At 71.8% G+C, this 113,157-nt stretch carries 103 protein-coding genes (1 of these 103 running past the window's edge); 65 read left to right on the top strand and 38 right to left on the bottom strand.

All coding sequences use genetic code 11. From position 1 onward, the window contains the following. The first annotated feature begins 8 nt into the window (after positions 1-8). Positions 9-752: an amino acid ABC transporter ATP-binding protein gene (locus tag NNW99_RS05820; protein ID WP_215117624.1), complete on the top strand. Its 744-nt coding sequence runs from the start codon at positions 9-11 to the stop codon at positions 750-752. Positions 753-976: 224 nt separating this feature from the next. Here NNW99_RS05820 and NNW99_RS05815 read toward each other — a convergent pair whose 3' ends face one another. Both NNW99_RS05815 and NNW99_RS05810 read right to left on the bottom strand, forming a co-directional pair. Continuing rightward, positions 977-2,545 carry an alpha/beta fold hydrolase gene (locus tag NNW99_RS05815; protein WP_215117623.1) on the bottom strand — a complete coding sequence of 523 codons (1,569 nt, stop codon included), beginning with the start codon at positions 2,543-2,545 and terminating at the stop codon, positions 977-979. Positions 2,546-2,661: 116 nt separating this feature from the next. Then, positions 2,662-3,420 (bottom strand): hypothetical protein, encoded by a 759-nt coding sequence (locus NNW99_RS05810; RefSeq protein ID WP_215117622.1) that lies wholly within the window; start codon positions 3,418-3,420, stop codon positions 2,662-2,664. 105 nt (positions 3,421-3,525) lie between these two features. Here NNW99_RS05810 and ggt point away from each other — a divergent pair, with 105 nt between their 5' ends. Next, on the top strand, positions 3,526-5,328 hold the full coding sequence (gene ggt / locus NNW99_RS05805; RefSeq protein ID WP_215117621.1) for a gamma-glutamyltransferase: 1,803 nt from the start codon (positions 3,526-3,528) through the stop codon (positions 5,326-5,328). A gap of 50 nt (positions 5,329-5,378) precedes the next feature. On the opposite strand, the gene NNW99_RS05800 is transcribed toward ggt, so the two are convergent. Both NNW99_RS05800 and map read right to left on the bottom strand, forming a co-directional pair. After that, positions 5,379-7,913, bottom strand: coding sequence for an ATP-dependent Clp protease ATP-binding subunit (locus tag NNW99_RS05800; protein ID WP_285439939.1), 2,535 nt, complete (start codon positions 7,911-7,913; stop codon positions 5,379-5,381). A gap of 188 nt (positions 7,914-8,101) precedes the next feature. Next, a complete protein-coding gene (map, locus tag NNW99_RS05795; RefSeq protein ID WP_215117620.1) occupies positions 8,102-8,869 on the bottom strand; it encodes a type I methionyl aminopeptidase in 768 nt (255 codons plus the stop codon). 32 nt (positions 8,870-8,901) lie between these two features. Between map and NNW99_RS05790 the strand changes: the two genes are divergently transcribed. The 9 genes from NNW99_RS05790 to NNW99_RS05750 all read left to right on the top strand — a co-directional run bounded on the left by NNW99_RS05790 (position 8,902) and on the right by NNW99_RS05750 (position 20,366). Then, positions 8,902-9,153 carry a helix-turn-helix domain-containing protein gene (locus NNW99_RS05790; RefSeq protein ID WP_215117619.1) on the top strand — a complete coding sequence of 84 codons (252 nt, stop codon included), beginning with the start codon at positions 8,902-8,904 and terminating at the stop codon, positions 9,151-9,153. Positions 9,154-9,265: 112 nt separating this feature from the next. Continuing rightward, on the top strand, positions 9,266-11,263 hold the full coding sequence (locus NNW99_RS05785) for a hypothetical protein (RefSeq protein WP_215117618.1): 1,998 nt from the start codon (positions 9,266-9,268) through the stop codon (positions 11,261-11,263). Between the two features lie 170 nt (positions 11,264-11,433). Next, a complete protein-coding gene (locus tag NNW99_RS05780) occupies positions 11,434-12,276 on the top strand; it encodes a nitrilase-related carbon-nitrogen hydrolase (RefSeq protein ID WP_215117617.1) in 843 nt (280 codons plus the stop codon). Next, positions 12,273-13,559 carry an aspartate aminotransferase family protein gene (locus NNW99_RS05775; RefSeq protein WP_215117616.1) on the top strand — a complete coding sequence of 429 codons (1,287 nt, stop codon included), beginning with the start codon at positions 12,273-12,275 and terminating at the stop codon, positions 13,557-13,559. Before NNW99_RS05780 ends, NNW99_RS05775 begins: the two co-directional genes overlap by 4 nt. Positions 13,560-13,586: 27 nt before the next feature. Then, positions 13,587-15,155 carry a PucR family transcriptional regulator gene (locus NNW99_RS05770; RefSeq protein ID WP_215117615.1) on the top strand — a complete coding sequence of 523 codons (1,569 nt, stop codon included), beginning with the start codon at positions 13,587-13,589 and terminating at the stop codon, positions 15,153-15,155. A gap of 155 nt (positions 15,156-15,310) precedes the next feature. Next, on the top strand, positions 15,311-16,153 hold the full coding sequence (locus tag NNW99_RS05765; RefSeq protein ID WP_215117614.1) for a nitrilase-related carbon-nitrogen hydrolase: 843 nt from the start codon (positions 15,311-15,313) through the stop codon (positions 16,151-16,153). Between the two features lie 94 nt (positions 16,154-16,247). Then, entirely contained in the window at positions 16,248-17,651 is a 1,404-nt protein-coding gene (hydA, locus tag NNW99_RS05760; RefSeq protein WP_215117613.1) for a dihydropyrimidinase, read from the top strand. 12 nt (positions 17,652-17,663) lie between these two features. Next, the gene (locus NNW99_RS05755) at positions 17,664-18,686 is read left to right on the top strand and encodes a TIGR03842 family LLM class F420-dependent oxidoreductase (protein WP_215117612.1); all 1,023 of its coding nucleotides are present in this window, start codon (positions 17,664-17,666) and stop codon (positions 18,684-18,686) included. Between the two features lie 153 nt (positions 18,687-18,839). Next, positions 18,840-20,366, top strand: coding sequence for an NCS1 family nucleobase:cation symporter-1 (locus NNW99_RS05750; RefSeq protein WP_215117611.1), 1,527 nt, complete (start codon positions 18,840-18,842; stop codon positions 20,364-20,366). A 25-nt stretch (positions 20,367-20,391) separates the two neighbouring features. Here NNW99_RS05750 and NNW99_RS05745 read toward each other — a convergent pair whose 3' ends face one another. Continuing rightward, entirely contained in the window at positions 20,392-21,066 is a 675-nt protein-coding gene (locus tag NNW99_RS05745; protein ID WP_215117610.1) for a hypothetical protein, read from the bottom strand. A 273-nt stretch (positions 21,067-21,339) separates the two neighbouring features. On the opposite strand from NNW99_RS05745, the gene NNW99_RS05740 reads away from it, so the two are divergent. From NNW99_RS05740 to NNW99_RS05725, 4 genes are all read left to right on the top strand, one after another. Continuing rightward, positions 21,340-23,166: a gamma-glutamyltransferase family protein gene (locus NNW99_RS05740; protein ID WP_215117609.1), complete on the top strand. Its 1,827-nt coding sequence runs from the start codon at positions 21,340-21,342 to the stop codon at positions 23,164-23,166. A 121-nt stretch (positions 23,167-23,287) separates the two neighbouring features. Then, positions 23,288-24,133 (top strand): inositol monophosphatase family protein, encoded by an 846-nt coding sequence (locus NNW99_RS05735; RefSeq protein WP_215117608.1) that lies wholly within the window; start codon positions 23,288-23,290, stop codon positions 24,131-24,133. Positions 24,134-24,315: 182 nt separating this feature from the next. Continuing rightward, a complete protein-coding gene (locus tag NNW99_RS05730) occupies positions 24,316-25,725 on the top strand; it encodes an NAD(P)/FAD-dependent oxidoreductase (protein ID WP_215117607.1) in 1,410 nt (469 codons plus the stop codon). Further along, positions 25,722-26,231, top strand: coding sequence for an O-acetyl-ADP-ribose deacetylase (locus tag NNW99_RS05725; RefSeq protein ID WP_215117606.1), 510 nt, complete (start codon positions 25,722-25,724; stop codon positions 26,229-26,231). The genes NNW99_RS05730 and NNW99_RS05725 overlap by 4 nt, the downstream gene beginning before the upstream one ends. Before the next feature lie 13 nt (positions 26,232-26,244). Here the strand turns inward: NNW99_RS05725 and NNW99_RS05720 are convergent, their stop codons facing one another. After that, a complete protein-coding gene (locus tag NNW99_RS05720) occupies positions 26,245-27,081 on the bottom strand; it encodes a class II glutamine amidotransferase (protein ID WP_215117605.1) in 837 nt (278 codons plus the stop codon). A gap of 216 nt (positions 27,082-27,297) precedes the next feature. On the opposite strand from NNW99_RS05720, the gene NNW99_RS05715 reads away from it, so the two are divergent. The 3 genes from NNW99_RS05715 (at position 27,298) to NNW99_RS05705 (ending at position 30,810) form a co-directional block, all read left to right on the top strand. Next, positions 27,298-29,979, top strand: coding sequence for a LuxR C-terminal-related transcriptional regulator (locus NNW99_RS05715; RefSeq protein WP_215117604.1), 2,682 nt, complete (start codon positions 27,298-27,300; stop codon positions 29,977-29,979). Further along, positions 29,976-30,497 (top strand): hypothetical protein, encoded by a 522-nt coding sequence (locus NNW99_RS05710; protein WP_215117603.1) that lies wholly within the window; start codon positions 29,976-29,978, stop codon positions 30,495-30,497. The genes NNW99_RS05715 and NNW99_RS05710 overlap by 4 nt, the downstream gene beginning before the upstream one ends. A gap of 115 nt (positions 30,498-30,612) precedes the next feature. Next, a complete protein-coding gene (locus NNW99_RS05705; RefSeq protein ID WP_215117602.1) occupies positions 30,613-30,810 on the top strand; it encodes a hypothetical protein in 198 nt (65 codons plus the stop codon). A 26-nt stretch (positions 30,811-30,836) separates the two neighbouring features. Here the strand turns inward: NNW99_RS05705 and NNW99_RS05700 are convergent, their stop codons facing one another. Then, on the bottom strand, positions 30,837-32,243 hold the full coding sequence (locus NNW99_RS05700; protein ID WP_215117601.1) for a DUF2252 domain-containing protein: 1,407 nt from the start codon (positions 32,241-32,243) through the stop codon (positions 30,837-30,839). 3 nt (positions 32,244-32,246) lie between these two features. Next, a complete protein-coding gene (locus NNW99_RS05695) occupies positions 32,247-32,864 on the bottom strand; it encodes a potassium channel family protein (protein ID WP_215117600.1) in 618 nt (205 codons plus the stop codon). Positions 32,865-33,177: 313 nt separating this feature from the next. Between NNW99_RS05695 and NNW99_RS05690 the strand changes: the two genes are divergently transcribed. Together NNW99_RS05690 and NNW99_RS05685 are read left to right on the top strand one after the other, a co-directional pair. Continuing rightward, positions 33,178-33,618, top strand: coding sequence for an SHOCT domain-containing protein (locus NNW99_RS05690; protein ID WP_215117599.1), 441 nt, complete (start codon positions 33,178-33,180; stop codon positions 33,616-33,618). Between the two features lie 25 nt (positions 33,619-33,643). Beyond that, positions 33,644-34,093, top strand: a complete 450-nt coding sequence (locus tag NNW99_RS05685; protein ID WP_215117598.1) for a hypothetical protein — start codon at positions 33,644-33,646, stop codon at positions 34,091-34,093. A gap of 457 nt (positions 34,094-34,550) precedes the next feature. Here the strand turns inward: NNW99_RS05685 and NNW99_RS05680 are convergent, their stop codons facing one another. Then, a complete protein-coding gene (locus NNW99_RS05680; RefSeq protein WP_251057715.1) occupies positions 34,551-36,203 on the bottom strand; it encodes an ATP-binding cassette domain-containing protein in 1,653 nt (550 codons plus the stop codon). 237 nt (positions 36,204-36,440) lie between these two features. Beyond that, positions 36,441-38,486, bottom strand: a complete 2,046-nt coding sequence (locus NNW99_RS05675) for a SpoIIE family protein phosphatase (protein WP_215117596.1) — start codon at positions 38,484-38,486, stop codon at positions 36,441-36,443. Between the two features lie 161 nt (positions 38,487-38,647). Here NNW99_RS05675 and NNW99_RS05670 point away from each other — a divergent pair, with 161 nt between their 5' ends. Next, the gene (locus tag NNW99_RS05670) at positions 38,648-39,478 is read left to right on the top strand and encodes an alpha/beta fold hydrolase (RefSeq protein WP_215117595.1); all 831 of its coding nucleotides are present in this window, start codon (positions 38,648-38,650) and stop codon (positions 39,476-39,478) included. Between the two features lie 205 nt (positions 39,479-39,683). Next, the gene (locus tag NNW99_RS05665; protein WP_215117594.1) at positions 39,684-43,580 is read left to right on the top strand and encodes a glycoside hydrolase family 2 TIM barrel-domain containing protein; all 3,897 of its coding nucleotides are present in this window, start codon (positions 39,684-39,686) and stop codon (positions 43,578-43,580) included. Positions 43,581-43,607: 27 nt separating this feature from the next. Here NNW99_RS05665 and NNW99_RS05660 read toward each other — a convergent pair whose 3' ends face one another. Further along, positions 43,608-43,970 carry a metalloregulator ArsR/SmtB family transcription factor gene (locus NNW99_RS05660; protein ID WP_189726259.1) on the bottom strand — a complete coding sequence of 121 codons (363 nt, stop codon included), beginning with the start codon at positions 43,968-43,970 and terminating at the stop codon, positions 43,608-43,610. 131 nt (positions 43,971-44,101) lie between these two features. Between NNW99_RS05660 and NNW99_RS05655 the strand changes: the two genes are divergently transcribed. Then, positions 44,102-45,571, top strand: a complete 1,470-nt coding sequence (locus NNW99_RS05655) for an AlkA N-terminal domain-containing protein (protein WP_215117593.1) — start codon at positions 44,102-44,104, stop codon at positions 45,569-45,571. A gap of 9 nt (positions 45,572-45,580) precedes the next feature. Next, a complete protein-coding gene (locus tag NNW99_RS05650; RefSeq protein ID WP_215117592.1) occupies positions 45,581-46,063 on the top strand; it encodes a methylated-DNA--[protein]-cysteine S-methyltransferase in 483 nt (160 codons plus the stop codon). On the opposite strand, the gene NNW99_RS05645 is transcribed toward NNW99_RS05650, so the two are convergent. The 4 genes from NNW99_RS05645 to NNW99_RS05630 form a co-directional block, all read right to left on the bottom strand. Then, positions 46,060-46,791, bottom strand: a complete 732-nt coding sequence (locus tag NNW99_RS05645; protein ID WP_215117591.1) for a Sir2 family NAD-dependent protein deacetylase — start codon at positions 46,789-46,791, stop codon at positions 46,060-46,062. The genes NNW99_RS05650 and NNW99_RS05645 overlap by 4 nt on opposite strands. Before the next feature lie 65 nt (positions 46,792-46,856). Further along, entirely contained in the window at positions 46,857-47,351 is a 495-nt protein-coding gene (locus NNW99_RS05640; protein ID WP_215117590.1) for an NUDIX hydrolase, read from the bottom strand. Positions 47,352-47,379: 28 nt separating this feature from the next. Beyond that, on the bottom strand, positions 47,380-47,895 hold the full coding sequence (locus NNW99_RS05635; RefSeq protein ID WP_215117589.1) for a hypothetical protein: 516 nt from the start codon (positions 47,893-47,895) through the stop codon (positions 47,380-47,382). 287 nt (positions 47,896-48,182) lie between these two features. After that, positions 48,183-49,253, bottom strand: coding sequence for an ADP-ribosylglycohydrolase family protein (locus tag NNW99_RS05630; protein WP_215117588.1), 1,071 nt, complete (start codon positions 49,251-49,253; stop codon positions 48,183-48,185). 201 nt (positions 49,254-49,454) lie between these two features. Here NNW99_RS05630 and NNW99_RS05625 point away from each other — a divergent pair, with 201 nt between their 5' ends. Further along, positions 49,455-50,573 carry a glycerate kinase gene (locus NNW99_RS05625; protein WP_215124165.1) on the top strand — a complete coding sequence of 373 codons (1,119 nt, stop codon included), beginning with the start codon at positions 49,455-49,457 and terminating at the stop codon, positions 50,571-50,573. Between the two features lie 57 nt (positions 50,574-50,630). Here NNW99_RS05625 and pssA read toward each other — a convergent pair whose 3' ends face one another. From pssA to NNW99_RS05580, 9 genes are all read right to left on the bottom strand, one after another. Further along, the gene (gene pssA / locus NNW99_RS05620; RefSeq protein WP_215124164.1) at positions 50,631-51,410 is read right to left on the bottom strand and encodes a CDP-diacylglycerol--serine O-phosphatidyltransferase; all 780 of its coding nucleotides are present in this window, start codon (positions 51,408-51,410) and stop codon (positions 50,631-50,633) included. A 58-nt stretch (positions 51,411-51,468) separates the two neighbouring features. Next, complete coding sequence (locus NNW99_RS05615) at positions 51,469-52,125, bottom strand: phosphatidylserine decarboxylase (RefSeq protein WP_215117587.1); 657 nt, start codon at positions 52,123-52,125, stop codon at positions 51,469-51,471. A 170-nt stretch (positions 52,126-52,295) separates the two neighbouring features. Then, entirely contained in the window at positions 52,296-53,501 is a 1,206-nt protein-coding gene (locus tag NNW99_RS05610; RefSeq protein ID WP_215117586.1) for an acyl-CoA dehydrogenase family protein, read from the bottom strand. A gap of 2 nt (positions 53,502-53,503) precedes the next feature. Beyond that, on the bottom strand, positions 53,504-54,016 hold the full coding sequence (locus tag NNW99_RS05605; RefSeq protein ID WP_215117585.1) for a MaoC family dehydratase: 513 nt from the start codon (positions 54,014-54,016) through the stop codon (positions 53,504-53,506). A 5-nt stretch (positions 54,017-54,021) separates the two neighbouring features. Next, positions 54,022-54,984 (bottom strand): CoA ester lyase, encoded by a 963-nt coding sequence (locus tag NNW99_RS05600; RefSeq protein ID WP_215117584.1) that lies wholly within the window; start codon positions 54,982-54,984, stop codon positions 54,022-54,024. Then, positions 54,981-57,008: a protein meaA gene (locus NNW99_RS05595; protein ID WP_215117583.1), complete on the bottom strand. Its 2,028-nt coding sequence runs from the start codon at positions 57,006-57,008 to the stop codon at positions 54,981-54,983. Before NNW99_RS05595 ends, NNW99_RS05600 begins: the two co-directional genes overlap by 4 nt. Positions 57,009-57,016: 8 nt before the next feature. Next, the gene (gene ccrA / locus NNW99_RS05590; RefSeq protein ID WP_215124163.1) at positions 57,017-58,354 is read right to left on the bottom strand and encodes a crotonyl-CoA carboxylase/reductase; all 1,338 of its coding nucleotides are present in this window, start codon (positions 58,352-58,354) and stop codon (positions 57,017-57,019) included. Positions 58,355-58,740: 386 nt separating this feature from the next. Then, a complete protein-coding gene (locus NNW99_RS05585) occupies positions 58,741-59,550 on the bottom strand; it encodes a TetR family transcriptional regulator (RefSeq protein ID WP_251057714.1) in 810 nt (269 codons plus the stop codon). A gap of 115 nt (positions 59,551-59,665) precedes the next feature. Further along, on the bottom strand, positions 59,666-61,471 hold the full coding sequence (locus tag NNW99_RS05580) for a 3-hydroxyacyl-CoA dehydrogenase family protein (RefSeq protein ID WP_215117581.1): 1,806 nt from the start codon (positions 61,469-61,471) through the stop codon (positions 59,666-59,668). 332 nt (positions 61,472-61,803) lie between these two features. On the opposite strand from NNW99_RS05580, the gene NNW99_RS05575 reads away from it, so the two are divergent. After that, positions 61,804-62,379 carry an adenylosuccinate lyase gene (locus NNW99_RS05575; protein WP_215117580.1) on the top strand — a complete coding sequence of 192 codons (576 nt, stop codon included), beginning with the start codon at positions 61,804-61,806 and terminating at the stop codon, positions 62,377-62,379. Positions 62,380-62,381: 2 nt separating this feature from the next. Here NNW99_RS05575 and NNW99_RS05570 read toward each other — a convergent pair whose 3' ends face one another. The 3 genes from NNW99_RS05570 to NNW99_RS05560 form a co-directional block, all read right to left on the bottom strand. Continuing rightward, positions 62,382-62,918 carry a GNAT family N-acetyltransferase gene (locus NNW99_RS05570; protein WP_251057713.1) on the bottom strand — a complete coding sequence of 179 codons (537 nt, stop codon included), beginning with the start codon at positions 62,916-62,918 and terminating at the stop codon, positions 62,382-62,384. A 55-nt stretch (positions 62,919-62,973) separates the two neighbouring features. After that, complete coding sequence (locus NNW99_RS05565) at positions 62,974-64,551, bottom strand: alpha/beta hydrolase (protein WP_215117579.1); 1,578 nt, start codon at positions 64,549-64,551, stop codon at positions 62,974-62,976. Between the two features lie 136 nt (positions 64,552-64,687). Further along, positions 64,688-65,725 carry an Rv2578c family radical SAM protein gene (locus NNW99_RS05560; RefSeq protein ID WP_215117578.1) on the bottom strand — a complete coding sequence of 346 codons (1,038 nt, stop codon included), beginning with the start codon at positions 65,723-65,725 and terminating at the stop codon, positions 64,688-64,690. A gap of 170 nt (positions 65,726-65,895) precedes the next feature. Here NNW99_RS05560 and NNW99_RS05555 point away from each other — a divergent pair, with 170 nt between their 5' ends. The 15 genes from NNW99_RS05555 (at position 65,896) to NNW99_RS05485 (ending at position 85,446) form a co-directional block, all read left to right on the top strand. Then, a complete protein-coding gene (locus tag NNW99_RS05555; RefSeq protein WP_215117577.1) occupies positions 65,896-66,339 on the top strand; it encodes an SRPBCC family protein in 444 nt (147 codons plus the stop codon). Positions 66,340-66,502: 163 nt separating this feature from the next. After that, on the top strand, positions 66,503-68,893 hold the full coding sequence (locus tag NNW99_RS05550) for an MFS transporter (RefSeq protein ID WP_215117576.1): 2,391 nt from the start codon (positions 66,503-66,505) through the stop codon (positions 68,891-68,893). Between the two features lie 144 nt (positions 68,894-69,037). Next, positions 69,038-71,458 carry a SpoIIE family protein phosphatase gene (locus tag NNW99_RS05545; RefSeq protein ID WP_215117575.1) on the top strand — a complete coding sequence of 807 codons (2,421 nt, stop codon included), beginning with the start codon at positions 69,038-69,040 and terminating at the stop codon, positions 71,456-71,458. Between the two features lie 88 nt (positions 71,459-71,546). Beyond that, positions 71,547-72,272 carry a class I SAM-dependent methyltransferase gene (locus NNW99_RS05540; RefSeq protein ID WP_215117574.1) on the top strand — a complete coding sequence of 242 codons (726 nt, stop codon included), beginning with the start codon at positions 71,547-71,549 and terminating at the stop codon, positions 72,270-72,272. Positions 72,273-72,428: 156 nt separating this feature from the next. Then, positions 72,429-72,719: a response regulator transcription factor gene (locus tag NNW99_RS05535; RefSeq protein ID WP_215117573.1), complete on the top strand. Its 291-nt coding sequence runs from the start codon at positions 72,429-72,431 to the stop codon at positions 72,717-72,719. Positions 72,720-72,794: 75 nt separating this feature from the next. After that, positions 72,795-73,106, top strand: a complete 312-nt coding sequence (locus NNW99_RS05530) for a hypothetical protein (protein WP_215117572.1) — start codon at positions 72,795-72,797, stop codon at positions 73,104-73,106. Between the two features lie 116 nt (positions 73,107-73,222). Further along, positions 73,223-73,903, top strand: a complete 681-nt coding sequence (locus tag NNW99_RS05525; RefSeq protein WP_215117571.1) for an ABC transporter ATP-binding protein — start codon at positions 73,223-73,225, stop codon at positions 73,901-73,903. Next, positions 73,900-76,482 (top strand): FtsX-like permease family protein, encoded by a 2,583-nt coding sequence (locus NNW99_RS05520; RefSeq protein WP_215117570.1) that lies wholly within the window; start codon positions 73,900-73,902, stop codon positions 76,480-76,482. The genes NNW99_RS05525 and NNW99_RS05520 overlap by 4 nt, the downstream gene beginning before the upstream one ends. A gap of 55 nt (positions 76,483-76,537) precedes the next feature. Further along, on the top strand, positions 76,538-77,638 hold the full coding sequence (locus NNW99_RS05515; protein WP_251057712.1) for an SGNH/GDSL hydrolase family protein: 1,101 nt from the start codon (positions 76,538-76,540) through the stop codon (positions 77,636-77,638). 71 nt (positions 77,639-77,709) lie between these two features. Further along, positions 77,710-78,543 carry a M55 family metallopeptidase gene (locus NNW99_RS05510; protein ID WP_215117569.1) on the top strand — a complete coding sequence of 278 codons (834 nt, stop codon included), beginning with the start codon at positions 77,710-77,712 and terminating at the stop codon, positions 78,541-78,543. Beyond that, a complete protein-coding gene (locus tag NNW99_RS05505) occupies positions 78,536-79,849 on the top strand; it encodes a M20/M25/M40 family metallo-hydrolase (RefSeq protein ID WP_215117568.1) in 1,314 nt (437 codons plus the stop codon). Before NNW99_RS05510 ends, NNW99_RS05505 begins: the two co-directional genes overlap by 8 nt. A 4-nt stretch (positions 79,850-79,853) precedes the next feature. Then, positions 79,854-81,899, top strand: a complete 2,046-nt coding sequence (locus NNW99_RS05500; protein WP_251057711.1) for a prolyl oligopeptidase family serine peptidase — start codon at positions 79,854-79,856, stop codon at positions 81,897-81,899. A 79-nt stretch (positions 81,900-81,978) separates the two neighbouring features. After that, the gene (locus NNW99_RS05495) at positions 81,979-82,911 is read left to right on the top strand and encodes an LD-carboxypeptidase (RefSeq protein ID WP_251057710.1); all 933 of its coding nucleotides are present in this window, start codon (positions 81,979-81,981) and stop codon (positions 82,909-82,911) included. A gap of 133 nt (positions 82,912-83,044) precedes the next feature. Then, positions 83,045-84,829, top strand: coding sequence for a CocE/NonD family hydrolase (locus tag NNW99_RS05490; protein ID WP_251057709.1), 1,785 nt, complete (start codon positions 83,045-83,047; stop codon positions 84,827-84,829). 38 nt (positions 84,830-84,867) lie between these two features. Next, positions 84,868-85,446, top strand: a complete 579-nt coding sequence (locus tag NNW99_RS05485; RefSeq protein WP_215117566.1) for a GNAT family N-acetyltransferase — start codon at positions 84,868-84,870, stop codon at positions 85,444-85,446. An 18-nt stretch (positions 85,447-85,464) separates the two neighbouring features. On the opposite strand, the gene NNW99_RS05480 is transcribed toward NNW99_RS05485, so the two are convergent. After that, positions 85,465-85,812 (bottom strand): VOC family protein, encoded by a 348-nt coding sequence (locus tag NNW99_RS05480; protein WP_215117565.1) that lies wholly within the window; start codon positions 85,810-85,812, stop codon positions 85,465-85,467. A gap of 48 nt (positions 85,813-85,860) precedes the next feature. On the opposite strand from NNW99_RS05480, the gene NNW99_RS05475 reads away from it, so the two are divergent. After that, the gene (locus NNW99_RS05475; protein ID WP_215117564.1) at positions 85,861-86,316 is read left to right on the top strand and encodes a phage holin family protein; all 456 of its coding nucleotides are present in this window, start codon (positions 85,861-85,863) and stop codon (positions 86,314-86,316) included. 4 nt (positions 86,317-86,320) lie between these two features. Here NNW99_RS05475 and NNW99_RS05470 read toward each other — a convergent pair whose 3' ends face one another. Next, complete coding sequence (locus NNW99_RS05470; protein WP_215117563.1) at positions 86,321-87,283, bottom strand: LLM class F420-dependent oxidoreductase; 963 nt, start codon at positions 87,281-87,283, stop codon at positions 86,321-86,323. A 169-nt stretch (positions 87,284-87,452) separates the two neighbouring features. Between NNW99_RS05470 and NNW99_RS05465 the strand changes: the two genes are divergently transcribed. The 13 genes from NNW99_RS05465 to NNW99_RS05405 all read left to right on the top strand — a co-directional run bounded on the left by NNW99_RS05465 (position 87,453) and on the right by NNW99_RS05405 (position 97,633). Further along, the gene (locus tag NNW99_RS05465; protein WP_215117562.1) at positions 87,453-89,489 is read left to right on the top strand and encodes an NAD(P)/FAD-dependent oxidoreductase; all 2,037 of its coding nucleotides are present in this window, start codon (positions 87,453-87,455) and stop codon (positions 89,487-89,489) included. Beyond that, a complete protein-coding gene (locus NNW99_RS05460; RefSeq protein ID WP_215117561.1) occupies positions 89,486-91,333 on the top strand; it encodes a transketolase in 1,848 nt (615 codons plus the stop codon). Before NNW99_RS05465 ends, NNW99_RS05460 begins: the two co-directional genes overlap by 4 nt. Beyond that, complete coding sequence (ligD, locus tag NNW99_RS05455; RefSeq protein WP_215117560.1) at positions 91,330-92,259, top strand: non-homologous end-joining DNA ligase; 930 nt, start codon at positions 91,330-91,332, stop codon at positions 92,257-92,259. The genes NNW99_RS05460 and ligD overlap by 4 nt, the downstream gene beginning before the upstream one ends. Positions 92,260-92,350: 91 nt before the next feature. Beyond that, positions 92,351-92,722 carry a gas vesicle protein gene (locus tag NNW99_RS05450; protein WP_215117559.1) on the top strand — a complete coding sequence of 124 codons (372 nt, stop codon included), beginning with the start codon at positions 92,351-92,353 and terminating at the stop codon, positions 92,720-92,722. Positions 92,723-92,768: 46 nt separating this feature from the next. Then, positions 92,769-93,203: a gas vesicle structural protein GvpA gene (locus NNW99_RS05445; protein ID WP_215117558.1), complete on the top strand. Its 435-nt coding sequence runs from the start codon at positions 92,769-92,771 to the stop codon at positions 93,201-93,203. Continuing rightward, positions 93,200-93,973, top strand: coding sequence for a GvpL/GvpF family gas vesicle protein (locus NNW99_RS05440; RefSeq protein ID WP_215117557.1), 774 nt, complete (start codon positions 93,200-93,202; stop codon positions 93,971-93,973). Before NNW99_RS05445 ends, NNW99_RS05440 begins: the two co-directional genes overlap by 4 nt. Before the next feature lie 4 nt (positions 93,974-93,977). Then, positions 93,978-94,244 (top strand): gas vesicle protein GvpG, encoded by a 267-nt coding sequence (locus tag NNW99_RS05435; RefSeq protein ID WP_215117556.1) that lies wholly within the window; start codon positions 93,978-93,980, stop codon positions 94,242-94,244. After that, positions 94,241-94,888 (top strand): DNA primase, encoded by a 648-nt coding sequence (locus NNW99_RS05430; RefSeq protein WP_215117555.1) that lies wholly within the window; start codon positions 94,241-94,243, stop codon positions 94,886-94,888. Before NNW99_RS05435 ends, NNW99_RS05430 begins: the two co-directional genes overlap by 4 nt. Further along, positions 94,885-96,009 carry an SRPBCC family protein gene (locus tag NNW99_RS05425; protein ID WP_215117554.1) on the top strand — a complete coding sequence of 375 codons (1,125 nt, stop codon included), beginning with the start codon at positions 94,885-94,887 and terminating at the stop codon, positions 96,007-96,009. The genes NNW99_RS05430 and NNW99_RS05425 overlap by 4 nt, the downstream gene beginning before the upstream one ends. Next, positions 96,006-96,347, top strand: a complete 342-nt coding sequence (locus tag NNW99_RS05420) for a gas vesicle protein (protein ID WP_215117553.1) — start codon at positions 96,006-96,008, stop codon at positions 96,345-96,347. The genes NNW99_RS05425 and NNW99_RS05420 overlap by 4 nt, the downstream gene beginning before the upstream one ends. Then, the gene (locus tag NNW99_RS05415) at positions 96,344-97,099 is read left to right on the top strand and encodes a GvpL/GvpF family gas vesicle protein (RefSeq protein WP_215117552.1); all 756 of its coding nucleotides are present in this window, start codon (positions 96,344-96,346) and stop codon (positions 97,097-97,099) included. The genes NNW99_RS05420 and NNW99_RS05415 overlap by 4 nt, the downstream gene beginning before the upstream one ends. 16 nt (positions 97,100-97,115) lie before the next feature. After that, positions 97,116-97,304, top strand: a complete 189-nt coding sequence (locus NNW99_RS05410) for a gas vesicle protein (protein WP_215117551.1) — start codon at positions 97,116-97,118, stop codon at positions 97,302-97,304. Between the two features lie 59 nt (positions 97,305-97,363). Then, positions 97,364-97,633, top strand: coding sequence for a gas vesicle protein K (locus tag NNW99_RS05405; protein ID WP_215124160.1), 270 nt, complete (start codon positions 97,364-97,366; stop codon positions 97,631-97,633). Positions 97,634-97,677: 44 nt separating this feature from the next. Here the strand turns inward: NNW99_RS05405 and NNW99_RS05400 are convergent, their stop codons facing one another. After that, the gene (locus tag NNW99_RS05400) at positions 97,678-98,499 is read right to left on the bottom strand and encodes a class I SAM-dependent methyltransferase (protein WP_215117550.1); all 822 of its coding nucleotides are present in this window, start codon (positions 98,497-98,499) and stop codon (positions 97,678-97,680) included. Positions 98,500-98,606: 107 nt separating this feature from the next. Further along, positions 98,607-100,103: a bifunctional phosphatase PAP2/diacylglycerol kinase family protein gene (locus NNW99_RS05395; RefSeq protein WP_215117549.1), complete on the bottom strand. Its 1,497-nt coding sequence runs from the start codon at positions 100,101-100,103 to the stop codon at positions 98,607-98,609. Positions 100,104-100,205: 102 nt separating this feature from the next. On the opposite strand from NNW99_RS05395, the gene NNW99_RS05390 reads away from it, so the two are divergent. Next, entirely contained in the window at positions 100,206-101,825 is a 1,620-nt protein-coding gene (locus NNW99_RS05390) for an ABC-F family ATP-binding cassette domain-containing protein (RefSeq protein ID WP_215117548.1), read from the top strand. A 109-nt stretch (positions 101,826-101,934) separates the two neighbouring features. On the opposite strand, the gene NNW99_RS05385 is transcribed toward NNW99_RS05390, so the two are convergent. After that, on the bottom strand, positions 101,935-102,987 hold the full coding sequence (locus tag NNW99_RS05385) for a Vms1/Ankzf1 family peptidyl-tRNA hydrolase (protein WP_215117547.1): 1,053 nt from the start codon (positions 102,985-102,987) through the stop codon (positions 101,935-101,937). A 93-nt stretch (positions 102,988-103,080) separates the two neighbouring features. Between NNW99_RS05385 and NNW99_RS05380 the strand changes: the two genes are divergently transcribed. Beyond that, positions 103,081-103,338, top strand: coding sequence for a DUF6158 family protein (locus NNW99_RS05380; RefSeq protein ID WP_215117546.1), 258 nt, complete (start codon positions 103,081-103,083; stop codon positions 103,336-103,338). 29 nt (positions 103,339-103,367) lie between these two features. Here the strand turns inward: NNW99_RS05380 and NNW99_RS05375 are convergent, their stop codons facing one another. The 3 genes from NNW99_RS05375 to NNW99_RS05365 form a co-directional block, all read right to left on the bottom strand. Then, positions 103,368-103,910 (bottom strand): type 1 glutamine amidotransferase domain-containing protein, encoded by a 543-nt coding sequence (locus NNW99_RS05375; protein ID WP_215117545.1) that lies wholly within the window; start codon positions 103,908-103,910, stop codon positions 103,368-103,370. Positions 103,911-103,968: 58 nt separating this feature from the next. Then, positions 103,969-104,400, bottom strand: coding sequence for a CBS domain-containing protein (locus NNW99_RS05370; protein ID WP_215117544.1), 432 nt, complete (start codon positions 104,398-104,400; stop codon positions 103,969-103,971). An 84-nt stretch (positions 104,401-104,484) separates the two neighbouring features. Continuing rightward, positions 104,485-104,886: a DUF2795 domain-containing protein gene (locus NNW99_RS05365; RefSeq protein WP_215117543.1), complete on the bottom strand. Its 402-nt coding sequence runs from the start codon at positions 104,884-104,886 to the stop codon at positions 104,485-104,487. Between the two features lie 157 nt (positions 104,887-105,043). Here NNW99_RS05365 and NNW99_RS05360 point away from each other — a divergent pair, with 157 nt between their 5' ends. Next, the gene (locus tag NNW99_RS05360; RefSeq protein ID WP_215117542.1) at positions 105,044-105,223 is read left to right on the top strand and encodes a hypothetical protein; all 180 of its coding nucleotides are present in this window, start codon (positions 105,044-105,046) and stop codon (positions 105,221-105,223) included. Positions 105,224-105,241: 18 nt separating this feature from the next. Here NNW99_RS05360 and NNW99_RS05355 read toward each other — a convergent pair whose 3' ends face one another. After that, the gene (locus NNW99_RS05355) at positions 105,242-105,622 is read right to left on the bottom strand and encodes a nuclear transport factor 2 family protein (RefSeq protein WP_215117541.1); all 381 of its coding nucleotides are present in this window, start codon (positions 105,620-105,622) and stop codon (positions 105,242-105,244) included. 136 nt (positions 105,623-105,758) lie between these two features. Between NNW99_RS05355 and NNW99_RS05350 the strand changes: the two genes are divergently transcribed. From NNW99_RS05350 to NNW99_RS05330, 5 genes are all read left to right on the top strand, one after another. Next, the gene (locus tag NNW99_RS05350; protein ID WP_215124159.1) at positions 105,759-106,655 is read left to right on the top strand and encodes a helix-turn-helix transcriptional regulator; all 897 of its coding nucleotides are present in this window, start codon (positions 105,759-105,761) and stop codon (positions 106,653-106,655) included. Between the two features lie 257 nt (positions 106,656-106,912). Further along, complete coding sequence (locus NNW99_RS05345) at positions 106,913-107,707, top strand: RNA polymerase sigma factor SigF (protein ID WP_215117540.1); 795 nt, start codon at positions 106,913-106,915, stop codon at positions 107,705-107,707. A gap of 142 nt (positions 107,708-107,849) precedes the next feature. Next, on the top strand, positions 107,850-108,545 hold the full coding sequence (locus NNW99_RS05340; RefSeq protein ID WP_215117539.1) for a hypothetical protein: 696 nt from the start codon (positions 107,850-107,852) through the stop codon (positions 108,543-108,545). A 163-nt stretch (positions 108,546-108,708) separates the two neighbouring features. Beyond that, entirely contained in the window at positions 108,709-109,956 is a 1,248-nt protein-coding gene (locus NNW99_RS05335) for an aminotransferase class I/II-fold pyridoxal phosphate-dependent enzyme (RefSeq protein WP_215117538.1), read from the top strand. Further along, complete coding sequence (locus NNW99_RS05330; RefSeq protein WP_215117537.1) at positions 109,953-111,008, top strand: MBL fold metallo-hydrolase; 1,056 nt, start codon at positions 109,953-109,955, stop codon at positions 111,006-111,008. The genes NNW99_RS05335 and NNW99_RS05330 overlap by 4 nt, the downstream gene beginning before the upstream one ends. 82 nt (positions 111,009-111,090) lie before the next feature. On the opposite strand, the gene NNW99_RS05325 is transcribed toward NNW99_RS05330, so the two are convergent. Both NNW99_RS05325 and NNW99_RS05320 read right to left on the bottom strand, forming a co-directional pair. Next, positions 111,091-111,705, bottom strand: a complete 615-nt coding sequence (locus tag NNW99_RS05325) for a DedA family protein (protein ID WP_370869194.1) — start codon at positions 111,703-111,705, stop codon at positions 111,091-111,093. Positions 111,706-111,740: 35 nt separating this feature from the next. Next, positions 111,741-112,514 carry an MBL fold metallo-hydrolase gene (locus NNW99_RS05320; protein WP_215117536.1) on the bottom strand — a complete coding sequence of 258 codons (774 nt, stop codon included), beginning with the start codon at positions 112,512-112,514 and terminating at the stop codon, positions 111,741-111,743. An 83-nt stretch (positions 112,515-112,597) separates the two neighbouring features. Between NNW99_RS05320 and NNW99_RS05315 the strand changes: the two genes are divergently transcribed. Next, complete coding sequence (locus NNW99_RS05315) at positions 112,598-112,999, top strand: hypothetical protein (protein ID WP_215117535.1); 402 nt, start codon at positions 112,598-112,600, stop codon at positions 112,997-112,999. Positions 113,000-113,138: 139 nt separating this feature from the next. After that, a protein-coding gene (locus tag NNW99_RS05310; protein ID WP_215117534.1) for a phage holin family protein crosses the window boundary here: on the top strand, positions 113,139-113,157 show its beginning. 2,054 nt of this gene lie beyond the right edge of the window; the window shows 19 of its 2,073 coding nt (coding positions 1-19); it begins with the start codon at positions 113,139-113,141; its stop codon lies beyond the right edge, outside the window.

Below are 113,157 nucleotides of genomic sequence, written 5' to 3'. Positions count from 1 at the left end.
GGCTGAGTATGGCCGCAGATCCGCTGATCGAGCTGCGTGACGTCAACAAGCACTTCGGGGAGCTGCATGTCCTGCGGGACATCAACCTCACCGTCGGCAAGGGGGAGGTGGTCGTGGTCATCGGCCCCTCGGGGTCGGGCAAGTCGACTCTGTGCCGGGCGATCAACCGGCTGGAGACCATCGAGTCGGGGTCGATCGTCCTCGACGGACAGCCGCTGCCCGAGGAGGGCAAGCCCCTGGCCCGGCTGCGCGCCGACGTCGGCATGGTCTTCCAGTCGTTCAACCTCTTCGCCCACAAGACCGTCCTGCAGAACGTCTCCCTGGGCCAGATCAAGGTCCGCGGGCGCCGGAAGGAGGACGCCGACAAGCGCTCCCATGAACTCCTCGACCGGGTCGGCGTCGCCAACCAGGCGGACAAGTACCCGGCGCAGCTCTCCGGCGGTCAGCAGCAGCGCGTGGCCATCGCCCGTGCCCTGGCCATGGAGCCCAAGGCGATGCTCTTCGACGAGCCGACCTCGGCCCTCGACCCGGAGATGATCAACGAGGTGCTGGAGGTCATGAAGCAACTGGCCCGCGACGGCATGACCATGATCGTCGTCACGCACGAGATGGGCTTCGCCCGCTCGGCCGCCAACCGTGTCGTCTTCATGTCCGACGGCGGGATCGTCGAGGACCGCACCCCCGACGAGTTCTTCACCAACCCCACCAGCGACCGCGCCAAGGACTTCCTCTCCAAGATCCTCAAGCACTGAACGGGCAGCCACCGGACGGCTCATCGGATCGGACCTCGACTACGATGTGCCCTTCATCCCTGTCGGAGAGGGGGACTTCGCCGAAATCCGCCGATCCCGTCAGGGGTGAGCAGACCGCCCGCCCGGGTCCGCGGGGTGTTCCCGCCGGGCGTGGCCCCCACGGCCCTTGTGGCCACGGGGGCGGCGGTTCACATCGGCCAGGCCCGTCCGGCGGCAGCCGGAGATCACTGCTCGCGCAGCGGGACCGACACGTACGACGGGTCGTTCGCAGGCGAGGAGAAGGTCAGCTGCGCGCCGGACGGGTTGTGCTCGATGTAGAGCGGGTCGACCGTGTCGACGACCAGGGCGAGGCGATGCCCGGCCGGGACGTCGTAGGCCGTGGAGTACAGCTCCAGGTCGACGCCGAACGGCTTTCCGGGGGTACGCCCGTGGAAGGTGTACGGCGCGTTGGAGACCAGCTTGCCGAGGCCGAGCGGCCCCACGTCGTACAGGTAGGCGACGAGGGTGCCGCTCTCCTTGGTCGGGGTGAGGGTCGTGTGCAACTTCGCGGTGCCGCGCACCTGTTGGGCCTGTCCGTACTTCTCCGACTGCCATACGGCGGCCCAGCGGCGGGGGAGCAGCGGGATCGAGGCCATCGGGGGCAGCTGGGCCACCTGGTCGAGGATGCTGGACAGGAAGACGACTCCGCCGTCCGCCCCCGAGTTCACGTTCGTACGAATCGTGGTCGTGCCCCCGAGGGCGATCTTCCGGTCGGTCGCGGCGACCGACTTCCAGTCGGGGTAGCCCTCGTAGCCGCCCGAGGAACGGGACTTGAGCTGGACGGGCTGCTCACGGTCGATGCCGTTGTCCTCGCCCCTGAGGTAGTGGTCGAACCAGCGCGTGGTGTCCTTCCAGACGTCGTTGGGCAGCCCGAACAGGCCGGTCAGCTCCGCCGTCGCGTGGTCTCCGGGCCGCATCTCCAGCCGCTTCGGGCCGGTCAGCTTCTCGTAGAAGTCGGCGTACTGGTTGGGCGGGAAGATGGTGTCGCCCCAGGCGTTGGCGAGCATGATCGCCGCGCCGTTCTTGTTGATCTGGTCGACGTAGGTAGCGGCGGAACGTTTCTTTCCCCAGGCGATGAGCTCCGGCTCCTTCGCCAGGTTGGAGCGGTAGAAGTCGTCGAAGGTCTGCCGGAGTTCGGCGCTCTGCCGGCCCGTCACGATGCTCGCGCCGTCCAGCAGGGCGGACGCCTGGACGTGCTGGGTGCGTCCGGCGTAGATGGAGTCGATCAGGTCCGCCCAGCCGCTCAGTGACGCGACGGCCTTGACCCGCTTGTCCTGCGCGGCGGTGAGCAGGCTGATGCCGGCGCCGTAGGAGACGCCCGCCATGCCGATGCGCCCGGCGTCCGAGGGGGTGTTGGCGATCGCCCAGTCGATGACCTTCGACGCGTCGGCGATGTCGGGTGGGCCCGCTACTTCTATCTCGCCGCCCGACTGCCAGAAGCCGCGCACGTTGTACGTCACCACGACGTACCCGGAGTCGGCGAGTTTCTGAGCCTGGGCCAGATACTCGACCTGGGGCAGACCCCAGCTCGTGGGCATGACGAGCAGCGGGTAGCGGCGCGTGCCGTCGGCCCCGGCCGGGGTGACGACGTTGGCCTTGAGGACGGTGCCGCCGTCGCCGGCGATGTCGACGAAGCGGACGGGGTTCGGCGCCGCCTGCGCTGTGGGGGCGAGTCCGAGGGCTGTGCCGGCGACCAGGGTGGCCGAGACGGCGCCTACGGCGGTGGTGCGCAGGGCCTTGCGGTGACGTCCCACGGGTCACTCCTCACTCGTGTAAGTGCAAAGTGACCAGACGGTAACCTCGGCCTCTTACCAGTGGTAACCCGTCGGTAAGTTACGTGCCAGTAACGATTGTTGAGAAGTGGAGGACTTCAGGAGGAGCGGTGGCTGTTGCGTGGAGTGGCGGGCGCGGGCAGGGGGGTCTGTGCCGCGCGCGTCACGTCCTCCACCAGTTCGACGACGTCCGGGCCGTAGGCCTGGGAGTTGATCACCTTCAGCAGCAGCGCGAAGGAGCTGTTGCCGTACTTGCGGGCCAGCTTCTCGTGGTTGCGGGCGAGATAGCGGGTGGTGGCCTGGTTGGTGATCGAGGTCTGGCCGCAGAAGAGGTAGACCGGCCGGGTGTTCTGGCTGCGCTCGGCGGTCAGCCGGGCGAGCAGCGCGTACTCCTCCTTGCCGTTGTCCACCCGGTAGCGCTCGGAGCCGATCTGGAACGATCCCCGGTCCGGCCCCGGTTCGGAGTCCATGTTCACCCGCACCCCGGGCAGCAGGGAGGACAGATGGGCCGCCATCCGGCGGTTGGAGGCGGGGCCGCCGACACAGAACTCCGTCCGCTCGCCGAAACCCTGGCGTGCCGTGTCGTGCGGCAGTATCTGGGCGTGGGCGTTGCAGTCCTTGATCAGCGCGGCGAGTTCGAGGAGCGCGAACACGTCGTAACGCATCACCGCGAACTCGGGTCCCCCGGCGCCCCGGTTCACCACCAGCAGCGACTCGGAGTTGTCGGGCAGCCCGAAGAAGGCCTGCTTCCGGCGGAGCCTGCGCTTCCACAGGTAGGTGCGGGCCACCCAGCCCAGCCCGGCACTGATCCCCGCCGCGACCACGCCCAGGACTATGTTGCGCACGTCGTCATTCATGGGCGCGCATGCTAGCGGGCGTCGACGCACCGGTGTTCGACGCGTGCCTGACGCGACCATGGCCATGAATTAAGCTGCGCGGACGGCCTTTGACTGGAGGTGCGGATGCGTCGCCCTGTCGCGCGGAATCTGACGGTCCTGGCGGTTTCGGCCGCCGTGGTGGTCTCGGTGGGGGCGGCAGCGCCACCCGCCGCACAGACCGACGGGGGTGAGAAAACCCCACAGGCCGTCGGATACGGCGGCGCCGTATCCAGCGTCGACCCCGACGCCTCGGCCGCCGGAATCGAGGTCCTGCGCAAGGGCGGCAACGCCGTCGACGCGGCCGTCGCCACAGCCGCCGCGCTCGGCGTCACCGAGCCCTACTCCGCCGGCATCGGCGGGGGCGGCTACTTCGTCCACTACGACGCCAAGTCCCGTACGGTGCGCACCATCGACGGACGCGAGACCGCTCCGCTGTCCGCCGACAAGAACCTGTTCACCGAGAACGGCAAGCCCATCCCGTTCGCCGAAGCCGTCAGCAGCGGCCTGAGCGTCGGCACACCCGGCACGCCCGCCACCTGGCAGACAGCGCTGGACCAGTGGGGCAGCAAGCGGCTCGCGAACGTCCTGAAGCCGGCCGAGCGGCTGGCGCGCGACGGGTTCAGGGTCGACGAGACCTTCCGCTCGCAGACGGCGTCCAACGAGACCCGCTTCCGCTACTTCCCGGACACCGCCGAACTGTTCCTGCCCGGCGGGCAGCTCCCGGTCGTCGGCTCCACCTTCAAGAACCCCGACCTCGCCCGCACCTACGCGGAGCTGGGGAACAAGGGCGTCGGCGCGCTCTACCGCGGAGGCCTCGGCCGGGAGATCGTCGACACGGTGAACAAGCCGCCCGTCGACCCGGCCTCCGGCTGGAACGCCCGCCCCGGCGACCTGTCCGCCAAGGACCTGGCCGCCTACCGCACCAAGCTCCAGGCACCCACCAGGACCTCCTACCGCGGCCTCGGCGTCTACTCCATGGCGCCGTCGTCCTCCGGCGGTACGACGGTCGGTGAGGCGCTCAACATCCTGGAGCGGACCGACCTGTCGAAGGCGAGCAAGGCGAAGTACCTGCACCGCTTCATCGAGGCCAGCCGGATCGCGTTCGCCGACCGGGGCCGGTGGGTGGGCGACCCCGCGTTCGAGGACGTACCGACGAAGGAGCTGCTGTCGCAGCGGTTCGCCGACTCACGCGAGTGCCTGATCAAGGACGACGCCGTGCTGTCCAGCCCGGTGCCGCCGGGCGATCCGCGTCATCCCGAGCGGTGCGGCTCCGGCGGCAAGGCCGCTCCGACGACGTACGAGGGTGACAGCACCACGCATCTGACGGTCGCCGACAAGTGGGGGAACGTCGTCGCCTACACCCTCACCATCGAGCAGACCGGCGGCAGCGGGATCACCGTGCCGGGGCGGGGGTTCATCCTCAACAACGAGCTGACGGACTTCTCCTTCACACCGGCGAACCCGGCCGTGCACGACCCGAATCTTCCCGGGCCCGGGAAGCGGCCCCGGTCCTCCATCTCGCCGACGATCGTGCTCGACCGGCACGACAAGCCCGTGGTGGCGCTGGGGTCGCCGGGCGGGGCGACGATCATCACGACCGTCCTGCAGACGCTGACCGGGTTTGTCGACCGGGGGTTGCCGTTGGTCGATGCGATTGCCGCGCCTCGGGCGAGTCAGCGGAATGCTGCGCAGACCGAGCTGGAGCCGGGGTTGTACGACAGTGATGTAAGGAAGCAGCTCGAAGCGATCGGGCATTCGTTCAAGGTGAATCCGGAGATCGGGGCCGCTACGGCGGTTCAGCGGCTGCCCGGTGGGAAGTGGCTGGCAGCCGCTGAGAAGGTACGGCGGGGTGGGGGATCGGCGATGGTGGTGCGGCCGGTTCGCTGAAGAGTTCGTCCGCGGGTGCGTGGGGGCTGGTCGCGCAGTTCCCCGCGCCCCTAAGAGGGGGCTGCTGAACTCTGCGTTTGGAACGTCAAGTGGCCGTCCTCGGTGTCCACCGTGACCTGGCCGCCTTCCTCCACCCTGCCGTCCAGCAGCAGTCGGGACAGTTCGTTGTCCACCTCGCGTTGGATCGTGCGGCGCAGCGGGCGGGCGCCGTACTCGGGCTGATAGCCGTGGTCGGCCAGCCATTCCACCGCTCGGTCGGTGAAGGTCACCGTGATGCCCTTCTCCTGGACGAGGGAACGGGTGCGGTCCAGCAGGAGGTTGGTGATCCGGCGCAGCTGGTCGGTGGTGAGCTGGCGGAAGACGACGATCTCGTCGATGCGGTTGAGGAACTCGGGGCGGAAGTGCTCGCGCAGCGGGCGCAGGATCTGCTCGCGCCGGGCCTCCTCGTCCGCGTCGGCGTCGCCCGAGGCGAAGCCCATCGTGGCGCCGCGGCGGGTGATCGCCTCGGAGCCGAGGTTGCTGGTCATCACGATGACGGTGTTGGTGAAGTCCACCGTGCGGCCCTGGGAGTCGGTCAGCCGCCCGTCGTCGAGGACCTGCAGCAGGATGTTGAAGACGTCCGGGTGCGCCTTCTCCACCTCGTCGAGGAGGAGCAGCGAGTACGGGTGGCGGCGGACGACCTCGGTGAGCTGCCCGGCCTCCTCGTGGCCGACGTAGCCGGGCGGGGCGCCGATCAGGCGGCTGACGGTGTGCCGCTCCTGGTACTCGCTCATGTCGAGGCGGACCATGCGGTCCTCGCTGCCGAACAGGGCCTCGGCGAGCGCCCGGGCCAGTTCGGTCTTGCCGACCCCGGTCGGGCCGAGGAAGAGGAAGCTGCCGATCGGCCGGTCGGGGCTGGCCAGACCGGCCCGGGAGCGCACCACCGCGTCGGAGACGACCCGCACGGCCTCGTCCTGGCCGACCACCCGCTGATGCAGATGCTCCTCCAGGCCCAGCAGCCGGTCCTTCTCCTCCTGGGTGAGGCTGCTGACCGGGATGCCGGTCTGGCGGGACACCACCTCGGCGATCGACTCGGCCTCGACGACGAGGTCCTGGCCCTCGTCGATCTCGCTCTCGCCACCGGCCTGGGCGATCCGCTGCTTGACGTCCAGGATCCGGTCGCGCAACTGGGTGGCCTGCTCGTAGCTCTCGTCCGCGACCGCCTGGTCCTTGTCCAGGGTCAGTTGCTCCAGCTCCCGCTCCAGGGCCCGTACGTCCGTGCCCTTGGTCCGCGCCCGCAGCCGCACCCGGGCACCGGCCTGGTCGATCAGGTCGATGGCCTTGTCCGGCAGGCGGCGGTCGGTGAGATAGCGGTCGGACAGCTCCACGGCCGCCACCAGCGCGCCGTCGGTGTAGCGGACCTGGTGGTGGGCCTCGTAGCGGTCCCGCAGGCCGCGCAGGATCTCGATCGTGTCCGCGGGAGTGGGCTCCGGGACCATGATCGGCTGGAAGCGGCGGGCCAGCGCGGCGTCCTTCTCGATCCGGCGGTACTCCTCCAGGGTGGTGGCGCCCACGATGTGCAGCTCCCCGCGGGCGAGGGCCGGCTTGAGGATGTTGCCGGCGTCCAGCGAACTGCCGTCGCCGCCACCGGAACCGGCGCCCACGACCGTGTGCAGCTCGTCGATGAAGATGATCAACTGCTCGGAGTGGGCGCGGATCTCACTGACGATGTTGTTCATCCGCTCCTCGAAGTCACCCCGGTAGCGGGTGCCCGCGACGACGCCCGTCAGGTCCAGGGCGACCACGCGGCGGCCGATCAGTATGTCGGGCACGTCCCCCTCGGAGACGCGCTGCGCCAGCCCCTCGACGACGGCGGTCTTGCCGACGCCCGCGTCACCGATCAGCACCGGGTTGTTCTTGCCGCGGCGGGAGAGGACCTCGACGGTCTGCTCGATCTCCTCGTCGCGGCCGATCACCGGGTCGATCCGCCCCTGCCGGGCCAGTTCGGTGAGGTCGCGGCCGTACTTGTCCAGGGTCGGCGTGTTCGTCGGGCGCGGCCGCTCGGCCTGCGGGACCTCCGGCGCCTCGGGCGGGGCCGAGGGCGCGAAGCGGGCCGCGTTCAGGATGTGCCCGGCGGCCGAATCGGGGTTCGAGGCCAGGGCGCTGAGCACATGCTCCGGGCCGATGTAGCCGTAGCCGCGGGCCCGGGCCATGTCGTGCGCGTCCAGCAGCGCCCGTTTGGCGGCCGGGGTGAGGGACAGCGTGGTCGGCGGCGGCGTGTCCTCGGGGCCGTGCTGGGCCGGGCCCGACCGGTCGTCGATCTGCGACGCCAGCGAGTCGGGGTTGGCCCCGGCCTTGCTGAGCAGGGTCCGGGTGGGCTCGGTGCCGAGCGCCGCCCGCAGCAGATGCTCCGTGTCGAGGTCCCGGCTGCCGTGCTCGGCGGCGTACTGGGCGGCGCCCCGGACGAGCTCACGGGCCGGCTGGCTGAGCAGCCGCCCGAGGTCGATCTGCCGGGGCCCCGGTCGCGGTCCGCCGAAGAAGCGTGCGAGGAATTCTCCGAAGGGGTCCGAGCCGTAGCCCTCCGGGCTGGTGAAGCCGCTGCTCATGGGCCTTCCGTTCCCGGCGTCCCCGGCGCCCGGGCGGGGGACACCCTCGCTGGTCGACGTGCCGGGGCCGGGTAACCCGGGTGGCAGCCGGTTACACCTGGGGCGCGCTCGTAGAACACCTTCGCACGATCGTCGGCGGCGGGCACCTTCGGGACATTTCCGTAGGATCCGGACCTCCGGGGCGTGGTTCAGCGCGCGGTCAGGATCCTCGGTCCGGCATCCGTGATCGCCACCGTGTGCTCCGCGTGGGCCGCGCGGGAGCCGTCGTTCGTCTTCAGCGTCCAGCCGTCGGGAGCCGCGTGATAGTCGTCCGTGCCGCCCCCGATGACCATGGGCTCGATCGCCAGCACCATCCCGTGCCGCAGGCGCATGCCCCGTCCCGGCCGGCCCTCGTTCGGCACCCCCGGGTCCTCGTGCATGCGGCGGCCGATGCCGTGGCCGCCGAAGCCGTCCGGGATGCCGTAGCCGGCGCCGCGGCACACCGTGCCGATCGCGTGCGCGATGTCGCCGATGCGGTTGCCCACGACGGCGGCCTCGATGCCCGCCGCGAGGGCCCGCTCCACGGTCTCGACCAGACGCGGATCGCCCTTGCGCGGGGTGCCGACGACGAAGCTGAGCGCCGAGTCGCCGACCCAGCCGCCCAGTTCGGCGCCGAAGTCGAGGGAGACGAGGTCGCCGTCGCGCAGGCGGTAGCGGTCCGGGACGCCGTGCACGATCGCGTCGTTGACCGAGGTGCACAGGACGGCGGGGAAGGGGGTCGGGGCGAAGGAGGGGCGGTACCCGAGGAACGGTGAGGTGGCGCCCGCCTCGCGCAGCACGTCGTGCGCCACCTCGTCCAGTTCCAGCAGGGAGACGCCCACGTCGGCGGCTCTTCGGGCGGCGGTCAGGGCGCGGGCGACGACCTGGCCCGCTTCGTACATGGCATCGATCGATGTGTCGGTCTTGAGTTCCACCATGCCAATTACTATACCGGTATTAGAATGGGGGCATGGTGCGCACCCCTCTCACCCCTGAAGAGCGCGAACGCGGCGAGCGGCTGGGTCGGCTGCTGCGTGAGGCGCGTGGCGACCGGAGCATGACGGAGATCGCCGCGGACGCGGGCATCTCCGCCGAGACCCTCCGCAAGATCGAGACCGGGCGGGCCCCGACCCCGGCCTTCTTCACGGTCGCCGCGCTGGCCGGCGTGCTCGGGCTGTCCATGGACGAAGTGGCGCAGCGGTGCGCGCCTGCACCGGTCTGACGTCCTGGCGCTGAGGCTCCCGCGTCGCGCGCGAAAACTCCCCGTAGCACTCCCGTAACACGACTGGTGTTGCCTACTGGGCGGAGCGCTCCGGTCTGGCGGGAGTTGAGCGATGGCAGCGGATCAACTCCCGGGCAGGGTCCGGGAGTTCGCGAACTACCTGGATGGTCTGCTGGCACGCCTCGATGCGTCCGGCGGCTGGTGCGCGGTCTTCTGGCAGCGCGACCCGGAGGGCATGCGGGCCTGCCTCGACGGGCAGGAGGTGCCGCCCTGGGACGTGGTGGAGGCGCTGCTGCAGGACCTCGCCGGGCAGTACGGCCCCGGGGGCGCGGGCCCGGAGACGGAACACGCCCGGAGCCTGCACGCCGCCGCGCTCGCCGCGTACGATGCCCGGCCGGGCGGCCGTGACGCCCTCGGGGACCGGCTGGACGTCATGCTCCGGGAGCAGAGATACGCCGCCGAACGCCAGGCCGACCTGACCCGCCTCCTCGCCTCGGCCCCCACCCGCGAACAGGCCGACACCCTCCGCCTCGACCTCGCCTGGGCTCACGACGACCACGAACGCGCGACGGCCCGCTGCGCGGAGCTGCGCGACCGGATGACCCGCCTGGACGCCCACGACCGCGGCGCAGCCGCCTTCTTCGAGGGGCGGGGTGCGGTGGCCGGGCCGGGGGGTGTCCCGGGTGCGGGGGCCTTCGGCGGTGGGGGAGGAGCCGGGGCCGCGGGCGGCGGGGCTGCTTCGGGGCGACCCGGGGGTGCGCGTGGCGGGGAGGCTTCAGGGCATGCCGCGGGTGTGCGTGGTGGGGAGATGCCGGGGGCTGCCGCGGGTGTGAGTGGTGGGCAGACGCCAGGGGCTCCCGGGGCGGTGTCCGGCGGCGGGGCGCCGACGGATGCTCCACGCGGCGGCTCGGGCCCGAGCGGGCCGGGCGATGTGTTCGGCGGCGCGAGACCGGCGGCGGGCGCACCGGGGTTCGGGGCTGGTGCGGTCGGGGACGGATCCCGCGCGTCCAGTGGCGGCGTCCGTGCGTTCGGCGACGGCCCGAGCCGTCCGGCCGATGTGTTCGGCGGCGCGAGACCGGCGGCAGGCGCATCCGCGTTCGGGGCCGGTGCGGCCGAGGGTGTTGGTGACACGGCCGACGGAGCGTCTCCCCGGGAGCAGCGTGCCCCGGGCGGTCCGTACGACCCCGCCACGCCATGGCACCCTGCCCACCAGCAGACGGCGTCCGGCACCGCCGGTCGGCACGACACCCGGCATGCGGACGCCGGCCCGGACCCGGAGAGAGAGCGGGACGCCCAGGAGCATCCGGCGGGACGGGCCGTTCCCGCCCCGGTTGCAGCCCCCGAGCCTCAGGCCACCCCACAGCCCACCCCCAAGCAGCGCAAACGCCGGCGCGGCAGTGCCCGGTTCGCCGGGATGGACGAGGAGGAGGCCATGCCCGTCGTCGTGCCGCCCGCTGCCGTGCCGACGCTGCCCGAGTCCGTTCCCGTCACCGGCCGCACCCGGCGGGGTGCCCGGTTCGCCGGGGTCGCCGAGGAAGCCACGGTCCAGGACGTAGGGCCGCGGGGCGAGGCCGGCGGCGCGGCGGACCGGGCGGAGGTCACGCGGACCGTCGGGGCACTGGCGCGGCTGCGTGCCGAGGGGCGCAGCGGGGAGGCGCACGTGCTGCTGGTCGAGCTCACGTCCTCGCCGCCCGCCCGGTTCCCGCTGCTCGCGGGCGAGCTGGAGCGGGCCGGGCTGGGCGCGGACTGGCAGACCCTGCTGTGGGAGGCCGCCTCGCTGCCCGCGGGGGCCCTGGTCGCCGCGGCGGACGCACTGGGCGCTGCCGGGCGGGTGGCGGACGGGCAGCAGATCCTGCGGCAGGGAGTCGCCCGGCCCCCGGCCGAGGTCGGCGCGGCCGTCCTCGGGCTCGCCGCAGAGGGCCGTCACCGCGAGGTGCGCGCGCTGCTCGACGCGTATGTGAGAGCCCGCACGCCCGAGGAGGCGGCCCGCAGTGCCGAGCCGGATCCGCGGCGCCTGGTACCGCTCCTGCTGGCGGCCGCCCAGGGCGTGTCGGACGAGCGCCGCTGGGATCTCGTGCACGCGCTCCGGGTCGCCGGATTCCCCGCCTGAGCCCCGCCGCCGTGCCCCGGGCGACTCACCCACAGGAGTGCGAATCGCGCTCCGCCCAGCGGGTTGGGGACGATGGTCTTGGCAAGCCCGGGCCGGAGGCTTACGTTCGTGGCTCTACTGTCCGCTTCTACGGGCGTAGAGACGCAGACGTCGCGTCGAAGGAGCAGCTCATGGCCAACGTCGTACGTGCCGCTCTGGTCCAGGCCACCTGGACCGGCGACACCGAGTCCATGGTGGCGAAACACGAGGAGCACGCCCGCGAGGCGGCTCGCCGGGGCGCGCAGATCATCGGCTTCCAGGAAGTCTTCAACAGCCCCTACTTCTGTCAGGTCCAGGAGCCCGAGCACTACCGCTGGGCCGAGCCCGTCCCGGACGGCCCGACGGTCCAGCGCATGCAGGCCCTCGCGCGCGAGACCGGCATGGTGATCGTCGTGCCGGTGTTCGAGGTCGAGCAGTCCGGCTTCTACTTCAACACCGCGGCCGTGATCGACTCCGACGGCTCCTACCTCGGCAAGTACCGCAAGCACCACATCCCGCAGGTCAAGGGCTTCTGGGAGAAGTACTACTTCAAGCCCGGCAACCTCGGCTGGCCCGTCTTCGACACCGCCGTCGGCAAGGTCGGCGTCTACATCTGCTACGACCGCCACTTCCCGGAGGGCTGGCGCGAGCTCGGCCTGAAGGGCGCCCAACTCGTCTACAACCCCTCCGCCACCCACCGGGGCCTGTCGTCCCACCTGTGGCGGCTGGAGCAGCCCGCCGCGGCCGTCGCCAACGAGTACTTCGTCGCCGCGATCAACCGCGTCGGCCAGGAGGAGTACGGGGACAACGACTTCTACGGGACGTCGTACTTCGTCGACCCGCGCGGACAGTTCGTCGGCGACGTCGCGAGCGACAGCAAGGAGGAGCTCGTCATCCGAGACCTGGACCTCGGCCTCGTCGAGGAGGTGCGGCAGCAGTGGGCCTTCTACCGCGACCGCCGCCCCGACGCGTACGAAGGGCTGGTGCGGCCGTGACCGACGACCTGCTGGGCCGCCACCGGGGCGTGCTCCCCGACTGGCTCGCCCTCTACTACGAGGAGCCCCTCGAGATCACCCACGGCGAGGGCCGCCACGTCTGGGACGCCCAGGGCAACAAGTACCTCGACTTCTTCGGCGGCATCCTCACCACGATGACCGCCCACGCGCTGCCCGAGATCACCAAGGCGGTGAGCGAGCAGTCCGCGCGGATCATCCACTCCTCGACCCTTTACCTCAACCGGCCCATGGTCGAACTCGCCGAGCGTGTCGCCCAGTTGAGCGGCATCCCGGACGCCCGGGTCTTCTTCACCACCTCCGGCACCGAGGCCAACGACACCGCCCTGCTGCTGGCCACGACGTACCGGCGCAGCAACACGGTCCTGGCGATGCGCAACAGCTACCACGGCCGTTCCTTCAGCTCGGTCGGCATCACCGGCAACAGCGGCTGGTCCCCGACCTCGCTCTCCCCGCTGCAGACGCTCTACGTCCACGGCGGAGTGCGCACCCGCGGCCCCTACGCGGACCTGAGCGACGCCGAGTTCATCGCGGCCTGCGTCGAGGACCTGAAGGACATGCTCGGCCACACCCGCCCACCGGCCGCGCTGATCGCCGAACCCATCCAGGGCGTCGGCGGCTTCACCTCACCCCCGGACGGGCTGTACGCCGCCTTCCGCGAAGTGCTGAACGAGCGCGGCATCCTGTGGATCGCCGACGAGGTGCAGACCGGCTGGGGCCGCACCGGCGAGCACTTCTGGGGCTGGCAGGCCCACGGGCAGAATGGGCCGCCTGACCTCATGACCTTCGCCAAGGGCATCGGCAACGGCATGTCCATCGGCGGGGTCGTCGCCCGCTCCGAGATCATGAACTGCCTGGACTCCAACAGCATCTCCACCTTCGGCGGCACCCAGATCACCATGGCGGCGGGCCTCGCCAACCTCAACTACCTCGTGGAACACGACCTCCAAGGCAACGCCCGGCGGGTCGGCGGCCTGCTCATCGAGCGGCTGCGGGCCGCCGCCGCGCAGGTGCCGGCCGTACGGGAGGTTCGCGGACGCGGGCTGATGATCGGCATCGAGGTGACCAGGCCCGGCACCGACGAGGCCGATCCGCAGGCCGCCGCTGCCGTCCTGGAGGCGGCCCGCGAGGGAGGCCTGCTGATCGGCAAGGGCGGCGGCCACAACACCAGCTGTCTGCGCGTCGCCCCGCCGCTGTCCCTCAACGTCGCGGAGGCCGAGGAGGGCGCCGCGATCCTCGAGAACGCTCTGCGGAGCATCCGGTAGCAGCGCACCGACGCAAGGGAAGTCGCCATGGCCACCACCCCGGACACCTGGGAACCCGCCCTGTCGGTCCGGCAGGTCCTCACCCTGGAGCGGGTGCTCGCCGGGGAGCCCGAGGTGGTGGCCGGGGCGAGCCATCTGGACCGGCAGGTGCGCTGGGTGCACGTCGCCGAGGCCGCCGACGTCGGCGTGATGCTCACCGGCGGCGAGATGGTCCTCACCACCGGAGTGCTGCTCGCCGGTGACGAGGACAAGCAAGCCGAGTACGTCCGGTCCCTGCACCGCGCGGAGGCCGCCGCCGTCGTCCTCGGACTCGGCCGCGCCTTCCCCTCAGCCCCGGACGTGATGCGCCGGGCGGCCGAGCGGTGCGGGCTGCCGATGGTCGTCCTGCACCGGCCCTTCCCCTTCGTCGAACTCACCGAGGAGGTCCAGTCACGGCTCGTGCGGCGCAAGTTCGCCGCCGTCAGCCTCTCCGAGGCCGTCCGCACCGAACTCACCGCCCTCATCACCGCGGGCGCCCCGCTGCAACGCCTCCTCGACGAGGTCGCCCGGCACAGCGCCTGCCCGGTCGTCGTCACCAACCTCGCCCACCGCGTCCTCGGCACGGCGGGGGAGCGGCCCGCGGTCGACGACGTCCTGCGCGACTGGGAACGCATCGCCCGCCAGGCCGGCGGCACCGAGGGCGACGGCTGGATCCGGGCCGAACTGGGCGGACGCGGGGAGCGCTGGGGCCGCATCGTGCTGTGCGGCTACCGCGGCGACACCGCCACCGGGCGGCTGCTGGCCGACCGCGCCGCCGAGGCCCTCGTCCTGCACCGCATGCTCGGCGGCACAGCCGCGTGCTCCTGGGAGGAGCAGTCCGCGCAGGGCCTGCTGACCGACCTGGTCAGCGGCGTCGTACCGGCCCGGCAACTGCTGCCCCGGGCCCGCGCCGCCGGACTGCCCGTCAACCGGCGGACCTTCGTACCGCTGGTCGTCCGCGACGGCGACACCGGCCGCCTCGACCGGCTGCTCAGGCTGCTGGGCCTGCCCGGACTCGTCGCCGAACTCGCCGACGGCGCCACCGCCGTACTCCTCAGCCTCCCCCGCGACCAGGACGCGGGCGCCCTCGCCGCTCACTTCGCGACCCGGCTGCGCACCGAGTCCGGGTCGGAGGCCCGCACGATCGTCGCCGCCGCCGACCCCCGGGCCGACTGGGACGACGTACCCGCGGGACTGCGCGAGGCCCAGCACGTCGCGGACGCGGTCGCCGACTCCGCGGCGGTTCTCGACCTCCCGCCGGTCGTCCGCCTCAAGGACGTCCATCTGCGCGGTCTGATCCGTCTCCTGCGCGACGATCCGCAGGTGCAGTCCTTCGCGGAGCGGGAGCTGGACGGGCTGCTGTGCGAGACCGACGAGGATCTGCTGTCCGTCCTGCGCACCTATCTCGCCACCGGCCGCAACAAGTCCCGCACGGCCCAGCTCCACCACGTCTCCCGCCCGGCCCTCTACCGCCGCCTGGAGGCGATACAGGTCCGTCTCGGGGTGGACCTCGACGACTTCGAGCAGGCCGCCTCGGTGCACATCGCGCTCCTCGCACACGACGCGCAACAGCAGTGAAACCTGTGACCACCTGGGAAAACGGCGGTGAAACATGGACCCACGGCAGCGTGACACGGTGGCACGCCGCACGCCCCCAGACGTGACACGGTGCAACTCAAAGAGCGCCTCGCGACTTCCTAGGCTCACGGCACACCGAGCGACCGGAGGTCCCGATGAGCCCAGTGATCCGTGCCGCCGTCTTCCAGACCGCCTGGACGGGCGACAAGGAATCGATGATCCAGGTCCACGAGCAGGCGGCCCGCGACGCCGCCGCGCAGGGTGCTCAAGTCCTGTGCTTCCAGGAGCTGTTCTACGGACCGTACTTCTGCCAGGTCCAGGACCCCGCCTTCTACGAGTACGCCGAGCAGATCCCCGAGGGCCCCATCGTCCGCCGCTTCCAGGCCCTCGCCAAGGAACTCGGCATCGTCCTGGTGCTGCCGATGTACGAGGAGGAGCAGCCCGGCGTCCTCTACAACACCGCCGCCGTGATCGACGCGGACGGCTCCTACCTCGGCAAGTACCGCAAGACCCACATCCCCCAAGTGCGCGGCTTCTGGGAGAAGTTCTACTTCCGCCCCGGCAACAGCGGCTGGCCCGTCTTCGAGACGGCCGTCGGCAAGGTCGGCGTCTACATCTGCTACGACCGCCACTTCCCGGAGGGCTGGCGGGCACTCGGCCTCGCCGGCGCCGAGATCGTCTTCAACCCCTCCGCCACCTCGCGCGGCCTCTCCGCCTACCTGTGGCAGCTGGAACAGCCGGCGGCGGCCGTCGCCAACGAGTACTTCGTCGGCGCGATCAACCGCGTCGGCGTCGAGGAGTACGGCGACAACGACTTCTACGGCACCTCGTACTTCGTCGACCCGGAGGCCCAGTTCGTCGGCGAGGTCGCGAGCGACAAGGAGCCCGAACTGGTCGTCCGCGACCTGGACATGGCCAAACTCCGAGAGGTCCGCGACCGCTGGCAGTTCTACAGGGACCGCGCACCGGGCGCGTACGGCCCACTGACAGCACCCTGAGACGTCCGTGGGGGACGTGCCCTGAGGGGCGCGGGGAACTGCGCGATCAGCCACTGACGACCCGCACCGACCCACAGCGAGGAGCGATCACGACATGAGCAGCCGTACAGTCATCCGCGGCGGCCTCGTCATCACCGCATCCGACGAGATCCACGCCGACGTCCTGATCGAGGACGGCCGAATCGCCGCCCTCGCAGCCACAGGCACACCCGCAGCCCAAGCCTTCACAGCAGAGCGCACCATCGACGCCACCGGAAAGTACGTCATCCCCGGCGGCGTGGACGCCCACACCCACATGGAGCTGCCCTTCGGCGGCACCTTCGCCTCCGACACCTTCGAGACCGGCACCCGCGCCGCCGCCTGGGGCGGCACGACGACGATCGTCGACTTCGCCGTGCAGAGCGTCGGGCACAGCCTCCGCGAGGGCCTGGACACCTGGCACGCCAAGGCCGACGGCAACTGCGCCATCGACTACGGCTTCCACATGATCGTCTCCGACGTCAACGAGCACACGCTCAAGGAGATGGACCACCTGGTGGAGGAGGGCGTCACCTCCTTCAAGCAGTTCATGGCCTACCCGGGCGTCTTCTACAGCGACGACGGCCAGATCCTGCGCGCCATGCAGCGCTCCGCCGACAACGGCGGCCTGATCATGATGCACGCCGAGAACGGCATCGCGATCGACGTCCTGGTCGAACAGGCCCTGGCCCGGGGCGAGACCGACCCGCGCTACCACGGCGAGGTCCGCAAGGCCCTGCTGGAGGCCGAGGCCACCCACCGTGCCATCAAGCTCGCGCAGGTGGCCGGCGCGCCCCTGTACGTCGTGCACGTCTCGGCGACGGAGGCGGTCACCGAGCTGGCCCGGGCCCGCGACGAGGGTCTGCCCGTCTTCGGCGAGACCTGCCCGCAGTACCTGTTCCTGTCCACCGACAACCTCGCCGAGCCGGACTTCGCGGGCGCCAAGTACGTGTGCAGCACACCGCTCAGGCCCCGGGAGCACCAGGCCGCGCTGTGGCGGGGCCTGCGCACGAACGACCTCCAGGTCGTCTCCACCGACCACTGCCCGTTCTGCTTCGTCGGCCAGAAGGACCTCGGCCGCGGCGACTTCTCCAAGATCCCCAACGGCCTCCCGGGCGTCGAGAACCGTATGGACCTGCTCCACCAGGCGGTCCTCGACGGGCACATCTCCCGCCGCCGCTGGATCGAGATCGCCTGCGCCTCCCCGGCCCGGATGTTCGGCATGTACCCGAAGAAGGGCACCATCGCGCCGGGCGCCGACGCCGACGTCGTCATCTACGACCCGCACGCCGAGCAGGTCATGTCCGCCGAGACGCACCACATGAACGTCGACTACTCGGCGTACGAAGGAAAGCGCACCACCGGCCGGGTCGAGACGGTCCTCTCGCGCGGCGAACTCGTCATCACCGAGCGGGAGTACACCGGACACGCCGGGCACGGCGTCTTCACCCCGCGTTCCACCTGTCAGTACCTCAACTAGGGAGTGGTGCGGATGGACTTCGGACTCGTCCTGCAGACCGACCCGCCCGCGTCGCGGGTCGTCAGCCTGATGAAACGCGCGGAACGCAACGGCTTCTCGTACGGCTGGACCTTCGACTCCGCCGTGCTGTGGCAGGAACCGTTCGTGATCTACAGCCAGATCCTGGCCAACACGACCGGCCTGAAGGTCGGGCCGATGGTGACCAACCCGGGCACCCGTACCTGGGAGGTCACCGCCTCCACCTTCGCCACCCTCAACGACATGTTCGGCAACCGCACGGTCTGCGGTATCGGCCGCGGTGACTCCGCGATGCGCGTGGCAGGCCGCAAGCCCAACACCCTGGCCCGGATCAGCGAGGCCATGAAGGTCATCCGGGCCCTGGGCAGCGGTGGGGAGGCCGACCTCGGCGGCGGCACCGTCGTCCGCTTCCCCTGGATCAAGCCGGGCGCCGAACTACCGGTGTGGATGGCCGCGTACGGCCCCAAGGCCCTGAAGATGACCGGCGAGGAGGCGGACGGGTTCATCCTCCAGCTGGCCGACCTGTATCTGACCGAGTACATGGTCAAGGCCGTGAAGGACGCGGCCGTCGCCGCGGGCCGGGACCCCGACGCGGTGACCATCTGCGTGGCCGCCCCGGCCTATGTCACCGAGGACGACTCGCCCGAGGCGCTCGCCCACGCGCGCGAGCAGTGCCGGTGGTTCGGCGGCATGGTCGGCAACCACGTCGCCGACCTGGTCTCCAAGTACGGCGAGCACTCCTCCCAGGTGCCCGAGGAACTCACCGACTACATCAAGGCACGCCAGGGCTACGACTACTCCCACCACGGGCGCAGCGGCAACCCCGACACCCAGTTCGTGCCGGACGAGATCGTCGACCGGTTCTGCCTGATCGGCCCGCCCGAGCGGCACATCGAGAAGCTGAACGCGCTGCGCGCGCTGGGCGTGGACCAGTTCGCCGTCTACGACATGCACGACGCACAGGAGGCCGTGATCGACGCGTACGGGACGCGGGTCATCCCGGCCGTCAACTCCTGACACGCACACGCGCACGCACCCGCCCGGCATCACCCTTCGCACTCCCCCTTCCCGGCGGCCCGGGAAGGGGGCCCAGGACGCTCCCGAGCGCACCCCCCATCGGCGCCACCCGCATGGCCTTTCCCGTCCCACCTCCCCTGATTGGCCTGGCACATGACCGATACCGCTCCCACGGCCCCACCGCCGACCTCCCAAGTCACCCTCGCCGACGGCCGGGTGGAGATCGCCCCGGGCGCCCCCGCACCGACCGGTCCCTACGCCAACGAGGACCTGCTGCCCGTCCCCGTCGAGAAGCGCACCTGGACCACGTACAACTTCTCCGCGCTGTGGGTCGGCATGGCCCACAACACGGCCTCCTGGACCCTGGCCTCCGGGCTCATAGCCGTCGGCATGGACTGGAAGCAGGCGGTGCTCACCATCGCCCTGGCCAACGTCATCGTGCTGATACCGATGCTGCTCACCGGGCACGCCGGACCGAAGTACGGCATACCCTTCCCGGTCTTCGCCCGTGCCTCCTTCGGCATCCGCGGGGCCAACCTGCCCGCCGTCGTACGGGCGTTGGTCGCGTGCGGCTGGTTCGGCATCCAGACCTGGATCGGCGGCGAGGCCATCTACTTCCTCGCCGGCAAGCTCATCGGCACCGGCTGGACGGACGCCGCGAAGGTCGGCGGCTACGCCTGGACCATGTGGCTGTCGTTCGCGATCTTCTGGGCGCTGCAGGTCGTCATCATCTACCGGGGCATGGAGACGATCCGCCGCTTCGAGAACTGGGCGGCGCCCTTCGTGCTCGTCGGCGCGTTCGTGATGCTGTGGTGGATGAGCGACAAGGCGGGCGGCTTCGGCCCGCTGTTCGACCAGCCGTCGAAGCTCGGCTGGGGCGCCGACTTCTGGAAGCTCTTCGCACCCGCCCTGATGGGCATGATCGGCTTCTGGTCCACGCTGTCGCTGAACATCCCCGACTTCACCCGCTACGGCAAGAGCCAGAAGGCGCAGACCCGGGGCCAGGCGCTCGGCCTGCCGACGACCATGACGCTCTTCGCCTTCCTGTCGGTGATGGTCACCTCAGGTTCACAAGCCGTCTACGGTGAGGCGATCTGGGACCCGGTACAGCTCGCCGCCAAGACGGACAGCACGGTGGGCCTGCTCTTCGCGCTGGTCACGGTCCTGGTGGCGACCCTGTCGGTCAATGTCGCGGCCAACCTGGTCTCACCGGCCTTCGACTTCTCCAACATCGCGCCCCGCAGGATCAGTTTCCGGGCCGGCGCCCTCGCCACCTGCGTTCTCGGTGTGCTGATCTTCCCGTGGAAGCTGTACTCCGACCCGCAGGGCTACATCTTCACCTGGCTCGGCCTGGTCGGCGGTCTGCTCGGCACCGTCGCGGGCATCCTCATCGCCGACTACTGGATCCTGCGCCGCGCCCGCCTGGACCTGGCCGACCTCTACCGCACGGGCGGCCGTTACTGGTACGAGGGCGGCTGGAACTGGCGGGCCGTCGTCGCCTTCGCGGTCGGCGGCATCCTCGCCGTCGGCGGCGCGAGCTTCAAGCCGCTGATCGACGGCCGCCCGATCCCGGCACTGGCCGACCTGGCCGACTACGGCTGGGCGGTGGGCCTGGGCACGTCGATGGTGCTGTACCTGGTGCTGATGGCGCTGCGGGGCCGGGACCGGACCACGGTCTGACCCGGGTGGGTGCGCTGGAGGGCGATCAGCCCTGGCCGCCTTCGGCCTCCAGCGCGGCCACCGCCTCCTTGGCGGCCTTGATGGCGCCCTTGTTGATCGTGTCCGTAGCGGGCGCCTTCTTCGACTCGAAGTCACTGCCGTTGTACGTGATGGTCACCAGGGCGTTGGACACGCTGACGAACACCTGGCCCTCGCGGGTCTCCTGCTTGTCCTCGGTGGAGAGGTTGACGATGGAGTACGCGCTGTCGCCGAGGCCGGGGACGTCGCCGCCGCCGCTCTTCTCCTCGGTGTGCTTCGCGTAGGCCTTGCGCGCGGCCTCGTCCGACTCCAGCACCTCGTAGGACACGTCGAGCCAGCGGTAGTCGTAGCCCTTGAGCGCGTTCCAGGAGCAGGTGCGGCGCAGCTTCGAGTCCGTGGACGGGATCTCTTTCCCGGCCGACTTGGCGCCCGGCACCAGCGACTCGACCGTCTTCTTGGCGACGCTCTCGCACGGCGCCGGAGCGGCCGCGTACGCCTGCGACACCGTCTCCGTGGACGGGCCGGACGCGGACTGGGTCTCGGTCTTCTCTTCGGCCGAGGTGTGCTCGGCGGCCTGCGGCGCTGCGAGCGGACCGGACGACAGCGCCCAGCCCATGGTCGCGAGCACGACCACCGGCGACAGGCGTGCGGTCAGGGCCAGGGGCAGAGGTAGGGAACGCACGGCGCCCTTCTGTGGGGGACGGACGGTGCGGAGCGGGCCCGCACGGCGGACGGACGACAGTGTCACACGACTCCCTGTGGGGCGGAAGTGCGAACTCGCTCCGTGCCCGCGTGGTGACGGTGCCTCACTGTTCGCTGCCGTGTTTTCGGTTGGTCCGATACCGGATGGGCGGTTTGCCCTGGCCGTGCGAGCACGCAGGGTGCCGAAGTTTTGGCCGGGCCACGACAGGGGGAGGGGACGGGTGGCGTACGACCACGAGAGGTGACAGCCCACATGTTCACGTCCCGCCCGACCCTCCAGGGCACCTTCGGAATGGTGTCCTCAACCCACTGGCTCGCCTCCCAGTCGGCGATGGCCGTGCTGGAGGACGGCGGCAATGCCTATGACGCCGCCGTGGCGGGCGCGTTCGTGCTGCATGTGGTGGAGCCGCATCTGAACGGTCCGGCCGGCGAGGTGCCGATTCTGCTGGCGCCGGCCGGGGGTGAGGTGCGGGTGCTGTGCGGGCAGGGCGTCGCACCCGCCGGGGCGAACGTCGCGCACTACCGGGGCCTCGGGCTGGACCTCGTCCCCGGCACCGGGCCGCTCGCCGCCGCCGTGCCCGGAGCGTTCGACGCCTGGATGGTGCTGCTGCGCGACCACGGCACCAAGTCCCTCGCCGACGTCCTGAAGTACGCCATCGGGTACGCCGAGCACGGGCACGCGCCCGTGGAGCGCGTCGGGGAGACCGTGGAGACCGTCCGCGAGCTGTTCGAGACGGAGTGGACCTCGTCGGCCGACGTGTACCTGCCCGGCGGAAAGGCACCCCGCCCCGGCGAGCTCTTCGGCAACCCCGTGCTCGCCGCCACCTGGAAGCGGCTGCTCGGCGAGACCGCCGGGGCCGGCGACCGGGAGGCCCGGATCGAGGCCGCGCGGCAGGTGTGGCGCACCGGATTCATCGCCGAGGCCCTCGTACGCCAGGCCGCGCGCCCCACCCTGGACACCAGCGGCACCCACCACACCGGCACCCTCACCGCCGCAGACCTCGCTGCCTGGTCCGCGACCTACGAGACGCCGGTGACGTACGACTGGAACGGCTGGACCGTCTGCAAGCCCGGCCCCTGGAGCCAGGGCCCCGTCCTCCTCCAGCAGCTCGCCCTGCTCCCGCCCGAGCTGCCCCGCTACGGCTCCGCCGACTACGTCCACCTCCTGGTCGAGGGCTGCAAGCTCGCCATGGCCGACCGGGAGGCCTGGTACGGGGACGCCGCCGACGTGCCGCTCGACGACCTGCTGTCCGACGGGTACAACACGGCCCGGCGGGCCCTCGTCGGCGAGCGGTCCGACCACGACCTCAGGCCCGGCAGCCCCGGCGGACGCACCCCGCGGCTGTGCGCCCACGCGCGCGTGGCGGCCGCCGCCCCGGGGGGCTCCAACGCCCTGGGCGCCGGCGAACCGACCGTCGCCAAGAGCCCTACGTCCCCCGTGCCGGGCGAACCGGAGGTCCTCGGCGACGGCACCACCCGGGGCGACACCTGCCACCTCGACGTCGTCGACCGCTGGGGCAACATGATCTCGGCCACGCCCAGCGGCGGCTGGCTCCAGTCCAACCCCGTCGTGCCCGAACTGGGCTTCCCGCTCGGCACCCGGCTCCAGATGACCTGGCTGGAGGAGGGCCTGCCGGGCTCCCTCACCCCCGGTCGCCGCCCCCGCACCACGCTCACGCCCTCGATCGCCCTGCGCGAGGGCGTGCCCGTCATGGCGTTCGGCACCCCGGGCGGGGACCAGCAGGACCAGTGGCAGCTGCACTTCCTCCTCGCGGTCGCGCTGCGCGCCCGGGTCCGCGGCGGCCCCGACCTGCAGGGCGCGATCGACGCCCCGAACTGGCACAACGACAGCTTCCCCGGCTCCTTCTACCCCCGCGGCATGCGCCCGGGGAGCGTCACCGTGGAGTCCCGCTTCGACCCGGAGGTCGTCGCCGAGCTGCGGCGGCGCGGCCACGAGGTGACCGTCGGCGGCCCCTGGTCGGAGGGCCGGCTGTGCGCCGTCGCACGGGACCCGGAGACGGGCGTGCTGTCGGCGGCGGCGAACCCGCGCGGCATGCAGGGATACGCGGTCGGCCGGTGATCCGGCGGGGCCGCCGTCGCCCGGCCCGAGCGGACCCGCCGTCGTCCATCGTTCATCGTCATGCCACCCGGGGTGCACCCGGCATGCGGGCATTGTCAGTGGCGCGTGTTGTCATGGAGGGGTGATCGACAGCAACGAAACCATCGAAGAGTTTCTCGTACAGCACGCCTCCGAGATCGAGGAGGCGATCCGCAAGGCCGCCGCGACCGAGATCATGCCGCGCTGGCGCCGGCTCGCCGCGCACGAGGTGGACGAGAAGAACGGCCCGCACGACCTGGTGACGGACGCCGACCGCAAGGCCGAGCTGTACCTGACCGACGTCCTGGCCGAGCTGCTGCCCGGCTCGGTCGTGGTGGGCGAGGAAGCCGTCCACGCCAACCCGGCGTCGTACGAGGCGATATGCGGCGACGCCCCGGTCTGGATCGTCGACCCGGTCGACGGGACCCGGCAGTTCGTGCACGGCGACGCCGGGTTCTGCACCCTGGTCGCGCTGGCGCACGGCGGAACCGTGCTCGCCTCCTGGACCTACGCGCCCGCCCGCGAGCAGTTCGCCACCGCCCGGCGCGGCAAGGGCGCCTACCTCGACGGCGAGCGGCTGTTCGCCGGAGTGCCGGAGCCCGGCCGGGACCTCCGCGTGGCCACCTCCCACCCCGACTACACGACGGACGAACAGAAGCACGCCCTGCTCGGCCTGCGCACCGACGGGGTCGCGCCGCGCCCGTGCGGCTCGGCCGGACTGGAGTATCTCGCCATCGCCCGGGGCGAATCGGACGCGGTCGCGTTCTCCTGGGAGGCCGCGTGGGACCACGCCGCGGGGCTGCTCCTGGTCGAGGAGGCGGGCGGCGCCCACCTGACCCGCACGGGAGAGCCGTTCCGCATCACGGGCGGCAACGACCTCCCCTTCACCGCGGCCCGCGACGCGGCGACGGCCCGGCATGTGGCGGGACTGCTCTCGGGCGGAGCGTGAGTGGTCACCGACCGTACACACCTGGTCGCTCGACGGCGCTCCAGGCGGCCTCCAGAGGCCTTCCAGGGGTCCTCCAGGCCTCTTCGAGGCCGGAAATCACCCGCGGCCGGTGACTGTCAGTCCCCGGGCATATCCTGACCTTCAGTGGCCGTCGGCTGACGAAGGGGTCAGAGGTGCCGTCGATGCTCGATGCCGTCGTAGTGGGTGCGGGACCCAACGGACTGACCGCGGCCGTGGAGCTGGCCCGCCGCGGCTTCTCCGTCGCGGTCTTCGAGGCCCGGGGCACCGTGGGCGGCGGAGCCCGCACCGAAGAGCTCACCCTGCCCGGCTTCCACCACGACCCGTGCGCCGCGGCGCACCCGCTCGGCATCAACTCACCGGCGTTCCGCGCCCTGCCGCTGGAGCGGTACGGCCTGGAGTGGCTGCACGCCGAGCTGCCCATGGCACACCCCTTCCCGGACGGTACGGCGGCCGTGCTGTCCCGGTCGGTGGGCGAGACCGCAGCCTCCTTCGGGCCGCGCGACGCCGGGGCGTACCGCAGGCTCGTCGAGCCCTTCCTGCCCAAGTGGGACACCCTGGCCCGGGACTTCATGTCCCTGCCGCTCACCGCGCTGCCCCGCGACCCGGTCACCCTCGCCCGCTTCGGCCTCGTCGGACTGCCCCCGTCGACCCTGCTGATGCGCCGCTTCCGCGACGAACCGGCCAGGACGCTGTTCGCCGGTCTCGTCGCGCATGTCATGGCACCCCTCGGCGGCTTCGCCACCGGCGCCATCGGCCTGGTCTTCGCCCTCGCGGCGCACGCTCGCGGCTGGCCCGTCGCCCGCGGCGGCTCCCAGTCCCTCTCCGACGCCCTCGCCGCCTATCTGCGCGACCTCGGCGGCAGCGTCCACACCGACTACGAGGTCAAGCGCCTCGACGACCTCCCCCCGGCCCGGGCGTACGTCTTTGACACCTCGCCCACCGCCCTGGCCCGCATCGCCGGCTTCGGCGACTACTACGCCGACTACCGCTACGGCCCCGGCGTCTTCAAGATCGACTACGCGCTGGACGGGCCCGTGCCGTGGACCGCGAAGGAGGCCCGCGTCGCCGGCACGGTCCAGATCGGCGCTGACAGCAAGGAGATCGGCACCGCCCTGCGCGCGGCCTCCCGGGAGGGCCGGGCCCCCGACAAGCCGTTCCTGATCACCGTCCAGCCGAGCGTCGTCGACCCCAGCCGGGCCCCGGCGGGCAAGCACGTCTTCTGGGCCTACGGCCATGTCCCGCACGGCTGGACCGGCGACCTCACCGACGCCGTCGAGCGCCAACTGGACCGCTTCGCCCCGGGGTTCCGCGACCGTGTCCTGGCCCGGGCCACCGCAGGACCGCCCGAACTCGCCGCCCGCAACGCCAACTACGTCGGCGGAGACATCGCCTCCGGCGCGGCCTCCGGACTGCAGCTCCTGCTGCGCCCCAAGGTGACCCCGTTCCCGTACCACACCCCCCATCCGGCCGTTTTCATCTGCTCGTCGGCGACCCCGCCCGGCCCCGGGGTGCACGGCATGTCGGGGCACAACGCGGCGAAGGCCGTCTGGAGGCGACTGCGGCAGTCATGACCACCATCGAAGCGGTCCAGGGCGACATCACCCGCGAGAGCGTCGACGCCATCGTCAACGCGGCCAACTCCTCCCTGCTGGGCGGGGGAGGCGTCGACGGCGCGATCCACCGGCGCGGCGGCCCCGCGATCCTCGAAGACTGCCGCAAGCTGCGCGCTTCCCACTACGGCAAGGGCCTCGCCACCGGGCAGGCCGTCGCCACCACCGCCGGAGACCTGGACGCCCACTGGGTGATCCACACGGTCGGCCCCGTGTACAGCGCCACCGAGGACCGCTCGGACCTGCTCGCCTCCTGCTACCGCGAGTCCCTCCGCGTCGCCGACGAACTCGGCGCCCGTACGGTCTCCTTCCCGGCGATCTCCACCGGCGTCTACCGCTATCCGATGCAGGACGCCGCCCGAATCGCGGTGGACACGGTGCGCGCGGCACGGACCGACGTCGAGGCGGTCCGGTTCGTCCTCTTCGACGCACCGGCCTACGAGGTGTTCGCCGCACAGCTCCGCTGAGGCACCCGCGCACTCAGACCGGCTCGGGTTCGAAGTCCCGCAGCAGCTGGTCCCGGCCCGGCTGGATGACGCCGTAGCTGCTCTCCGGTACGGCGTTCCAGACACCGGGCAGATCGCCCAGCGGCTCCGACACGACCAGCCGGGTCTCCTCGGAGACATGCCGCAGGAACGCGAGATCGGGGTGGAGGGCGCGCACGTCGTCCACCCGGCTGCTGTAGTACAGCGACCGCGAGGCCCCGCCGCTGGAGTACCGGAAGAACCACACCCGTTCGCCGTCGGTCACCGCCACCGTCATCTGGAGCGGCTGCGGCACCCCGTGCTCGTGCCCCAGCCGCTCGACGAGCCCCGCCATCCGGGCCACCGCGCCCGGCGGGTCGCCGTCGAGCCCGAAGGTGAGGGCCACGTGGAACATCACCTCGGAGTCCGTCGTGCCCTCCAGCGCCGGGAACAGCGCCGGGTCCACGGTCAGCATGAGATCCCGGCGCAGATCGTGGAACCCGGCGATCGCCCCGTTGTGCATCCACAGCCAGCGTCCGTGGCGGAAGGGGTGGCAGTTGGTCTGCTGCACGGTCGTCCCGGTGGAGGCGCGCACATGGGCGAAGAACAGCGACGAACGGACGTGGTCGGCGATCTCCCGCAGATTGCGGTTGCTCCAGGCCGGACCGGTGTCCCGGATGACGGCGGGCGTCCGCAGATGCCACGCGTACCAGCCGATCCCGAAGCCGTCGCCGTTGGTGGTCTCGACACCCATCCGCGCGTGCAGGCTCTGGTCGATCAGCGAGTGCTGCGGCCGGTAGAGGACGTCGTCGAGCAGCACGGGGGTGCCCGAGTAGGCGAGCCAGCGGCACATGGTCGGTTGCCCCCGTTCCGAGCCGCCCGGGCCGTACCGCACGGCTGCGTAGAAGGTGCGCGTGCACCTCAGCGAACCCCGGCCGACCCGCGCGCGCATCGCCCGTCGCGGGTGGTCACGGCCCGGGGGTGGGCGTGCGCAGGGGGGTGAAGCTTGAGATCCTGGGTGGTACGAGCGCTGCTTGTGATCCGTCGGACGGCGAACAAGGTGGGCTCCATGGCCGTGACCGAGGAAACCGGTGCGGAACCGGCGTCCGCGGGCGTCGACCCCACGGGCGATCCGCTGCTGCGCACCCGGTTCGCCCTGCCGAAGCGGCCCGCCACGTTCCTGCGCCGCGCCCGCCTGGCCCACCACCTCGACCAGGCGCTCGGCACGCCGCTGACCCTGGTCAACGGGGCGGCCGGCGCCGGCAAGACCCTCCTCGTCGCCGACTGGGCCGCCGGCCTCACGGAACCGGTCGCCTGGCTCACGGCCGACACCGCCGACCAGGCCCCCGGGATCTTCTGGGCGTATCTGCTGGAGGCACTGCGCGCCGCCGGCGTACCGGTGACGGGCGACGTCGGCTGCCCGGCGGAGGCGGCCCATGTGGACCGGCGGACGCTGACCAGCCTGGCCGCCGGCCTGGAGCGCCGGGACCACACCACCGTCGTCGTGCTCGACGAGTTCGACCGGGTGACCTCCCCCGAGATCGCGGAGCAGTTGCAGTTCGTCCTGCACCACGCCGGACGAGGCATGCGCCTGGTCCTCGTCTCCCGCACGGAACCCCTGCTGCCGCTGCACCGCTACCGGGCCTCGGGCGAGGTCACGGAGATCCGGAACGCCGAGCTGGCCTTCACCTCCGACGAGGCCCATGAACTGCTCTCGCGGCACGGGCTGCACCTGCGGGCCGGCGCCGTACAGGCCCTGGTGGAGCGCACCCAGGGCTGGGCCGCGGGGCTGCGGCTGTGCGCCCTGGCCGCCCGGCAGGACGCGGACCCGCACACCTATCTGAAGCAGTTCGAAGCCGACCACAGCGCGGTCGCCGACTTCCTGCTGGCCGAGGTGCTCGACCGGCAGGCACCCGGCACCCAGGACCTGCTGCTGCGCATCAGCGTCCTGGACCGCTGCTGCCCCGACCTGGTGAACGCGCTGACGCTGCGCACCGACGCGGAGCCGATCCTGGCCGGGCTGCAGCGCGAGAACGCGTTCCTCCACTACCTCGGCCACTCCTGGTACAGCCTGCACCCCCTGTTCGCGGAGATCCTCCGCGCCCACCTGAGGGAGCGCTTCCCCGGCCTGGAGCCGGAGCTGCGCGGCCGGGCCGCGCACTGGCTGCGGCGATCCGGGGCCCTGCCCGACGCGCTCGTACAGGGCGCCGCGGCGGACGACTGGGATTTCACCGCCCGCGTCGTGGTCGACGATCTCGCGATCGGGCAGCTCTTCACCGGGCTGCGCTCAGAGGAGCTGTCCTCTCTGTTCGCACGGATGAGCCCCGAGGTCACGGGCCCGGCGCCCGACCTCGTGCGCGCCGCCCGCGAGCTGGGCCGGCGCGATCTCGAACCGGGCCTCACCCATCTGCGCCAGGCCGGGGAGGCACTGGGCGGGGACGGAGCCGATACGGCCGATACGGCCCCGGTACGGCTCAGCTTCGCCCTCCTGGAAGCCCTGGCGGCCCGGCTGACCGGCTCCCCGGACAGGGCGGAGCGCGCCGCCGAGCAGGCGAGGCACCTCCAGCGGGAGGTCCCCGGGGAGCTCCTCGACGAGCACCCGGAACTCACCGCCCTCCTGCTCACCCATCTGGGCTCCGCGCGTCTGTGGGCCGGGCGCTTCGACGACGCCCGCAGCGCCCTGTCGGCGGTGGCCGCGGCTCCCGGCGGAGCGGCCACGGCACTGCCCCGCTGGGAGGCCCTCGGCCACCTGGCACTGATCGACCACCTGGGCGGCTGGCCCGGCCCGGCCGAGCACAAGGCCCTGGCGGCGGCCGGCCAGGCCGAGCGGTACAGCCTCCCGCAGCACTCCCGGTCCGGTATCGGCCCACTGGTCCTGGCCGCCGTCCTCATCGACCGCGACGAACTCGACGCGGCGCAGGCGCTCCTCGACGAAGCGGCCGCCTCCCGCCCGCTCGCCGAGGACCCGGTGGTGCGGGCCGGGCGGACCCTCACCCGAGGGCGCCTGTCCCTCGCCCGGGGGGACGCCCGGGCCGCGCTGGCGGCGGCGGAGGCGACCGTACAGACCGCCGTGAACTCACCGTGGGCCCAGGACCACGCCGCCCTGCTGGCGTCCGCCGCCCACCTGGCCCAGGGGCACCCCGAGCAGGCCCGGCAAGCCGTGGAGCCGGTGGCACACCATCGGCGGGCGTGCGCGGTCGAGGCGGCCCGCGTCCGGCTCGCGTCGGGCCACCCCGAAGGGGCCCTCGACCTGCTCGACCACCTGCCGGAGGACGACCGGCCCGGCCCGGCGTTGACCGTCCGCGCCACCCTGGTCCGCGCCGGGGCCGCCCTCGGCACCGGCGACCCCGCCACCGCCCGCCGCCTGGTCGCCCGGGCCCTCCTGGACGGCCGGCGCGAGCAGCTCCGCCGCCCGTTCCTGGAAGCCGGCCCCTGGATCCGGCCGCTGCTGAGCACCGGCCGGCCGCGGGAACTGGCCGCCGGCTGGCTCCTGGCCGGCCCCGGCCACCACCGCGCCCCCGGGCCCGCCGTACCCGACGAGCCCCCGGAGCTCGCCGTCGAGGAGCTGAGCGCACGCGAGCGTGACGTCCTGCGGCGCCTGGCCGAGATGAGGTCGACGGAGGAGATCGCCGCCGACCTCCATGTGTCCGTGAACACCGTGAAGACCCACCTCAAGAGCATCTACCGCAAGCTCGCGGTCACCCGGCGCGGCGACGCCGTCCGCCGGGCGCGCGAACGGCGGCTCCTGTGAGCGGGGCCCCGACGGCGAAGGAGAGCACCGCCGACGGTGCCGAGCGGCGGTCCCGGGCCGACTACACCGGCGGCGTCTACGGCTCCATGCTCGCCGCCTCCGTGGTGATCGGCGTCGGAACCCTGGGTTCGCTGCCCCGGGTGGAACTCGTGGCGCTGCTGCTGATGACCGGGGCGGTGTTCTGGCTCGCGCATGTGCACGCGCAGCTCTTCGGGGCGCGTCTGGCCCAGGGGACCGTGAACGGCCGGGCCGTGCTGCAGGTGTGCCGCGAGGAGTGGCCGATCCTGGAGGCCGCCGTCCCGCCCGCCGTCGCCGTGGCGATCAGCCCGCTGCTGCCCCTGGACATGCCGGGCACCCTGTGGCTGGCGCTCAGTGTGGCGGTGGCGGGGCAGGTCGGCTGGTCGTTGGCCGCGGCCGCCCGGGCCGGCGCGTCGGGGAAGCAGATGGCCGTCTCCGCCGCGGTGAACCTGCTGCTCGGTCTGCTGATCGTCGTCCTCAAGATCATTCTGAAGGAATGAGGCACCCGGTTCAGGTTCACCTGTGCCGGGTGAGGGCGGACGGCCCTCCGGGGCGGACCATCGCAAGGGAAGGGCGTGCACGGCCCGCCCCACCCCGCCCGCGGGAGAGCAGCTCATGCGCTACGAGATCCGCGTCGACGGACATATGTCGGAGACCCTGGCCAAGGTCTTCCCGGAGCTGGATCACGTGGTGATGTCCGGTCAGACGGTCCTGTACGGCCCCGTCATCGACGAGGCCCACCTGTACGGGCTGCTGACCCGCTTCCAGTCGCTCGGGCTCAGGGTCGTGGAGATGCGCCAGCTGCCGGAGTGAGCGGGCCAGAGGGGCGGGGGCGGGGGTCACAGGGTCGCCGTGCGGATCCTGCCGGAGCGGGCGGCCGCGCCCAGTGCCTCGAAGTCGCGCTCGTTCTGATCGGCGTACGACTGGGCGAAGGCGGCGAGCGCGCGGTCGAACCGGTCGCTGCCTCCCAGGTACGCCGCGATGGCCACGGCGTCGCCCGAGCGGGCGTGGGCCCGTGCCAGGCTCGCCCCGCACAGCCGCCCGAACAGGCGGAGCATGGCCGGATCCATGGTGTCCGCCCGCGCGATGCCCTTCCAGTCCCGCAGCTGGCGCACGTAGAAGTCCCGCTCGTGTCCGTCGAGGCCGACGGCGTGGGTCCAGCCCAGGAGGATGTCACTGGTCGTCTGGATCAGCCGCTGTCCCGCCACCACGCGGCGGCCCTGATTGTCGTAGCTGTCCCCGCCGGTCTGGGCGGCGAGCACCGAATGCTGTGCCTCCTTGGCCTGGAGCAGCAGGGGATCGTCGTCGTCCCGGCCGAGCAGCAGCACGATCCAGCAGCGGGTGCCGACACTGCCGACCCCCACCACCTTGCGGGCGATGTCCACCAGGCGATAGCGCCGCAGCAGATGCCTGCGCTCGGACGACAGGCTCTCCGCGTATCCCTCCAGGACGGTGAGCAGCTCCTTCTCCTGGCCGTGCGGCGAGGAGTCGCTCACCAGGTCCCGCAGCGGGGTGATCAGCGGTGGGTCGGCCGTGATCCGCCGCCCCTCGGGCGTGGTCCCGGTGAGCTTCGCGAAGGCCTGGAGGTGGGTGCGGGTGCGGGCCTTCGCCGTGGCCTCGGCGGTGCGGCGCCTGGCCTCCTTGGACATCGACTTGGCCATCAGCTCCCGCATGTGGTCGGCGTCGTCCTGCGCGTACCAGATGTCCAGGGTGCGCATGCCGGCGAACTCCCGCATCCGCTGCCGGTAGGCGCGTACGCACGTCTGCACCGCGTCGTCCTGCTCCGCGCCGTCGAAGCCGTTGGCCCGGCCCGCGATGGCGAAACTGGCCGCCAGCCGCTTGACGTCCCACTCGAACGGCCCGGCCAGGGTCTCGTCGAAGTCGTTGATGTCGAAGACCAGATGGCGCTCCGGCGAGGCCAGCAGCCGGAAGTTCAGCAGATGGGCGTCCCCGCAGAGCTGCACCCAGAGTCCGGTGTCCGCGGCGGCCCCGAGATCGGCGGCCATGATCGCCGCGGCGCCCCGGTAGAAGCGGAAGGGGGACTCCAGCATGCGGCCGTAGCGGACCGGGACCAACTCCTGTACGCGGGTGGCCGACTGGCGTTCCACCACCTCGACGGGGTCGGGCCGCTCCGGTCCCGCCTCGAACCGGCTGTGCGACGAACGCGGCACGCGTCGCCGCGCGCCCCGGCCCGACTCCGCGCGCTCGGCCGGGGACAGGGACGTCGTGGGGTTCGGTACGGTCATGGCTCAGTCCTCCCGCCGGGAGGGGAAGTCCTCCGTCGGCTCGTGGCCCCGTCTGCGCAGCCCGGTCTGCACCGCGCCGGCGAGGATGCGTGCCGCCACGCCCACCAGCAGCAGCCCGCCCATCATTTGACACATCGTCAGCACTCGTCCCGTCTGGGACCGGGCGACGATGTCGCCGTACCCGACGGTGGTGAACGTGGTGAGGGTGAAGTACAGGGAGTCCGTCTTGGTCAGCGGCTCGCTGAAGGAACCCGGGCTGGAATGCTCCAGCAGGAAGTAGGTGCCCGCGAAGAGCAGGACGAACAGGACGAGCGTGGCGGCCAAGGCCTCTACCGCCTTCAGCCGGGGGAAGGGCGAGTGGGCGATGGCCTGCACCTCCCACCAGAAGACCAGGACGACCAGCAGCAGGCCGCAGGCGAGCAGCACCGTGGTGCCGGTGCCGGTACTGCGACCGTCCAGGGGCAGCACGTAGTAGACGGTGACGAGTCCGGTCGCGATGAGCGCCGCGCGCACCAGGACGGCGGCCTTCGCGTGCCGCCTCCGGCCCTCCGGCCGCGGATGTCGCTCCGGCGCCCGCCGAGGCTTCGCGGGCTCGGTCCGGGCGGCCGCTGGATCGTTCATCTCATGTCTCTCGATCCTGTGGGGTGCGCTCTCCACCTCACCGCCGCGGCGCCGGGAACGGATCACCCGCCGCGGGTGAGTCGGCGGCCGGGCCGCGCCAGGCCGTGCCGTGCGTACTGGCCGGACGTGGGGCTCGCCTCAGTGAGGCGGGCGACGTCTTGGTGAGGCGGGAGACGCCGTCCGCGGCCGGCATCCGCCTCACCCGGCACGATCACCCGTGCCGGGTGAGGCGGCCCCGTGCCGGACATGGGCACGCTGAGTGCGGCACGGAACGGCTTGCCGGGCGGCGTGTGCCCGGGACGGAGGAGTGAGCATGAGTGCGCAGACCTACCTGGCGTACGACTTTCCGCTGTTGAGCGCCTTCTGGACGATGCTGTGGTTCTTCCTGTGGATCATGTGGTTCGTGCTGCTCTTCCGCGTCGTTCTGGACATCTTCCGTGACGACGAACTGAGCGGCTGGGCCAAGACCGGCTGGCTGGTGTTCTGCATCGTCCTGCCCTTCCTCGGCGTGTTCGTCTACGTCGTCGCGCGGGGCAAGAACATGGGCCGCCGGGAAAGGTCCCAGGCTCGGGCGCAGCAGGAGGCCTTCGACAGCTACATACGGGAGACCGCCAAGGGCGGCGAGGGACGGGGGAGCAGCGTCGACGAACTTGCCAGGCTGTCCGAGATCCGCGCCCGCGGTGACATCACGGACGACGAGTTCCGCAGGGCGAAGGAGCTGGTCCTGAGCGGCTCCGGTCCGTCGGAACCCTAGCCCCCGACAGAAACGAGGCAGCAGGATGACCGCCACACACCCTACGCACGCGCACTCGACGGCGAAACGCGAATGGGCCGTCGGTCTGATGGTCTTCGCCGCCGTCATGCTCATGATCGGTGGGATCCTGGGCATCATGCGTGGCATCGCGGCGATCGCCGAGGACGAGGTGTTCCTCTCGACCCCCAACTACGTCTTCGCGTTCGACCTCACGAGCTGGGGCTGGATCCACCTGGTCCTGGGCGCGGTCGCCGTACTCGTCAGCATGGGGCTGTTCCAGGCGTCGACCTGGGCACGCGTCGCCGGCGTGGGCATCGCCGGACTCATCATCATCGCCAACTTCCTCTCCCTGCCGTCCTATCCGGTCTGGTCGGTCGTGATGATCGCCATCTCCGGGTTCATCATCTGGGCCCTGTGCACGGTGAAGAAGGACGACGCCTGGGAGCCCTTCGAAGAGACCCCGAGCCATCGCTGAGCCCCCGCGGCGCTCCGGGCGGACCACCGAGCCGGCCCGGAGTGCGGGCCTGCCCGGCGACCTGAGACTCCGACCGGTCTTCGCCTGCGGACGCGTCAGGGCGGACCTGCCTGAGACGGATCCGGCCGGGCGTTCCGGCTGCGCCGCGTCAGCCCGGGCAGGGGGCAGCGGTCGGGCGTACCGGCCGAGCCGTGTCTGCCCGGGCAAGCCGACCCGATGGACGTTCCGGCTGAGCCGCGTCTGCCCGGGCAGACGGGTCCGGTTGGGCGTGCCGCCCCTTGGCGCTCGTCCCGGGTAGGCGGATAGGCCAGGGGGCGGGCGATCATGAGACACCGCGGATTCCCTGCGCGGGCACCCTGGGCGTTCCCATGCCTCACGCCCGCGCCGGGCAGACCGACCCACCCCGGGAGCACACGCCCTGCCCCCAAGGCCGCCCGGCATCACCGGATCGTCGTGGTCACCCCCGGGTCGGTTCCGTCCACCGTCGCTGCGACAGTGCGACGCGGGGCCACGCGGCGATGTCGCGTTGGAGTTGGCGGTCGTGGGTGGCCAGGACGATGGCTGCCCGCGTGGTGTGCAGGGCCTCGGTGAGTTCGTCGACCAGGGCGATGGACAGATGGTTGGTGGGTTCGTCCAGGAGCAGGACGTGTGGGCGGGCGGCGAGGGCCAGGGCCAGGTCGAGGCGTCGTTGCTGACCCATCGACAGCTCGGCCACGGGCTTGTCGGTGTCGCGTGAGGTGAGCAGGCCCAGCGAGCCGAGCTCCACCACCTCGCCCTCCTTCAGCACGCCCGCCGTGACGAGCTCGGCGGTGTGCGCCTCGTAGAGGTCACGAGCCCGTCGGCGCGACGCCCGCGGCGACTCCTGCCCGAGCAGCCGCAGCCGCACCCTGCGCGCCCGGTGCACCCGCCCCGAGCCGGGGGTCAGCCGCCCGGCCAGGACGGACAGCAGCGTGGACTTGCCCGCCCCGTTCGGGCCGGTCACGGCCAGCCGGTCGCCGGACGTCACCGACAGGCTCGTCGAGTCGTGCAGGCGCCCCCCGACCGTCACCTCCTCCACACGCAGCAGGACAGCACCCGGCCGGTCGGGCAGCTCGGGCAGCGAGAAACGCCGGGGCGGCACCGGCGCCGTCACCTTGTGCCGGTCCAGATCGTCCTGCCGCCGGTGGACGGACCGCACCAGCGCACCGGCCCGGGTGGCCCGCTGATGTTTGCCCGTGCCCTTGTCCGGACGCCAGCCGGTGCTCAGCCGGTTCTGCGCCTCGGACAGGGACTGCTTCAGACGCGCGTGCTCGGTCTGCTGCTGCTCGTACTCCTCCTCCCAGCGGACCAGTTCGGCCTCCCGCCCCTCGCGATAGCCCGCGTAGCCGCCGCCGTACACCCCCGGCCGGCCGTCCCGGGTGGGGTCGAGATCGAGGATCGTGGTGGCCACGTCCGCGAGGAGCGCCCGGTCGTGACTGACCACCACGACGCCGCCGGCATGCGCCCGCAGCCTGGCGGTGAGGTACTCCAGCCCCGCCAGGTCCAGGTGGTTGGTGGGCTCGTCCAGCAGCAGGAAGTCGTACTCGGCGCCCAGCAGACAGGCCAGCCGGATCCGGTAGCGCTGGCCGACCGACAGTGTGGCCAGCGGACGGGCCCGGTCGCTCACCGCCCCGAGTCCGTCCAGGGCGACGTCCACCCGGCGGTCGGCGTCCCAGGCGTCCAGCGCCTGCGCCACCTCAAGGGCGTCCGCGTAGGCCTTCCCGGCTCCGGGCTCCTCCGCCGCGAGCGCGTCCGCCGCGGCGTCCAGATCGCGCAGGGCCGCACGGGCGTCGGCCAGGTACGTGTCGATGAAGTCGCCGACCGTGCGCTCGTCCTCGGCGGGCATCTCCTGCTCGGCCAGGGCGAGGGTGCCCACACGGTGCACGCTCCCCTCGTCCGGGGCGAGGAGCCCGGCCAGGACGTGCAGCAGGGTCGACTTGCCGCGGCCGTTCTCGCCGACGACGCCCCAGCGCGACCTGGGGGAGACCTTCATGTCGACGTCGTGCAGCACGGTGCGGCCTCCGCGGTCGACGCGGATCGCGGCGCAGGTCAGCTGGGCCCGGTCGCGGGCGGGCAGAACAAGGGTGGTCACTGTCTCTTCCTCCGTGAGGAGGCACACTTCACCCCCGGCAGAAGCGGGGATGCGAGCGGGCCATCGGATCCGACGGACGGCCGGGCCCAGAACAGGGCGGGCCGTGGGCGACGTCGCGGCTCTCAGCGCCCCGGGCGGGGGCGGAGCCGGTGGCCCGGATCAGATGTAGAAGACGTAACTCACACAAACATGCTAACAGTTGCCGCCGCTCAGGCCAGGGAATTAAAGCCCGAGCGCTCAGAGGCGCGTGCGCACCAGCAGCAGCGCCACATCGTCGTCGGGCTCCGGGCTCAGCGCGCTGAGAAGGCTGTCGCTGGTCCGCTGCAGATTGGGCCCCGCGTTGCGCAGCAGGTGGGTCAGCGTGCTGAGCCCGGTGTCGATCGGCTCCCCGCGGTTCTCGACCAGCCCGTCCGTGTACAGGGCGAGCAGCGAGCCCGGCGGAAGCTCCACCTCCACGGTGCCGAACTCCACGCCCCCGACCCCGAGCGGTACACCGCCGGGCACGTCGACGAGCTTCGCGCTGCCGTCCGCTCCGGCGAGCACGGGCGGCAGATGACCGGCGCTGGACAGGGAACAGGTGCCGCGCCGCAGGTCGCACACCGCGTACACGCACGTGGCGATCGCGTCGCCGAGCGAACCGGCGATGTCGTCCAGGTGCCGCAGCAGCTCCGCGGGCGGCAGATCCAGCCGGGCCAGCGCCCGCGTCGCCGTGCTGAGCTGCCCCATGATCGCCGCGGCCTGGACGCCCTTGCCCATGACGTCCCCCACCACGAGCGCGGTGCGCCCCGGGCCCAGCGGCAGTACGTCGTACCAGTCGCCGCCGACCTCGCTGAGGGCCGGACGGTAGCGGGCGGCGATGTCGAGCCCCTCCTGCTCGGCGGGCGCGGCGGGAAGCAGGCTGCGCTGGAGGGTCAGGGCGGTGCCGCGCTCGCGTCCGTAGAGGCGCGCGTTGTCGATGCAGATGGCGGCGCGCGCTGCGAGTTCCGAGGCGAGCACCCGGTCCCGGTCGTCGAAGGGGCGCTCGTCGACCGTGCGGTAGAGGGTGAGCGTGCCGAGCACCTTGCCCCGGGCCATCAGCGGCACCGCCAGATAGGAGTGCGCTCCGGCGTCGTGCAGGGTCTTGGCGGCCCGCGCGTCCCGGGCGATCCGCCGCATCATCTTCGTGTCCACGCGCTCGACCAGGACGGGGCGGGCGCTGCGGACGCACTGCGTGATGATCCGTGACGAACCGTAGGTGGCGAGTTCACCGACCGGGTCGGCGGCGTGGATGGCGTCGGTGGGGTACCCGGCGGCGACGGCCAGCGCCCGGAACTCGGCCGGGGCGCCGCCCGACACCGGCGCGATGGTGCCGTGGGCCACGACGGACTCCAGCACGTCCACGGCGGCCAGGTCGGCGAGCTGCGACACCACCACGTCGGCCAGTTCCCGGGCGGTCTGCTGGAGGTCCAGCGTGGTGCCGATCCGCACCCCGGCGTCGGCGATCACCGACAGATGCCGGCGGGCCTGGGCGACCTCGGCCGCGGCCTGCTGGCGCTCGGTGACGTCCAGGACGGCCATCGCGAGGCCCAGCACCCGCCCCTCGCTGTCCTCGATGCGGTGGTACGACTCCGAGTAGGCGCGATCCTGGACGTCCGCCGCCGTACGGCCGATGGTCTGCTGGTCGAGCAGGGGTCTGCCGGTCTCCAGGACATGCCGCATCCGGCCCTCGATGGCCTCCACGTCCAGGTCCGGCAGCACCTCGCCGACCCGGCGCCCCAGCACGGCCTCCTCGGGCACGCCGTTCATCCGCTCCAGCGCGGGATTGACCCCGACCCAGCGCAGGTCGTTGTCGAAGACGGCGATGCCGAGCGGGGTCTGGTTGACGAGGCTGTGCGAGAGCGCGAGGTCCCGCTCCACGATCCGTACGGTCGTCGCGTCGGTGGCGAGACCCAGCAGATGGGGCTGCCCCTCGGGGTCGAGGAGTCGCATCGTACGGAACTCCACGGCCCGGTCCGTGCCGTCCTTGTGCCGCAGCGGGAAGACACCGGCCCAGCGGGCCCCCGAGCTGACCTGGGCGAACAGTTCCCTGCCCCGGGCCCGGTTCTCGGGGGCGACCAGGAGTGTGTCGGCGCGCTGGTGCAGGGCCTCCGCCGGGGTGTAGCCGAGCAGCTGCTCGATCTCGGGGCTCCACAGGGCGATGTGCCCGCCCGCGTCCAGGACCACGGCCGCGACCTTCAGCAGGTCCAGCAGCCCGCCGGGCGCGGCCGTGACGGAGTCGCGATCCGAGGTCGCATACCCGTTCATTCGAGCCGCTCCTTTCGGCGCGGCAAAAGGTCCGGCCAAGATCCGTTGCACAGGCAGTCCGATGAGGTCACAGTACGGTCGGTGAAGCGACACTGTCGCGCCGAAATGACAAAAAATCGAGGGTCGGTACAGAGTTCGGTCCGCGGAGAGGGAGCGCCGTCATGGGTGACTGGTCGTTGCGGGAGAGTCTGGAGACGGCGTCGGGCACCGTCCGCTGGGACCGGCTCGGGGATCCGGCCGGTGAGCCGGTCGTGCTGCTGCACGGGACGCCCTTCTCGTCGTACGTATGGCACGAGATCGCTCCGGCTCTCGCGGCCGCCGGCCACCTCGTGCACGTGTGGGACATGGCGGGCTACGGCGCCTCCGGCATGTACCCGGACCAGGACGTCTCGCTGGGCGCCCAGGGCGAGATCTTCACCGGGCTGCTGGAGCACTGGGGCCTTCGGGAGCCGTCCGTCGTCGCGCACGACTTCGGCGGCTGCGTGGCCCTGCGCGCCCATCTGCTGCACGGCGCCCGCTACCGGCGGCTCGCGCTGGTCGACCCGGTGGCACTGGAACCCTGGGGTTCCCCCTTCTTCCGGCTGGTCGCGGAGCACAGCCACGTCTTCGAGCAGTTGCCCGCGCCGCTGCACGAGGCCCTGGTGCGGGAGTACGTGACGTCCGCGAGCCGTCCCGGTCTGCGTCCCGAAGCACTCGACGCGCTGGTCGGGCCGTGGACGGGGGAGCGGGGCCAGGGTGCCTTCTACCGCCAGATCGCGCAGGCCGACCAGCGCTACACCGACGAGATCCAGCCGCTGTACCCCACGATCGATCTGCCCGTCACGGTGTGCTGGGGCACCGAGGACACCTGGATCCCCTTCGCCAAGGGACAGGAACTGGCCGGCCTGATCCCCGGCGCCCGGCTGGTGCCCGTCCCGGAGGCCGGTCACCTCGTCCCGCTGGACGCGCCCGCCCTGCTCACCAGCGCGTTGCTCGCCTTCCTCACGAGCTGAACCATCAGGACCGCACAAAGTCCGACGGGGTCATTGATTCGATTGTGTGCGAGTCCTAGGGTGTGCCCTGCTCAGCAGTTGCTCCGTCACCGTCAGTTGACACGCATCCCAACAGAAACACCCATCAAGGATGTGCAGTTGAGGATCGCGTCTGACGCGCCCTCAGTCCGTGCAGCACCCTGTCGAACCGAGGAAGGCCACGGTCATGCCGCACCCGCACCCGCTCCCGTCTCCCGCCGACCGCCCCGTAGTCAGCCGCCGCCGTCTGCTCGAAGGGGGCGCCGCCGTGCTCGGCGCGCTCGCCCTCTCGGCGTCGCCCACCGCAGCGCACGCGGCCGGCCGGCGCCCGGCGGCGGACGGCCCTCCGGAGTGGAACGACGGACTGAGCGTGTACCGGGTGGGCACCGAGCCACCGCACACCACGCTCATGCCGTACGCGGACCTCGGGCAGGCGCTGGACGCCGACCGCACGCGCTCCCCGTACCGGCAGAGCCTCGACGGCAAGTGGAAGTTCGCCTACGCCGACCGGCCCGACGACCGGGACACCGACTTCTACCGCACCGACGTCGACGACTCCGGCTGGGACACCATCCCCGTGCCCTCGGCCTGGCAGTTGCACGGCTACGACTTCCCGATCTACATCAACATCACCTACCCCTGGTGGGGCCCCAACGGCGGCGGCGAGGACGCCCAGCCGCCGGCCGCCCCGACCCGCTACAACCCCGTCGGCCAGTACCGCCGTACGTTCACGGTTCCCAAGAACTGGTCGGGCCGGCGCACCTTCCTGCACTTCGAGGGCGTCAAGTCCGCCCACTACGTGTGGATCAACGGCGAGCTGGCGGGCTACCACGAGGACTCCTACACCTCCGCCGAGTACGACATCACCCCCCACCTCAAGCCGGGCACCAACCAGATCGCCGTCGAGGTCTACCGCTACTCCGACGCCGAGTGGCTGGAGGACCAGGACATGATCCGGCTGAGCGGCATCTTCCGCTCGGTCCACCTGTACTCCACGCCCTCCGTGCACCTGCGCGACTTCAAACTGGACACCCCGCTCGGCGACGACTACGCCTCCGCCGAGCTCAAGGTCACCGCGCACGTCCGCGACTACGGCGGCGAGGGCGCGGGCCGCTACACCGTCGAGACCCAGCTCTACGACGCGCGCGGCCACGCCGTCTGGTCCCGGCCGCTCCAGCAGCCCGTCGACGTCCCGGCCGGGGACGAGGCCACCGCCGAGGCGTCCAGAGCCGTCCCCTCGCCGAAGCTCTGGTCGGCCGAGCACCCGAACCTCTACACCGCCGTGCTGCGGCTGCGCGACCCGGCCGGCAAGGTCGTCGAGACGCTCTCGCACCGGGTCGGCTTCCGCGAGTTCGCGCTCAAGGACGGCCTGATGCGCATCAACGGCAAGCCGGTGTCCTTCCGTGGCACCAACCGGCACGAGATGCACCCGGTCACCGGTTCGGCGCTCACCCGCGCGCAGATGATCGAGGACATCGAGATCATCAAGCGCCTCAACATCAACAGCGTCCGCACCTCGCACTATCCCAACAGCCCGCTGTGGCTGGAGCTCGCCGACGAGTACGGCCTCTACCTCGTGGACGAGACCAACCTCGAAACCCACGGCATCCGCGACAAGTTCCCCGGCAGCGGCCACCCCGAGTGGACCGAGGCGTGCGTGGTCCGCGCCCAGAACATGGTCCACCGCGACAAGAACCACGCCTCGGTGGTCATCTGGTCCCTCGGCAACGAGGCGGGCGGCGGCACCACCTTCAACGCCATGTACGACTGGATCCGCGGCTACGACCCCACCCGCGTCATCCAGTACGAGGGCGACGACCGCCCCGGCATCAGCGACATCCGCTCCGAGATGTACGACAGCCCGCAGCGGGTCGAGCAGCGCGCCAAGGACACGAACGACAAACGGCCGTACGTGATGGTCGAGTACTCCCACGGCATGGGGAACTCCAACGGCAACTTCAAGAAGTACTGGGACATCGTCCGCCGCTACGACGTCCTCCAGGGCGGCTGGATCTGGGACTTCGTCGACCAGGCCCTGCGCTGGCCCACCCCCACCCGCAAGCTGCTCACCGAGTCCGGCCCGGGCGCCCTGCGCGGCGAGGTCATCGCGTCCGCCGGCACCTTCGACCGGGCCAAGGGCGTCTCCGGCGGCACCGTCTTCCCTCGCGACGCCCGCCTCGACCTCACCGGCTCCCTCACGCTGGAGGCCTGGGTCACCCCGCGCGTGACCGGCTTCCACCAGCCCATCATCGCCAAGGGCGACACCCAGTACGCCCTCAAACAGTCCGACAGGACACTGGAGTTCTTCATCCACGGCGGCGGCCAGTGGGTCACCGCGAGCTGGGCACTGCCCGACGACTGGACGGGCAAGGAGCACCACATCGCCGGTGTCTTCGACGCGGACGCGGGGACGCTCACCCTGTACGTCGACGGCTCGGTGCGCGGCACCCGCATGACCACCCGGCGCCCCGGCGACAACACGGCCTCCCTGGCGCTCGCCACCGACGTCGACAACCCGACCCGGGAGTTCAGCGGCACCATCCGGCGCGCCCGTGTGTACGCCCGCCCGCTGAGCGCGGCGGAGCTGGCCTCGGACGACCGCGGCCCAGGCGACGAGGGCGTACGGTTCTGGTTCGACGCCGCCACCGCCGGACTCACCGAGAAGCGCCCGCGCGACAAGACCTTCTACGCCTACGGCGGCGACTGGGGCGACAACCCCAACGACGGCGCCTTCTCCGGCGACGGCATCGTCACCGCCGACCGCGGCCACACGGGCAAGTCCGCCGAGGTCAAGCAGATCTACCAGGCGATCAACGCCTCGCAGGCGTCGGGCGGCCCCGGCGCCGTCAAGCTCACCAACGAGTATCTCTTCACCAACCTTCGCGATTTCGACGGCCGTTGGTCCCTCGTCGCCGACGGCAAGGTCGTCCAGCGCGGCCGGCTGACCCGCGACCAACTCGATGTGGCGCCGCTGACCAGCAAGGACATCAAGGTGCCGGTGCGGCTGCCCGCCAAGCCCGAACCGGGCACGGAGTACTTCCTCCAGCTCTCCTTCACCACCAAGGAGCCCGCCAAGTGGGCCAAAGCAGGCTTCGAGGTGGCCAAGCAGCAACTGGCCCTCGACGCGGGCAGCCCCGCGGTGAAACCGGCGCCGTTCGGCAGCGTGCCCACCCTGGGCCACACGGACGGGGACAAGACCCTCTCGGTCAAGGGCAAGAACTTCTCGGTCACGTTCGACAAGAGCACCGGCACCATCACGTCGTACGAGGCCGCCGGCACGCGCCTCATCACCTCCGGCCCCGTCCCGAACTTCTGGCGGGCGCCCACCGACAACGACCGGGGCAACGGCCATCACACCCGCAACCAGACCTGGCGCGACGCCGGAGCGAAGCGAAAGGTGACGGACGTACGGGTGCGGCCCCTGGGCGACCGGGCCGTCGAGGTCACGGTCACCGGCACGCTGCCCACCGGCACCGAGTCCACGTACTCCACCACCTACACGGTCTTCGGCAACGGCGAGATCAAGGTCGACAACACCCTGCACCCGGGCGCGGCGAACCTGCCGTACATCCCCGAGGTCGGCACCCTGCTGTTCCTGCCGCGCCGCCTCGACCGGCTGCACTACTACGGCCGCGGCCCCGAGGAGAACATGTGGGACCGCAACAACAGCACCGATGTGGGCCTGTACTCCGGCACCGTCTCCGGGCAGTGGACGTCCTATCTGCGCCCCCAGGAGAACGGCAACAAGACCGACGTCCGCTGGGCCGCGCTGACGGACGGCTCCGGACGCGGACTGCTCGTCTCCGCCGAGCCGCTGCTCGAGGTCAACGCCTCACGCTTCACCCCGGAGGACCTGTCGGTCGGCGCCCGCCACGACTACCAGCTCACCCCGAGGGACGCGGTGGTCCTGCGGATCAACCACCGCCAGATGGGCGTGGGCGGTGACAACAGCTGGGGCGCGCACACCCACGACGAGTTCAAGCTGCTCGCGGGCCGCGACTACGCGTTCACCTACCGGCTGCGTCCGCTGACGCGCGTGAGCGAGGCGATGGAGGCCGCACGCCGTCCTACGGCGGCCGAATAGCACGAACGGAGGGACAGCGGCGCCGCCTCAGTCGGCGGTGTCGCTGATCCCCAGCCGCAGATGCTCCACGTGGTACACGGCCTGGTCGAGCAGCTCGGCGACATGGTGATCGTGCAGCGCGTACACCACCGAACGGCCCTGTCGCTCGCCCACCACCAGGCCCAGATTGCGCAGCAGCCGCAGCTGGTGCGAGCAGGCCGACTGCTCCATGCCGACCTCCGCCGCCAACTCGGTGGCGGGCAGCGGGCCTTCCCGCAGCCGCGCGAGGATCAGCAGCCGGGAGGGCGTGGACAGGGCCTGGAGCGTGGTGGCCACCTTCGCGACGTTGTCCGCGTCCAGGCGTACCCGCTCGCCGGCGTCCTGCGCGGTGGTGACGGCTCCATGACCCATGACGTCATCGTACCGGGCACACACGAACACATGAATGAATCTTCATCTGTCCCGGTCCAGGCAGGTCGATGTCGGATTCTCGCCAGACCCGCCCGCTCGTGGTGACCGATGCTGGACGTATGCAGATGGGGATGCACACCGACACCGAGCGCTGCCTGCGCGCCGTCCGGTCCAAGGACGCGCGCTTCGACGGCTGGTTCTTCACGGCCGTCCTGACGACCGGCATCTACTGCCGTCCGAGCTGCCCGGTCGTGCCGCCCAAGCCGGAGAACATGGTCTTCCATCCGAGCGCGGCGGCCTGTCAGCAGGCCGGGTTCCGGGCCTGCAAGCGCTGCCGGCCCGACACCAGCCCCGGCTCCCCGGAGTGGAACCAGCGCGCCGACCTGGTGGCCCGCGCCATGCGGCTGATCGCCGACGGCGTCGTGGACCGCGAGGGCGTGCCGGGCCTCGCCGGCCGGCTCGGCTACAGCACCCGGCAGGTCGAGCGCCAGCTGCTCGCCGAACTGGGCGCGGGACCTCTCGCGCTCGCCCGGGCCCAGCGTGCCCAGACGGCCCGGCTGCTCATCGAGACGACGAGCCTGCCGATGGCACAGCTCGCCTTCGCCGCCGGCTTCGCCTCGATCCGCACCTTCAACGACACCGTCCGCGAGGTCTTCGCCCTGTCCCCGTCCGAGCTGCGCACCCGCGCCCCGAAGCGGCAGGGCGCGAGCACGCCCGGCGCGCTCGCCCTGCGGTTGCCGTTCCGGACCCCGCTCAACCCCGACAACCTCTTCGGCCACCTCGCCGCGACGGCCGTACCCGGGGTGGAGGAGTGGCGCGACGGCTCCTACCGCCGCACCCTGCGCCTCCCGTACGGCCACGGCATCGTCGCCCTCACCCCCACCCCCGACCACATCGCCTGCCGCCTCACCCTCAGTGACCTGCGCGATCTGACCGTCGCCATCAGCCGCTGCCGCCGCCTGCTCGACCTGGACGCCGACCCGGTCGCGATCGACGACCAGCTGCGCACCGACCCGGTCCTCGCGCCGCTGGTCGACAAGGCACCCGGCCGGCGTGTCCCGCGCACGGTGGACGAGGCCGAGTTCGCCGTCCGGGCCGTGCTCGGCCAGCAGGTCTCCACCGCCGCCGCCCGCACCCACGCGGCCCGCCTGGTCACCGCGCACGGCGAACCGGTCGACGACCCCGAGGGCGGCCTCACCCACCTCTTCCCGGCCCCCGAGGCCCTCGCGGCCCTGGACCCCGAGTCACTGGCGATGCCGCGCAGCCGCCGCACCACCTTCACCACCCTGGTCCGCCAGCTCGCCGACGGCGAACTCCACCTGGGAGTGGAGAGCGACTGGCCGCGCAGCCGCGCCCAGCTCCTCGCCCTGCCCGGCTTGGGCCCCTGGACGGCCGACGTCATCGCCATGCGCGCCCTCGGCGACCCGGACGCCTTCCTCCCCACCGACCTCGGCATCCGCCGCGCCGCCCGCGAACTCGGCCTGCCCTCCACGCCCGCCGCGCTCACCGCACGGGCTGCGGCCTGGCGCCCGTGGCGGGCCTACGCCGTCCAGTACCTCTGGGCGACGGACAGCCACCCGATCAACTTCCTTCCGGTATAAGGATGTTCGATGAAGCACCACACCGTGACCGACAGTCCCTACGGCCCCCTCACCCTCGTCGCCGACGACGGAGTGCTGTGCGGCCTCTACATGACCGACCAGCGCCACCGCCCGCCGGAGGAGACCTTCGGCCCGCGCGACGACACCCTGTTCGCGGAGGCGGAGGAACAACTCGAGGCGTACTTCGCGGGCGACCTCAAGGAGTTCACCGTCGAACTCCGCCTGACGGGCACCCCGTTCCAGCGCACCGTCTGGGAGCAACTGAGCCGCATCCCCTACGGCGAGACCCGCACCTACGGCCAACTCGCCGCCACCCTCGGCACCCCCACCGCCTCCCGCGCGGTCGGCCTCGCCAACGGCCGCAACCCCGTCGGCATCATCGTCCCCTGCCACCGCGTCGTCGGCGCCAACGGCAGCCTCACGGGCTACGGCGGCGGCCTGGACCGCAAGCGCAGGCTGCTGGAGTTCGAGAGCGGGGCCGCGCTGTTCTAGGCGGCGTCGCCGAGGCTCCGCAGCAGTTCGGGCAGGGCCGTTCCGATGGGTTCCCGTACGAGCTCGTCGGCGCGCTCGTCGTACGGTGTCGGCTCGGCGTTGACGATGATCAGACGGGCGCCGTGGTCGGCGGCGACACCCGCGAGGCCGGCGGCGGGCTGGACCTTCAGGCTCGTGCCGACGGCGACGAAGACCTCGCAGGCCTTGCTGATGGCGGCCGCCTCGCCGAGGACGACGGGGTCGAGCCGCTCGCCGAACATCACCGTCGCGGACTTCAGGACACCGCCGCACTCCAGACACGGCGGATCGTCCTCACCGGCCTCGACCCGGGCGAGGGCGTCCCGCATCGGGCCGCGGGCGTGGCAGCCGGTGCAGACGAAACTCCGTGCCGTGCCGTGCAGTTCGAGGACCTTGCGGGCGGGCATCCCGGCGAGCTGGTGCAGCCCGTCCACGTTCTGCGTGATCACCCGCACCGGTACCCCCGACCCCTCCAGGTCGGCGATGGCCCGATGGGCGGCGTTGGGCTCGGCCTGCAGCGTGCGGTTCTTGCGCCGCATCTGCCACGACCGCCGCCGGATCTCCGGGTCGCCCATGTAGTACTCGTACGTCACGAGCTTCTCGGCCTCCGGGTCCCGCCGCCACAGCCCGTTCGGCCCGCGGTAGTCCGGGATCCCGGAGTCGGTGCTGATACCGGCCCCGGTGAGGAGCGCGACGAGGGGCTTGGCCATGAGCCGAGGGTAGGACGCCGGGCCGTTCGGGGCGAACGGATATCCGAGGGACGCGCCGAGCCCGGTCAGCCGACCCGGTGGCCGTTCTCCAGCTCCGCCGTGCCCGAGCCGTCCGCCAGGACGTCCAGGGCGGTGAGGACACGGCGGCCGAGGGCGCCCGGGAGGTAGTCGGTCAGTTCCTCGCGGGGTACGAGCCGCCAGGACAGCAGCTCCTCCTCCTGGAGGCGGATCGCCTTGAAGGCGTCCTCGCCGAGCACCCCGCCGTCGTACAGATACGCCACCAGCGGCGGACGCCCCGGGCCGTGCACCCAGTCCACCGCCAGCAGCCGGCCGAGTTCACGGTCCAGGCCGATCTCCTCGGCCGTCTCGCGCCGCGCGCCCTGCCGCGGGGTCTCGCCGTCGTCGGACTCGATCGTGCCGCCGGGCAGCGTCCAGCCCTCCCGGTAGTTGGGCTCGACGAGCAGGACCCGGCCCTCGCCGTCCCGGAACAGCGCGGCGGCGCCGGCCAGGACGCGAGGCAGGGACGCGATGTAGGCGGCGAAGTCAGCAGAGGTGGTCATGGGGGCAGGGTAGCCACCGGACGCCGGCTCAGCCGCAGGGGAAGACGTACTCGGACTTGTAGTCGATGTAGAGGCTGCCGGAGGTCGAGCCCATCTTGGCGGTCACCGGGGCGCAGGCGAAGCTGGAGACGCGCACCGGGCCCGCGTACTCGCTGAAGCTGCCCGAGTCCTTGTCGCAGGCCGTGCCGCCCACCTTGCAGACCTGGACGTACATGTACTGCGCCTTGCCGACGTTGTTGTCCAGGATGACGCAGCCCTTGCCGCCGTTCTCGTAGGAGAACAGGGTCGCCAGGCGCTGGGAGGGTTCGGTGCCGAGGGGCAGCGGAACGCCCTTCCGCAGCGTGTAGCCGGTGCCGCAGACGTTGGCCGCGGCCGCGGCGGCCGCCGGGTCGGCCTGTGCGAGAGCCACGGTCCCGGCGTCGGCCTGCGCCGAGAGCGCTACCGAGGGCTGTTCGACGGCGACGGCCTGCGGCGCGGTGAGCACCGCGCCGGTCAGGACGGCCGCGGAGGCGGTGGCACGCAGGGCAGCTCTGAGACGAGACATGACAAGCAGACGCTTTCTGTCAGGCGCGAGGCGTAAGGACGCGGACGGGGTGAGGTGACTGGAAATGATCGACTGGGCCGACGGACAGATCACTTTACGGTCGGGTTTGATCGACATCATCGGGCGATGAGCAAGTGGCCGGAATCAGTCGAAGGGAAGCACTTTCAAGCGGAACGGTCGGCAGCACCCGAAAGCCGTGGCCGATACCGACCCCACGAGCCCCGTTTCCCGAAGCGGAAGAAGGGTCCCGGCTCCGCACCCGCCCGGGAATGGCCGGTTCCCCGCGCTCAGGCCGCCGACTCCGCCAGCCGTAGCGTCCGCTCCGCCAGCTCGCTGATCCGCACCCCGTCGAAGCCGAACACCGCACTGCGGACCGTGTCCTCCAGCGGAGCCTTCCAGTGCTCGGGGATGGCGGCCGCCCCGCCGAACACGCCCGCCACCGAACCCGCGGTCGCGCCGTTGGAGTCGGTGTCCAGACCGCCGCGGACGGTCAGGGTGATGGTGCGCGTGAAGTCGCCGTCGCCGTAGAGCAGCCCGGCGGTGAGGACGGCGGCATTGGGAACGGTGTGGATCCAGCCCATCCCGGCGGTCTCCTCGGCGACCGTGGTCAGCGTGTCCTCCCAGGACATCCGGGTGTCGTGCAGGGATACCACCCGGCGCACCGTGCGGGCCAGCCGGCTGCTCGCCGGGATCACGGTCAGGGCCTGGTCGACGGCGCCGCGCACGGTGGGTTCCGTGAACGCCGCCGAGATCAGCGCCGCCGCCCACATCGCCCCGTAGACCCCGTTGCCGGTGTGCGACAGCACCGCGTCCCGCCGGGCCAGCGAGGCGGCCCGCCGCGGCAGGCCCGGGCTGGTCCAGCCGTAGATGTCGGCCCTGATCAGCGCCCCGATCCACTCCTGGTACGGATTGTCGTACGTCGCCGTCAGCGGCGGCTTGAGCCCGTCGGCCAGATTGCGGTACGCGGCCCGTTCGGCGGTGAACGTCTGGAGATACGGCAGCCGCAGCAGCCACAGGTCGCCGACCTGCTCGGTGCTGAAGCCGAAGCCGTGGGTCTCCAGCAGGTCGAGGCCGAGGATCGCGTAGTCGACGTCGTCGTCACGGCAGCTTCCGTGGATCCGGCCGCGCACACACTGGCGCCACTCGGGCCGCAGCGCGGTCTCGTCGTCGCCGATGGGCTCGGGCAGATAGTCGGTCAGGGGAAGGGCGGCGGCCTGCCGGAGGTAGCGATCGATGCGGTCCCGTGTCCAGACCTCGCCCTGTTCGACCGGTTTGCCGAGCATGTTTCCCGCGATGCGGCCCAGCCAGCCGCCGTGGATGCGGTCGGCGAGCGCTGCTTCGGTGTCGACGAGGGTCATGGTTACGGTCTACCCGTTTCCGCGGGGTCGCCCGAGGCCGCGGGGCCGCCGGTCCAGGAGTCGGGCAGATGCTGACGGCCGGGGCGTCCTCCGGTTAAGGTCACAGCGGCGCGACTGGCCCTGACGTGCGTGAGGGCCCGGAGAGCAAGGGGAGTGCAAGTGGCGGACGCTGCAGTGAGCGGTACCCGATCGACGCAGCGGGTGCTCGTCGCCGCGGACAAGTTCAAGGGGTCGCTGACGGCCGTGGAGGTCGCCGAGCGGGTGACGGCCGGGCTGCGCCGGGCCGTGCCGCACCTCGAGGTCGAGGCGCTGCCCGTGGCCGACGGCGGCGACGGCACCGTGGCCGCGGCGGTCGCGGCCGGGTTCGAGCGCCGGGAGGTACGGGTCGCCGGCCCCCTCGGGGGTGAGGTGACGGCGGCGTTCGCGCTGCGCGAGGACACCGCGGTCGTGGAGATGGCCGAGGCGAGCGGACTCCAGCGGCTGCCCGCCGGCGTCTTCGCCCCGCTCACGGCCTCCACGTACGGCTCCGGCGAACTGCTGCGGGCCGCCCTGGACGCCGGTGCCCGCCGCATCGTCTTCGGGGTCGGCGGCAGCGCCACCACCGACGGTGGCGCCGGAATGCTGTCCGCCCTGGGCGCCCGGTTCCTGGACGCCGACGGCGAGCCGGTACCGCCGGGCGGCGGCGGCCTCGCCGATCTGGCCACCGCCGATCTGTCGGGCCTCGACCCGCGCCTCACCGAGATCGAACTGGTCCTCGCCAGCGATGTCGACAACCCGCTGACCGGCCCGAAGGGCGCGCCCGCGGTCTACGGCCCGCAGAAGGGCGCCTCCCCGGACGACGTGGCCGCCCTGGACACCGCCCTCGCGCACTTCGCGAAGGTGCTGGAGGGGCCGGTCGGTCCGAAGGCCGCGGAGTACGCCGCCTCGCCCGGCGCGGGCGCGGCCGGCGGCATCGGCTACGGCGCCCTGCTGCTGGGCGCCCGCTTCCGCCCCGGCATCGAGGTGATGCTCGACGTCCTGGGCTTCGCACCCGCGCTGGACCGTGCCGATCTGGTGATCACCGGCGAGGGCTCCCTCGACGAACAGACCCTGCACGGCAAGGCCCCGGCAGGCGTCGCCGCGGCGGCCCGCGCCGCCGGCAAGGACGTCGTGGCGGTCTGCGGCCGCCTCGCCCTCCCCCCGGAGGTCCTGGGCCGCTCCGGCTTCCGCCGCGCCTACCCCCTGACGGACGCCGAGCCGGACGTGGCGAAGTGCATCGCCGAGGCGGGCCCGATCCTGGAACGCGTGGCAGAACGCATCGCCAGGGACTTCCTGAGCTGAAACGGCGAAGGGCCCCGGACCGAATCCCGGTCCGGGGCCCTTCACAAGAGTCAGACGCTACGGAAGCTGCGCCGCCCGCGCCTCGCGCCGGCTGCCGCGGAAGTTGTTCACCCGCCGGGCCGTCGCGAACAGCGGAATCACCGCACCCATGACCAGCTGAAGCGCGCACCCCGTCTGCAGCAGCAGCTGTCCGCTCGGCGCGTCGAACGCCCACGCCGCCAGCAGCCCCATGCTCAGCACGATCCACGACAGCATCGCCACGGCGAGCCGCCCCCGCGGCTTCGGGTACTCGACCCGGCTCACCATGAGCCACGCCGTACCCAGGATCGCCAGCAGCGTCGCCACGAAGGGCAGCTCCAGCAGCACGATCGACACGACCGTCAGGGCACCGAACGGCGACGGCATGCCCTGGAACGTCCCGTCCTTCACGGTGACGCACGAGAACCGCGCAAGCCGCAGCACCACCGCCAGCAGCACCACGATCGCGCCCACCGCCGCGACCCGCTCATGCGCGTCCCGCGCGACCATGCCGTACACGAGCACGAAGTACGCGGGCGCCAAACCGAAGCTGATCAGATCGGAGAGATTGTCCAGCTCCGCGCCCATCGGCGACGACCGCAGCTTGCGGGCGACGAGGCCGTCGAACAGGTCGAAGACCGCCGCGCACAGCATCAGTATCACGGCCGTGGCCGCGCTGTTGCGGGCCATGCCCGCGTCGTCGCCCGTGAGGTGCGGGATCAGGATGCCGGTGGTGGTGAAGTACACCGCCATGAAGCCGCACGTGGCGTTGCCGAGCGTGAGGGTGTCCGCTATCGAGAGGCGAAGAGAGAGAGGCATCTCCTCTTCTTCGTCCACCTCGTCGGCCTCCGGGACCCAGCCGACCTTGGTATCAGGATCAATCACGGTCAATGCGAGTCACCCCAGCCACGGTCTTCTGACCGACCTCGACGTCTACCTCCACGCCCTCGGGCAGGTAGATGTCCACACGCGAACCGAAACGGATCAGGCCGATCCGCTCGCCCTGCTCGACCTTGGTGCCCTGGGGCACGTAGGGAACGATGCGACGGGCGACCGCGCCGGCGATCTGGATCATCTCGATGTCGCCGAGCTCGGTGTCGAAGTGCCACACGACCCGCTCGTTGTTCTCGCTCTCCTTGTTGAAGGCGGGAACGAAGCCACCGGGGATGTGCTCGACCGACGTCACCGTGCCGGCCAGCGGCGCGCGGTTGACGTGCACGTTGAGCGGGCTCATGAAGATCGCGACGCGGGTGCGGCCGTCCTTCCACGGCATGATGCTCTGCACCACACCGTCGGCGGGCGAGATGACCCGGCCCTGCGTGATCTCGCGCTCGGGGTCGCGGAAGAACCACAGCATCCCCGCCGCGAGCGCGGTGGCGGGAACGGCGACGGCCTTGGCGGCGCCGGAGCGCCGGGCACGGGCCAGGCTGAGGGCTGCGGTGGCGACGGTCGGAAGAAGCCACGGCGATGCTCCGCGCGCGAGGCGTACGCCGGCCCGGCTGTCGCGTGGTGCAGAGGTTTGGCTGTGGGGCATGGATGACCTTCGTAGCGGATGAGGCCGCACTCTGACGGGGGACGGCGGCTTTCCGGCGATCGTAGCGGCTCGGGACCGTAACTGGGTAAGCCAGGCAGCCGAGTCGGCGGCTGAAGAGTGCTGACGGGGTGTGATCTTCTTCTCCAAGAAAACACCCCGTATCCGGACATCTAGCCCTGGAATCGATACTCTTCGAGCAGTCGCCGACCGATGATCATTTTCTGGATCTCGGCGGTACCTTCACCGATGAGCAGCATCGGAGCCTCGCGGTAGAGGCGCTCGATCTCGTACTCCTTGGAGAAGCCGTAGCCGCCGTGGATCCGGAAGGCGTCCTCGACGACCTCCTTGCAGTACTCGGAGGCGAGGTACTTCGCCATCCCAGCCTCGAGGTCGTTTCGCTCACCGGAGTCCTTTTTGCGAGCTGCATTCACCATCATCGCATGCGCGGCCTCGACCTTGGTAGCCATCTCGGCCAGCTTGAACTGGATCGCCTGGTGCTGGGCGATCGCCTTTCCGAAGGTGTGACGCTGCTGCGCGTACCGGACGCCCAGTTCGAACGCACGCTGAGCGACGCCGCAGCCACGTGCCGCCACGTTGACGCGCCCGACCTCGACGCCGTCCATCATCTGGTAGAAACCACGGCCGGTGACCCCGCCGAGCACACGATCCGCAGGAATCCGCAGGCCATCCATGATGAGTTCGGTGGTGTCGACACCCTTGTAACCCATCTTGTCGATCTTCCCCGGGATGGTGAGACCGGGGCGGACCTCGCCGAAGCCGGGCTCCTTCTCGACGAGGAAGGTCGTCATCGACTTGTGGGGCGCGGTGCCCTCGGGGTGACCTTCGTCACTTCGGACCAGAACGGCCACCAGCGACGACGTTCCGCCGTTCGTCAGCCACATCTTCTGGCCGTTCAGGACGTACTCCTCGCCGTCCCGCACCGCCTTCGACGTGATCGCCGAGACGTCCGAGCCGAGGGCCGGCTCCGACATCGAGAACGCGCCGCGGATGTCGCCCGCGGCCATCCTCGGCAGGAAATGGTCCTTCTGTTCCTGCGTCCCGTGCTGCTTGAGCATGTACGCCACGATGAAGTGGGTGTTGATGATGCCGGACACCGACATCCACCCGCGGGCGATCTCCTCTACGCACAGCGCGTACGTCAGGAGAGACTCGCCCAGACCCCCGTACTCCTCGGGAATCATCAGGCCGAACAGGCCCAACTCCTTCAGCCCGTCGACGATCTGTTGGGGGTACTCGTCGCGGTGCTCCAGCTCCGTGGCGACCGGGATGATCTCCTTGTCCACGAAGTCCCGGACGGTGGACAGGATCTCCTGCTGGATGTCCGTCAGACCGGCGGTCTGGGCGAGTCGCGCCATGGCTACTTCTCCTGCTCCTTGAGCTCCGGGCGGCCGGGCTGCTCGCCGCCGCGCTCCTTGATGTAGGTCTCGGTCGGCACCATGACCTTGCGGCGGAACACGCAGACCAGCGTGCCGTCCTGCTTGTAGCCCTTGGTCTCGACGTAGACGATCCCGCGGTCGTTCTTCGACTTCGACGGCCACTTGTCGAGCACGGTCGTCTGGCCGTAGAGCGTGTCACCGTGGAAGGTCGGCGCCACGTGCTTGAGCGACTCGATCTCCAGGTTGGCGATGGCCTTGCCGGAGATGTCCGGGACGGACATGCCGAGCAGGAGGGAGTAGATGTAGTTCCCGACCACCACGTTCTTGCCGAAGTCCGTCGTCTTCTCGGCGTAGTTGACGTCCATGTGGAGCGGGTGGTGGTTCATGGTGAGGAGACAGAACAGGTGGTCGTCGTACTCCGTGACCGTCTTTCCCGGCCAGTGCTTGTACGTCGCCCCGACCTCGAACTCCTCGTAGGTGCGTCCGAACTGCATCGCCGTCACGCCTCCGGGATCTCGAACTTGCTGGTGCGCCGCATGCCGGCGGCGCGTCCCTTGCCGGAGACGACCAGGGCCATCTTGCGGCTGGCCTCGTCGATCATCTCGTCGCCGAGCATCGCGGAGCCCTTCTTGCCCCCGGCCTCGGACGTGTAGTAGTCGTACGCGTCCAGGATCAGCTCGGCGTGGTCGTAGTCCTCCTGTGACGGCGAGAAGATCTCGTTGGACGCCTCGACCTGGCCCGGGTGCAGCACCCACTTGCCGTCGAAGCCGAGGGCGGCGGCGCGCTGGGCGACCTCGCGGTAGCCGTCGATGTTGCGGATCTGCAGGTACGGGCCGTCGATCGCCTGGAGGTTGTTGGCGCGGGCCGCCATCAGGATCTTCATCAGGATGTAGTGGTAGGCGTCCGCCGGGTAGCCGGGCGGCTGCTCGCCCACGACCAGCGACTTCATGTTGATGGAGGCCATGAAGTCGGCCGGGCCGAAGATGATGGTCTCGACGCGCGGGGAGGCCGTCGCGATCTCGTTGACGTTGTTCAGGCCCTGCGCGTTCTCGATCTGCGCCTCGATGCCGATCTTGCCGACCTCGAAGCCCATCGTCTTCTCGATCTGCGTCAGCAGCAGGTCCAGGGCGACGACCTGCTGGGCCGTCTGCACCTTCGGCAGCATGATGCAGTCGAGGTTCTGGCCGGCGCCCTCGACGACCGTGACGACGTCCCGGTACGTCCACTCGGTCGTCCAGTCGTTGACCCGCACGACGCGCGTCTTGCCCGTCCAGTCGCCCTCGTTGAGGAACTTGACGATGGTGTGCCGCGCCTCGGGCTTGGCGAGCGGGGCGCACGCGTCCTCCAGGTCGAGGAAGACCTGGTCCGCCGGGAGGCCCTGGGCCTTCTCCAGGAACCGGGGGTTCGAGCCCGGTACCGCCAGGCAGGAACGCCGGGGGCGAAGGCGGTTGACCGTGGTCATGCGGGGACCTCCAGGGGGTCGAGCTTGTTCGCTTTCCGGATCTCGTCGACGATGCGGCCGATGATTCCGGTGATGTCGAAGTCCTTCGGGGTGAAGACGGCGGCCACTCCGGCTTGCCTGAGCTGCTCGGCGTCACCATTCGGGATGATGCCACCGGCGATCACGGGTATATCTGTGGCACCGGCCACACGCAGCCGTTCGAGCACGTCCGGGACCAGTTGGGCGTGCGAGCCGGACAGGATGGACAGGCCGACCGCGTGCACGTCCTCGGCGAGGGCCGCGTCCACGATCTGCTCGGGCGTCAGCCGGATGCCCTGGTAGACCACCTCGAAGCCGGCGTCACGCGCGCGCACGGCGATCTGCTCCGCGCCGTTGGAGTGCCCGTCCAGGCCCGGCTTGCCGACCAGGAAGCGCAGCTTGCCGACGTCCAGGTCCTTGGCCGTCAGATCCACCTTGCGGCGGACCACGGCCAGCGCGCTGCCCTCCTCGACGGGGACGGCCACGGGCGCCGACGAGACGCCCGTCGGGGCGCGGAACTCGCCGAACACCTCGCGCAGGGCCCCGGCCCACTCACCGGTCGTCGCCCCGGCGCGGGCGCACTCCAGGGTGGCCTCCATGAGGTTCTCGGTGCCCCGGGCGGCGTCCTTCAGCCGCTCCAGCGCCTTGCAGGGGCGCGGGTGGTTGAAGGGCGGCTGGTAGCGGTTGTCGCGCCAGTTCTGCAGGCCCGCGATCACCCGGGCCTCGACCGCCGGGTCGACCGTCTGGATCGCGGTGTCCAGATCGGCGGTCAGCGGGTTCGGCTCGGTGCCCTCGAAGGCGTTGACACCGATGATCTTCTCCTGGCCGGACTCGATCCGGCCCCGGCGCTCGGCGTGCGAGGAGACGAGCTGCGACTTGAGGTAGCCGGACTCGACGGCCGCCATGGCGCCGCCCATCTCCTGGATGCGGTCGATCTCCGCGAGGGCGGACTCGACCAGCTCCTCCACCTTCGCCTCGATCACCTTCGAGCCCTCGAAGATGTCCTCGTACTCCAGCAGATCGCTCTCGTAGGCCAGCACCTGCTGGATGCGCAGCGACCACTGCTGGTCCCAGGGGCGGGGCAGGCCCAGCGCCTCGTTCCAGGCGGGCAGCTGCACGGCACGCGCGCGTGCGTCCTTGGAGAGGGTGACGGCCAGCATCTCGAGCACGATCCGCTGGACGTTGTTCTCCGGCTGCGCCTCCGTCAGGCCCAGGGAGTTGACCTGGACGCCGTAGCGGAAGCGGCGGTGCTTGGGGTTGTCGATGCCGTACCGCTCGCGGGTGACCTTGTCCCAGATGCGGCCGAAGGCGCGCATCTTGCACATCTCCTCGACGAAGCGGACGCCCGCGTTCACGAAGAACGAGATACGGCCGACGACGTCGCCCATGCGCTCCTGCGGCACCTGGCCGGAGTCGCGCACGGCGTCGAGCACGGCGATCGCGGTGGACATCGCGTACGCGATCTCCTGCACCGGCGTGGCGCCCGCCTCCTGCAGGTGGTAGCTGCAGATGTTGATCGGGTTCCACTTCGGGATGTGGGAGACCGTGTACGCGATCATGTCCGTCGTCAGACGGAGGCTCGGCCCCGGCGGGAACACATGCGTGCCCCGGGACAGGTACTCCTTGACGATGTCGTTCTGGGTCGTGCCCTGGAGCTTGGTGATGTCCGCACCCTGCTCCTCGGCGACGACCTGGTAGAGCGCCAGCAGCCACATGGCCGTGGCGTTGATGGTCATCGAGGTGTTCATCTGCTCCAGGGGGATGTCCTGGAACAGCCGGCGCATGTCACCGAGGTGCGCGATCGGCACACCGACCCGGCCGACCTCGCCGCGGGCGAGGATGTGGTCGGAGTCGTAGCCGGTCTGCGTCGGCAGGTCGAACGCCACCGACAGACCTGTCTGCCCCTTGGCGAGGTTGCGTCGGTACAGCTCGTTGGACGCCTCGGCCGTGGAGTGACCGGCGTACGTGCGCATGAGCCACGGCCGGTCCTTCTGACGCTCACTCATGGACGACCTCAGATGTTCCGGAAGCGGTTGATGGCGTCGATGTGCTTGGCGCGCTTCTCCTGGTCGCGCACGCCCAGGCCCTCCTCGGGGGACAGCGCGAGGACGCCGACCTTGCCCTGGTGGAGGTTGCGGTGCACGTCGTAGGCGGCCTGGCCGGTGTCCTCCAGGGAGTAGACCTTGGAGAGCGTCGGGTGGATCTTGCCCTTCGCGATGAGCCGGTTGGCCTCCCAGGCCTCGCGGTAGTTGGCGAAGTGCGAGCCGATGATCCGCTTCAGCGACATCCACAGGTAGCGGTTGTCGTACTCGTGCATGTAGCCCGAGGTGGAGGCGCAGGTGGTGATGGTGCCGCCCTTGCGGGTGACGAACACGCTCGCGCCGAAGGTCTCACGGCCGGGGTGCTCGAAGACGATGTCGATGTCCTCGCCGCCGGTGAGCTCGCGGATGCGCTTGCCGAAGCGCTTCCACTCCTTGGGGTCCTGGGTGTTCTCGTCCTTCCAGAACTTGTAGCCCTCGGCGTTGCGGTCGATGATCGCGTCCGCGCCCATCGCCCGGCAGATGTCGGCCTTCTGCTCGCTGGAGACGACACAGATCGGGTTGGCGCCGCCGGCCAGCGCGAACTGGGTGGCGTAGGAGCCGAGTCCGCCGGACGCGCCCCAGATGAGGACGTTGTCGCCCTGCTTCATGCCGGCGCCGTTGCGGGAGACCAGCTGCCGGTAGGCGGTGGAGTTCACCAGGCCCGGAGCGGCGGCCTCCTCCCAGCTCAGGTGGTCGGGCTTGGGCATCAGCTGGTTCGACTTGACCAGGGCGATCTCGGCGAGGCCGCCGAAGTTGGTCTCGAAGCCCCAGATGCGCTGCTCGGGGTCGAGCATCGTGTCGTTGTGGCCGTCGGACGACTCCAGCTCGACGGAGAGGCAATGCGCGACGACCTCGTCACCGGGCTGCCAGGCGTTGACGCCCGGGCCGGTGCGCAGGACGACGCCCGCGAGGTCGGAGCCGATGATGTGGTACGGCAGGTCGTGGCGCTTGGCCAGCTCGTTGGTGCGGCCGTAGCGCTCCAGGAACCCGAAGGTGGACAGCGGCTCGAAGATCGAGGTCCACACCGAGTTGTAGTTGACCGAGGAGGCCATCACGGCCACCAGGGCCTCGCCCGGGCCGAGCTCGGGGACCGGGACCTCGTCCAGGTGGATCGACTTGCGGGGGTCCTTGTCGCGGGTGGTGAGGCCCGCGAACATCTCCGTCTCGTCCTTGTGCACGGTGATCGCGCGGTACGACTCGGGGATCGGGAGGGCGGCGAAGTCCTTCGACACGGAGTCGGGCGACTGGATCGCGGCCAGGATGTCCTTCATGGTCACGGTGTTGCCTCCGGCGGTGTGCGCCCTGAGGGAGGGGCGCTGAGGGTTACGTCGGTGCTGCTGAGGGTTGAGGGTGTGCCGTCGGTTCGGCGGTGGTGCTGTTCGGCAGCGCTGGTGGCGCGGGAGGTTGCCTGTGACGCAGGCGTCCGGGCGAGCAGGCGGTGAGCTTGCTGGGACGTCGCCCGGACCTCTTCAACGTATGACACCGCGTGTCACCCCGCAAGGCACTGAGTGCCAGAACTTGCTCTCAGATGAAATCTTTACGTAACAAATGAGCGATGATCGATCGAATGGCCTCCGTGGGGCATGTCAAAACGGCCCCTGACATGCCAAAACGGCCACCCCGTGGGGTGGCCGTCATCACAGGTGGTGCGAGCTGTTCAGCGCTCCTTGAGGGCCTGCTCGATGGTCCTCATGACCTCGTCCAGCGGTGCGTCGGTACGGGCGACGGTCACCAGCACCTCGCCCTGCGTCGAGGCCGTGGCCGCGGCCGGCTGCGCGTCCGTGGAGCGCCCGGCCCCGATGCCCGTGCCGAAGGTCTTGCGCACGATCGCGAAGGCGTGGTCGAGCTGCGTTTCCACGTCCCCCTGACCGCCGGCCCGCAGCCAGCGCCGCAGGACGTGATTGTGGGCCGTCACCACGGCGGACGCGGCGACCTCCGCCAGCAGCGGGTCGTCGTTGGCGTCGTCGGCGTGCGCGCGCTCGTCGAAGTGGCCGAGGAGGTAGCGGGTGAACAGTCGCTCGTAACGGGCCACCGACGCGATCTCCGCCTCGCGCAGCGTGGGCACCTCACGCGTCAGCTTGTAGCGGGCGACCGAGATCTCCGGCCGGGCCGCGTACATCTTCATGACTTCCTTGATGCCGCGGCACACCGTGTCGAGCGGATGCTCGTGCGCGGGCGCGGCGTTGAGCACCGCCTCGGCGCGGATCAGGGTGTCGTCGTGGTCGGGGAAGATCGCCTCTTCCTTGGAGCGGAAGTGGCGGAAGAACGTGCGCCGGGCGACCCCGGCCTGGGCCGCGATCTCGTCGACGGTGGTCGCCTCGTACCCCTTGGTCGCGAACAGCTCCATCGCGGCGGCCGCCAGTTCCCGGCGCATCTTGAGCCGCTGGGCGGCGGCGCGAGAGCCTGCGGCGCTCTCCGGCGCGTCGGCCGTAGCTGGTGTACGTGAGGACTTGGCGGGCTGGGGCATGCCCTGAACGTACTGCATGTGCGCAGCTCGCTGCGCATGGCCTGGTTCGTGGAACCGGTCCGGGCCGAGCAGGCCACCCCACTCGGAGCCGGACCGGAACCAGTCGCCGGGACCCTCAGCGCTTGGCATATTCGCGGAAGCCACGGCCGGTCTTGCGGCCGAGGCAGCCCGCGGCCACCAGGTGCTCCAGCAGCGGCGCCGGGGCGAGCCCCGGGTCGCGGAACTCGCGGTGCAGGACCTTCTCGATGGCGAGCGAGACATCCAGCCCGACGACGTCCAGCAGTTCGAAGGGACCCATCGGGTACCCGCCGCCCAGCCGCATCGCCGCGTCGATGTCGTCGAGGGACGCGTAGTGCTCCTCGACCATCTTGATCGCGTTGTTCAGGTACGGGAACAGCAGCGCGTTCACGATGAAGCCCGCCCGGTCCCCGCAGTCGACCGCGTGCTTCCTGATCCGGCCGCAGACCTCGCGGACCGTCGCGTGCACGTCGTCGGCCGTCAGCACGGTGCGGACGACCTCGACCAGCTTCATGGCCGGCGCCGGGTTGAAGAAGTGCATGCCGATCACGTCCTGCGGACGCGAGGTGGCGCGGGCGCAGGCGACGACCGGCAGCGACGAGGTCGTGGTGGCCAGGATGGCGCCCGGCTTGCAGACCTTGTCCAGCGCGGCGAAGAGCTGCTGCTTGATCTCCAGGTCCTCGGCGACCGCCTCCACGGCCAGGTCGACGTCGGCGAAGTCGTCGTAGGTGCCCGTCGGCGTGACACGGTCCAGGGTCTGCGCGGCGGCCTCGGCGGTCATACGGCCCTTGTCGACCGAGCGGGCCAGGGACTTGCCGATCCGGGCCTTCGCGGCCTGGGCCTTCTCCTCGCTGCGGGCCGCGATGACCACGTCGTACCCGCCCTTGGCGAACACCTCCGCGATACCGGAGGCCATGGTGCCCGAGCCCGCGACGCCGACCGAGCGGATCTCCCGGCCCGCGGTCAGGTCCCCGCCCTCCAGCGGCGTCAGCGCGTCCCGCACGACCACCGGGCTGCCCGGTGCCTCGTAGCTGTAGAAACCACGCCCCGCCTTACGGCCGGTCAGGCCCGCCTCGCTGAGCTGCTTGAGGATCGGGGCCGGTGCGTGCAGGCGGTCGCGGGACGCCGAGTACATCGCCTCCAGGACCGTGCGCGCGGTGTCGACGCCGATCAGGTCGAGCAGCGCCAGCGGGCCCATGGGCAGTCCGCAGCCGAGCCGCATCGCGGAGTCGATGTCCTCGCGGGAGGCGTACTTCGCCTCGTACATCGCGGCGGCCTGGTTGAGGTAGCCGAACAGCAGGCCGTCGGCGACGAACCCCGGGCGGTCGCCGACCGCGACGGGCTCCTTGCCCAGGTCCAGGGCGAGATCGGTGACCGCCGTGACGGCCGCCGGCGCGGTCAGCACCGAGGAGACGACCTCGACCAGCCGCATCGCCGGGGCCGGGTTGAAGAAGTGCAGGCCCAGCACCCGCTCCGGACGGGAGGATTCGGCGGCCAGCCGGGTCACCGACAGGGCGTTGGTGCCGGTCGCCAGGATCGTCCCGGGGCGCACGATCCCGTCCAGCTCCCGGAAGATCTGCTGCTTGACCTCGTACGACTCCGGGGCCACCTCGATGACCAGGTCGGCGTCGGCCGCCGTCCTGAGATCGGTGGAGGTACGGACCCGGGCGAGGATGCCGGCGCGGTCCTGCTCGGTCAGCCGCTCGCGCTCGACGCCACGGGCGGTGGAGGCCTCCAGGGCGGCGACGCACTTCGCGGCCTGGGCCTCGCTGATGTCGATGCCGACGACCTCGCGGCCGGCCTTGGCGAGGACCTCGGCGATGCCGGTGCCCATCGTGCCGAGGCCGACGACGGCGATGGTCTGCAGCGGGGACTGGGACGGGTCGGAAAGGGGAGTGGCCATCGCGGGACTCCAGGAATGAGGGTGACGACAGGGAACGCGCCCGGGTGCGCCGAGGGGCGCACCGGGTGCGTGAAGAAGTGCGGGTGTTGCCGGGCCGCAAGCGCACACGCCCGGTGAAGGGAGGACCGGCCCTGTCCCGGGGCCGAGTCGCACCTCGGTACCTGAAGCACCGAACCGACTGCTCTCACGACGGCCGCGTCACCAGACCGCCGCGAGGAAGAACGAGTGGGTAACTCGCTCGTCTGAGCTTAACTGGCGGGTAACGAGCGCGCCAGCCCTCGTCTTTGTGATGTACGTCCCGCGCAGCTCGCGACGCACCTACCCTCTCAGTCATGGACGAAGAGTTGCGATCACTCACGCTGCGCTTACGGCAGGAGTCGGGGGCGACGCCCGCGTTCGAGCGGCTTGTGGCGACCGAGGACGTCGACGCCCTGGCGGGGGTGCTGACCGAACCCGGGCAGCAGTTGTGGGCGAGGGAGCTGGCCGCGTTCCGGCTCGGGCTGGCGCGGGACCGGCGGGCCTTCGAGGCGCTGGTGCTGCTGCTGAACCATCGCGACCCGCCGCGCTGCGCCTCCGCCGCCTACGCCCTGGCCCGTCTCGGCGATCCGCGCACCGCCCGCGCGGCCGCCGCCCTCGCCACCAACGAACTGCGCGTCGCCTACGCCCTGCACCCCGTACGGCTGCTGGTGGAACTGGACGCCCCGGAGGCCGTGCCCGCGCTGATCACCACCCTGCGGCGGCGGCTGCGGCCCCACGACCCCTACCGTCGGGTGGCCCTCGCCTGCGTGGACGGGCTCGGCACGCTCGGCGACGCCCGGGCCAGGCCCGTCCTGGACGAGGCACTCGCCCATCCGGTGCTCGCCGAGGCGGCGGTGCGCGCGCTGGGCCGGATTCCGAAGCAGCGGTGAGGTCAGCGGGGGAGCGCCCGCGCGTAGCGCACCTCGGGGACGACGGTGCCCTCCACCTCGAAGGGCTCCTCTGCGCCGTCCGCGAGAAAGCCGGCCCGTTCGTAGAAACGGCGGGCCCGGCCGTTCTCCTTGAGCACCCACAGCAGCAGCCGGCCGTGCCCCGCACGGGCGCAACGCTCGACCGACTCCGCGAGCAGCGCCTGCCCCACGCCCCGTCCCAGATGTTCCGGGTGGACGTAGATGGCGTACAACTCGGCGTCCGGTGTGAGGACTTCACCGTCCCGGTACGGTCCGTGGCAGGCCCAGCCGACGAGTTCGCCCCCGTCGTCCTCGGCGACCAGGTTCACCACGCTGTCGTCGGCCCGCGCCAGGTACGTACGACGCCGTTCGGCGTCCTCCGCGACGCTGAGCCCGTCCAGATACGACTGCGGCATCAGACCCCGATAGGCGCTCTGCCAGCCGCCGGTGCGGATCTCCGCGACGCGGTCGCAGTCGGCGAGCGCCATCTCCCGGACCCGTAACCCCTTCAGCTCACTCATGGGGCCATAGTGGACCACGGGTCTGAGAGCGCCCGCCCGGCGGATGGTCAGGAGCTCAGCCGCGGAAGCCGAGCAGTCGGTGCAGGGTCGAGCCGCGGGCGGACATCGACGCCGTCTTCGACGTCAGCGGCTTGGGTTCCGCCGCGGCGTCGCACGTCGCGTCCCGGCTGCCGACACCACGCGGCACGGTGCCGTCGGACAGATAGGTCGCCAGGTACTTGTCCAGGCAGGCGTTCCCGCTCAGCGTGATGCCGTGGTTGCCGCCGCCCTGCTCGACGACCAGGCTGGAGCGCGCCAGCAGGTCATGGACGGTGACACCGCCCTCGTACGGAGTGGCCGCGTCGTTCGTCGCCTGGAACAGCAGGGCCGGCGGCAGCTGGCCGTTGGCGATGCTCACCGGACGCGCGCCGTCGGTCGGCCAGAACGCGCACGGTGCGTTGTACCAGGCGTTGTTCCAGGTCATGAAGGGCGCCTTCTCGTACGCCGCCCAGTTGTCCTTGCGCCACTGGTGCCAGTCGCGCGGCCAGAAGGCGTCCCGGCACTGCACCGCGGTGTAGACGCTGTAGCTGTTGTCGTCGGCCGCGTCGGCCGCGCCGAAGTTCTTGTACACCTCGACCAGCGGCGCGGTGGTCCTGCCGTTCACATAGGCCGCGAACGCCTCCGCCAGATAGGGCCAGTAGCCGTTGTAGTAGGAGCCCGGGACGAAGGTGTCCTCCAGCTCCGCGGCGCCCACCCTGCCGCCCGCCGGATCCTTGGCCAGCGCCGCCCGCATCGCGTACCACGAGGCTTCGATCTTCTCGGGGTCGGTGCCGAGCCGGTAGCGCTCGTCGTGCCTTGCGACCCAGGCCATGAAGGCGCGGTGGCGGTCGTTGAAGGCGTGGTCCTGGTTCAGGTTCGCGGTGTACCAGACGTCGGTGGGGTCGACGATCGAGTCCAGGACCATCCGCCGGACGTGCTGGGGGTACAGCCGCCCGTAGACCGCGCCCAGATAGGTGCCGTACGAGTAGCCGAAGTAGTTGATCTTCCGCGCGCCCAGGGCCTGCCGGATCGCCTCGATGTCGTGCGCGGCGCTGACCGTGTTGATGTGCGGCAGCAGATGTCCGTACTTCTCGGCGCAGGAGACGGCGAAGGACTTGGCGCGGGCGAGGTTGGCCCGCTCCGCCTCGGGCGTGCCCGGCACCGAGTCCGGGCGCACCGGGCCGAAGTACCCGGGCTCGCAGTCCAGCGCGGGCCTGCTCTCGCCCACTCCGCGCGGGTCGAAGCCGATGACGTCGTACTGGGCCGCGACCTCCTTGGGCAGCGAGGTCGCGACGAAACCGGCGAGTGTCAGACCGTCGCCCCCGGGGCCGCCGGGGTTGACCAGCAGCGGGCCCTGGAACCGCTCGGCGGTGTGCGGGACACGGGACAGCGCGAGGGAGATCTGCGGACCGCGCGGGTTCGCGTGGTCGAGCGGCACCTTGAGGGACGCGCACTGGAGCATCGGATAGTCGGTGGTGCCGCACTTCTTCCAGGCGGGTCTCGCAGCGCGAGAGGTTTCCGCCGAGTGCGGTCCGCTCGCCTCGGCGGGCACGGCCGCGATGCTCCCGGCCAGCACGACGGCAGCGCCGCACAGCACGGCTGCGCGTGTTCTCATGGCGTCCTTCCAGGGCGGAGAGGCGTCGGACCGCGGAGTTCACGGTCATCGCCGATTCGTCCCGGCAAGCGCCTCCGGAAGAACGCGTTCGGTCAAGACTTGACCCGATTGGGCCGCGAGATGCGCTCGAACGCTCCTATATGAGCGACAGTTGGGTGGGTTCGGACGTCGGCGGCTCGGCCGGTTCGGGCGGCCGGATCCGGCGCGGCAGGTCCGCGCGTGTGGGCCCGATGCCGTACTCCTCCGCCAGCTCGTGGACCTGACGGGTGATCCGGCGCTGGTACCACTTCGGGGCGTAGGAGCCCTGCGCGTACAGCCGCTCGTACCGGGCCACCAGATACGGATGCTCCCGGGCCAGCCAGGCCATGAACCACTCGCGGGCGCCGGGCCGCAGATGCAGCACCAGCGGGGTGACGGACGTGGCGCCGGAGGCCGCGATCGCCCGTACGGTGGCCCGCAGTTGATCCGGCCGGTCGCCCAGGAACGGGATCACCGGCGCCATCAGCACACCGCAGCCGATGCCGTGCTCGCCCAGGGTCCGTACGACGTCCAGGCGCCGCTCCGGCGCGGGCGTGCCCGGCTCGACGGTGCGCCACAGCCCGGGATCGATGAAGCCGACCGAGACGGAGATCCCGACGTCGGTCACCTCCGCGGCCTGCACGAGCAGGTCCAGGTCGCGCAGGATCAGCGTGCCCTTGGTCAGGATCGAGAAGGGGTTCGCGTGATCGCGCAGGGCCGAGATGATGCCCGGCATCAGGCGGTAGCGTCCCTCGGCGCGCTGGTAGCAGTCGACGTTCGTGCCCATCGCGATGTGCTCGCCCTGCCAGCGCCGCGAGCCGAGCTGCCGGCGCAGCAGCTCCGGCGCGTTGACCTTGACCACGATCTGGGAGTCGAAGCCGAGGCCCGTGTCGAGGTCGAGGTAGCTGTGCGTCTTGCGCGCGAAGCAGTACACGCAGGCGTGCGAGCAGCCGCGATAGGGGTTGACCGTCCACTGGAACGACATCCGCGAGACAGCCGGCACCCGGTTGATGATCGAACGGGCCCGGATCTCGTGGAAGGTGATGCCCGCGAACTCCGGCGTGTCGATGGTGCGGGTCGTCACCGCGTCCGCGCCGAACAGCGCGGAGTCGGCCCGGCTGTGTTCGGAGTCCGTGGTGAGGTTCTCCCAGCGCATGACGCCTCCTCGGTAGCACTGACCACAGAATAGAACACATGTTCCCTTGATCGTGCGAGGGTGTTTTACGAACGTGTTCGACCGGGTTCGGGGACCCCGATTTGGGGGGCCGGGCAGCGGGGTGGTTGGCTTGCCCCGACCCCCGAGCAACCATGTCCTGGAGGAACCTGATGGCGCAGGTCGAGGCCACTACGGAGCGGATCGTCGCGGCGGACGCGGAGACGGTGTTCGACGCCCTCGCCGACTACAGCGGGACGCGCGAGAAGCTGCTGCCCGAGCACTTCAGCGAGTACGAGGTGCGCGAGGGCGGCGACGGCGAGGGCACCCTCGTCCACTGGAAGCTCCAGGCCACCAGCAAGCGTGTGCGCGACTGCCTCCTGGAGGTCGGTGAGCCCACCGACGGTGAACTGGTCGAGAAGGACCGCAACTCCTCCATGGTCACCACCTGGCGGGTCACCCCGGCCGGTGAGGGCAAGTCCCGGGTCGTGGTGACCACCACCTGGACCGGCGCCGGCGGCATCGGCGGCTTCTTCGAGAAGACCTTCGCCCCCAAGGGCCTCGGCCGGATCTACGACGCGATGCTCGCCAAGCTCGCCGCCGAGGTCGAGAAGTAACCACCCGCCTCCCCAAGATCCAACCCGGTGGGGGCCGTTGTGGCCCCTCACCGGTTCGGGTGATCTCCGGGCGGACCCGCCGCATGCCGTAACTCGTCGTGCTTGCTCATAGTTGTCGCTTTTACGCGGGAATTGTGCGGCAGTGCGACGAGGGGAGCGGTAGGTGGGCGGAATCACTCTGGCGCAGGACGAACCGGCGGTGGCGCCACCCGACACCCCCGCCCCACCACCGGCCCCGGCCGCCGAACTCAGCCCCCGCCGGGTCCGGTTGATCTTCCTCGCGCTCATGCTGGCCCTGCTCCTGGCCGCCCTGGAGCAGATGATCGTCGCCACCGCGCTCCCGAAGATCGTCGGTGAGCTGCACGGCCTGGACCGGATGTCCTGGACGATCACCGCCTATCTGCTCACCGCCACCGTCGGACTGCCGATCTACGGCAAGCTCGGCGATCTGCTGGGCCGCAAGGGCGTCTTCCAGTTCGCCATCGTCGTCTTCGTCGCCGGCTCCGCGCTCGCGGGCCGCGCGCAGACCATGGACCAGCTCATCGCCTTCCGCGCCCTCCAGGGCGTCGGCGCGGGCGGCCTCATGATCGGCGTCCAGGCGATCATCGCGGACATCGTGCCGCCCCGTCGGCGCGCCCGCTACCTGGGCCTGATCGGCGCCGCCTTCGGCCTCGCCTCCGTGGCCGGACCACTGCTCGGCGGCTACTTCACGGACCATCACTCCTGGCGCTGGTGCTTCTACGTCAACGTGCCCTTCGGCCTGCTCACCCTCGCCGTCGTCGCCTTCGCGCTGAAGCTTCCGAAGCCGGCCGTCAGGGCCCGGCTGGACGTCCTCGGCGCGCTGCTGCTGACCGCCGCCTCCACCTGCCTGGTGCTGCTGACCAGTTGGGGCGGCACCGAGTACGCCTGGGACTCGCGCATGATCCTCGGCCTCGGCGCCGGAGCGGCCGCGGCGACCGTCCTCTTCCTCGTCGTCGAGCGCTTCGCCGTCGAACCCCTCATCCCGCCGCGGCTGTTCAAGGACTCCGTCTTCAACGTCACCGGCCTCGTCGGGCTGGTCGTCGGAGCCGCGCTCTTCGGCGCCGCCAGCTATCTGCCGACCTGGCTGCAGATGGTCGACGGGGCCTCCGCCACCGAATCGGGCCTGCTCATGCTGCCGATGACGGGCGGCATCGTCGGTGCCTCGATCATCGCCGGACAGCTCATCGGCCACACCGGCCGCTACAAGGCCTACCCGATCCTCGGCGGTGCCCTCTCCGTCGTCGGCATGTGGCTGCTCTCCCGCCTCGACACCGACACGCCCCGGCTGCACTCCGGCATCTGGATGGCCGTCCTCGGCGCCGGCATCGGCATGGTGATGCCGGTCCTGGTCCTCGCCGTGCAGAACTCCGTGCGCCCCGCCGACCTCGGCACCGCCACCAGCGCCAACAACTACTTCCGGCAGATCGGCGGCAGCATCGGAGCGGCCGTCTTCGGCACCCTCTTCGCCGGCCGGCTCGCCGACGCGCTGGCCGAACGCCTCCCGACGCGCGCGGGCGAGGGACTGCCCGAGCCCGAGTCCCTCACCCCGCAGCTCGTGCACACGCTGCCTCCGGCACTGCGCGACGGCTACATCCGGGCGTACGCCGACGCCATGCCGCGGATCTTCCTCTACCTGGTGCCGGTGCTCGTCCTCGGACTGGTCATCGCCTTCTTCCTCAAGGAGAAACCCCTGGTGTCCCACTACGCCTCCGCCACCGACCCGGACACGGCGCCGGGGAACGCCGCGATCCCGCAGGCGCGCGCACCGCACGCGGCCGGAATGCCCGTCTGCGGTTCGGTGCAGCACCACGACGGGACCGTCGTGCCCCGCGCGGCGCTCACCCTCATCGACGTCACCGGGCAGCAGACCGGGCGCGGCGCGAGCGGCGAGGACGGGCGCTACACGCTGGCCACCCCGGGGCCCGGCGCCTATGTGCTGATCGCCGCCGCGGGCGGCCACCAGCCGCAGGCGGTCTCCGTGACCGTCGGCGAACGCCCCGTCGAACTCGACATCGTCCTCGGCGGCGCCGGAAACCTCGTCGGCAGCGTCGTCACCGCCGACGGCACCCCCGTGCGGGACGCCACCGTCACACTCACCAACGCCCACGGCGCGGTCGTCGCCACCACCCGCAGCGGCCGGGAAGGCGGCTACGTCATCACCGAACTGGTCGCCGGGGAGTACACCCTCGCCGCCGGCGCGCCCGCCTTCCGTCCGGCGGCGCTGCTCGTCACCGTCCAGGCCGATCGCGAGACCCGCCGGGACATCGAACTGGCGGGCGGCGCCGTCCTGCGCGGCACCGTCCGGGCGGGCGGCGGACGGCCCGTGGAGGACGCCCGAGTGACCCTGATCGACGTGGCGGGCAACGTCGTCGACACCCTCACCACCGGTCCCGACGGGACGTTCCGCTTCGTCGACCTCTCCTCCGGGGAGTACACCGTCATTGCCGCCGGATACCCGCCCGTCGCCACTGTCCTCCAGGTGGCCGGAGGCGGCCGCACCGAGCGGGATCTGCAGCTCGGGCACGAGGACTGAAGCGCACCGGCGCACGGGGTCGTGCGCCGGTGCGAGGCCCGCGCGAGCAATTCCCGCGTTGCCTCACCTCGCGACCGGCGGGCGCCGTACGGTGGTGACGCCGGCGCAGATCTCGCGGATCCGTGGGGAGAGAGGGCCTGGGCCATGGACCGTGGCACCGACAGGGCTGAGCAGGGCACGGCGACGGAACCCGCCGAGCCCGGCCGCGTCCCCCTGGCCGTCGTCGTGGTCGACCGCGACGGCCTCGTGTCCCACTGGAGCCGGGGCGCACGGCGCCTGTTCGGCGTCCCCAAGGACGAGGCGATCGGCCGTACGGCCCTCGATCTGCTCCCCGTCTCCGGCGCCCTGCCCGACGAGCGGGACACCACCCCGCACGCCGCCTACGACGGTCTCGGGCCCGACCTCGAATCGTCCCTCGACGGCGGCCTGTCCTACCCCGCGGCGGGCCGCGCCCGGCTCACCGCGTCCGGGGACGGCCGGGTCGACGTCCTGTGGTGGGCCTACCCACTGGTGGGGCCCGGGCCCGAGCGGCTGCTCGTGCTGGCCGCCGACGCCGACGGACTGCGCGCCGACGACGGGGCGCTGGAGCGGATAGCCCCCGGCTTCGCCCTGCACACGGACTTCCCCGGGTCGGAGGACCTCGCCCGCCGCCTGCCCGAGATCCTGCCCAGCATGAGCGTCGGCGAGAGCGCCCGCATCGTCGCGCAGGTACTCGAACTCGGCTATCCCATCCTGGAGTTCAGCCAGAACGACCGGGTGCCCGTCACCCCCGACTGGGGCGTGGCCCGGCGGGCCGAGCGCAAGGCGCGCCGGGAGCGGGCCGCGCGTGCCCTGGCCGCAGGCGAGCCCGTCCCGGAGGAACTGCGCGACGAGGGCGAGGACCTCGAACACGCGGCCGTCCGCGAGCATCTGGAGTTCCTCAACGAGGTCAGCGGCCGCATCGGCACCTCCCTCGATCTGTCCCGCACGATCATCGAGGTCAGCCGGGCCGTCGTGCCCCGCTTCACCGACGTCGCCGGGACATATCTGCGCGAACAGGTCGTCGCCGGCGAGGGGTTCCCGGACGGCGTGCCCGACACGACCACCCTGTGGCACCGGGTCGCCCTGGAGCACACCGACGAACCCGGCCGCTGGGACGACGTCGTACCCGTCGGGGAGGCCATGCCGTTCCCCGCGCACACGCCGTTCTTCCAGTGCATGACCTCCGGCGAGCCCGTCCTCGTGCCGCGCATCAGCGAACAGATGGGCCACGCCATCGCCGCGCAGTTCGACAAGCGCGACATCCGGCCGCTCATCACGGGCCGCTCCATGCTGGTGGTGCCCCTGAAGGCCCGCCATGTCGTGCTCGGCTTCATGATCCTGCTGCGGCACCCGGAGCGGCCCGTCTTCGACGACATGGACCGCGTCACCGGCGCCGAACTCGCCGCCCGCGCGGGCCTCGTGCTCGACAACGCGCGCATGTACACCTACCAGGAGACCGTCGCCGAGACGCTCCAGGACAGCATGCTGCCGCACATCCCGCCCCGCATGGCGGGCTGCGACATCGCCACCCGCTATCTGCCGGGCACGCTGCTCGGGCGGATCGGCGGTGACTGGTTCGACGCGGTGAAGCTGCCCGGCGGGCGTACCGCGTTCGTCGTCGGCGACGTCATGGGCCACGGCCTGAACTCGGCGGCGATGATGGGCCAGTTGCGCACGGCCGTGCAGACCATGGCCGGACTCGACCTGCCGCCCGCCCAGCTGCTGCGCAACCTCGACGACCTCGCCCAGCGCCTCGGCGACACCTACCTCGCGACCTGTCTGTACGCCGTGTACGACCCGATCGCGAGCGAGCTGCACCTCGCCAACGCCGGGCACATCCCACCCGTCCTGGTCCGGGCCGACGACGGGCGCAGCGAACTGCTGGAGCTGCCCACGGGAGCGCCCATCGGCGTCGGGGGAGTGCCCTTCGAGGCGGAACGCCTGCGCGTGGAGCCCGGCGACCGGCTGGTGATGTGCACCGACGGGCTGGTCGAGGTGCGCGGCGAGGACATCGGCGTGGGCCTCGCGACGCTCTGTGAGTCGGCCGCCCACCCGGCCGCGTCGATGGACGACGCCTGCGACACCATCATCAGGTCCCTCAACACCCGCGGCGGCCGCAAGGACGACGTGGCGCTGCTGATGGCCCGGCTGAACGGCATCGAGCCGGACGACGTCGCCGAGTGGCGGCTCGCCCTCGACCCGGCCGAGGCCGGCCGGGCCCGCGCGGCGGTCCGCGAGCGGCTGCACGACTGGGGCCTGGCGAAGCTGGTCGCCTCCGCCGAGCTGCTGGTCAGCGAACTCGTCACCAACGCCGTACGGCACTCCCACGCCCGCCCCGTGGAACTGCGCCTCGTCCGCGGCGACACCCTGCTCTGCGAGGTGGACGACGACGACCACGAGCTGCCGACGCTGCTGAGCAGCGGCTCCCTGGACGACTCCGGGCGCGGTCTGCGGGTCGTCAGCACGCTGTCCCGCGAGTGGGGCACCAGCCGCACCAAGACGGGCAAGACGGTGTGGTTCGAGCTGACGCTGCCCGGGCGCTGACGCCGGACGCTTGTCGTGGCCCGCGCCGCGCGGTACACCGTACTCGCCGCCGGACGGCGGAATCCGCGCGCACCCTGGGGAGTCGGGCATGAGTGTGACGAGTCGGTACCGGGACGCCTGGGAGGGGTTCTGGAGTGCGGCGCCCGCCGAACCGGGGGCGGTGTTCTGGGACGCCGAGCCGGTCCTGACCGCCGGCCCGCACCTTGCCCTGTTCGAACCCCATGTGGCCGATCCCGCACTGCCGATGGTGGACCTCGGCTGCGGCAACGGCACCCAGACCCGCTATCTGGCCGACCGCTTCCCGCGGGTCGTGGGCGCCGACCTGTCGGCCGCGGCCCTCGACCACGCCCGGCGGGCCGACCCGGCCGGGCAGGCCGCGTACCGGCAACTGGACGCCGCCGACAAGAGCGAGACACAGACCCTGCACGCGGAGCTCGGCGACACCAACGTCTATGTGCGGGGCGTCCTGCACCAGTGCGAACCGGAGGACCGGCAGTCGCTGGTGGACGGGATCGCCACGCTGGTCGGCGACCGCGGCCGGGCCTTCCTGGTGGAGCTATCCGGTGCCGCCAAGCCGGTGCTGATGGGCCTGGCGAGCGGCCCCGACGGTCCGCCGCCCAAGCTCGCGCCGGTGTTCCGGCACGGCATCGCACCCGGTGAGGTCTCCGACGACGCCGTCCCCGAGTATCTGCGCTCGGCCGGCCTCACCGTCCTGGCGAGCGGCGCGATGCCCCTCGTCACCACCGAGTACGCACCCGACGGCACCCGGGTGGAGCTGCCCTCGACGTGGGTGGTGGCCAGGCGCACGGTGTAACACGTATCAGTTTCAAGCTTCCTTCGTGGCTGGTTTTCGCGCTGCTTGTGCAACCCGTGTATCAATTCTTTCCGACTGACTACCATTCACCGATCGCAGCGGCACAACGGGGCTCTGTGCCATACCTCAGAAGAGCGACACGATCGGGGGAAACGCATGGGATCGGATCGAGGGAGAACGAGCTTCGATGAACTGACCAGCCGTGAACTGGAGGTTCTGTCCCTGCTGGTCACAGGCGACTCGAACCGGCGGCTCGCGCAGCGGCTGGGAATTGCCGAACGCACGGTGAAGGCCCATCTGACGAGTCTGATGCGCAAGCTCGGTGTCGAGTCCCGGGTGGAAGCGGCCCTTCTAGCACAGAGATACCAGAAAGCGCTATCGGACCTTGGGGCAATACCCAAAGGTCCGATGGGCGAACGAGACGCGAGTTGCAAAAGTGGCACATGACGGTCGGAAAGTCCGGCCGTGCACACCTGGTCCGCTGTTCCGGATGACGGTCGGCGGATCTTGAGGGGGTAACGCATGAAGCGTCTTCTGGCGTCTCTGGCCATCGGAGCCGCGCTCGCCGGCGGCGTCACGGCCGCCACCGTGCTGCCCGCCCAGGCAGGCACCGTGTCCTGCAGCAACCAGGGGCACAACTCCGGCAACGGCGGCAACGCGTGGGCCAGCGGCTGTTCGCACAGCGGCGGCCACGACGTCCGCCTCTACGGCGAGTGCGACCTGTCGCCGTTCGCCGTGTACTCGCCCTACAAGGGCGGGAGTTTCTCGGGAGCCAGCTTCTCCACCCCCGGCTGCACCTGGGGCGTGGGCGAGTCGGGCTTCCAGCACCGCTGAGCAGGTGTGAAACGGCGGTGAAGCACGACTGACGGCTGCCGGGCTGAGGAAAGCAGCCCGGCAGCCTTCGTCCAGTTTCGCAGCCATCGTCGCGTACGGATGAATGGGGCACACAGGTGTTGGTGTTGGACGGCGTGACCCGGCGCTACCGCAGTGGCGAGGTCGAGGTTCAGGCGGTGCGCGGGGTGAGTCTGGCGGCCCGCGAGGGCACCCTCACCGCGGTCATGGGGCCCAGCGGATGCGGCAAGTCCACCCTGCTCACCATGGCGGGCGGACTGCAGCCCCCGGACACGGGCACGGTCACGGTCGCCGGGGTACGCATCGACACGCTCCCCGAGGCGGACCTCTACCAGCACAGGCGCCGTCACATCGGCTATGTGTTCCAGGACTACAACCTGGTCCGCATCCTCAGCGTGGCGGAGAACGTGGCCCTGCCCGCCGAACTCGACGGCATGTCCCGCCGCAAGGCCCGCGCGCAGGCGCGGGAGGCGCTCGCCTCCGTGGGCATGGACGAGTACGCCGACCGCTACCCGGACTCGCTCTCCGGAGGGCAGCAGCAGCGCGTCGCCCTGGCCCGGGCCTTCTCGGGCGGCCGCGGCCTGATCCTCGCGGACGAGCCGACCGGGGCGCTGGACAGCGACAGCGCCGCCCAGGTCCTCGACAGCCTCCAGTCGCTGGTGCGGTCCGGGGCGACCTGTGTGATCGTCACCCACGACGAGGCGGTCGCGGCCCGCGCCGACCGCGTGGTCCGCATGCGCGACGGCGTCGTCGGGGACGTCACCGGGGCCGCCGCGTGAGCGCACGCAGGATCGCCCTCCGGATCGCCCTGCGGCGGGTACGGCGGGACCGCAAACGGACCCTGGCCCTCACGGCGGCGCTGCTGGTTCCGCTGACCCTGGCCGTCACGCTGGTCACGCTCCGGGCCACCAGCGAGATCCCCGAGGACGTACGGGTCGGCACACTGATCGGCCAGTCGCAGGGAGTGCTGCGCAACCTCGACTTCGTCGCGGAGCGGGGCGCCGAGCGCGCCCTGGCCGAAGGGCCGCGGGCGCTGGCCGACGCGGCCGGCCGGGACCTCGACGTCGTCCCCGAGGTCAACGGCCCGCTCGCCGTCTCCTCGGGCGGTCTGCAGGTCGACTCCTTCGGCTACGGCCTCGAACTCGACCGGCCGCTGCACCGGGGCCGGTTCGTGCTGACCGAGGGCAGGGCCCCGCGGGCGCCGGACGAGGTCGCCCTCTCGCCGAGCGTCATGGCGCGGCTCGGGGTACGGCTGGGAGACAAGGTGGACCTCGGCGAGGGCGGCGCCGAGGCCGAGGTCACGGGCATCGCGGCGATCCCCACCGACACCCTGCGGAAATTCGTGGTGGCCCTCCCTGCCGTCGTCGCCGGCCAGGCACCGGCGCTGCCGAAGCCCGGGCAGGAGAGCTCCATGGCCGCGGCGCAGGACGGCACCGTCGTCGTCTGGCACACCCCGGAAGCGCTCACGCCCCCGGCACAGCGGGCCATGACCGAGCAGGGCTGGCGCCTCGAACCCCGGTCCAGCGCCTTCGACGTCGCCCGGGACGCCCCGGACTCCCTGCTCCCCGAGGAGTCCGCCGCCGCCTGGGTCCTCGGACTGGCGGTCCTGGTGCTCGGCGAACTCGGCCTGGTGATGGGAGCCGTCTACGCGATCGTCGTCCGCAGCAGCCGGCGTGAACTCGCCCTGCTGGCCGCGGCCGGCGCGGGACCGAGGACCAGACGGTCGGTCATCACCCACCAGGGCCTCCTGGTGGGAGTTCTCGCCACCTCGCTCGCCGTCGGGGCCGGAGTGGCCGCTGCGTGGCTGCTGAAGCCCTGGGCGGCGGAGCGGGGCGGTGAACTCTGGGGCGGGCTGCGTCTGGACGCCTGGCCGACGGCGGTCCTGGCCCTGCTCGGTGTCCTCACCCCGGCCATCGCGGCCCGGGTCGCGGCGCGCGGGGTCGGCGGCGATGTGGTCGCCGCCCTGCGGGACCAGGCCGACTTCGAGGACCGCGCGCCGCGCCGCGGGCAGGTGCTGCTCGGCGTCCTGCTGACCTGCGGTCTGCTGCTGGCCGTCGCCGGCGCGTCCCTCAAGGCCCCGTTCACCGTCATGATCGGGGCGCTGAGCCTGGTCATCGGCACGGGCGTCCTCGTACGCAGGCTGCTGCCGTCGAGCGCCGGCCGCGCCGACGGTCTGAGGCTGATGCAGCGCATCGGGGCCCGGCTCCTGGCGCGTTCCGCGTCCCGCTCGGCGACCATGGGGACGGTGGTGGCCAGCCTCACGGTGCTGACCGGGCTCGTCCTGGCGGCCATGGGAGGCCTCACGGCGGAGGTTGGCAAGTCCTACGAGCCCGACTCCCCGCACGGTTCGGCCTTCGCCTACGCCACGAAGGTGCCCGGGCCCGACACCGTCGCCGCCATGGAGGAGGCCCTCGGGGGCCAGCGGCTGACGGCCATGGCGATCGCCAGCCCACCGGCCCCGGAGGGCGCCGCCCCGGACGGCTCCGCGTGGTCCTACTGGGGCGAGTACCAGGCCGCCTCACCGCTGCCCGACCGGCCCTCCGCCGTCATGGTGATCCGCGAGGCGGACCTGGCCACGGTGCTCGGCAGGAAACCCACCGCCCGGGAGCGCGGGGCGCTCACCGCCGGTGGCGCCGTCGTCCTGGACGAGCGGCTCGCGCCGGGCGGCCGGCTGACCGTGACCGCGCCGAAGTCCCCCGTCATGGACACGGGCCGCACGGAGCTCATCACCAAGAGCCTCGACGCGGTCGCGGCCCAGCGCCGCTCGGAGTACCGCAACCTGCCGGCCATCTACATCGGCGCGGCCGGCCTCAAGGCGCTCGGCGGCGTCGAGCAGCCCAACTCCGCCTACTTCTACCTTCCCGCGCCGGACGGCTCGATCTCCGCGGAACAGGAGGACCGCGCGCGCGGAGCGCTCGCCTCGGACATCGGCAGCGGCTACTTCACGCTGGAGGTGGAACGGGGCCCGGTCGCCGCCGAGGTGCTGCGGGCCACGACGCTGGGCAGCGCGGTGGTGCTGATGCTCGTAGCGGCCACGCTGGCCTTCCTCACGGTGGGCCTCGCCACCCAGGAGATGCGGCCGGACCTGTCGGCACTGGCCGCCGCGGGCGCCGACCGGCGGTTCCGGTCCTGGCTCACCGGTGTGTACGCCGGTCAGGTGACGCTCCTCGGCGTACTGATGGGGGTCGGGGTGACCGCCGTCGCCACCCCCGCCCTGCTGTTCTCCCTGGACATCGGCTGGTCGCTGTGGCCGTGGCTGGGGCTCGCCGCCGCCTCCGCGGGGGCCGTGGCGGCAGCGGTGGCGGCGGGGTGTCTCGGCGGATCCAGGGTGGCGACCCTGCTGAGGTCCGCACAGTGAGTTCCGGCCGCTCCTTACCCGTCCGCGCACCTGTCTCGTCCCCCGGAGGACAGTCATGACGTCGCCCTGGTCACGGATGCTGGTCGCGTCCGCCGCTTCGATGGTTCTGCTCGGCACAGCCGCCGCGGCCACCACCGCCGCCGCCCCGGACAAGAAGGGCGTGGCGGCGAGCGTGCACACCGCCGGGCGGGTCCAGGACGGCGGGGACGTGCTCCGCTACAGCTGGCCCGGCGTGTACTTCGAGGGCCGGATCAGGGGCACCGGCGTCGGCATCGTGCTCGACGACCCCGCCGCCGACTACGACGTCCAGGTCGACGGAACCACCGTCGCGACCCTCGTCACCCCGGGCAGGACCACCCACTGGGTCGACGGACTGGGCAAAGGAGTGCACACCGTACGGCTCGTCAAGCGCAACGACACCCCGTGGAGCACCAGCGCGTTCGGCGGCTTCGTCGCCGCGCCGGGCGGTGCCGTGCTGGCCCGGCCGGTCGCGCGCAGCCGCCAGATCGAGTTCGTCGGAGACTCCCTCACGGCGGGCTACGGCAACCTCTCCGCCTCCCGCGACTGCACCGGCGAGCAGGTCGCCCGCACCACCAACGCCGACGTGGGATATGCCGCCCTCACCGCCCGGCGGCTGCGCGCCGACCACCAGATCAACGCGTACTCGGGCCGGGGCATGGTGCGCAACTACAACGGGGGCTCGCCCGAAGAGAACTACCGCACCTTCTACGACCGCGCGCTGCTGAACGAGCCGGGCGACGTCTGGCAGAACCCGGGCACCTGGCGGCCGGGCCTCGTGGTCGTCCACCTCGGCACCAACGACTTCTCCACCCCGATCAACCCGGGCGAGCCCTGGACGGACGAGAGCCTCGCCGCCGCGTACCGGAGCGCCTACAGCGGCTTCCTCCAGAAGCTGCGGACGCGCTACGGGCCCGGGACCACCCTGCTGGCCGTCGGTGCCGGACCCTTCGCCGGGCATGTCGAGCAGGTGGTCCGGGAAAGGGCCGACGCCGGTGACCGACGGGTCCGCTCCTGGCGGCTCGACGACACGGGCCTGGACCTCATGGGCTGCCACTGGCACTACTCGGCCCGCGACCACCGGCTTCTCGCCGACCGGCTCACCTCTTTCCTCGCCGATCTGCCGATCCGCTGGTGACGTCGTAGCCGGTTCCGCCCGCAGCGCGTAACGTGACGAACCATGAAGATCTCCATCCGGGACGGCTCGTCATGAGAATCCTCATCAGCGCCGACATGGAGGGCGCCACCGGGGTCACCTGGCCGGACGACGTCGTGCCGGGCGCCGCGCAGTGGGAGCGCTGCCGCTCGCTGTTCACCTCCGACGTCAACGCCGCCGTGCTCGGCTTCCACGACGGCGGCGCCGACGAGGTGATCATCAACGAGGCGCACGCGACGATGCGCAATCTGCTGCTGGAGCGGCTGGACGAACGGGCCCAGCTGCTCACCGGCCGGCACAAGGCGCTCTCCATGGTGGAGGGCGTGCAGCACGGCGACGTCGACGGCATCGCCTTCGTCGGCTACCACGCGGGCGCCGGTATGGAGGGCGTCCTCGCCCACACCTACCTCGCGAACCAGATCACCGGCGTGTGGCTGAACGACGTACGGGCGAGTGAGGGGCTGCTCAACGCCCATGTCGTCGCCGAGTTCGGGGTGCCGGTCGTGCTGGTCACCGGGGACGACGTCGCCTGCGAGGACGCGCTCGGGTACGCGCCCGAGGCGCTGAAGGTCGCGGTGAAGGACCATGTGTCGCGGTACGCGGCCGTGTGCCGCACCCCCGCCCGGACCGCCGCCGACATCCGGGCGGCGGCCAAGGAGGCCGCCGGGCTGGCGGTGCGTCACGAGCCCGTGCACGGCGGCCCGTTCACCGTCGCCGTCGAGTTCGACGCGGAGCATCTGGCGATGGCCGCCACCGTCGTGCCGGGTGTGGACCGGATCGGGGAGCGCAAGGTGGCCTGCACGAGCGAGACCATGTACGAGGGCATCCGCGCCTTCAAGGCGGTCACCACGATCGTCTCCGCCGCGGTGGAGGAGCAGTATGGCTGAGCAGGTGGACGGGCAGGCGCTGGACGAGGTCGTGACGTACACGTCCGACCTGATCCGGATCGACACCACCAACCGGGGCGGGGGCGACTGCCAGGAGCGGCCCGCCGCCGAGTACGCCGCCGCGCGGCTCGCCGAGGCCGGGATCGAGCCGACGCTCCTGGAGCGCACCAAGGGCCGGACCAATGTCGTCGCCCGCGTCGAGGGCACCGACCCCTCGGCCGACGCGCTGCTGCTCCACGGCCATCTGGACGTCGTCCCCGCCGAGGCCGCCGACTGGACCGTGCACCCCTTCTCCGGGGAGGTCCGCGACGGGGTCGTCTGGGGGCGCGGCGCCGTCGACATGAAGAACATGGACGCGATGATCCTCGCCGTGCTGCGCGGCTGGGCGCGCCAGGGCGTACGGCCCCGGCGGGACATCGTCATCGCGTTCACCGCGGACGAGGAGGCCAGCGCCGAGGACGGCTCCGGGTTCCTCGCCGACGAACACGCGGCACTGTTCGAGGGCTGCACCGAGGGCATCAGCGAGTCGGGCGCCTTCACCTTCCACGACGGCAACGGACGGCAGATCTACCCGATCGCGGCCGGGGAACGCGGCACCTCCTGGCTGAAGCTCACCGCCCGCGGACGCGCCGGGCACGGCTCCAAGGTGAACCGGGACAACGCGGTCACCCGGCTGTCGGCCGCGATCACCCGGATCGGCGAGCACGAATGGCCCCTGCGGCCGACCGAGACCGTACGCGCGGCGCTCACCGAACTCGCCGCGCTCTACGGCATCGACAGCGACCTGACGGACGTCGACGCGCTGCTCGACAAGCTGGGCCCCGCCGCGAAGCTCGTCGAGTCGACCGTACGCAACAGCGCCAACCCGACGATGCTGAACGCGGGTTACAAGGTCAATGTGATCCCCGGGGAGGCCGTGGCGCAGGTGGACGGCCGGTATCTGCCCGGCGGCGAGGACGAGTTCCGCGAGACCCTCGACCGGCTCACCGGGCCGCACGTCGAGTGGGAGTTCCACCACCGCGAGGTCGCCCTGGAGTCACCGGTGGACTCGGCGACGTTCGCCCGGATGCGGGCCGCCGTCGAGGAGTTCGCCCCGGAGGGGCACGTCGTGCCGTACTGCATGTCGGGCGGCACGGACGCCAAGCAGTTCTCGCGCCTGGGCATTACCGGCTACGGCTTCACACCGCTGAAGCTGCCGGAGGGCTACGACTACGGGGCCATGTTCCACGGCGTCGACGAGCGGGTCCCGGTCGAGGCGCTGCACTTCGGAGTGCGGGTACTCGACCGGTTCCTGCGGACGGCCTAGGGGAGTGGGGGAGAGCGTGCGGACGCTGGCGTACGGGGCGTGGCCCTCGCCCATCGACGCGGCCCTGGCCGCCGAGCACGACGGGCACCCGGAGTACGTGGGCTTCGTCGGCGAGGAGGTGTGGTGGACCGAGCCCCGCCCCGCCGAGGGCGGCCGGCGCACCCTGGTGCGCCGGCACGCCGACGGCACGGAGGAGGCGGTGCTGCCGGCGCCGTGGAACGTGCGCAGCCGGGTCATCGAGTACGGCGGCCACCCCTGGGCCGCGCACACGGGCGACGACGGCCCGCTGGTGGTGTTCGTCAACTTCGCCGACCAGCGGCTCTACCGGTACGAGCCGGGCTCGGAGCCCCGCCCCCTCACACCGGTGTCCCCCGTCGGCGGGGGCCTGCGCTGGGCCGAGCCGCTGCCGATGCCCGGGCGGGGCGAAGTGTGGTGCGTGCTGGAGGAGTTCACCGGCGACGGACCCACCGATGTGCGCCGCGTCCCGGCCGCGGTCCCGCTCGACGGCTCCGCCGCCCAGGATCGGGACGCCGTACGCGAACTCACCGACGCCCGGCACCGGTTCGTGACGGGCCCGAAGCTCTCGCCCGACGGGCGGCGGGCGGCCTGGCTCGCCTGGGACCATCCGCGCATGCCGTGGGACGGCACCGAACTGGTCCTCGCCGACGTCGGCGAGGACGGCGCGCTGCACGACGCCCGGACCGTGGCCGGCGGGCCCGGCGAGTCCATCGCCCAGGCCGACTGGACCCACGACGGTCGCCTCCTGCACGCGAGCGACCGCAGCGGCTGGTGGAACCTCCACCTCGACGGGGAGCCGGTGTGCCCGCGCGAGGAGGAGTTCGGCGGGGCGCTGTGGAAGCTCGGCATGCGCTGGTTCGCGCCGCTCGACAGCGGCCTGGTCGCCGTCGTGCACGGCCGGGGCGCCACCGCCCTGGGCATCCTGGACCCCGAGACCGGGGAGGTCGTCGACGCGGCCGGGCCCTGGACCGAGTTCGCGCCCACCCTCGCCGCGCACGGCGACCGGGTCGTCGCCGTCGGGGCCAGCCCGCGCAGCGCCTACGAGGTCGTGGAACTGGACGCCGCCACCGGCCACGCCCGCGTCATCGGCGCCGAGCACGACGATGCCGTGGACCCCGCCTACTACCCCGAGCCGCAGATCCGCGCCTTCACCGGCCCGGACGGACGCGACATCCACGCCCACATCTACCCGCCGCACCACCCCGGCTGTGTCGCGCCCGGCGACGAACTGCCGCCGTACGTCGTCTGGGCACACGGCGGGCCCACCGGCCGCGCGCCGCTCGTGCTCGACCTGGAGATCGCCTACTTCACCTCGCGCGGCATCGGCGTCGCCGAGGTGAACTACGGCGGCTCCACCGGCTACGGCCGCCCCTACCGCGAGCGGCTGCGCGAGCAGTGGGGCGTGGTGGACGTCGAGGACTGCGCCGCCGTCGCCCTGGCCCTCGCCGACGAGGGCACCGCCGACCGCGAGCGGCTCGCCGTCCGGGGCGGCAGCGCGGGCGGCTGGACCGCGGCCGCCTCGCTCACCACGACCGGCGTCTACGCCTGCGGCACGATCAAGTACCCCATCCTGGATCTCACCGGCTGGGGCACGGGGGAGACCCACGATTTCGAGTCGCGGTATCTGGAGAGCCTGATCGGGCCGCTCGCCGAGGTGCCCGCCCGGTACGCGGAGCGCTCGCCCGCCACCCACGCCGACCGCCTCCGCGTGCCGTTCCTGCTGCTCCAGGGCCTGGACGACCCGATCTGCCCGCCCGTCCAGTGCGAGCGGTTCCTGGCCCGGCTCGAGGGCCGACGGGTGCCGCACGCCTATCTCGCCTTCGAGGGGGAGGGGCACGGGTTCCGGCGGGCCGAGACCATGGTGCGCGCCCTGGAGGCCGAACTCTCCCTGTACGCCCAGGTGTTCCGGCTCGATCCGCACGGCATCCCGACTCTGGAGCTGGGGCCCTTCCGGTGGACCTCCGCGGCGTCGCGACGCCCGGCACGCCCGCTCGCCGCACGGCGGGAAGGGCCAGGTGGCTCCGCCACATGACCCTGCCCGCCGCACGCCGATCGCACGCACCGAACGCCGCTCCTTCTCCCACGGAGATCCACCGGAAGGGCCCCGACACGTGAACCAGCTTCTGCGACCTCCCCGGCTCGCCCCCGGCGCCCGGGTCGCCGTCGTCGCGCCGAGCGGGCCCGTGCCCGAGGAGCGGCTCCAGTCCGGGCTCGACCTCCTGCGCGGCTGGGACCTCGACCCCGTCGTGGCACCCCATGTGCTCGGCAGGAACCGGGCGTTGGACTACCTGTCCGGCACGGACGCCGAGCGGGCCGCCGATCTGCAGGGCGCCTGGTGCGACCCATCCGTGTCCGCGGTGCTGTGCGCCCGGGGCGGATACGGGGCGCAGCGCATGGTCGACCTGCTCGACTGGGCGGCGATGCGGGCGGCCGGACCGAAGGTGTTCGCCGGGTTCAGCGACATCACCGTCCTGCACCAGGCCTTCGCCACCCGCCTCGGACTGGTCACCCTGTACGGCCCCGCGGTCGCCGGTGTCGACTTCCTCAAGAGTGCCCGGGCCCAGGAACATCTGCGGGCGACCCTCTTCGAGCCGGAGTCCGTGCGGACCGTCACGGCCGTGCCCCCGGGACGCCGCGCGCTGGTGCCCGGACGGGCCCGGGGCGTCACCCTGGGCGGCTGTCTGAGCCTGCTCGCCAGCGACCTCGGCACCCCGCACGCCCACCCGGCGGCCCGGGGCGGGCTGCTGCTGATCGAGGACGTCGGCGAGAGCCCCTACCGCCTCGACCGATATCTGACCCAACTGCTGCGCGGCGGCTGGCTGGACGGGGTCGCCGGGGTCGTGCTCGGGTCCTGGGCGGCCTGCGGCCCGTACGAGGAGGTGCGCGCGGTCTTCGCCGACCGGCTCGGCGGACTCGGTGTCCCGGTCGTGGAGGAGTTCGGGTTCGGGCACGGCGACGACGCGCTGACGATGCCCCTGGGGACGGCGGCCGAACTGGACGCCGGGGCGGGCACGTTGACCTTCGACGAACCGGTCCTGAGCTGAGCATGTCGCTACTGAAATCCTGTCAAGAAACCCTCGTTTCGGTGATTGACGCTCCCTGACACGTGTCACACGATGACTACCGACCAAGTACCTACTGGTCGGTATCCGGGTTGTCCCCACCGTGGAGGTCCGTGTGTCCCGACGCGTGCCCAGATCCCGCGCGCCGCTCGCTCTCGCTCTGGGCGCCGCCCTGGCCGCCCCCCTCGCCCTCACGCCGCCCGCCACCGCCGCGGCGGACTCCTACACCGTCACCCCGCTGAAGTTCACCGTCCGCGCGGGCGACCGGACCTGCACGGTCGACGCCGACCTGTACCGCCCGGCCGGCGTGGACCGGAACCGCCGGGCGCCCGCCGTGCTCGGCACGAACGGCTTCGGCGGCAGCAAGTCGGACGGTTCGACGGACACCATCGGCAAGGCCTTCGCCCAGCGCGGCTACGTCTCCCTCATCTACTCCGGCCTGGGATTCGGCCGCAGCGGCTGTCTCATCTCCCTCGACGACCCGGCCGTCGACGGTGCCGCCACCGCGCGGCTGGTCGACTTCCTGGGCGGCACACGCGCCGCCGACGACGGCACCAAGGCCGACTTCGTCACCCTCGACCGGCCCGGCGACCCGCGCGTCGGCATGATCGGCGGCTCCTACGGCGGCGCCGTCCAGCTCGCCACGGCCGCCGTCGACCACCGCCTCGACGCCCTCGTCCCCATGATCACCTGGAACGACCTGGCGTACGCGCTGGACCCCAACAACGCCACCGGCGGCAACGGCGTCCCCGGCGTCTTCAAATGGCAGTGGACCAACGGCTTCTACCTCATCGGCGAAGGCCAGCCCCTGCTCCAGCCCAGCCTCGACCCCTCCCGCATCAACCGCCTCTCCTGTCTGCACTTCGTCACCAAGGCCTGCCGCACCATCCACACGCTCAACTCCGGCAGCTACCCCGCCGACCGGACCGCCGAGCTGCTCGCCTTCGCCCGCAGCGTCTCCCCGGCCTCCTACCTCCACCGTGTCAAGGCACCCACCCTGCTGGTCCAGGGGCAGGCCGACACCCTCTTCAACCTCAACGAGGCGACGGCGACGTACCGGACGCTCCGCGCCCAGGGCACCCCCGTGAAGATGATCTGGCAGTCCTGGGGGCACAGCGGCGGGCTCACCGGCCCCGCCGCCGGTGAACTCGATCTGTCGAAGGGCAACCTGGAGACCAGCTACGTAGGGCGGCGCGTCCTCGCCTGGTTCGACCGCCATCTGCGCGGCCGGACGCAGACCGACACGGGACCTGCCTTCGCCTACCACCGGGACTGGATCACCGACCCGGACCGCGCCTACGCCACCGCCGGCCACCTCCCGGCCCCGAGCCGGACGCTGTATCTCTCCGGCGACGGCAAGCTCGTCGACAACCGGAACAAGGTGGCCCGGGGCAGCCGCAAGTACACCAACTGGCTGACCCCCACCAGCCATTCGGAGAGCTCCCTGGCCGGTCTCATCGGCCTGCCCGACACCCCACCGCACGACACCGAGGGCACCTACCTCGGCTGGACCAGCGCACCCTTGTCCCACCCCCTCGACGTGGTGGGCGCGCCCCGGGCCACGCTCAAGGTGCACTCCCCGAAGGCCGAGCGCACCCAGAACTCCGGCGACGCGGCCGACAAGCTCGTTCTGTTCGCCAAGCTCTACGACATCGCCCCCGACGGCACCCGCACCCTGGTGCGCCGCCTGGTCGCGCCGGTCCGGGTCCCGGACGTGACCAAGAGCTTCACCGTCACGCTGCCCGGGATCGTGCACCGGTACGACAAGGGGCACCGGCTGCGGTTCGTGATCGCGGCGAGCGACGACGCGTACTTCGGCAACCGGGGCGTCAAACCGGTGACCGTGGTCAGCGGGCCGCGGAACACCGGGGTGCTCCGGCTGCCGGTGGTCGGTTCCTGACACCGAGGAAGCACAGGTGGCGCGGTTACTGTGGCGGGGTGCCGCACAACGCATCCCGCTACCTCGCCGAAGGCCCCCGGGTGGGCATCCGCCACTTCACCTACGGGGACGGCGCCGAGTTCACCGCCCGGGCACGGGAGAGCAAGGACCTGCACCACCCCTGGCTCTTCCCGCCCGAGAGCGCCCAGGCCTACACCGCGTACGCCGGGCGGCTCATCGAGGACCCGTCCAAGGCCGGCTTCCTCGTCTGCGAGAAGGACGAGGTCCGCGAGCAGGACGGCGGGGCCATCGCCGGGTTCATCAACATCAACAACATCGTCGAGGGCGGCTTCCAGTGCGGGGCGCTGGGCTACGGCGCCTTCGCGCACGCCGCCGGGCGGGGGCTGATGCGCGAAGGGCTGGACCTCGTCGTGCGGTACGCGTTCGGCCCGATGCGGCTGCACCGGCTGGAGATCAACGTCCAGCCGGGGAACGCCGCGTCGATCGCCCTGGCCCGCGGCTGCGGGTTCCGCCTGGAGGGCTTCTCGCCGAAGATGCTCTTCGTCGACGGGGCCTGGCGCGACCACGAACGCTGGGCGATCACCGCCGAGACGGTCACGGGGCCGGACCGGCACTGAGTCCGGCCCCGGCGGGCCTTACGCGTTGCGGTCCACGTACTCGTAGATCGACCCGTCCGGGTGCAGCGCGATCAGATTGCGGCCGGCCGGTGACGCGATGGGGCCCGCGACGATGTGGGCGCCGAGTTCGGTGAGCACCCGGTGGGTGTCGTCGACGTCCTTGACGGCGATCGTCGCGGACACCTTGCGCAGCACCTCCAGTTCGGCCGGGGGACCGCTCATCAGCAGGAAGCAGCCGATCGCCGCCACCTCGACACCGCCCCGTTCGAAGCGCTGGGCGGTGCCGCCCGCCAGCCGTTCGTAGAAGGGGATCGCGGTCTCGAGGTCGTCGACGCAGACGCGCAGTGTTGCACCCAGAATCTCCATGAGGACGAGCCTAGTTACGCGTCTGGGGGCACGGGTACCCGGACGGGTATGAAGCCGATGGATCACCTGGAGCATCTGGACAAGCATCTGGTTGACGAGCTGGCACAGGTGGCGCGTGAGACCGTGCGGGACGAACTGCGCGAGCAGACCCGCAAGCAGCGCCGCCGGGCGACCCTGTACGCCGCGTCCGGCGCCCTCGCCCTGTACGCGGGCGCGGCCCTCGCCCTCGCCGTGGGACTGGCCCTCGCCCTCGGACTGCCCGGCTGGGCGGCGGCGCTGATCACCGCCGTGCTCCTGGGCGCCGCGGCCTATGTGCTGCGTGGCATGGCCCGGCCGGACCGCCCGGGTTCCGGGCAGGGGGCCGACGCGGTCCCGGGCCGTGAGGAAGCGGGCCGGGCCGGCGCGGCGGCCGACGGTCTGCCGTATCCGCCCGTGCCGCCGGCCCCGCCCCACGTGCCTCCGCGGCCGACCGACGCCCCGGACGTGCCCCGCCCCAGGGCCTGACGCGTCAGAGGTCCTGCTGGAGCTGCGGCAGCACCTTCGTGCGGTAGAAGTCGAAGAAGCCGCGCAGGTCGGGGCCGATCTGGTTGACGTAGACCCGGTCGAAGCCCGCGTCGGAGAACCGCTTCAGCTCGGCGACGTGTGCCTCGACGTCGTCGCCGCACACCCGGTTCTCGCGCACCATGTCCTCGGTGACGAGCCGCTGCGCCTGCTCGAAGTGTTTCGGGGAGGGCAGCACCTGGCCCAGTTCCCCCGGCAGTTGCTCGTTCGCCCAGAGCCGGTGGACGGTGCGTACGGCCTCCTCCCCGTCGGTGTCGTAGCAGACCTTGGTGCCGCCGCTGACCGGCTTTCCGCCGCCTCCGCCCTTGCGGTACTGCTCCACCATCGTCTCGTCCGGCGCCATGGTGATGTAGCCGTCGCCGACGCGGGACGCGAGCTGGGTCGCCGCCGGGCCGAAGCCGGAGATGTCGATCGGGACCGGCTCGTCCGGCACCGTGTACAGACGGGCGTTCTCCACCGTGTAGTGCGGCCCGTGATGGTTGACCTCCTCGCCCGTGAACAGCCGGCGCATCACCTGGATCGCCTCCTCCAGCATGTCCAGACGGACATGGGCCGGCGGCCAGTGGTCACCGAGGATGTGCTCGTTGAGCGCCTCGCCGGAGCCGACGCCGAGCCGGAAGCGGCCCGCCGTCATCACCGCGCTGGTCGCTGCGGCCTGTGCCACCACCGCCGGGTGCATCCGCACGGTCGGACAGGTCACCGCCGTCTCGACCGGCAGCGACACCGCCTCGGACAGCGCGCCGATCACCGACCAGACGAACGGGCTCTGGCCCTGCTCGTCGTTCCACGGGTGGTAGTGGTCCGAGATCCACAGCGCCTGGAACCCGGCCTGCTCGGCCATCCGGGCCTGCTCGATCAGCTCGGCGGGTCCGTACTGCTCGCACGAGAGGAAATAGCCGTACTCGGGCATGGGGGAGTGCCTCCGCGACGTCGCCGGTCCGTGTCCCGCACCGGGTTACCCGGGCGCCGGGCCGGAAACCGGCGGTGTCGCGCCCGCGAGGGCCCGGTGGACGTTTGGGTGCCCTGGCCAGGGGGACGCGGAAGGCTCCCGAGGTACGCGACAGCGCCGGAGGCGAACCGTGAGTCGACCCCGCATCGTGATCGTCGGTGCCGGCTTCGCCGGTTACCGGGCGGCGCGCACCCTTGCCCGGCAGACCCGGGGCCGGGCCCACATCACCCTGCTGAACCCGACCGACTACTTCCTGTACCTGCCGCTGCTGCCCCAGGTCGCGGCCGGTGTGCTGGAACCGCGCCGGGTCACGGTCTCCCTCTCGGACACGCTGCCGCACGTACGCCTGGTGCTCGGCGAGGCCGACCGGATCGACCTCGACGGACGCACCCTGCACTACACCGGCCCCGAGGGCGACGGCGGCACCCTCGCCTACGACCGGCTGGTGCTCGCCGCCGGCAGTGTCAACAAGCTGCTGCCCGTCCCGGGCGTCGCCGAGCACGCGCACGGCTTCCGCGGGCTGCCCGAGGCGCTCTATCTGCGCGACCACGTGACCCGGCAGGTGGAACTGGCAGCCGCCGCCGACGACCCGAAGTCGTGCGCAGCGCGCTGCACCTTCGTCGTGGTCGGCGCCGGATACACCGGCACCGAGGTCGCCGCCCACGGGCAGATGTTCACCGACGCGCAGGTCCGCAAGCACCCGCTGCGCCAGGGCATGCGACCGCGCTGGATCCTGCTGGACGTGGCGTCGCGGGTGCTGCCCGAGATGGACGCCAGGCTCTCCGAGACGGCCGACCGGGTGCTGCGGCAGCGGGGCGTGGACGTGCGGACGGGGACCTCCGTGAAGGAGGCCACGCGCGACGGGGTCGTGCTGAGCGACGGCGAGTTCGTCGAGACCCGGACGCTGGTGTGGTGCGTGGGCGTACGGCCCGACCCGCTGGTGGAGTCCCTCGGGCTGCCCATGGAGAAGGGGCGGCTGCTCGTCGACCCGCATCTCCAGGTGCCCGGGCGGCCGGAGCTGTTCGCGTGCGGTGACGTGGCCGCGGTGCCCGATCTGGAGAACCCGGGCAGCTACACGCCGATGACCGCGCAGCACGCCTGGCGGCACGGCAAGGTCGCGGCCGAGAACGTCGCCGCGTCGCTCGGCCTCGGCGGGGCGAGCACGCCCTACCGCCACCGTGACCTGGGCTTCGTCGTCGACCTGGGCGGTGCGAAGGCCGCCGCCAACCCGCTCGGCGTGCCGCTGTCGGGCATACCGGCGGGTGCGGTGACGCGGGGCTACCATCTCGCCGCCATGCCCGGCAACCGGGTCCGGGTCGCCGCCGACTGGCTGCTGGACGCCGTACTGCCGCGCCAGGCCGTGCAGTTGGGGCTCGTACGGTCCTGGTCCGTGCCCCTGGACACGGCGTCGCCGGAGGTGGCCCGGGTGCCGGGCGGGCCTGGGCGGCGACGGGAGGCCGACGCGCGCTCGGGGCCGGGCGCCGCGATCCAGGCCGACACATACGACGGGGGGACCGGCACCGGGCCCGGGAAGGGCCGGGCCGGGAACGAGCCCGCGAAGGGGCAGCCCGGATCCGGGGTGACGCAGGTACAGCCCGGATCCGGGGCCGCGGAGCGCCGCTCGGAGACAGAACTCGCCAAGGGCCGGCCGAGCGGAGAACGGGCCAGGACCTGGCCCGCCGACAAGCCCGCCAAGGGCCCGCTCGGCGACCCGCGGTCCAGGAGCGGGGCCGGGGGTGAGCCCGCCGAGGGGCGGGCGGGTGGCGAGTGGGCCGAGGGGCGGCCGGGCGGTGAGCGTGCCGAGGGGCAGCCGGGTGGTGAGCGTGCCGAGGGGCAGCCGGGTGGTGAGCCCGCGCGGGATCAGCCCGGCGGAGAGCCTGCGAAGAATCAGCCGGGTGGTGAGCCCGCGCGGAGTCAGCCGGGTGGTGAGCGTGCCGAGGAGCAGCCGGGCCGGGAGCCCGCGCGGAATCAGCCGGGTGGTGAGCCTGCGAAGAATCAGCCGGGTGGTGAGCCTGCCAAGAACCAGCCCGGCGGTGAGCCCGCGAAGAATCAGCCCGTGCCCGCTCCACAGCCCCCTGACGATCAGCCGCCCCCGGGCCCCGGCATCGCCCCCGGCCCCGTCAAGCGTTCCGACCCACCGGACGACTCCGCGAAAGGAGACTCATGAACACCGGTGAACTCACCGATCTCGGCCGACAGCTGCGCGTGGACAGTGTCCGCGCCGCCGACGCCGCGGGCTCCGGGCATCCGACGTCCTCGATGTCCGCGGCCGACCTGATGGCCGTCCTGCTCGCCCGCCACTTCCGCTACGACTTCGACCGCCCCGCCCACCCCGGCAACGACCGCTTCGTGCTGTCCAAGGGGCACGCCTCGCCGCTGCTGTACTCCGCGTACAAGGCGGCCGGCGCCATCGACGACGAGGAACTGCTCACCTTCCGCAAGCTGGGCAGCCGTCTCGAAGGGCACCCCACACCGCAGCGTCTGCCGTGGGTCGAGACGGCCACCGGCTCGCTCGGGCAGGGCCTGCCGGTCGGTGTCGGCATCGCGCTGGCCGGCAAGCGGCTGGACCGCACCGGCTACCGCACCTGGGTGCTGTGCGGCGACAGCGAGCTGGCCGAGGGATCCGTGTGGGAGGCCGCCGAGCACGCCGGGTACGAGCACCTGGACAACCTCACCGTGATCGTCGACGTCAACCGGCTCGGCCAGCGCGGCCCGACCCGGCACGGCCACGACCTGAACGCCTACGCCCGCCGCTTCCAGGCCTTCGACTGGCACACCATCGAGGTCGACGGGCACGACGTGGACGCCGTCGACCGGGCCTACGGCGAGGCCGCCTCCACCAAGGGCCAGCCCACCGCGATCCTCGCCCGCACCCTCAAGGGCAAGGGCGTTGAGAGCGTCCAGGACCGCGAGGGCCTGCACGGCAAGCCGCTGCCGGAGGCCGAGGAGGCGATCGCCGAACTCGGCGGTCCGCGCGACATCCGCGTCCGGGTGCAGGAACCGCCGGCCGCCCGCATGCTGCATTCCGTCCACACCGGGAACTACGAACTTCCCACCTGGGACAAGGGCGAGGAGGTCGCCACCCGCAACGCCTTCGGTGAGGCGCTCGCCGCGCTCGGCACCGGCCGCGGCGACATCGTCGCCCTGGACGGAGAGGTCGGCGACTCCACCCGCGCCGAGTTCTTCGCCAAGGAGCACCCCGACCGCTACTTCGAGTGCTACATCGCCGAGCAGCAGATGGTCGCCTCGGCGGTCGGACTCGCCGCACGCGGCTGGATGCCGTACGCCGCCACGTTCGCGGCCTTCCTGACCCGGGCCCACGACTTCATCCGGATGGCGTCCGTCAGCGGCGCCGGCATCAACCTCGTCGGCTCGCACGCGGGCGTCGCCATCGGCCAGGACGGGCCCAGCCAGATGGGCCTGGAGGACCTGGCGATGATGCGCGCGGTGCACGGCTCGACCGTGCTGTACCCGTGCGACGCCAACCAGACCGCCCGGCTCGTCGGCGCGATGGCCGGCCTGGAGGGCGTCCGCTATCTGCGCACCTCGCGCGGCGAGAGCGCGGTGCTCTACGGCCCAGACGAGGAGTTCCCGGTCGGCGGGAGCAAGGTGCTGCGCTCCTCCGAGCACGACCGGCTGACCCTCGTCGCGGCGGGCGTCACCGTGCACGAGGCACTGGCCGCCGCCGACGCCCTGGAGCGGGAGGGCATCCAGGCGCGGGTGATCGACCTGTACTCCGTGAAGCCCGTCGACCGGGCCACCCTGCGCCGGGCCGCCGAGGAGACCGGCTGCCTGGTGACCGTCGAGGACCACCACCCGGAGGGCGGCATCGGGGACGCGGTCCTCGACGCCTTCACCGACGGGCGGCCCGTCCCGCGTCTGGTGCGGCTCGCCGTACGGTCGATGCCCGGCTCGGCGACCCCGGCCGAGGCGCTGCACGCCGCCGGCATCGACGCCGAGTCGATCGCGGCGGCCGGGCGGCTGCTGGTGGAGGAGGCGGTCGTGCCGTGAGCGGCGGCGACGGCACGCGCGGGGTGCGGGCGGGCCGTCGCACCGTGACGGTCCACCGGCCGGACAAGGTGCTCTTCCCCGGTGGCGCGCACGCGAAGGAGTACACCAAGGGCGACCTGGTGGACTACCACCGGGCCGTCGCGCCCTTCATGCTGCCGCACCTGCGCGGCCGTCCGCTGATGCTGGAGCGGCATCCCGACGGGCTCGACGGCCCGAGGTTCATGCAGAAGAACACCCCGGAGCACTACCCGGAGTGGATCAGGCGCGTCGAGCTGGCCAAGGAGGGCGGCACCGTCTGCCACACCGTCTGTGACGACACCGCCACCCTCCTCTATCTCGTCGACCAGGCGAGCATCGCCCTGCACCGCTGGCTGTCCCGCGCCGACAGCGCCGACCACCCCGACCGGCTGGTCTTCGACCTCGACCCCGCGGGCGACGACTTCGAGGCCGTGCGCGAGGCCGCCCGGCTGCTCGGGGAGCTCCTGGACGAGCTGGAGCTGCCCTCGGCGCTGATGACCACCGGCTCGCGCGGACTGCACGCGATCGTGCCGCTGAACGGCCGGCACGACTTCGACGAGGTGCGCGCCTTCGCCCACGACGTCGCCGAGACCCTCGCGGGCGCCCACCCCGACCGGCTCACCACCGCCGCCCGCAAGAAGGACCGCGGCGGGCGGCTCTACCTCGACGTGCAGCGCAACGCCTACGCCCAGACCGCCGTCGCCCCCTTCACGGTCCGGCCCCGGCCGGGCGCGCCCGTCGCGACCCCCATCACCTGGGACCAGCTGGACGACCCGGAGCTGCACGCCCGCGGCTGGACCATCGCCGACGCCGTCGAGCAGGCCCGCACCAATCCCTGGTCAGGGCTGCTCAGCCGCGGCCGGGCGCTCGGACCGGCCCGGCGGCGGCTGAACGCTCTGCGCGGCTGAGCCCCACCCGCCTCGCCGGGCGGGTGGCAGATGCATGAGACCCCGGAGGTTTGGCGAACACTCTTGCGGCCACACGGAGGGGGAGGTGGCCATGTCGAACACAAGAAACACGCAAGAGTCACAGGGTTCACAGAAATCCCAGGACTCTCAGAATTCGAGCAAATCGAACGACAAGCAGACGGCCCGGAAGCGGCCGAGCCCGATGGACGTGCTGCGTCAGGCGCGCGGCCAGCTCGCCGAACTCACCGGTATGGAAGCCGAGTCCGTGTCGTCCTTCGAGCAGACGGACGAGGGCTGGGCGCTGGAGGTCGAGGTCCTCGAACTCGAGCGCGTGCCCGACACGATGAGCCTGATGGCGAGCTACCAGGTGGAGCTCGACGCCGACGGGCAGCTCACGGGTTACCGGCGCGTCCGCCGCTACGAACGCGGTCGATCCGACGCGCGCAGGCCCGGCGGCCGCTAGGCCGCCCGACCGGACCCGCACCCACACACGAGGAGGAACACCCGGCATGACAGTCGTACCGGCACAACAGTCCGGCGGCGGAGGCGGCAGCAGCGGCCTCTATGACGTGCTTGAACTTGTTCTGGACAGGGGGCTCGTCATTGATGCATTCGTGCGAGTCTCCCTGGTCGGCATCGAGATCCTCAAGATCGACGTCCGCGTCGTCGTCGCCAGCGTCGACACCTATCTGCGCTTCGCCGAGGCGTGCAACCGGCTCGACCTGGAGGCCGGTCCGCGCAAGGACCCGGGCCTGCCCGACCTGGTCGGTGAGATGACCGAGTCCGGAGCGCGCGGCAAGTCCAAGGGGGCGCTGTCGGGTGCCGCCGAGACCATCTCCGACGCCTTCAAGCAGGCGCGCGAGGACGGCTCCGAGCGCCAGGGCGAGTCCCGCCCCCGCGCCCGTAAGAGCACGTCGTCCCGCCGGAAGGAGGAGCAGGAGTGAGCACCTACGTCTACGGCATCGCGGCCGACTCGCACCCGGCGCTGCCCGAGGGCATGGGCGGTGTGGGCGACCCGCCCCGCCAGGTGCGCATCCTGCGCGAGGGTGACCTGGCGGCCATCGTCAGTGACGCCCCCGAGGGGCTGCGACCCAAGCGCAGGGACCTGCTCGCCCACCAGAACGTGCTCAGCGAGGCGGGTGCGGCCGGCTGTGTGCTGCCCATGCGGTTCGGCAGCGTCGCCCCGGACGAGAACTCGATCACCGGAGTGCTCGCCGAGCGTGCCGAGCACTACAAGGAACGCCTGCGGGCCCTGGAAGGCCGGGTCGAGTACAACCTCAAGGCCAACCACGTCGAAGAGGCCGTCCTGCACCAGGTGATGGCCCAGGACCCCGACATCCGCGGTCTCGCCGAGGCCAACCGGCAGTCCGGCGGCGGCAGTTACGACGACAAGATCCGGCTCGGCGAGCTGGTCGCGGCCGCGGTCAAGGGCAGGGAGGCCGACGACGCCGCCGCACTCAGGGGCGCGCTGGACTCCGCCGCCGCGGACGTGAGCGTGGGCCCCGAGTCCACCGGCTGGCTGACCAACGTGTCGTACCTGGTGGACCGGGAGTCGGCCGAGCACTTCCTGGCCGCGGTCGAGCAGGCGCGCAAGGACATGCCGCACCTGGAGGTGCGGGTCAACGGCCCGCTGCCGCCGTACAGCTTCGTCGAGCCCGGCCCGGCCGAGCCGGCGGGCACCACGGTGAGCGGCACGGAGACCGGAGCGGGGTGACGACATGGGCTTGATCTCGGAGGTGCTGCTGCTGCCGCTCGCACCGGTGCGCGGCAGCGCCTGGGCCATCAGACAGGTGGTGCAGGAGGCCGAGCGGATCTACTACGACCCCGCCACGATTCAGGCCGAACTGGCCCGCCTCGAGGAGCGGCTGGAGGCCGGAGAGATCACGGAGGAGGAGTTCGACCGTCTCGAGGACGAACTCCTCGACCGGTTGGAGACCGCCTCGCGCGGGAGCGCGGGAACAGGCCAACAAGGGACGGCACAATGAACCGAACGGCACTGGGCCTCGCGGTGGGGGCCGGATACCTCCTGGGACGTACCAAAAAGCTGAAGATGGCGATCGCCGTCGGCGGACTGGTGGCCGGGAAGAAGCTGAACCTGAGCCCGCGCATGGTCGCGGAGCTGCTCCAGCAGCAGCTGAAGAACAACCCGCAGTTCAAGGAGATAGGCGACCAGCTGCGCGAGGATCTGCGCGGTGTCGGCAAGGCCGCCTCGGGTGCCATGGTCGAGCGGCAGATCGACGCCCTCGCCGACCGGCTGCACGGCCGGACCGCCCAGGTGCGCGACCAGCTGACGGGCGTGGTGCCCGGCGGGCTGGACGAGGACGCCGAGTACGAGGACGCCGAGGACGAGGAGCCCGAGGAGCCCGAGGACTCCGCGGAGGAGGACGAGGAGCCGGAGCCGGCGGCGAAGAAGGCCCCGGCGAAGAAGGCCCCCGCCAAGAAGGCACCTCCGAAGAAGACGGCCAAGAAGGCGCCCGCGAAGAAGGCCCCGGCCAAGAAGGCACCCGCGAAGAAGACGGCGGGCCGGAAGGTCGCGGCGAAGAAGACCACGGCCGCGAAGAAGGCGACCTCCGGGAACCGGGGCGGCAGCGCCCGGGGCCGACTGCCGAAGGGAGGCGGTGAGGGATGAGCGACACCCTGGGATCGGCGAAGTCCGCCGCGAACGGCGCGACGAAGAACCCGCTCACCGACCTGGCCCACAGCGAGGCCGCCGACCGGCTGAAGGCCGAACTGCAGGAGTACCTCGCCGCTCAGGCCACGCGCATGCTGACGGGCGTGGGCCGCAAGCTCGGCGAGACCACCGGCAAGCTGAACGACATCGCGGAGGGCAACAGCCCCGGCTTCGCGAAGCTCGCCCTCGACGGCGGCAAGAAACTCGCCGAGGGCAAGAGTCCGCTGCGCGCAGCCCTGGAGACGGGCGGCTCACGCCTCAAGGACAAGGTCACCGGTGCCTTCAAGGGCCTCAGCGGCAAGGGCAAGGGGAAGGGCCGTTCCGGCAACAAGCCCACCGTCATCATCGAGCACATCGATGTCGGCGTACCGCTGCGCACGGCGTACGACCAGTGGACCCAGTACCAGGACTTCAGCACCTTCGCGAAGGGTGTGAAGGCCGCGAACAAGGCCGACGACACCACCTCCGACTGGCAGTTGAAGGTCTGGTGGTCCAACCGCAGCTGGAAAGCGACCACGACCGAGCAGGTCCCCGACGACCGGATCGCCTGGACCTCCGAGGGCGCCAAGGGCACCACGAAAGGCGTCGTCTCCTTCCACCGGCTCACCGACAGCCTCACCCGCGTCCTGCTGGTCATCGAGTACTACCCCTCCGGTTTCTTCGAGAAGACCGGCAACATCTGGCGCGCCCAGGGCCGCCGTGCCCGGCTCGACCTGAAGAACTACGTCCGCTTCATCACGATCAAGGGCGAGGCGGAGGACGGCTGGCGCGGCGAGATCCGCGACGGCGAGGTCGTCGTCAGCCACGAGGACGCGCTCGCCGAGGAGGAGTCCGAGGAGGAGAGCCCCGAGGGCGAGGAGCCGGAGGACGAGGAGCCCGAGGGCGAGTACGAGGAAGAAGAGGAAGAGGAAGAACCCGAGGGCGAGTACGAGGAGGACGCCGAGGCCGAGTACGACGAGGAAGCCGAGGGCGACGGGGAAGCCGAGGGCGAGGATGAGCCTGAGGCCGAGTACGACGAGGAGCCCGAGGAGGAGTACGAGGACGAGGAAGAGTACGCCGAGGGCGGGAGCCGTCGATGACGACGCCCAGCAGGATGCCCGAACCCTATGGAGGCCAGGGGAGCAGCGCCAACCTCGCTGACATCCTGGAACGGGTGCTGGACAAGGGCATCGTCATCGCGGGCGACATCCGCATCAACCTGCTCGACATCGAACTCCTCACGATCAAGCTCCGCCTCATCGTCGCCTCCGTCGACAAGGCCAAGGAGATGGGCATCGACTGGTGGGAGAGCGACCCGAACCTCAGCTCCCGGGCCCGCCGTGATGAACTGACCCGTGAGAACGCCGAGTTGCGCGAGAGGCTGGCCCGGCTGGAGGAGCTGGAGCCCGGCCGCGCGGAGAAGAAGGAGGCCCCGTGACCGGACTGCGGTACGTCTACGCCGTCTGCCGCCCCTTCGGTACGCCGCTGCAGTCCCAGCTGTCGGGGGTGGCGGGTGATCCGCCCCGGGCGCTGACCCACCACGGTCTCGTCGCGGTGGTCAGCCATGTGCCGGAGCGGGACTTCGCCGAGGAACCGCTCCACCGCCATCTGGAGGACCTGGACTGGCTCACCGAGACCGCCCGGGCCCACCAGGGCGTGATCGACGCGCTCACCACCGTCACGACCCCGCTGCCGCTGCGGCTCGGCACCGTCTTCCGGGACGACAGCGGCGTACGGATGATGATGGAGGCCCGTGAGGAGGACTTCCAGCGCACCCTCGACCGGCTGGAGGGCCGGGTCGAGTGGGGTGTGAAGGTGTACGCCGAGTCCGAACAGCGGGAGAGCGCCCGGCCCGCGCAGAAGGCCACGTCGGGCCGGGACTATCTGCGGCAGCGGCGCATGCAGACCAGGTCGCACGAGGAGATGTGGCAGAAGGCCGAGCATTTCTCGACCCGACTGCACGAAAACCTCTCCGCGTTCGCGGAGGATTCCCGGCTGCATCCCCCGCAGAACCCCGCGCTTTCCAAAGCGACCGGGCAGAACGTATTGAATGCGGCATATCTGGTGCCGCGCGCCCATTCCGAGGAATTCGTGGAACTGGTGGACCGCACGAAGGGCGATGCGCCCGGAATGCGCATCGAACTCACCGGCCCCTGGGCGGCGTATTCGTTCGCCGGGGAGGCCACATGAACGACGGAGAGAAGCCGTGACCGTAGTGGAACGCCGTGAGGTCGCCCTCGTGGACCTGCTCGACCGGCTGCTCGCCGGCGGCGTCGTGATCACGGGGGACATCACGCTGCGCATCGCCGACGTCGACCTGGTCCGCATCGACCTCAACGCGCTCATCAGCTCGGTGAACGCCCAGGTGTCCTCGCCGTTCGAGGAGTTGCAGTGACGTCAGCCGACAGCCCCCGTCCCACCCCCCGGCCCAACCCCCGTCCGCAGCGCAACCGGATGGACCTGGAGCCCGACACCGTCGAGCGTGACCTGGTCAAGCTGGTGCTGACGGTGGTGGAACTGCTGCGCCAGCTCATGGAACGCCAGGCGGTGCGCAGGTTCGACGTGGGGGATCTGACCGAGGAGCAGGAGGAGCGGATCGGGCTCACGCTGATGCTGCTCGAGGAACGGATGGCGGAACTGCGCGACCGCTACGGACTGGGGCCCGAGGACCTGAATCTGGACCTCGGCCCGCTCGGGCCCTTGCTGCCCCGGGACGGGGGCTGAATCAGCCGGCTGATTCAGCGGGCTGATTCAGCCGGAATTCCGTCTCAGGCGTCCTTTCGGCACAGAATTTCTCCGTGCAGCACGCTGAACCAGCCGTCCTCCTGCTCGCCCCACGCGCGCCACGCCGCGGCGGCGGCCCGCAATTCCTCGTCACCGGCGTGCCCGCCCAGCCGGGCCCGGTCGGCGTAGGTCGAGGCAAGGGTGCGGTCGGCCCACATTCCGCTCCACCAGGCCCGCTCCGAAGGCGTGGCGAACGTCCATGTCCCGGAGGTCGCCGTGACGTCCGTGAGCCCGGCCTTCAGTGCCCAGGCCCTCAGGCGGCGACCGGCGTCCGGTTCGCCGCCGTTGGCCCGGGCGACCCGGCGGTAGAGGTCCAGCCAGTCGTCGAGCCCCGCGGACTGCGGATACCAGGTCATCGCCGCGTAGTCCGCGTCCCGCGCGGCGATGATGCCACCGGGCCTGACGACCCGTTTCATCTCCCGCAGGGCTTGCACGGGGTCCCCGACGTGCTGGAGGACCTGGTGGGCGTGGACCACGCAGAAGGTGTCGTCCGGGTAGTCCAGGGCGTGGACGTCGGCGACGGCGAAGTCGATGTCGGCCAGTCCCCGCCCGGCCGCCGTGGCGCGCGCCTGCTCCAGGATCTCCGGTACCCGGTCGACGCCGGTGACGTGCCCGCCGGGCACCAGCTCCGCGAGGTCGGCGGTGATGGTGCCCGGGCCGCAGCCGATGTCCAGGATCCTCATGTGCGGCTTGAGCGAGGGCAGCAGATAGGCGGCCGAGTTGGCGGCGGTCCGCCAGGTGTGCGAGCGGAGCACCGACTCATGGTGCCCGTGCGTGTAGACGGCGGTCTCCCGAGGTTCGGGCATGGCGGATCCCACCCCTTCCGTTCTTCCGGTCGGCATGGGATCACCGTACGCACCAGGGCCGAATAATGAGACCCCGCATCCCGGTATCTGGACTGACGGAGTGTCAGTCAGTAGCCGGTGACGGGCCGGTACACGGTCAGCGCCTCGGGCAGCTTCTCCAGGGTCACGCGACCCTCGACGTCGATGACCTCGCCGTCGTAGGCGAGCAGCGTGCCGGGTGCCACGTGGTCCAGGCGCAGCCGTCCCACCTGGACGGCGGCATGGGCGGGCGAACGGGTCAGCGGTCCCGCGAGGGCGGCGGCCAGCAGGCGCGCGGCGGGCCGACGCCCCCCGTGCACTACCCGCACATCGAGCTGCCCGTCCGCGAGATCCAGTCGGCGCCCGGGCGCGAGCCCCACACGGTGATAGGTGCCGTTCCCGGCGAACAGCAGCCACAGCGGACGCGTACGGCCCCGGAACTCGGCCTCCAGCGGATGCCGGTCGGCCCGCAGCACGCGCCGGGCCGCGAGGAGACCGGCCGGCCAGCCGCCGATCCGGTGCGACCAGCGCTCCCGCTCGCGCACCAGCTCCGGATAGACACCGACACTGCAGGTGTTGAGGAAGACGCCGTGCCTCTCGCCGCAGGAGAACCGGCCGACGTCCACGCGTACGGCATCGCCCTGGCGCAGCGCTCGGGCCAGATCGCGCGCGTCCTCCACGCCCAGGTCGTAGGCGAAGTGGTTGAGGGTGCCGCCGGGCAGCACGGCGAGGGGCAGCCGGTGCTTCAGGGCGACGCGGGCGGCGGTGTTCACGGTGCCGTCGCCGCCGCACACGCCGAGGACCCGGGCCCGCCCGGCCGCCTCCTCCAACGCGGCGGCCACGTCCTGCGGCGCGCACTCGACGACCTCGGCCCGGGGGAGTTCGTCGCGCAGGGCGCGGGCCCGCTCGGCGGTTCCCGCGGCGGTGTTCGCCACGAGCACGAGCCCCTCGCCCTCCAGCAGCGCCGGGACCTCGGCCCGGGGGCGGGCCGGCGGGATGGCCTGTGACCGCGTCGGCACCAGGCCCCGCACGGCGAACGCGGCCCCCGCGCCCAGGGCCGCTCCGGCCAGGACGTCGCTCGGGAAGTGGGCGCCCGTGTAGACACGGGAGAGGGCGACCGAGGCGGCCACCGGCGCGACGACCGCGCCCCAAGCCGGGGACTCCAGGGCGACACCGGTGGCGAAGGCGGCGGCCGAAGCGGCGTGCCCGGAGGGGAACGACGTGGTGATCGGCTGCCGCCCCAGCCGCCTGATCAGCGGGACCGGGTCCAGCGCCGGGCGGGAGCGGCGCACCGAGCGCTTGCCGAGGGTGTTGACGGCGAGGGAGGCGAGGCCCAGCGAGGCCAGGCCCCGGGTCGCCGCGCGGCGGGCCCGGGGCGTGCGGCTCGCCGCGAGGGCGGCGGCGGCCACGCACCACAGGACGCCGTGGTTCGCGCTGCGGCCGAGGCGGGGCAGGACGGGTCCGGCCCCGGGCCAGTGCCGGTGGGCCGCGGCCTCGAAGAGACGGCGGTCCAGGGTGAGGACGCCGTCGCGCAGGGGGTGGTGCCCGGGCTTCGTCGTGGTGAGGTCCAGGTCGGGGGTTGTCATGGGGTGCGGGTACCCGGAGGGGGGTGGGCACACCGTCGCCCGGCCGTGCTCGGCGCCAAATGGGTTTGCCCATCGGAAGCCGGAGCCGCAGAATCCCTGCACATGGGTCATCTCGAAGCCGCGCACCTGGAGTACTACCTGCCCGACGGAAGGGCGCTGCTGGGTGATGTGTCGTTCCGGGTGGGGGAGGGGGCCGTCGTGGCCCTCGTCGGGCCCAACGGCGCCGGGAAGACGACCCTGCTGCGCATGCTCGCCGGTGAGCTGAAGCCGCACGGCGGTTCCGTCACCGTCAGCGGCGGCCTCGGCGTGATGCGCCAGTTCGTCGGATCCGTACGCGACGAGACGACCGTACGCGACCTGCTCGTGTCCGTCGCGACGCCCCGCATCCGCGAGGCGGCCCGGGCCGTCGACGCCGCCGAGCACGCCATCATGACCGTCGACGACGAGGCCGCCCAGCTCAAGTACGCCCAAGCCCTCGCCGACTGGGCCGAGGCACGCGGCTACGAGGCCGAGACGCTGTGGGACATGTGCACCACCGCGGCCCTGGGCATCCCGTACGACAGGGCCCAGTGGCGGCAGGTGCGCACCCTCTCCGGCGGCGAGCAGAAGCGGCTCGTGCTGGAGGCCCTGCTGCGCGGCAACGACGGGGTGCTGCTGCTCGACGAGCCCGACAACTACCTCGACGTACCCGGCAAACGCTGGCTGGAGGAGCGGCTCGCCGAGACCCGCAAGACCGTCCTGCTGGTCTCCCACGACCGGGAACTCCTCGCCCGCTCGGCCCAGCGCATCATCTCCCTGGAACCCGGCCCCGCCGGCGCCGACGCCTGGGTGCACGGCGGCGGATTCACCACCTTCCACGACGCCCGCCGGGCCCGCTTCGCCCGCTTCGAGGAGCTGCGCAGGCGCTGGGACGAGAAGCACGCCCAGCTCAAGAAGCTGGTGCTGACGCTCCGTCAAGCAGCCGAGAACAGCACGGACATGGCCTCTCGCTACCGCGCCGCCATGACCAGGCTCCGCAAGTTCGAGGAGGCCGGCCCGCCCCCGGAGCCGCCGCGCGAGCAGGACATCAGGATGCGCCTGAAGGGCGGCCGCACCGGCGTCCGGGCCGTCACCTGCGAGCAGCTGGAGCTCACCAACCTGATGAAGCCCTTCGACCTGGAGGTCTTCTACGGCGAACGCGTCGCCGTCCTCGGCTCCAACGGCTCCGGAAAGTCCCACTTCCTGCGGCTGCTCGCCGGCGGCGACGTGGCGCACACGGGCCGGTGGAAGCTGGGCGCCCGGGTCGTGCCCGGCCACTTCGCGCAGACCCACGCGCACCCGGAGCTGGAGGGCCGCACGCTCCTCGACATCCTGTGGAAGGAGCACGCGCAGGACCGCGGCGCCGCGATGTCCCGGCTGCGCCGCTACGAGCTGACCAACCAGGCCGAGCAGACCTTCGACCGACTGTCCGGCGGTCAGCAGGCCCGCTTCCAGATCCTCCTGCTGGAGCTACAGGGCGTGACGGCACTGCTCCTCGACGAGCCGACCGACAACCTCGACCTGGAGTCCGCCGAGGCCCTCCAGGAGGGCCTGGAGGCCTTCGAGGGCACGGTCCTCGCCGTCACCCACGACCGCTGGTTCGCCCGCTCCTTCGACCGCTACCTGGTCTTCGGCAGCGACGGCCGCGTCCGGGAAACCCCGGACCCGGTCTGGGACGAACGCAGAGTGGAACGCGCCCGCTAGGGGGCGCAGCCCCCAGGGGCGCGGGGAACTGCGCGACCAGCCACGACGCACCCGCACTCGCGCTGCGGCAAGCACACCTACGGCGATGAGGCGCACCGCACCGGCCGGCTCACTTCCAGCGAAGCAACGCCCCGAGTCCCCCCACAGGAACCTCCTCCTCCGCAACCGCCAGCGCGGGCGCATCCGTGGCGACGGCCGACCGGATCAACGCGTCATCCGCCCGCGCCGGCCACGAATGCTGCTCCCCGAGGATCTTCAGATCCGTACGCCGCACAGCCACCTGGTCCGCGTCCTCGCCGATCCACACCTCACGGTGCGCGTCCGGCCCGTTCGGCCTGATCAGCAGCTCGTCGATCCGGTGCTCACGCGCCGCCTCGATCAGCGCCGGCACGCCCTCCACGGCCCGGGCCCGGCCCTCGTCGTCCGGGCTCCGGCCGGACCGGAACCGCTCCAGCTCCGCCTCGGCCTGCCACGCCACATGCTCGGCGCGGGCCTTCTCCACGTCCTCGTCGAGGAGCCGGCTGCCGCTGCCGTGCGGCGCCTCGACGACCAATCCGTGCAGCCGCTTGGGCAGCCGGTCGTGCACGGACCGCCGCTCCCGGTCGTCGCCGACGAGAATCAGCAGGTCGGCCCGCGTCTCCTCCTGGCACACGGCGAGCGCGTCGGCGATCTCCGCGGCGTTGTGCTCCCAGGTGTTCTCCACCCGCAGCTGGAAATGCCGCTCGGACCAGTCCGAGGAGGGGCGGCTCAGCGCGCTGCGCAGCTCGAAGTCCGCGCCCTTGCGGTCGACGTAGGCCACGACGCACACCGGGTCCTCGCCGGCCAGCTCCAGCAGTGGTGTGACGCGCGGCAGCGGGGCCCATTCGGCCCAGTCACCGGCCTGCGGCGGGCGGGCCAGCGGCAGGTCGAGGACAAGCCCGCCGGCGCGGGCGAAGAGGGCCCTGCCGTGCGGTTCGGACGAGTGCCCCAGATCCTCGATCGCGTTCCGCACGGCCTCGCGGGTCGCCTCGTCCGCGCCCTGCGCCGCGAGCTGCCTGGCCATCGCCTGGGCCGTCAGCCGCCGCTCGTGAGGCGTGTCCTCCGTGTGGCGGGAGGTGTCGACGTACACAGAGGCCCACGGGCCCGAGTGTTCGTAGAGTGGGTGCAGAAAGGCGAGATCCATGGCTCCCTCCCGGGTGCCGATCGGGTGTACTGCTCAAGTGCACCGGGCGGGTACCCGTACCGCGGACACGAACACGATGAGCGGGGCGACACCATGACCGGAGTGGACCCTGACCGGCTGGACGACCAGCAGCTCATGAAAGAGCTGGAGACCATCCACCGCACGCGCCACGACACGCTGCTGTACGGGTCGAACGACGCGCTGCGTGCCCACAACGAGCGCATGGCGCAGCTCGAGGGCGAGTACCTGCGCCGCAACCCGAGCCGCCCGGTGGCCGCGGGCCGCACACGCGAAGGGGCCCGGGAGCGGGGGAGCGGGGAGTCGGCGACTCCCACGGCCCCCGGCACCTGAGCCCCTCGCGGGACCCGCGACGGCCGCGTTCAGCCTGCCTCTTCGGCGAACACGTCGAGGAAGGTCTCGCAGAACGCCTTGAGGTCGTCCGGCCTACGGCTGGTGACCAGCTTGCCCGCGCCGTGGTCGCAGACCTTGACCTGCTTGTCCACCCAGGTGCCGCCCGCGTTGCGGATGTCCGTCCGCAGGCTCGGCCAGGAGGTCAGCTCCCGGCCGCGTACGACGTCCGCCTCGATCAGCGTCCAGGGCGCGTGACAGATCGCGGCCACGGGGCGGCCCTGCTCGAAGAAGTCCCGGACGAAGGCGACGGCCTTGTCGTCCATCCGCAGAAAGTCCGGGTTGGCCACACCGCCGGGCAGCACCAGAGCGCCGAACGAGTCGGGCGCGCTCTCGCCCACGACCTCGTCCACGGGAAAGGTGTCCGCCTTGTCGAGGTGGTCGAACGCCTGGATCTTCCCCTGCCGCGTCGACACCAGCACGGGCTCGTGACCGGCGTCCTTCGCCGCCTGCCACGGCTCGGTCAGCTCGACCTGCTCGACGCCCTCGGGCGCGACCAGAAACGCGATACGCATGATGCTCAACGTCCTTTCCCGGAAGGGTTCCTCTTGTCCTCGGGACCCGGGAGCGTGCTCACGCACCACCCCGGGCGTCCGGCTCGGCGCGGCTGATGTCGGCGAGCGCCGACGCGGGGTCCTCGGCCTCGGCCAGGTCGCCGAGGCTCACCATGCCGACCGGCAGCCCGTTCTCCACCACCGGCAGCCGGCGCACCGCGTGCTCGCGCATCAGCGCGGCCGCGGTCGCCACCGAGTCGTCCGGCGACACCGTCACCGGATCCGCGGTGCACACCGCCTGTGCGCTCACCGTCATCGGATCGGCGCCGTCGGCGACGGCCCGCACCGCGATGTCACGGTCGGTGAGCACTCCCACCACGTCCTGCCCCTCGGCGACCACCACGTCGCCGATGTTCTGCGTGCGCATCAGCTGTGCCGCCTCGACGAGCGAGGCGTCCGGGCGCACGGCGACCACACCCGGAGTCATCACGTCCTTCACCAGCTCGGCCATCACTGGGTGCCCCTCTCCGTTCCCAGGTCGGCAGGGGTACCGCGGCGCACCGGGCGGTGCGCCGCGGTACCCCTGGCGCGGTCACTACGCGTATTCCTCCGGCCCGGTCTCGCGGGCGCGGATCAGGGCCTGGGCCAGCTCCTGGACATTGCCGTAGCGCTCCTGCCGCGGCAGCCGTTCCAGAGCCTCGACGAGGGTGTCGGGCGCCTGGTGGCCGCGCAGGTCGCGGGCCAGCTCACGCGAGCTCGCGGGGAACGCCTTGCGGCCCAGGATCCGGGCCAGGTCCAGCCGTACCGACTCCAAGGACGTCGGCGCACGGCTCGGTGTCACCGGCCCGTACGCGACCTCGGGGTCGTCCTCGGCGGCCGGCTCCGGGTCGTGCCACTCCGCGCTGCGGGTGGGGTGCCCGGACCTGAGCAGACCCTGCAGTTCGTGCTTCATCTCGTCGTCCCGGTGGACGCTCAGCCGGTCGCTGCCTCGCTGCATGTTTCCCTCCAGACCTTCGGGGGTCCGCACCGCGTACCCGAACACCGGGAGCCGACACGGGCTGGGCACACCGGATCGCCACACCCGCCCCGGGTTTGCGCCACGGCCTGAGGGAGACCCGGATCACATCCCCCACCCCTCCCGGGGAAGGACCGCCATGGCGATGCTCGCTGTGCTCATACCGCCGCTCATGCTCGGAGTGGTGCTCGTCCTGGGCCGGTACGAGGAACTGCTGCTGCCGCAGGAGGACGCCGACCGGCGTGAACCGGCCGGCGTACCCGTACCGCCCGCTTCCGCGCGTGGGGCGGTGGAAAAGAGCCCGGCCGCCGGGCTGTGAGCACAGGCGTCCTCAGAATCAGAACATGGTGTTGCCGTTCCTGGAGGTCGGTGGGACGAGCTGGAGGACGTCCCAGTGCTCGACGATCCTGCCGGTCGCGTCGAAACGGAAGATGTCGATGCCGGCGTACTCCTCGTCGGGCCACGTCTGGTGGCAGTGCAGGATCACGTGGTCGCCCTCGGCGAAGGCGCGCTTGACCTCCACCCGCTTGCCCGGGTACTCGGCGGCCATACGCTCGAAGTAGTCGATGAACGCCTGCTTGCCGTCGCCGACGTGCGGATTGTGCTGGATGTAGGTGTCCCCGACGAACCGGTCGACGGCCTCGGTGGGGCGGCACCGGTTGAACATCAGGTCGTAGAAGGCCGTGGCCGTGGCCTTGTTCTGCTCCGGGTCGCTCATGATGCCTCCGTGGGGTCGGGTGCCGGATCACACTCCCTCGCTTACTGCTTTCCGACATCGATCGATGTCGGGAGGGGCTGACATCCCCAAGCTATGGGTGCTGAACAGCCTGAATCGGATACGCTGGCGACTGGTGATGGTCAAAAACCGACATGTTGCGGTCCGAGGGATCCCGGCGGTCTCCTTCGCGGCACCCGCCGGCACCCCCGCCGGCGTCGAAGTCCTGTCCCTCGCCGACCTGCGCCACCGCGTACCGGGCGAGCGGCTCACGGTCCCCCAGCGCCCGGACTTCCATCACCTGATCGCCCTCACCGGCGGAACCCTGCGGCACACGGTCGACTTCACCGCCTACGCCCTCGAACCCGGCTCATGGCTGTGGGTTCGCCCCGGCCAGGTGCAGCAGTGGGGCGACCTCTCCCACGCGGAGGGCACCCTGGTTCTGTTCCGCCAGGACTTCCTCGACCCCGCCACCAGTGCCGGCGCCCGCACGGAGGACCCGCACGCGCCGATCCTGCGCCGGCCCCTGCCCGACGACGCCCGGGCCCTGCGCCTGGCCGTCGACCATCTCGCCGCGGAGTTCCACGCACTCGGACACCTGCCCCTGGAGATCCACACCGCGGCCCTGCGCCACTTGCTGGCCGTCCTCGTCCTGCGACTGGCCCACCTCACCGCACCCGTCGGCAGCCCCGCCCCCGAACCCGACGCCACCTACCCGCGCTTCCGCGACGCGGTGGAGAAGGACTTCGCCCGCACCCGCCGGGTCCAGGACTACGCCGACGCGCTCGGCTACTCGGCCCGTACCCTCTCCCGCGCCACCCTTGCCTCCGCCGGACTCGGTGCCAAGGAGTTCATCGACCGCCGTGTCGTCCTCGAAGCCAAGCGCCTCCTGGCCCACAGCGATCAGACAGCCGCTCGGATCGCCGACCGCCTCGGCTTCTCCAGCGCCACCCACTTCAGCAAGTACTTCCACCAGCGCACCGGACAGACCCCGATCGCCTTCCGCGACACGGTCCGCGGGCACACCCCGAGGTGAGAGCCGCCCGGGTGGCCGAAGACCTGCTCGCCCCCAACTCGCCCGGCCTGCACGGGACATGGTCGGCGACCTGGGTGCCGACACCTCTCCGGGTTTGCGTGTGAGGGCCGGGGGCAGGCGCCCTTCAGTGCTTCGGACAGGAGGCACGCCCGTGGGAGCGGCGTGAAGCGTCGCCACCGGCGCCCCTGTCCCGCAGCGGATGCGCTCCCACGGTGACCGTCCGACCCAGAGCATCTGCAAGGGAATTGCGACGCATCATGCCGACTCAGACGCGCACGAAGCAGCACCCCCACGACGACGCCCCCGACACCGGCGCGGCCTTCCGCAGGCTCGCCGCCCTCCCCGCCGGCCCCGAACGCGACGCGCTCCGCGACGAGATCGTCGAGGCCTGGCTGCCCATGGCGGACCGCATCGCCGGGCGCTTCCGCAGCCGCGGCGAAAGCTTGGACGATCTGCGCCAGGTCGCGGCCCTCGGCCTGGTCAAGGCCGTGGACCGGTACGACCCCGAACTCGGCAACGCCTTCGAGAGTTATGCCGTGCCCACCGTCACCGGCGAGATCAAGCGGCACTTCCGCGACCACATGTGGACCCTGCACGTACCCCGCCGGGTCCAGGATCTGCGCAACCGCGTCCGGTTCGCCTCCCAGGACCTGTCCCAGACCATCTCCGGCCGCCGGCCCACCGTCGCCGAGATCGCCGAGCACGCGAAGCTGAGCGAGGAGGACGTCAAGACCGGCCTGGAGGCGCTGGAGAGCTTCACGGCCCTGTCCCTCGACGCGGAGCTGCCCGGCAGCGAGGACGGATACTCCCTGAGCGACGCGCTCGGGTCGCCGGATCCCGCGCTGGACACGGTCGTGGACCGCGAGGCGGTGAAGGACGGGCTGGCCGCGCTGCCGGAGCGGGAGCGGGCGATTCTGTACATGCGGTTCTTCTCCGACATGACGCAGAGCCGGATCGCCGAGGAGCTGGGCATCTCGCAGATGCATGTGTCCAGGCTGATCAGCCGGTGCTGCGGGCGGGTGCGGGAGCAGGTCATGCGGGACGCGGTGTAGCGCCGCCCCTGACGGGGGACGTCCCGCTTCACTCGGTTGGCGGGCGCCGTCCCGCTAATGGGGTCCGGACGCGCGCGGCGGTCCGGTGGGCGGGCTGTGATGGCAGAGGGACATTCTGCCGTCGCCCGAAGGAGTCCCCTCCATGCGCCGCACCGTGCACGCTCTCTCCGTCGCCGTACTCGCCGGGTCCGCGCTCATGGGATTCGCACCCGTCGTCCTCGCCGAACCCGCCGCCGAGGTCGCTCCCGCCACCGTCGAGCCCGGGGGGACGCTCACCGTCTCGGTGAGCTGTGATCCGACCGGTGGTCCGCCGCCCGACACCATCGACGCCACCTCGCAGGCCTTCGACGACGGCACAGTCCCGCTGCGCAGGGTCACCGGCAACGACGACAAGATGTCCGGGCCCGCCTACCGGGGCACCGCCCGCATCGCGTCCGCCGAGAACTTCGAGGGCGATCCCGACGCCCTCGGCGAGGACTCGGCGTGGACCGTCGACGGCACCTGCCCGGCCGCTCCGGGTGGTGAGGGCAAGGAGTGGAGCGCGACGTTCACGGTGACCCACGGCGGCGGTGGCCACCACAAGCCGACCCACAAGCCCACCCACGAGCCCACGCACCGGCCCACCCACAAGCCGTGCCCCGAACCCCGCCACGAATCGCACCACCCCCACGACACCGAGTGCGGCGGAGCCGTGATCCAGCGCGGGGTCCGGGCCGGTGACGGCGGCGCCTTCACCGACTCCGTGCCGGCCCTGGTCGCGGGCGGGCTGCTGATCGCCGGCGCGTTCGGTGCCGCCGTGCACCGGCTGCGCACCCGGGAGAGCGACCCCTACCGCTGACCTGACCTGATCTGACCGGTCCCGGCCCGCTCATGCCGTGACCGTCACAACCCGGCGGGGCGCCCATGGGGCGGCGGCACCCTGGGTACTCAGTGGCCGAGGGCACGAGCCGCACCGTACGGATCACCGGAACACGGCGGCACCAGGCACTGCGGAGGTACGGATGCGGCGGACGGACCCGCAAGGCCACGGACCCGTCCGGTTCGGGCCGCCGCTCCCCGAGGACGGGCTGCCGGTCCTGCCGGAGCTGTCCGCGGTGCTCGCCGCCGCGGCGTCCCGCGGTGACCACGAACCGGTCGGCGGCGGCCCCGCCCTGCGGGAGGCCGCCTGCGGCTACTGGGACCGGCGCGGACTGCACTGCGCCCCCGACCGCGCGGCCGCCGGCCCCGGAGCGCCCTCCCTGCTGCTCGCGCTGACCGCCGCACTCGGCGGTGACGTCCTGGTGCCGAGGCCCTGCGCGGCCTGGTGGGCGCCGTACGCACGTCTGCTGGGGCGGCCCGCCTTCCATGTGCCGACCCCGCCGGAGAGCGGTGGCGTCCCCGATCCGTACGCCCTGCTGGAGACCGTGCGCCGGGTCCGTGCCGAGGGCGGCGACCCGCGCCTGCTGGTGCTGTCCGTCGCCGACGACCCCACCGCGACCGTCTCCCCTCCCGAGCTGCTGCACGAGACCCTCGAGGCCGCCCAGGGGGAGGGCCTGCACCTGGTCAGCGACGAGACCTGGCGCGACACCCTGCACGACCCGCACGACACGGTGCTGCTCAGCCCCGCCGAGATGCTGCCCGACCGGGTCACCGTCGTCACCGACCTGGCCGGTTCCCTCCTCCCGCCCGGCTGGCCCGCCGCCGTGGCCCGCTTCCCGGCCGGCGAGGACGGCGACGGCCTCCACGCGCGCGTGCTCGACGTCCTCACCGCGCTCGACGCCCGGGTCGCCGCCCCGGTCGCCGCGGCGGCCGGATACGCCCTGGCCGAACCGGAACCCGTCACGGCGCGCGTGGCCGCCACCGTGCGCCTGCACGCGCGCCTGGCCGCCGCCGCGCACTCGGCCGTCGTCACGGCGGGCGCCCTCGCCCGGCCCCCGCACGCCGGCCGGCACCTGTACGTGGACCTCACCCCGCTGCGCCCCGCGCTGACCGCGCACGGCGTGGGCGACGCCCAGGAACTGGAGGACTTCCTCTCCGCCCGCCTCGGCATGCCCGCGCCGGGCGGCCACCGCTTCGGCGACGACCTCGAAGCCCCGCGCGTGCGGCTGTCGACCGGCGCACTGCTGCCCGCCTCCGACCCGCAGCGCGCGGAATGCCTCACCTCGCCCGCGCCGTTGGAACTGCCGCATGTGCGAGGCGCGTTGACCCGACTGGGGTCGGTCTTCGACGAACTCCGCGACGAAGCTCAGCGATGGGAGCCTCCTCGATGACGCAGCAGTCCGAGTCGACCACCGTGACGACCCCCACCCCGGAAGCCGACGACCCGGCGCTCCCGTCCCCGCTCGCACCCCCGTTCCCGCCCCTGGCCGAACCCCGCCCGCTGGCCGAGCGGAGGGTGTGGCCGCGCACCTTCCACGACCGGCTGACCGCCCCGCTTCCCGGCCTCAAGGCCATCGCCCGCTTCGCCCGCGAAGGCTCCGTGAGACCGAGCCCCCAAGGCCTCGCCGACATCCCCCGGCTGCCCTACGCCCCCGGCCCGCTGCCCCGCGTCGACGCCCGCACCATCGCCGTCACCTGGGCGGGACACGCCAGTTGGGTGCTGCGCGTCGGCGGACTCACGGTCCTCACCGACCCGGTCTGGTCCCGCCGGATCCTCGGCACCCCCGCCCGCATCACGCCCGTGGGCGTCCCGTGGGAGGAACTGCCGCGCGTCGACGCCGTCGTCATCAGCCACAACCACTACGACCATCTGGACGCCCCCACCCTGCGCCGCCTCCCGCGCGACACCCCCGTGTTCGCCCCGGCCGGGCTCGCCCGCTGGTTCCACCGCCGCCGCTTCACCCGCGTCACGGAACTCGACTGGTGGGAGGCGGCCGAACTGGACGGCGTCCGCTTCGACTTCGTCCCCTCCCACCACTGGTCCAAGCGCACCCTCACCGACACCTGCCACAGCCTGTGGGGCGGCTGGGTGCTCACCGACCGGGACGGACAGCGCGTCTACTTCGCCGGCGACACCGGCTACGGCCACTGGTTCTCCCGCATCGGCCGCCGCTACCCCGGCATCGACCTCGCCCTCCTCCCCATCGGCGCCTACGACCCGCGCTGGTGGCTCAGCGACGTCCACTGCAACCCGGAGGAAGCGGTCCGCGCCACCCAGGACCTGGGCGCGACCAGGATGGCCCCCATGCACTGGGCGACCTTCGTCCTCTCGGCGGAACCGGTCCTGGAGCCCCTCCAGCGCGTACAAGCGGCCTGGGACAAGGCAGGCCTGGCACGCGACAACCTCTGGGACATGCCGATCGGCGCTTCAAGCGTCCTGTAGGGAATCGACTTCAGGGGCGCGGGGAACTGCGCGAGCAACCACCAACAACCCGCACCCCGACGACAACCGCGCCTCAATGGCGCTACCGCACCCGCCGCAACAAACTCGGCACCGCACTGATCACCAAGGTCAGCCCGATCGCCGCCACCACCCCCTGCCACGGCTCATCGAACAGCGACCCCCCGAGAATCCCGATCAACTGATACGTCAGGGCCCACGCCAGACACGCCGGCAGATTCCCCCGCGAGAACCGCCGCAACGGCCACTCCGCCAGCAGACAGGCCAGCATCACCGGAATCCGCCCCGCCGGCACCAGCCGGGACAGCACCAGCACCGCGACCCCGTGCGCGGCGAGTTTCTCCTGCGCCTGAGCCAGCCGGTCCTCCGGCGCCCGCGACCGGATCGCCTCCAGCCAGCGTGAGCCGTTCTTCGACCTCAGCCCCCGCCGCCCCAGCCAGTACAGCGTCGCGTCCCCGAGGAACGCCGCCACCGACGCCGTCAGGAACACCATCGCCAGCGACAGGGGCGACGTCTGGTGAAAGGCGACCACGGCCGCCGAACTCACCAGCGCCCCCGTCGGAATCACCGGCACCAGCGCCCCGGCGAGCACCAGCAGGAAGAGCGTCGGATAGCCGACCGCCTGCTGTGTGGAGGTCGGCACGATGGCCGCCGGGGTGACGGCCGACGCCGCCAGCAGGGGCAGACCCGCCTGCGCCACGGGCGCGGTCCAGGTCACCGCGTGCCCTTCAGGCGCACGCTCTCCCCGTGCCCGAGCCGGTGCACCGCCACCTCGGGTGCGCGGCCGGCCGCCAGCCGTACGAATTCGTCCCCCGGCGCGTGGAATTCATGGGGGCGCACGGCGTCCATCCCGATCGGCCAGTACGTGCCGTAGTGCACCGGCACCGCATTGCACGGCGCCAGCCGGGCCAGGGCCTCCGCCGCCCGTCCCGCGTCCAGATGCCCCTCGCCCAGGTACGGTCCCCAGCCGCCGACCGGCAGCAGCGCCACCTCGACCGGTCCGACCTCCTCGGCCATCGTGTCGAACAGCCCGGTGTCCCCGGCGAAGTAGGTCCGGGCCTCGCCGGCTATGACATAGCCGAGCGCGGGGGCGCGGTGCGGTCCGAGCGGCAGCCGCCGCCCGTCGTGCCGCGCGGGCACGGCCCGTACGACGACGTCACCGACCGGGGTCTCGTCCCCGGGAGCCACCTCGCTCACCCGCAGGTGCGTGAGCCGGCGCAGTCCGGGCACCGCCCGGCGCGCGCCCCGGGGCACGAGCAGGCGCGTGCCCGGCGCGAGCCGCATCAGCGAGGGCACATGCAGATGGTCGGCGTGCAGATGCGAGACCAGTGCCACGTCCGCTTCACGGGCGCCGGGGGGCGGCAGGTCTCCGCGCCGGCGCCGCAGGTGTGCGAGCCGGCGTGCGAACAGAGGATCGGTGAGCACGCGCACGTTCGAGTCCTCCACCGTGCACGTGGCATGACCCCACCACGTGATCTCCACCGGCACTTCTTTGCCTCCTTCGCGCGACTCCCCGAAGCCTACGGGCAGGAGTAGGGTCGGCGGCTGAACCGGAGGTGAGGGGGGACGCCATGGTGCCGGTACGGGTCACGGCGATCGCGAGTCTGACGCCGCTGGAGGAGCTGGACGACGATCCGTTCCTGGTCGACTCCCGCAGCCAGCACGCGATGTGCGCCCGCTGGGCCGCCGAGCGGGGCTATGTGGTCAGCCGGGAGTTACTGGTCCGTGGGCTGCGTCCCGACCACGGCGCCCTGTGGGACGGCGTCCGGCCCGGTCTCGACCTGTTCGTGGCGCCCAGCCGCCGGGTCCTGGAGAGCGCGCTCGCCTCCGTCGAGGAGTTCACCGCGGAGTGCGCGAGGCGCGGCGTACGCGTCGAGATGGTGGGCCACGCGGAGCCGGCGTACGACGCGGCGATGAAGGCGTGCGTGCACCGCCGGCTGTCGATGCCGACGGCGGGCTACGACGGACGGTGACCCGGCCGCCGCGAACGGCGTGACCTCGGCCCGCCGGGGGTTTCAGGGGGCGGTTCGAGGGACAAAAGGCGTTCCCCGGGCGTTGTGACAGGGTGGGGAAGAGCCCGCGGCGGCGGGCCGGGACGTGAGGTGGCTGGGCGTGCGGGGCGTGCGATGGC

Source organism: Streptomyces sp. CRCS-T-1, from assembly GCF_024442335.1.
GTDB classification, from domain to species: domain Bacteria; phylum Actinomycetota; class Actinomycetes; order Streptomycetales; family Streptomycetaceae; genus Streptomyces; species Streptomyces koelreuteriae.
This window is presented reverse-complemented; position numbering and strand designations above follow the sequence as displayed.

Excerpts from the sequence above, each read along its gene's own strand:
- NNW99_RS05820 (WP_215117624.1), top strand. The coding sequence starts at position 9 with ATGGCCGCAGATCCGCTGATCGAGCTGCGTGACGTCAACAAGCACTTC.
- NNW99_RS05810 (WP_215117622.1), bottom strand. The coding sequence starts at position 3,420 with ATGAATGACGACGTGCGCAACATAGTCCTGGGCGTGGTCGCGGCGGGG.
- ggt (WP_215117621.1), top strand. The coding sequence starts at position 3,526 with ATGCGTCGCCCTGTCGCGCGGAATCTGACGGTCCTGGCGGTTTCGGCC.
- NNW99_RS05800 (WP_285439939.1), bottom strand. The coding sequence starts at position 7,913 with ATGAGCAGCGGCTTCACCAGCCCGGAGGGCTACGGCTCGGACCCCTTC.
- map (WP_215117620.1), bottom strand. The coding sequence starts at position 8,869 with ATGGTGGAACTCAAGACCGACACATCGATCGATGCCATGTACGAAGCG.
- NNW99_RS05790 (WP_215117619.1), top strand. The coding sequence starts at position 8,902 with ATGGTGCGCACCCCTCTCACCCCTGAAGAGCGCGAACGCGGCGAGCGG.
- NNW99_RS05785 (WP_215117618.1), top strand. The coding sequence starts at position 9,266 with ATGGCAGCGGATCAACTCCCGGGCAGGGTCCGGGAGTTCGCGAACTAC.
- NNW99_RS05780 (WP_215117617.1), top strand. The coding sequence starts at position 11,434 with ATGGCCAACGTCGTACGTGCCGCTCTGGTCCAGGCCACCTGGACCGGC.
- NNW99_RS05770 (WP_215117615.1), top strand. The coding sequence starts at position 13,587 with ATGGCCACCACCCCGGACACCTGGGAACCCGCCCTGTCGGTCCGGCAG.
- NNW99_RS05765 (WP_215117614.1), top strand. The coding sequence starts at position 15,311 with ATGAGCCCAGTGATCCGTGCCGCCGTCTTCCAGACCGCCTGGACGGGC.
- hydA (WP_215117613.1), top strand. The coding sequence starts at position 16,248 with ATGAGCAGCCGTACAGTCATCCGCGGCGGCCTCGTCATCACCGCATCC.
- NNW99_RS05755 (WP_215117612.1), top strand. The coding sequence starts at position 17,664 with ATGGACTTCGGACTCGTCCTGCAGACCGACCCGCCCGCGTCGCGGGTC.
- NNW99_RS05750 (WP_215117611.1), top strand. The coding sequence starts at position 18,840 with ATGACCGATACCGCTCCCACGGCCCCACCGCCGACCTCCCAAGTCACC.
- NNW99_RS05740 (WP_215117609.1), top strand. The coding sequence starts at position 21,340 with ATGTTCACGTCCCGCCCGACCCTCCAGGGCACCTTCGGAATGGTGTCC.
- NNW99_RS05730 (WP_215117607.1), top strand. The coding sequence starts at position 24,316 with ATGCTCGATGCCGTCGTAGTGGGTGCGGGACCCAACGGACTGACCGCG.
- NNW99_RS05725 (WP_215117606.1), top strand. The coding sequence starts at position 25,722 with ATGACCACCATCGAAGCGGTCCAGGGCGACATCACCCGCGAGAGCGTC.
- NNW99_RS05720 (WP_215117605.1), bottom strand. The coding sequence starts at position 27,081 with ATGTGCCGCTGGCTCGCCTACTCGGGCACCCCCGTGCTGCTCGACGAC.
- NNW99_RS05715 (WP_215117604.1), top strand. The coding sequence starts at position 27,298 with ATGGCCGTGACCGAGGAAACCGGTGCGGAACCGGCGTCCGCGGGCGTC.
- NNW99_RS05705 (WP_215117602.1), top strand. The coding sequence starts at position 30,613 with ATGCGCTACGAGATCCGCGTCGACGGACATATGTCGGAGACCCTGGCC.
- NNW99_RS05700 (WP_215117601.1), bottom strand. The coding sequence starts at position 32,243 with ATGACCGTACCGAACCCCACGACGTCCCTGTCCCCGGCCGAGCGCGCG.
- NNW99_RS05695 (WP_215117600.1), bottom strand. The coding sequence starts at position 32,864 with ATGAACGATCCAGCGGCCGCCCGGACCGAGCCCGCGAAGCCTCGGCGG.
- NNW99_RS05690 (WP_215117599.1), top strand. The coding sequence starts at position 33,178 with ATGAGTGCGCAGACCTACCTGGCGTACGACTTTCCGCTGTTGAGCGCC.
- NNW99_RS05685 (WP_215117598.1), top strand. The coding sequence starts at position 33,644 with ATGACCGCCACACACCCTACGCACGCGCACTCGACGGCGAAACGCGAA.
- NNW99_RS05675 (WP_215117596.1), bottom strand. The coding sequence starts at position 38,486 with ATGAACGGGTATGCGACCTCGGATCGCGACTCCGTCACGGCCGCGCCC.
- NNW99_RS05670 (WP_215117595.1), top strand. The coding sequence starts at position 38,648 with ATGGGTGACTGGTCGTTGCGGGAGAGTCTGGAGACGGCGTCGGGCACC.
- NNW99_RS05665 (WP_215117594.1), top strand. The coding sequence starts at position 39,684 with ATGCCGCACCCGCACCCGCTCCCGTCTCCCGCCGACCGCCCCGTAGTC.
- NNW99_RS05660 (WP_189726259.1), bottom strand. The coding sequence starts at position 43,970 with ATGGGTCATGGAGCCGTCACCACCGCGCAGGACGCCGGCGAGCGGGTA.
- NNW99_RS05655 (WP_215117593.1), top strand. The coding sequence starts at position 44,102 with ATGCACACCGACACCGAGCGCTGCCTGCGCGCCGTCCGGTCCAAGGAC.
- NNW99_RS05650 (WP_215117592.1), top strand. The coding sequence starts at position 45,581 with ATGAAGCACCACACCGTGACCGACAGTCCCTACGGCCCCCTCACCCTC.
- NNW99_RS05645 (WP_215117591.1), bottom strand. The coding sequence starts at position 46,791 with ATGGCCAAGCCCCTCGTCGCGCTCCTCACCGGGGCCGGTATCAGCACC.
- NNW99_RS05640 (WP_215117590.1), bottom strand. The coding sequence starts at position 47,351 with ATGACCACCTCTGCTGACTTCGCCGCCTACATCGCGTCCCTGCCTCGC.
- NNW99_RS05635 (WP_215117589.1), bottom strand. The coding sequence starts at position 47,895 with ATGTCTCGTCTCAGAGCTGCCCTGCGTGCCACCGCCTCCGCGGCCGTC.
- NNW99_RS05630 (WP_215117588.1), bottom strand. The coding sequence starts at position 49,253 with ATGACCCTCGTCGACACCGAAGCAGCGCTCGCCGACCGCATCCACGGC.
- pssA (WP_215124164.1), bottom strand. The coding sequence starts at position 51,410 with ATGCCTCTCTCTCTTCGCCTCTCGATAGCGGACACCCTCACGCTCGGC.
- NNW99_RS05615 (WP_215117587.1), bottom strand. The coding sequence starts at position 52,125 with ATGCCCCACAGCCAAACCTCTGCACCACGCGACAGCCGGGCCGGCGTA.
- NNW99_RS05610 (WP_215117586.1), bottom strand. The coding sequence starts at position 53,501 with ATGGCGCGACTCGCCCAGACCGCCGGTCTGACGGACATCCAGCAGGAG.
- NNW99_RS05605 (WP_215117585.1), bottom strand. The coding sequence starts at position 54,016 with ATGCAGTTCGGACGCACCTACGAGGAGTTCGAGGTCGGGGCGACGTAC.
- NNW99_RS05600 (WP_215117584.1), bottom strand. The coding sequence starts at position 54,984 with ATGACCACGGTCAACCGCCTTCGCCCCCGGCGTTCCTGCCTGGCGGTA.
- NNW99_RS05595 (WP_215117583.1), bottom strand. The coding sequence starts at position 57,008 with ATGAGTGAGCGTCAGAAGGACCGGCCGTGGCTCATGCGCACGTACGCC.
- ccrA (WP_215124163.1), bottom strand. The coding sequence starts at position 58,354 with ATGAAGGACATCCTGGCCGCGATCCAGTCGCCCGACTCCGTGTCGAAG.
- NNW99_RS05585 (WP_251057714.1), bottom strand. The coding sequence starts at position 59,550 with ATGCCCCAGCCCGCCAAGTCCTCACGTACACCAGCTACGGCCGACGCG.
- NNW99_RS05580 (WP_215117581.1), bottom strand. The coding sequence starts at position 61,471 with ATGGCCACTCCCCTTTCCGACCCGTCCCAGTCCCCGCTGCAGACCATC.
- NNW99_RS05575 (WP_215117580.1), top strand. The coding sequence starts at position 61,804 with ATGGACGAAGAGTTGCGATCACTCACGCTGCGCTTACGGCAGGAGTCG.
- NNW99_RS05570 (WP_251057713.1), bottom strand. The coding sequence starts at position 62,918 with ATGAGTGAGCTGAAGGGGTTACGGGTCCGGGAGATGGCGCTCGCCGAC.
- NNW99_RS05565 (WP_215117579.1), bottom strand. The coding sequence starts at position 64,551 with ATGAGAACACGCGCAGCCGTGCTGTGCGGCGCTGCCGTCGTGCTGGCC.
- NNW99_RS05560 (WP_215117578.1), bottom strand. The coding sequence starts at position 65,725 with ATGCGCTGGGAGAACCTCACCACGGACTCCGAACACAGCCGGGCCGAC.
- NNW99_RS05555 (WP_215117577.1), top strand. The coding sequence starts at position 65,896 with ATGGCGCAGGTCGAGGCCACTACGGAGCGGATCGTCGCGGCGGACGCG.
- NNW99_RS05545 (WP_215117575.1), top strand. The coding sequence starts at position 69,038 with ATGGACCGTGGCACCGACAGGGCTGAGCAGGGCACGGCGACGGAACCC.
- NNW99_RS05540 (WP_215117574.1), top strand. The coding sequence starts at position 71,547 with ATGAGTGTGACGAGTCGGTACCGGGACGCCTGGGAGGGGTTCTGGAGT.
- NNW99_RS05535 (WP_215117573.1), top strand. The coding sequence starts at position 72,429 with ATGGGATCGGATCGAGGGAGAACGAGCTTCGATGAACTGACCAGCCGT.
- NNW99_RS05530 (WP_215117572.1), top strand. The coding sequence starts at position 72,795 with ATGAAGCGTCTTCTGGCGTCTCTGGCCATCGGAGCCGCGCTCGCCGGC.
- NNW99_RS05515 (WP_251057712.1), top strand. The coding sequence starts at position 76,538 with ATGACGTCGCCCTGGTCACGGATGCTGGTCGCGTCCGCCGCTTCGATG.
- NNW99_RS05510 (WP_215117569.1), top strand. The coding sequence starts at position 77,710 with ATGAGAATCCTCATCAGCGCCGACATGGAGGGCGCCACCGGGGTCACC.
- NNW99_RS05505 (WP_215117568.1), top strand. The coding sequence starts at position 78,536 with ATGGCTGAGCAGGTGGACGGGCAGGCGCTGGACGAGGTCGTGACGTAC.
- NNW99_RS05480 (WP_215117565.1), bottom strand. The coding sequence starts at position 85,812 with ATGGAGATTCTGGGTGCAACACTGCGCGTCTGCGTCGACGACCTCGAG.
- NNW99_RS05475 (WP_215117564.1), top strand. The coding sequence starts at position 85,861 with ATGAAGCCGATGGATCACCTGGAGCATCTGGACAAGCATCTGGTTGAC.
- NNW99_RS05470 (WP_215117563.1), bottom strand. The coding sequence starts at position 87,283 with ATGCCCGAGTACGGCTATTTCCTCTCGTGCGAGCAGTACGGACCCGCC.
- NNW99_RS05460 (WP_215117561.1), top strand. The coding sequence starts at position 89,486 with ATGAACACCGGTGAACTCACCGATCTCGGCCGACAGCTGCGCGTGGAC.
- NNW99_RS05450 (WP_215117559.1), top strand. The coding sequence starts at position 92,351 with ATGTCGAACACAAGAAACACGCAAGAGTCACAGGGTTCACAGAAATCC.
- NNW99_RS05445 (WP_215117558.1), top strand. The coding sequence starts at position 92,769 with ATGACAGTCGTACCGGCACAACAGTCCGGCGGCGGAGGCGGCAGCAGC.
- NNW99_RS05435 (WP_215117556.1), top strand. The coding sequence starts at position 93,978 with ATGGGCTTGATCTCGGAGGTGCTGCTGCTGCCGCTCGCACCGGTGCGC.
- NNW99_RS05430 (WP_215117555.1), top strand. The coding sequence starts at position 94,241 with ATGAACCGAACGGCACTGGGCCTCGCGGTGGGGGCCGGATACCTCCTG.
- NNW99_RS05425 (WP_215117554.1), top strand. The coding sequence starts at position 94,885 with ATGAGCGACACCCTGGGATCGGCGAAGTCCGCCGCGAACGGCGCGACG.
- NNW99_RS05420 (WP_215117553.1), top strand. The coding sequence starts at position 96,006 with ATGACGACGCCCAGCAGGATGCCCGAACCCTATGGAGGCCAGGGGAGC.
- NNW99_RS05405 (WP_215124160.1), top strand. The coding sequence starts at position 97,364 with ATGGACCTGGAGCCCGACACCGTCGAGCGTGACCTGGTCAAGCTGGTG.
- NNW99_RS05400 (WP_215117550.1), bottom strand. The coding sequence starts at position 98,499 with ATGCCCGAACCTCGGGAGACCGCCGTCTACACGCACGGGCACCATGAG.
- NNW99_RS05395 (WP_215117549.1), bottom strand. The coding sequence starts at position 100,103 with ATGACAACCCCCGACCTGGACCTCACCACGACGAAGCCCGGGCACCAC.
- NNW99_RS05390 (WP_215117548.1), top strand. The coding sequence starts at position 100,206 with ATGGGTCATCTCGAAGCCGCGCACCTGGAGTACTACCTGCCCGACGGA.
- NNW99_RS05385 (WP_215117547.1), bottom strand. The coding sequence starts at position 102,987 with ATGGATCTCGCCTTTCTGCACCCACTCTACGAACACTCGGGCCCGTGG.
- NNW99_RS05380 (WP_215117546.1), top strand. The coding sequence starts at position 103,081 with ATGACCGGAGTGGACCCTGACCGGCTGGACGACCAGCAGCTCATGAAA.
- NNW99_RS05375 (WP_215117545.1), bottom strand. The coding sequence starts at position 103,910 with ATGCGTATCGCGTTTCTGGTCGCGCCCGAGGGCGTCGAGCAGGTCGAG.
- NNW99_RS05370 (WP_215117544.1), bottom strand. The coding sequence starts at position 104,400 with ATGGCCGAGCTGGTGAAGGACGTGATGACTCCGGGTGTGGTCGCCGTG.
- NNW99_RS05365 (WP_215117543.1), bottom strand. The coding sequence starts at position 104,886 with ATGCAGCGAGGCAGCGACCGGCTGAGCGTCCACCGGGACGACGAGATG.
- NNW99_RS05360 (WP_215117542.1), top strand. The coding sequence starts at position 105,044 with ATGGCGATGCTCGCTGTGCTCATACCGCCGCTCATGCTCGGAGTGGTG.
- NNW99_RS05355 (WP_215117541.1), bottom strand. The coding sequence starts at position 105,622 with ATGAGCGACCCGGAGCAGAACAAGGCCACGGCCACGGCCTTCTACGAC.
- NNW99_RS05350 (WP_215124159.1), top strand. The coding sequence starts at position 105,759 with ATGGTCAAAAACCGACATGTTGCGGTCCGAGGGATCCCGGCGGTCTCC.
- NNW99_RS05345 (WP_215117540.1), top strand. The coding sequence starts at position 106,913 with ATGCCGACTCAGACGCGCACGAAGCAGCACCCCCACGACGACGCCCCC.
- NNW99_RS05340 (WP_215117539.1), top strand. The coding sequence starts at position 107,850 with ATGCGCCGCACCGTGCACGCTCTCTCCGTCGCCGTACTCGCCGGGTCC.
- NNW99_RS05335 (WP_215117538.1), top strand. The coding sequence starts at position 108,709 with ATGCGGCGGACGGACCCGCAAGGCCACGGACCCGTCCGGTTCGGGCCG.
- NNW99_RS05330 (WP_215117537.1), top strand. The coding sequence starts at position 109,953 with ATGACGCAGCAGTCCGAGTCGACCACCGTGACGACCCCCACCCCGGAA.
- NNW99_RS05315 (WP_215117535.1), top strand. The coding sequence starts at position 112,598 with ATGGTGCCGGTACGGGTCACGGCGATCGCGAGTCTGACGCCGCTGGAG.